The following is a 115,343-nucleotide window of genomic DNA, read 5'->3' as shown; positions in this document are numbered from 1 at the left end:
GACGGCAAGAACCCGACCGGCACCTCGCCGGACGGCTCGAATCCCAGTGGCACGAATTCGAATTCGTCCGGTTCGAGTTCGGGTCAGTCCGCGCTCTCGGGGCTGCAGAGCGCGCTGAGCTCGCTCACCGGTTCGCAGAGCACCGAGCAGAAGAAGACGGCGCAGGACCTGAAGGATCAGCTCAAGGATTCCCCGCTGACCAACCTGCTCGACGACCTCAAGAAGCCGCTGGGCGGTTCCCCCGGTGGCGGCGGCCCCGGCGGTTCCCCGGCGCTCAAGCCGGTGGAACCGGCCAAGGCCCAGCTGTTCCCGCGCGCCGCGATCGCGGATGCGTTGGAGGGGACCAGCACCGGCATCGCCCGCGCGGGTGTCGCGGCCGGTCCCGCCACCTCCGGCGGCATGGGCGGTGGCGGCATGGGCGGCATGGGTCACGGCGGCGGCGCGCACGGCGCCGGCGGCAAGGATCACAAGCGCCCGGACTTCCTGGATTCCAACGAGCACCTGGACGAGGCCATGGGCCAGGCGCCGATCGTGGCGAAGCCCGTGGTGGAGGGCTGAATTAGTGCTTCGGACCTGGAAATTCACCGATCTCGAGTTGCTGTCGCTGTGGCAGGATCTGGGTGAGGACTTCCTGCCGTACCCGCTGACCTTCGCCAGTCGCACCGAGTGGTGGAACGACCATCAGCGGAACATGGCCCGTACTCGCGAGGGCCTGCGGGCCCGTGAGGACGATTACGCGGAGGTGCTGCGGGCGGTGCTCATGCCGGAGCTGCGGGTCGAGGTGGACGGCTGGGACGGTCGGGACCGGCTCGCCGCGTCCGCCCGCATACGCATGCTGGGTGTCCGTTCGGGCGACGCCGGGTACCTGCTGGTGCAGCACCCGGGCGAAACCTACCGGCACGGCAGCGGTTTCACGCTCTCGGAGTTCTATGCCGAAGAGCTGGCCGAGCGGGTGGTGGCGGCGTTGCCGGACACCCCGGCGGGCCGGGACTTCCCGGGCGCGCAGGGCGGCGATATGGTGCTTGCCGAAACCGAGGACACCGCCGACACCGACTACGACTTCGGGATGTCGCCCGCGCACGAGACCCTGGAGGGCACGGTGGTCACCCGCGCCGCCGACTTCCTGGCGGCCCCCGCACCGAGCATGGGCGCCATCGATGTGGTGCAGGGCCGTTCGCGTTTCGGGCCGCGCGGCATCGCCCGTTACCGTCTGGAGTGGCGCGACCTCGAGGAGGACGGCCGCTACGTGGTTACCGGCGACCATCCCCCGGTCGCGGCCGCCGCCGACCGCCGCCGCTTGGTGACGACGCTGGACGCCCATATCGCCGAGGTGATGCAGGTGATGGCAGATGAGTGAGGAGAGCGGCGTGCCGGCACAGTCCGCGGATTTCCCGTCCGAGTTCACGCTGTCCTCGCGAACCGGCTCGATCGTGGTGACGACCACGGAACAGGGCCTGCCCCGGGCGATCTCGGTGGAACGTGACCGGCTCCGCGAGGATCCGCAGCTGCTGGCCGCGGAGATCCTGCGCCTGTGCCGCCAGTCGGCGGCCCGCGCCGGGATCGAGCGGCGAGCCCAATTGAAGGCCGCGGGTCTCGCCCCGGAGTTGTTGGCGCTGACGGGTCTGCCGACCGCCGAGGATGTGACGCGTCAAGAGTATGTCGACGAACAGGAGTACGAGACCGAACCCGACAGCTGGTTGCGCCCGATTTGAGCCGATGGCGTATGGGCGCTGAAATATACAGTGCGGCAACCGATCCGCCACGTCATCGATAACCTGGGGAATACCCTACGTTCACCGGCTGGTTGGTGAGTTCGTGAACTCTTCGCTATGCCTGCTGAATATCCGCTCTGTATAGTTCAATTCGAAATGATCTTCCTGATGGGAGTCTCATGAGCAACCTCGTTGCCACACCGGACGCGATTCGCGCTTACGGGGACGCGTCCGCCGCCATGGCGGGGACCATCGCCGGTGCCGCTGCCGTCGACCAGGCCGCGACGGTCGCCGGGCTGGTCCCGGTCTTCGGCCTGATCGGTCAGGACTTCCTGCTGAGTTACGCGGGCGCGCAGGGCAATCACCTGTCCTCGGTGGCCGAGCTGGCCGCCGTGCACGCGGGCACCGCCGTCACCGCCTACGAGGCGGCGGCGGACTACGAGGCCACGGACGCGGACTCCGGCGTCGATTTCCTGTCGCTCTCGCGGGACCTGTGAGGCGGGACCGGTGAGTACGCCCCTCGAGGGCTCGAGCGGGGCCGTCCAAGGCACTCCGCCGGCGGCGAGCGGCCAGTCGGTGGCGGATGTCCTGCGCGACACCAACTTCGCGCCCCTGCTGGACAGTCCGGTCGGCGATGTATTGCAGACGCTGGGCCTGCCCGCGCTGCCGCAGTTGCCCGCCATGCCCCCACTGCCGGACATGCCGCCGCTACCCACCCTGGATCTGACCGCGCTCACCAAGCCGCTCACCGACCTGGCCTCATCCTTCGGTACCGGACAGCTCCAGGGCGTGGACGCCTCGCAGGTGCTCTCGGGCGTCTCGAGCGCGCTGCAGCAGATCATGTCGATCGCCCAGTCGGTCATGTCGCTGGCCAATTCGAACCAGTGGCAGGGTTCCGGCGCGACCGGCGCGGGTGAGAAGGGTGTCGAGGCCCAGGGCAACGCGGCCGAGCTCGGAGCTCAGAACGTGCACCAGAAGACGGTCATGGCCGGTGCGGCGACCTCGGTGGCCACCGGCGCGGCCACGATGTCGGCGATCATCACCAAGTTCGTCACCGGTGTCACGCTGGCCGCGCCGTTCATCGCCACCCCGCCCGGTCAGGCATTCCTGTTGTCGCTGGCCACCGAGACCGGTGCGGAGGCGACCGCGACGGTGGCGAAGACGCGCACCGAGATGGCGGTGCACAGCGCCAATATGACCACCGCCGGAGAAAAGGTGAAGGTCACCAATGCGCCGAAGGGCGTGGACGCAATGTCGCAGGTGTCGCAGCTGTTGGGTCTGATCTCGCCGCTGAGCAGCGCCGCGAGCACCGGGGCGCAGCAGCTGCAGCAGTTGCAGTCGATCAGCCAGGCCACGGATGTGGAACCGACGCCGACCACCGAACCGGCTGCCACACCGCTGAATTCGGGTGCGCTCGGTGGCGGCCTCGCGCCGATGGGCGGACTCGGCACGCTGGGTGGCGGGGCCAAGACCCCGGCCCCGCTCAGCCAGGCCACCCCTCGCGCCATGAGCGCGACCACCACACCGGTCCCTGTGCCCGCGTCGATGCCGGGCACCGGTGCGGGCGGGGTGGGTGGCGGCATGGTCCCGCCGATGGGGGCCATGGGCGGCGCGGCCGCGCAGGCCGGTGACGCCGACGAAGAGGTGCGCACGAACATGGTCACCGCCGAACACGGCGACGAGGTCGTGGGCGAGCTGGGCTACACCGGCGTTCCGGTGGTCGGCGCGTTCGGCACCAACGGCCCGCGCCCGGCACAGTGATCGGCCGGCAGGCGCGGTGATCGACGACGACCGGGTGGAAACCGGGTCGTCGTATGTCGTGGTGACACGGTAAGATTCGCCCGGAAAGGGAGGGACGATGAGCGAATTCAACTTGGGCGGTGTGCGTTTCGACGCGGACACGGTGCTGGCCGCCGCCGCCGGCCTGGAGGCCATGGCGGATCGTCTGGAGGCCGCGGTGAGCGCGGACGCCCAGACTCTCGCGGTGCCCGCCGCCGGCTCCGACAAGGTCTCGCTGGCCGCCGCTGACACGCTCACCGCGGTCGGCGCGTCCTTCGTCGACCAGAGCGGGCTCGGCGTGGATGAACTGCGCAAACTGGCCGCGGTGGTCCGTGATCAGGCGAGCGCCTTCGGCCGCGTCGAGACCGCCAGCGCAGTGGACTTCACCAACCTCCTCTGAGCCCGAACGCCGTCCCTCGTCGCCGCTAGCGCGGGGGCACGGATGGGTTTTCGATGCGGGCGGGCATCGGATCGTCGGTCTCCGAGTCGGGTTCGAAGGGTGGGGTCGACCCGGCCAGGCTGAGGTAGCCGTTCACGCTCTGGGTGAGGGCGAAGTCGTACCCGTCGGGTGTGTGCGCGTACCCGCCGCGCGGGAATGCCTCCGGGTTGTAGTCGATCGACCATCCCTGTTCGCTCCAGGCCCGCAGCACGAGATCGAAGGACCGGTCCGAGGTCTCCGGGGTGGTGCCGAGCATCCAGTAGCGGATGTTCAGGAACTTCAGCGGGTTGTCGGGATCGCTGTCGTCCCAGGACATGTCGACGCCGCTGTGGAACGGCGCGGTCGGCAGGTCCGGATGGCGCAGTGTCAGTGCCAGTTCGACGGGCAGCACCCGCAGCGTCGCCTCGAAGTGCCGAAGCAATTGCGCGCGGGCGGCCGCCCGCGTGGTCGCCGTCGGCATTCCGTCCTCTTCTCGTTCGATGTGTTCAGCGTCGATTTGTCAGCGCAGCCGGTGCGCATTGCCGGTCAGGATCGTTCCCAGGATCCGGTACGAGTCGTGCTTGTCGCTGAAGTAGTTCTTGCCCACATGGTCGTCCGGATTCCAGCCCAGTCGGGTCCGGCTGGGGTGGGTGGCGGACTCGTAAACCCTAGCGCCGTACGCCGGGTCGGACGGCTTGGGTCCGTGGGTGGGCGGCATCAGCTCCAGCGAGTCGTACTCTGCCATGGTCGCGAAGACATGGTCGCCGATATCGGCCGGATCGACGCCGGTCAGCCGCAACTGCCCGACATTGTCGACGCCGGTGCCGATGGCGCCGACGAAAACCAGTGCATCGGTATTCAATTCGCCGCCGTGCCCGGCCGCGTGCCCGGCGGTGACGCCACCGTAGGAGTGCGCGATGGTGGTGGTATTCGCGGGCGGGCCCTGGTGAGTGGCCCGCAGCCCGTCGTGGAACTCCCGCAGCTTCGGCGCACCGCTCTCGCCGTGCTCGGAGTGCATGCCCTGGACCAGTGAATTCGGGTTGTTGTATGCGCCGAACAGAATCACCGATGTCGCCGCGTTCGGATCGATCGCCTTGGCCGCCTGCCAGACCTGCTCCAGCGTCTCGAGCGCGTAGCCGACGCCGCTGCGCCGCCGGAACGCACCGGCCACCTCGACGGCCACGTTCCGGGCGGTGTCCGGATCGCCCAGGGCATAGATGTACTGGAGCTTCTCGTCGAGATACGACAGATGGACGGCGGGCTTGCCCTCCTCGGTCGGCCGGTCGAGATAGCTCTTCATGTCCTGAATGATGCCGAGGCGATCCTTGATCCGCTTCCACTCGGGGGTTTCCGGCTGTTCCTCGGCCAGCGCCCGCTCCGTCTGTTCCCGCAGCGTCTCGAGGGTCTGCCGGTTGTAGTGGTCCCGGTCGGCATGCGGTATGCCATCGCGGTTTCCGATGAACGGATCCGCGCGGTACCAGGCGTCCTTCTCGTCGGAGGACAACCCCCGCCACTCCTCGTGCAACTGCCCCGGATCGACCGGCAGCCGGTGATCCGGATCGGTGGGTAGCCTGACGTCGGGTACCGGTGTGTGGTCGGGATATTCGTGCGTGCCGGGCGGCCACCGGAACCACCGTTCCCCGGTGCGTATGTCCTCGACCCGGTGGATGTCCACGGGCCGTAGATTCCCGGGCCCGGAGGTCACGCCGATCGGTTCCTGCATACGCGCGAGGTGGACCTCCATCTCTTCCCGGTAGGCGATGTGGACCCGGTGCACGGCCCCGTGGGTCGGGATGGACAGGAAGTCGAGCGCGTCCGCGGCCCGACGCTCGAGCCGGACCGTCTCGACGTGTTCCCGGTCGGGGACGGACAGTTCGGAGTCGCGGCGCCCCACGTCGGCGAGCAGATCGTCGACCCGGGCACGTGCGTGCTCGGTCAGATGCTCGGCGACGATCGCGCGTCGCTCGGCCGCTCCCGGTGTGCCCTCACGCAATCCGAGTTGCTCCACCAGGGCCAGCGCTTCGCGCCGGGTCTCCGGTGCGCCGTCGGGCACCAGGTCGGCCAGCTCCCGCAACTGCCGGATGCGGCCGAGATCGTGCGGGGTCGGCGTGGCCTCGTGATCCACGGGTCCCGGCCGCAGGATGCCCGGATCCGGTATGCGCGACTGATCGATCAAGCGCGCCAGGTCCGGATCGTGCTGGGCCAGTAGCCGTTCCACGGTCGGTGCGTGCTCGGGATCGTGCAGCCCCAGGTGATACATCAGATCGCGCAGATCGCGGCGCAGCGGTTCCAACAGATGAGGCTTGACCCGCGCCGCGACTCCCTCGCCGATCTGATCGACCAGGACGCGGAATTCGGCGAAGCGACCACCCAGATGCGAGGTCATACGCGTGGGCCGATCGTCGACGGCGTCGATGACCACGTTCTCGTCGTGGGCCAGCCGGATCTCGGCCACCTCGTGGGCGACCGCGCGGACCACATCCTCGTCCCGCGCGTGCGGTGACACCTGGACGTCGTATCCGGTGAGGTGGCCGGATTCGTCTCTGCGCGCGGTGAATTCGGCCACCGCATTGCCGGTGGTCGGCCCGACGTCCACGGTGATGTCGAGAGTGCGCCCGTCGTGCTCGAATTCGAATCGGCGCGTGTCGGGGTTCCACGCGACATCCTCGGGCTCGATGAGGCGCAGGTTGTGCTCGACCTTGTCGACCACGTCGTCCCGCGTCAACGGGTCCATGCCCTCGGGCCTTGCGTCACCGCGGAATTCACCGACCGGGCTGGCGGTGCCGTGTTCAGCACCTTCATGGTTCGACCCCGCCCCGTGCTCGCCGTGCGGGTCGTAGGTGATCACCGTGCGGTGCTCGGGCAGTGGCGGGTTGTAGGTCGCCATCAGCGCGGTGTTCAGCTTGTTACTGGCCCCGGCGTCGATGGTGTAGTCGTAGTTGTCATTGCCGGGGGACGGGAATTCCTCGTACTCGTGCGTGAACGGGTTCTCCCCGTCGCGGTAGTGCCATTCGATGGCCTCCCACAGCTTGGTGCCGAGGATATGGTTGCGGTCGCCGGGCACACCGGTCGTCTTCTCCGGCTTCATGTCCCACTGCACCTCGACCCGCCCGCCCGGAGCGAGGGTTTCGGGCAGTCGCGCGGCGATGTCGCGATAGACGTGGTCGGGCAGCTTGGCGCTGACATTGTTGATGAAGATCCGCGCCACCTCGCCGGTCGGCGCCGCGGTCAGGATATTGCCCTGGGTGAGCAGGTCGCCGAAGACCATGACCGTGCCGGGCTCGGTCAGCGGTCCGGGATCCAGGATGCCGAGATCGCGTCGGCGCTGGCCCTTGATCGGGAACATGGAGTCGAGTTCGGTCTTGATGATCAGCCCACGGCCGGAGCGGTCCGCGGCCGGCGTCATCTCGACGGCGAACGCGCTGCGACCCACACCGATGTCGATGGTGTGGCCCTCGACGCCGGTGGCGGGCAGCCGCTTGTGCCGGATGCGGGTGTTCTCCTCGCCGAATACGTTCTGCTCCACCGGCAGTCGATGCTGCGGCCGGGGCCGGGGGAGCACCTCGACGGTGGATCTCCCGTCCACGGCGTCGTGCACGGCCACCGTGTACTCGACATTGAGACCGTGTTCGCCCGCGCCGCGGTTGGCGCTGTCCACCTGGCGCAGGAAGTCGCCGAGGTTCGTGGCTTCACCGTTGACCACCAGCAGACCCGTCGCGTGGTCCATGACGGCGTTGATCCGATCCATGCCGGGTGCGGAAGTGTCCGCGGCCCGGTACATCTCATCGAAGACCTGCGGTGGCAGGGCCTCGTGGAACTTCTCGGGCATATCGTCGCGGAATTGGGCGATGGCCATCTTCATCGCCTGGGCGCGGTCGGTACCGCTCAGGTTCGGGTCGTTGATCGCCGTGTTGAGCGGGTCGAGCGCGTCCAGCAGGTACTCGATATCGACGGTCTTGCGGGCGGCCTTGGTGCTGGGATCGAACAGCGGGTCGAAGACCCGGCGGGCCAGTTCCTCTCGCATGCGGCCGTCGAGCGCCAGCCGCTCGGTCCGCACCACGTCGGCGGCGTGATCACCGGACAGCAAGTGCTCCAACTGATTCAGATGCTCGGCCCCGGCATGCTCGAAACCGGACTCGGTCAGGTGCGGATCGAAGGCGGGCCGGTGTTCGTGCAATCCCTGTTCTTCGAGCTCGAAGCGTCGGGCGAGTTGCTGATCGTGTTCGCTGAGCAGGTGTCGCACGGTCTCGGCATGCGTGGGATCGTGCATGCCGAGGTGATCGGCCAGGTCGTGCAGATCCTGGCGCAGTCGCGGAAGTTCGTGCGCGTGCGCCGGATCCGTGACGGCGCGGTCGATGTGTGCTTCCAGGATTCGCATTTCGGCGAAGCGGCCGCCCAGATGGGTGGTCATCGTAGAGGGACGATCGTCGGTCGGGTCGACGAGGATGTCGGGGTACTGGGAGAGCCGGATCTCAGCCAGTTCGTGTCCGAGTGCGCGCACCACATCCTCGTCACGGGCACGTTCGGAGAGCACCACGTCGTATCCGGGACCATCGGACCGAGCGCGGAATTCGGCCACATTGCCGTCGCTGGTCTCACCGATGGTGACGTGCACCGGGCCCCCGTCGTCGGGGAGCAGGAAGTAGTGCTTGTCGCGGTTCCAGGCGACGCCCTCGGGGGTGATGAGCCCCAGATTGTCCTTGATCTGATCGAGGACGTACTTCTCCTGCAGTTTGGGCGTACCTTCGGGCCGGGCATCGCCGTGGAAGTCGCCGACCGGGCTCGCGTGCCCGTGGTCGCCCGCGTCGTGGGGGAGAGAGGACGTCTCGGATTCCGGATGGAGATGTGTCCCAGCCGATTCCGGATCGTAGGAGATGATCCAGCGATGCTCGGGCTGCGGCGGCGAGAAACCGGCCATCCGCTCGTGTGGCAGCTTGTTACTGGACCCGGCATCGATGGTGTAGTAGTAGTCACGGTTTCCCGGATGCGGGAACTCGGTGTGCTCCACCAGCTTGAACGGATTTCCGCCGTCCGGGTACGGCGCTTCCAGCGCCTCCCACAGCTTGGTGCCGAGGATGTGATGGCGGCTGCCCGGCTCCCCGTCGACCTTGTCAGGCTTCATGTCCCACTGGATCTCGACCCGTCCGCCGGGCGCGAGAATCTTCGAAAGATGCTCGGCGATGGGGTGATACGCGGAATCGGGCAGCTTGGCGCTGACATTGTTGATGAAGACGCGGGCGATGTCCCCGCCGAGCAGGTGGCCGTTGCCGAGCATGTCGCCGTACACCATGACGGTGCCCGGCTCCATGAGCGGCCCGGCGTCGAGAATGCCCAGATCGCGGCGTCGCTGTGCACCGATCGCCACGTCGGCCAGCTCGGTCTTGATGACCAGCCCGCCACCGGCGCGATCGGCCGCCGGGGTCATCTCGACGCCGAACGCGCCACGGCCGACGCCGACATCGATGGTGTGGCCACCCGCCGCGGCCGCCGGGAGCGCGGGCCGGGGCTGATGCTCGATGGGCTCGTTGTGGTCACCGAACCGGAACTGTTCCAAGGGAAGTCGATGCTGGGGCTGCGGCCGTGACAGCACCTCGACGGTGGACAGGCCATCTGCCGCGTCGTGCAGGATGACGGCGTATTCGACGGTGAGGTGGTTCTCGGTCGCACCGCGGTTGGCGCGGTCGATGCCGTGCAGGAAGTCTGCCAGCGTGGTCTGCTCGCCACCGATGTGCATGACCCCGGTCGCGTGGTCGATGATGCCGGTGACGCGGTCGGGCGCGGTCGCGAATCCGTCCGCCGCGGCGTGCATCCGGGCGAAGCGATCCTCGCCGAGGGCGTCGCGCGAGGCCTGCGACATGCCGTCGTGGAAGTCGTCGATGGCCCGGTGGATGGCCGCGGCCTGTTCCGGGCCGCGCAGGGTCGGATGGTTGATGGCCGCACTGATCGGATCGCATGCCGACACCACCCCGGGCACCTGCCCGCGGGCCTCCTTGGCCGCCTTCTCGAAGATCGGCTCGAACACGCGACGTGAAAGCTCTTCGCGCATACGGCCGTTCATGCCCTGCGCTTCGGCCCGCAGCAGATCCTCGACGTGCTCGCCGTCCATCGCTTCGCGCATACGGTCGAGATGATGCTCGGCGGCGTGCTGGAAGTCGTCCTCGGTGAGGTCCCGGTTGAAGGCGGGCCGCTCGTCGAATACTCCCGGGCGCTCGAGCAGTCGGTGTGCGAGGGCCGGATCATGCTCGGCCAGTAGCCGTTCCACGATCGGTTTGTGTGCCGAATCGTCGAAACCGAGGTGATCCATCAGATCGCGCAAGTCGTGCTTCAGCCTGGGCAGCTCGGGAGTCCTGGCCGGGTCCAGGGCGGCGCGATCGAGATCCGTGGTGAGCGTGCGCAGTTCGGCGAATCGGCCACCCAGCTCCGTGGACATCCGGCTGGGTCGCTGGTCGTGGGGATCGACCAGGATGTCGTCGTCCTGCGAGAGCCGGATCTCGGCCAGTTCGTGGGCGAGCGCCCGGACGACGTCCTCGTCGCGGGCCCGCTTCGAGACCCGCACGTCGTAACCGTCCGCGCTGGGGACGAACTCGGCCACATGCCGGTCCGAGGTCTCGCCGACCTCGATGCGCACGATGCGGCCGTCCGAGAGGACGAAGTGCCCCTTGTCCGGATTCCAGGCCACCCCCTCGGGGGTGATGAGCCGCAGATTGTCGTCGATCTGACCGTGCACGGACTGGAGCGTGAGATCGTCCCCGACGCGGGCGTTTCCGTGGAAATCGCCCACCGGCCCGGCCGCGGCGACATCGGTCCGGGGCATTTCGGCGACTCGGGGCAGCCGGTCGCCGTGCTGTGGTGCGTCGACGGGGAACGGGATGATGGTCGCCCCGTCCGGCTGCTCGCCGGGTGCGCCCGCCCGATCATCGGCCGACCGGACGTGGTCGCCGGGCAGTCCGCCGTGAGCACCGCTGCCCTCGCCGGGCAGATCGCCGCGACCACTGCGCCGACCGTTGCGCTCGCCGACCAGGTCGTCCCGCTCGCCGGAGGATCGACCATCGGTACCGGTGTGATCGGCGGATGCGCGTGGTGCACCGGCGTGTTCGTCCGCCGGCTCTGTGCGATCGCGGGAACTGCCCGTCGGATCCTGCTCCGCGCCGAGGCGATCGGCCGACGAGTGCGGTGCGTCGCCGGCGAGGTTCAAGAAATCGTCCGGTGCGGCCGAGCGCTGTTCGTGGTCGGCGGTATTCGATTCGGTGAGGCGCGAGGTCGGTTCGACACCGGTGCGGTTGGCCTGCACGGGTGCGTCCGGTCGGGTGGCGCGATCGACTCCGGCGCGGGTGTCCGGAGTCCGGGGGGAGCCGCCGTCGGCGGGCTTGGGGGTGCTGCCGTCCGCCGAGGTGCGTGGCAGATCGCGGGGAGTCGCGGTCGCCTTGGCAGGATCCGTCGCTGGTGCGCGAGTCTCGTTGGCGGGGGCGTTGTTCGATGAGCTGGCGTCCGCGCTCTTGCCGGGCTCGCTGACCGGGCGGGTGTTGGCGTCGTTGGAGAAGGCCGTCGACGTGGAATTCCCGTCCCGGACCGGATCCGAGGCGTGGGCCGGTGCGGATTCCGGTGCGCGCGAATCCACTCCGGTGTCGTGTGTGCGGCCGGTCGAGTCCAGCGCACCGGTACCGTCTCCGGCGCGATGTTCGGGGGTGCCGCTCCCGTCGGCCCGTGTGGAGTCCGGTGCGGGTGAGTCCGCGGCGGCCGTCTGGGTGTCCGGACGGTGTGATGCCGAATCGCCGCCGCTGGTGGCGTCCTGCGCGCTCGGGTCGGTCGGTTCACGACGGCTGTCGGAGGTGAACGAGCCGCCCTGGTCGGACCGGGACGAGTCGCCGCCATGGTCTGTGGGCTGGTCGTGGGTCTGACCGGCGGGCGCGTCGGCGGTCGCGGCCCCGGCGCTGGCCGGATGCACGGCGGGTCCGCCGGGCTGCTGGCCCTGCGGGTTGTCGCCGCCCTGGCCGCCGGTCGACTCGCCCGTATTCCCGTGCTGCCCAGAGACGCTCGGATCGCTGGTCCCGTGCTGTCCATCGACACCTGCGTCGCGCTGCGCGTCCGGAGTCGTGCCGTGTCCGTCGGGTGTCGCGCCGTGTTGGCCGTCCGGGGTCGCGCCGTGTTGGCCGTCCGGGGTCGCGCCGTGTTGGCCGTCCGGGGTCGCGCCGTGTTGGCCGTCCGGGGTCGCGCCGTGTTGGCCGTCGGGGCTCGCGCTCTGTTGCCCTTCGGGTGTCGCGCCGCGTTGGCCGTCGGAGGTCGCGGGGTGCTGTCCGTTCGCGGTGGAGTCGCCCGGGCCGCCTTGCTGTGCGGTTCGAGAGTCTCCGGTGCCGTCGTGGCCGTTGCCGTTGGTGTCGACGCCCGCGGCGCGGCTGTCCGGTGCGCTGCCCGTGTGGTCGGGGGCGTCCGTCCTGGTGCCGGTTTCGCCGGGGACGTGCGCGCTGCCGTCGCTGCCCATGGGGCGTCCGGCGTGCGGGGATTCGCCGTTGTAGCCGTGCATTCCGCCGGGTCCCGCGCCCGCGAACATGCCGCCGGTGACGGAGCGCGGATCGAACGACCAGTCGCCGTTGACGAGTCCATTGGCCAGCCAGCCCGCGCCCGCGCCGCCCGCGCCCGCGGCCGCGCCGGTGAGCATGCCGTTGAACACGCCTCGCGCGCCGCCGGTCTCGCTGGGCAGGAAGTGGTGCGCGCCGAGGCCGAGCGCGCCACCCGCGCCGCCGGACAGTCCGGCGACCAGTGCGTTCTTACCGAGAGCGCCCAGGTCGAAGCCGTGCCCGTGCCCGTCCAGATTCTGGATGGACTCCACGAGCAATTCCTGGGTGGTGGCCTGGACGGTGGAGATCACCGCCCCCTTGCCGATCTCGTAGATCAGCTTGGTCATGACCTCCTGCAGCAGCTTGTTGGTGATCTTGCTTTCGACCAGCTCCGCGATCCGGTCCGCGAACAGCTGGCCGAGCTTGCGGAACGCGATGCGCGCCGTCACGAAGACCGCGGTCTCGGACTCCGGCGCGAACGGCCCGGTGGCCGCGGCCCAGGCGAGTTCACCCAGCAACCACCCGCCCGCGATGTAGAAGTTGAGCTTGGCGCCTTGCAGCTGGTCGCCGAATCCGTCGGCGGCCGTGGACAGCTGGCGGTAGTTGTCGCCGAATTCCTTGATCGAGCCGTGCCCGGAGCCGTCGCCGTCGCGCAGTGGCGTCAGCCACTTGAGGATCTCCTCACCGCCGGTACCGTCCGGGTAGGCGTCGCCGATCGATCCGATGAGGTGGTCGAGGTCGGTGAGCAGCTGGTCGGACTGTCCCGCAACCGATTCCAGGTCGCGGCCCATCTGCCACATGGTGTCTTCGTTGCCGTGCGGCCATTCGGAGCCCACCAACCAGCTCAGCCACTCGAGCCATGATGGGAACTCCAGCGCCACAGGTCACCTCACGCCCGGTCGGATCCGATCTTGGCGAGACCGACTGTGCCACAGGGGAGCAGGTGAACTCAACACGAACGCCGAATGAGTTGCCGGTGACGGGTCCGCGTCCGTCCGGCGGTGATAGGGTCCGGCGGGAAGGAGGCCGCATGGGCGACATCTCGGCTGCACGCGAGGAGCTGGACCGACTGGGCGCGGCCCTGCGGGCGCAAATGGTCGAGCTCATCACCGATCTGACTCCCGACACCGATCTCGGCCTGCTGTTTCTCGACGCGCCGACGGTCGCCGACTGGGCCGAGCCGCCGCGCTACCACTATTCGGGCCTGATCCGCGGTCAGCGTCCCGCGACCGTCCCGGCCGCCGAACTCGCCCGGCGCGCGAGCGCCATGCTCACCGCCGCGGGCTGGGACGTGGGGGAGACCGAGGACACGAGCGGCGCGCGGCCGGCCGTGCTGATCACCGGCCGTCGTGACGGCAACAGCATCGAAGTCCGTGTGGGCGACCATACTTCGTCGGTCATGTTCAGCGGTCGGACCCCCGAACTCGCCCTGCGCGGCCAGGAGGAGACCCGGCGGCCGGAGCCGGTGCGGACTCCCGGAACCCTGACTCCCGGCTATGTCCTCTGCTACGAATGCGACGGCCTGGGCGCCTGTCCCGAATGCCTCGGCCGAGGCCGGTTGGCCAACGGCCGCCTCTGTCCGGAATGCAATGGCGCCGGGTTCTGCCCGATCTGCCGGGGCGGAGGCGAGCTGGCCGTCTCCGGGCTGTCGACGTTCCAGCGGGCCTACTACCCCGAATTGCGCGCCGACTCGGACTGATTCACCAACCGGAGTCGGTGGCTCCCCGATTCTCCTGCCCCTCGGACCACGCCTCGTAGCCGACGGCATTGCCGTATTCGGGCGCGGGCTCGCGGAGCTGGGACAGCCGTTCCCTCGACTTCGGGGGCGCCAGCGAGGCGGGCTCGACCAGCGGCGCCTTGGTCTCGAGATCCGGCATCCCTTCGATCAATTCCGACAGCCTCGGCATGCGCGCGCGCCGATCCCGCAAGGGCTGCAACAGTTCTCGCCCCTGCTTCGACACCTCGGTCGCGGCGTTCTGGGCTGCCGTCGTGACCGCTTTGGCGATCTCGTCGAAGGTCAGCTCGTCGATATCGGAGGAGAACCGCGTCGCGATCACCACCCCGTCGGCGTTGACCGTGACCTGCACCCGCCCGCCCGCCGCCGTGGCGCTGGCGACCAGCTGGGTGCGCTTACGCGACGCTTCGGCGATATCCCGCATCTGCGAGGTGAATTCCTCGAGGATGGCGGCCTTCGCGACTTCCCCGTTCTGCCCCGTCATTTCGCCCGCCTACGCGAAGGTCTCGGTATTGCCGTGTTCGGTGTTCTGGAGCTTGTCGGCGGAGTCGGTCAGCCCCGAGTGCAGTTTCTCGAAGGACTTCGCGAGGTTCTCGGTGCCGGTGGCCATGGTCTCGCTGCTGGTGGAGAAACCCTTCGCCCCGTCGGCGAAGTTGCTGCCGAAATCGTCGTCGCCCCACCCCGCGGCTCCCGGCGAGACCGCCGTCCGGGCATTATCGGCCATCGACTGCAATCGTGTCTGAATATCTCCGGCGAATTTCGCGGCGGCGCGCACCGCCTCCGGATGTACCTGAACTCTCCCGGCCATAAGATCGACTGTCCCACAACCGATCAGTGAACACAACGTGAACGAGACGGGCCGCGCCCCGCCTGGCAAGATCGATCCCACACCGTCCGTCCGGCCGAAGGAGCCCCCATGCCCGACACCCTCCCGCTGGCCAGAACCAATGCCGAGGCTCGCCTCTACCTCACCCTCCAACCGTGCCCCACCTGCGGCGAAACCCGCTGCCAGTTCCGCAGCGCGGTGGTGAGCATCGACGGCGACCTGGCCAGCCGCTACACCGGCGACTGCCCGACGTGCGGCACCGAGCGCGTATACGAATTCCGCCTCCCCGCCGACATCCTGCCCCCACCCGCGGACTCGGTCCGCTTCGGCTTGGACAACCCCTCAGAACTCCTCGACCCCGGCGTCTGGCTCTGGTACTCGGATGTCTGCATCCGCCAGGTCCCCGCGGTCGACGAGCCCCTCGACGAGCGCGCCGCCCGCACCGCCCGCCACACCCTCGCCACGGCGGTGGCCGCCGTCGAGGAAACCCTCAAATTCCTCCCCCCGGCCGGCGACCGAATCCCCGCCTCCGCCTTCACCTCCCCGAAGGGCCGAGCCGCCTACGAGACCGAACCCGGCCGCTTCACCCGCCCCCGCCTCGAGGCCCTGCACGACACCTACATCGCCGCCCTGGCCGCCCGCCGCTAGCGATCACCCGCCGGTGATCACTCGAATCGCCGCGTCCTGAGCATCCTTACCGACCTCCCCGACCCGGAACCCGCGACTCGCGATATGCGCCACCAGTTCCGGCTCGGGCGGCAGCCCATGCTTGTGCAGATAATGCGCCACAGCCCCCGCCCACACCCACACCCCGTCCGTCCGGAACGTCAGCGGCACATCCTTGTCCCCGGGCGCGAACTCGTCCTGCTCGAAACTCCGCGCCGCCAGCACAATCGGCGCACTCTCCAAATACGCCAACACCGCGGTCCGCGTATTCCCCTCCAGCGCCTGCCGATTCACCATCGGCCGCCCCTCACCATCCTTGCCTTCATAAACCTTCGCCATCCGCGGCGGCGGCGAGATCTTGACGGTCGCCTCGACCTCAGCCGCCTGCGGAGCAGCCGCCGCGAATGGATTCGGTGAGGCCGCTGCGGACGCGAATGGATTCGGCACCGGAGTCACGGGAGCGAACGGGTTCGGCGCGGGCGCCATCGACTGTCCAGGCACAAAGGGATTCGGGCCCGGCTGTGTGAATCCCGGTGCATAACCTGCCCCTGGCTGGACTGGCATTCGCGGCCGCGCCAACTGCGCCACCAGCCCCGCCACCGTCGCTGCGAAGGACAACAGCAGTGTGAGCACCGCCAGCCACAACCCGGTCCCCGCGTATTCCCAGAAGTTGGGTCCCATCACGGACAGTACGGAACTCACTTCGACGATCCCGCCCGCGGCCATGAACGAGGCAGCGGCCCCGCTGGCCGCACTCACGGCCGAGGACCGCAGGCCGATACCCGCCAGCAAGGCGACAGCTACGCCGATCACGGCGATCGATCCCAGCGCGAATTGCACGGCGGGCCATGGAATGGACCCATCCCGTCCCGTCTCCCATATGGTGACGAAACTCGAGTGGTCGCCGGCTATCAGCGGCACGAATGATCCCCCGAAGTCTACGGCCACCGCGACAACCAAGAACACCGCCGCTACCCGGTCTGCCACCCCACCGCTCGCTGCCCCAGAGTTGCCCGGGGCGGCACCGCCTTTGGCGACCACGGCATCGCGCATCCCGGTTACCAAGGCCGCGATGGCAAGCAGCATCACCACCGTGACAATCCAGAAACCGGACCCCGGCGAGATGTCACTCCCGAAACTCTGTACAGCGCCGACCACATCACCTGATGCGATTTGCAGCACCATTCCGGCCGCGAGCGCCCCCACCCAGAACAGCACACCGCGCCGAGCCCCGAGCCCGACTGCGAGCAGCGTCCCGGCCACCCCCGCGACGACCAACATGAGCACGTAGGGCGCAGCCGAGTAGAAGTCGGACGATGTCATGCCCCGCCCGCTCGTCATGCTCTTCCAGGCATACACATCGAACGAACCGTCACCGGCGGTCAACACCGGCAGCTTGAACACCGCGAGGGTCAACGCCGCCGCCGCAATCAACAGGAACCCGGTGACCCGCCCAACCGTCGGCGTCTTCATGACGCCTTCATTCCGTGTGTAGGCCATACCTTCTCACGCCCTTCCCGAAGCAAAATATGCCCCGCCGCCTCCCAGAACAGCATGTTCTCGTCCCCATCGGTCCGAGCCGTCCGCCGCACCTTGTCGATGACCAAGGTCCGGCTCATCTCTTCCCGACTGGTCCCGAACCAGTACTCCGCCTCTTCCGGCTCGTTGCGCACCTGTCGGTAGTACACAAGCAACGCCATCGCCACCCCTCCCCTCGTAAGACCGCTGCCGACCATAACTGGACGCACGACCTCACGTCACGTCGAGGGACGCGCGGGACTCATCTCACCGGCATAGAGGTTGTCCACTGCCCCTTGTCGTCGCTGACCGTCACCTTCGTGAACATCCCCGATGAGGTCGGATCCGACAGCACGACCCAGGCATGCATGGTCTCGAAGTTTCCAGCGGCACAAGCAGGTTCGCATTTGTTCGCGTGGTACATGCCCTCGCCGACCGCCACATCCGACCCCCAAGCGCGCCACCCGATATCGGTCAGATACTGATGCGACGCCGAGCATCCGGGTTCCAACTTGTCCGGCCTGACCGCCGGCGCGCGGCCCGTGCAATCGATCACCTGGGAATCGCGTGCCGCCGGCCCCGCGCTCGCCTGCGGGCTGCCCATCCCGAACACGACCGCCGAAGCGGCCACCCCGATCCCACCGATCAGCGCCGCACCGCGCACCACCATCCGACTCGTCATCTCCCGATCCCTCCCGTAGCTCCGATCCGGCCCTCCGGCCGCGAACGCTGTCACGGTAGAAATCGAGACTCTTTAACTTCTAACGACCTTCCAACGGCCCAGGTCCGACGAAGATCTGAAGGAGTCGACCTAGCCGGTGCACTTGGTGACGACGATCCTTCCTTGCCCCGGCGCCCCGCCCGAGCTACCCGAAGGCAGGAACGACTGCGAACTCCGCGCCGCCAAGGCATTCAACGCATTCTGCTCGGAATCCGCGACGTTGGCGCCATTACCCCACGCCCGCCAACCGCTGGCCGGATTCTCGGCCATCGACCCGCACCCATTCGAGAATTCGATCCCCACAATGCAATCGGCCCCGCACTCGGCAACGGCAGCCCGATCCGCAAGCTCCTGAGTCGGATAATTGACCGCCGACCCCCACACATTCCGACTGCCCGTCGGCCCGGTCGCCAGCGCTCCATAGAGCGAACCATCCGGCCCGCGTTCGGCATTGGCCGCAGCCGCGAACGAGGTGACGAGCCCAGCAGACGCCACAGCAACCACCGCAGCCTTGATCAGAGCAAACTTCAACAGAACCTCCCCTTGCGAGACCTTCTTCCGACGAAGAAGTCATCATGATCTTGTACAAGGGAAGTCCACATTGTCCAACCCGCCGATCAACGTTGTCCGCTACCGCGGCCTCGCTCGATGAGGGCGTACAGCAGATTGAAGTTGGTCAGCGAGCTGATAGGGCTCACGATCGGCGGACGCTTGGCCGCGGTCTTGATTCGCAGTCTGCCCTCGGCGACATCGACATCGGTGATTTCGGTCCAGCGCACCAGGGTGCCGTAACCGCTTACGCCAGTTGGGCTCAGCGTGATCGAACCGAACTCCACCGGACTTCCCGATCCCAACGTTGCCAGCGCGGTTGGCATTTGGTGGGCGGCGACACCCTCCTGGATCCGTGGCCCCCACTCCTGTGCGTTGATGATTCCTTCGCGCAGGCGCAAAGCCTGACCGTCGAGATCACGGATCTGGTAGGCGTGCGTCACCCGAGTGGTGACCCCATTCCTGCGATGGTCGACCAGGTCCTGGATCACGCTGGTCGAGTCGTACCGAACCACGCGCAATCGTTCCTTGGACTTGAAGATCAGCCCGTGCTCGAAGAGTTCCAACCATTTACCGGAATTCTGCTGCCCAGTGTAGAGTCCGCGAACGGTCGAGAACAGCGCTGCCAACCCGGTGATCAGCGCGAAATAGACTGCCGCCTCCAATATTTCAACCTGTACCGCATACCCGAGCACGGTCACCGCGACCAGAACGACGAACGCGATCCCCAGTTTCCCGATCGCTCGCCAGTTCGTCCGCACTGCCTCATATGTTTTCACGTGCCGACCCAACCCCGCCCGGGCGGCAGCCTCCGAAATCCGCTGCACGTCATCGATTTGCACAGTCGACTGATCCAAGATTCCCCCTGTGGTCGAGCGTCCATCACGATCGCCCAGCAGCCTAGTTGCGCCCCGACCCCGATGCCGCTCGGGTAGCTAAGATCGTCTTCATCATGCCGGGGGTGGAAGCGCAGATGACAATCGTTTCGTGGCAGTGGCCCCTGGTCTTCGGCGTCGTGCTGGTCCGTTTTCTCGCCCCTGGCTGGCTGATCGTGCTCTCTCTGTGGACCCTAGGCATACCGATCTTCGCGGTCTGCGCCCCACTCCTGCTTGCCGCGTATCTCTCCACCCCTGACCAGCATTCACAACTCCAGCTGGCAGACCTCTTCATCGTGCTCGCCGCTCTCACCATTCCCGACGGCGGTGACAACAGCGGCTACCAGATTCCGCTGTTGACTTTGGTGAAGGGCAACCCCGAGATCGACGAGGAGAACCTGATAGGCAAAGCCCTGGTCTGGGTGGGCGTATTCAGCGTCTTGGGCTACACCGTCATGCTCGTCGTAATGTGGTTGCGGATCGGCGAGCAACATGGCTGGATAACAACAGGATTCACCAGCTGACAACGGTCATGACCAGCCGAGTGATCGGGGCAGGAATCGGCTCACAGTAAACTGTGAGACCGGTCGGACCGTTCTCGCAAAGGTTGGAACCTCGCGTCGATGCGTGTGGGCTTCATCAAGGGAGTCGGCGACAAATTCGGCCAGACCATCCAGGACCTGGGTGACAAACTCGCCAAGGTTGAGGCCGACCTGTCCAATATCGCCGACCAGGACACGCGCAAGGGCGCGCAGATCGACCAGAAGACCGGTACACCAATGCAATTGGTGATCACCGGCGACCCGGATACGCAGGCGGCCAAGGACGCTTTGGCCGCCGAACAGGACTACAACCAGGTCTACGCCGAGGCAATGCAAACCGTCGACGGCCTGCGGCTCGCGGCCGCCGCCACGCTGGAAGGCATCGCCACCAGCTTGGCACCCAGCGACGACGGGAACGAGCCGCACTGGGACCAGGCGACTACGATGGCCGACTATCTCAAAGGCCTCTGCGTCATCCCGAACGCGAAGAACAAGGAGCTCGCCGCGAAGCTCCCCGGCGAAATCAAGAACCTCCGCAACGAGTTCCGCGATGCGCGCAAGGAACTCAAGGACGCCAAGGCGGCCTATGCGGACAAGGGACTCAAGATTCCCAAGGACGACCCCGCCCGTATCAACCACTCAGAGGCCTACAACGACCTGAAGAGCGTCGAGAGCCAACTGGCCGACGTTGAAGCCGGCAAGGGGGAGAAGCCGTTCATAGAGATCCTCAACGCCAATATCGGCGACCTCGCGAAGGTTGCGCCGAGTATCGATGCCCTGCCCAAGGGGCTGAAGTTCCTCAAAGAAATCCCGGTCGTGGACATCGCCGCCGCCAGTGTGATCACCGCCTTCCAATCCGTCGACGACACGCAGAAAGGTTGGTCACCCACGACAGCTGTGGTGGCCGACGGCGGTAGCCGAGGCTCTCGGCCTGCTCGCCGGAGCCGGTGTCGTCGTCGGCGCGGCCGCGTTGCCGGTTGAAGTACCGGTAGCCGCGGTGGGAGCTGCTGCGGGTCTGGTCGTCTGGGGTGTCGGAGACATTGTGTGCGCGGGTGTCCACGAACATTGGTCCGAAGACGTCCACAACAATGGAGTTGTGGTGGGTGTCCTAGATGGCACCGGTCACATGTTTTCCAGCGGGGTCAAGCAGATCGGAGACAATGCCGTGGGTGCGGGCAAAACGATCGGAAACGCAGCGGTAAGCGTATGGCACAGCGTCACGAGCCTCTTCTGATGACGCGCCCCACGCCGCAACCCGTTTCGGGCCCCCCGATCCCGCACCTCCGCTATTTCGGAACATCCTGGTACGACCGCGATTTCCGATACTGGCGTCTGCGCGCGTACATGTCCGCAATCGCCATCGTCGGCCTCGCGCTGATCCTCATCCTGGTCGCCCTCGCGATCGTGGTCATCTTCTCCGCCGCGAGCTCCTGGCCGATACGGAGCGTTCTTCTCGCTCTCGGCGCCCTGGCGATTGCGTGGAGTTGTTACTCGGCATACCGCACCCTCAAACGGGCGCCGGAAGACCGTGCGCAAGATAAACCATTCGGGTTTCCGAAGACCTCACGCGCCAAGAAATCCCGCGCAGGCGGCGCGGGAATGGGTTTGGGAACCGCTGCGTCGGGCGGCGTCGGACCAGCAGGCGGCCTGCTCGCTCTCGGCGGTCTGTTCGTGGTGGGCCAAGCAATCGGCTTCGTCCTGGTGACCTTCCAGCGCTACCTCAACGAAGAAGAATGGCAAGCCGCACAAGCGGTCAAGGCCTGGGAACGTGCGAACAACACAGCATCTCGGCGACCGTGAAGTGCCGTCTGTATCGCGCCGCCGACTGAGATGTCTGCCAGCTGTAGCCATCGTCGTCGTAATGATCGCGGCCTCAGCATTTCTCCCGAAACTACTGGACACGATCGACGCCGCCGACCCGCCGGCCGCGGCCCCGGCCGACTTGTGCGCAGCGCTAGGCCAAGCCCTGTTCGAGCGATTGGTCCCCTACGGCGTGCCTCAAACCCAGACGATCTATTCCACCGGCCCGGACGCGGCCTGCGACCACCGCACTCCCAACAACCGCCAGGCCGATCCTGATGCGTACGGCTCCCTGCACGTACGTCTGCTGCGCTACAGCCGAGTCGGCTGGCACTCGCCTTCCGGCCGTGCCTCCCACGCCTTCGCTGAATCCTGCGACAATTCGGCGATCGGCGGGTCCTTTCAACACACCTCGGGTATTGCGGACGAGGCGTGCGTCGCTTACCAGGAAGAGAGCGATTCCGGATCCGGCTCGGCGATTGTTCGCAGAGGCGCGGACCTGTTCTGGGTGGACAATCAAACGCACCTGGGCACCGTCGATTCGGCAAGGCGAGCGGTCGCCGACGTGGTCTCGGCGTTCCTCGCCGCTGTCCCGTAGTCGGCTACAGCCACACCGGTCGCTCCGAACGCCACCGGGATGAACCGGTGGCGTTCGAGAGCTTCAGTCAGTGCATTTGGTGACCGAGATTCGTCCCTGTCCCGGTGCGCCGCCGGAGCTGCCGGAGGGCAGCGGCGACTGTGCGCTTCGGGCGTACAACGTGTTCTGCTCGGACTCGGCGCGGTTGGCGCCCGAACCCCAGGCGCGCCAGCCACTGCTCGGATTCTCGGCCATGGAGCCGCAACCGTTCGAGAACTCGATCCCCACAATGCAATCGGCACCGCATTCGGCAACCGCAGCCCGATCCGCGAGCTGCTGGGTCGGATAATTCACCGCCGAGCCCAGATGTTGCGACTGCCCGCTATCGCATCTCGCTGTTGACTTTGTCCAAGGGCAACCCCGAAATCGACGAGGAGAACCCGATCGGCAGAACCCTGGTCTGGATCGGTGTATCCAGCGTCCTGGGATACATCGTCACCCTCGTCGTCATCTGGTTGCGGATCGGCGAGCAACATGGCTGGATATCGACAGTGTAGATCTCGGTTCACAGCAAACTGTAAGGTTGGCGGGAGCGGTCATCCGTCCGAGCTCGGCACGGGGGAGCCTCGTGCCGCTGATCGATTGGGATGTTCAGTCGTCTGCTGATGATTCTCCGTGCGGCAGAACGAATCTCATCATGCGGGCGTGGTCACGGCACTGGCAAAGGGTCTGCACTGCAGTCGGATCGGCAGTCACTTCGGCGAATCCGCATCCCTGCGAACCTGCTGCCACGGCCCCGACCGAGGTTCCTGACTTGTGCTAGCGTCCGGAAGCATGACCGGAACTGGTGGGGGACCGACTCTGTCGGTAGTTCCCGATGATGTACAGGCGGTAGGCAAATACGCCTATGACCTCGCCGAGAGCCTACGTAAAGCTTTGAATACGATGGCCGGCGAGGTGGATGAATTCATCGGTAAGGGGTGGACTGGTACGGCAGCGGATGGATTCTCTTCCGGCTGGAATGAATGCAGTGACGGTGGCCACCGTATCATCGACGCTCTCACTGCCATGGCTCAAGCGCTGGGTATCACTGCCGACACTTATCGCGGTACCGATAGTCGATCTGCGGCCGAACTGACGAATCTGAATCTGTCATGAGTGGAGAATTCAGCGTCAACCTCGACCACCTCGACTACATTGTCACCCAGTTGGAGGGGCTGGCGAGTAACCTCACCACGCACCTGACCGATCTGGACAAACAAGTCGCGACCCTGCACTCCGGTTCCTGGGAAAGTGAAGCTGCCGATGCGCACCAAACTGCCCATAACAAATGGGCGGTTGCGGCAAAGGAATTCGCCGACGGTGTCAAGGACATGAGCGTCGCTGCCCGTAAAGCGCATCAGGAGTACACCGATGCGGGCACCGCGAATGTCAAAATGGTCAAAGCCTGAGCGCTTCCGAGGATAGAACGTGGTAACAGTAAACCCGAGTACCTATTACACCGCTGGCAAGGATCTGGCCGAGATCGGGAACGCCGTTGCCACCGCTGTTAAACAGACCTTGGCCCCCGAGGTCAGCGGTATCGAGAATGTGAAGACAAAAGGCATGGGCGGCAACCATCCGCAAGCCCTGGCATGGAACACACGGTACAAGCAGTCGAGCGATGATCTGTACACCCTCGCCGCTGCGGTCTCTGATGCCGCCCAGCGATTCGCCGACATTCTGAACGTGTGCGGATACAACTGGGACACCTCCAACTACAACGCGAACCCGAAGTCGGACAAAGGCACTGCGCCGACGAAGCCGACGCTGGCGGCGAATCCGCTGTTCGGAGACAAGGACGTGCCCAAGACTCCTGATCCCACCAACGACAACGGCGACGGGCTGACATTCAGCGGAGGCGCTCCGAAGTGGTCTGGCACATTGATATCCGCACTTAAAGCGCGGAATGTGACCTTCCCCAATGGTGATACCGACCTGCTGGCGGCAGCGGCGAAGGGCTGGCAGGCATTCGCGGCGAGCGACGCGGTGACAGGCTCGTCTGCCAAGCTGGGGCAGATCGCCGACTCGTTCGCGAGCGTCGACGCGCCTGAGAAGGACGACATCGTCCAAACCCTCCACACCTTGCAACAGGGCGCACAGCGAATCGCGGCGGCGGCGAAGGGAATCGCGACGGCGGTCGGGAACCATCACGACCAACTCACGACCCTGCGCGACGGTGTCGACAAGGAAGCCCCGAAGGCCCTGCCCGACTTGCTCGCGACCGCGGTCAGTATGGGAACCAATGTCAACATCTCGGCGCTCGACGGCGCACAACCGGATGTCATCAACAGTGCCGCAGACGATTTCACCGCGATCTGGAATCGTAGTGGTCTGCCGGGCGTGTGGGCCGCGGCGTTCGAGGGCTGCGACAACCTAGGCTCGATATCCGATATTGCGGGCATCGCGACTCTAGCCGTTCCTAAAGAATCGGGTAACGCGGCCGACAATCAGTCGGTGGCTGCCGCGATCGATGCGACGACCGTCGTCAGCACCGTCGACGGGGTGGACGACAAGGGCCAACCCACGAAGACCATCACCATGAAGGACGGTTCCAAGACGGTGGCTACTCAGACCACCACAACCGACCCCGACAACCCCGGTTCAGCGGCACAGCCGACCGTGAAATACGACCAGTACGACAAAAACGGGAAGCTCCTGTCGACAACGGTCAGCTACAAAGGGACGTCGGGTGAGACACGTCAGCTCACAACCCTGTACAAGGACGGCGCCGGCAGCGATCAAACGAAGGTGCTGAAAATTGCCGGTGTGAACAGTGATGATCCTGGTACTACGATCATCACCTTGCCCGACGGGCGGAGCGCATCCGGTCCCTACGAGTGGTTCTCCCATCCCAACCTGGATGGTGTCGGTGGCGCGGCGTCGGCAGCCGACAAGTTCGCCGACCTCAAGTTGAGTAAGCTGCCAACCACCGACATCATGTCCGAATCCGAGAAGGGCCTGCGAGACATCAAGGCAGGATCCAGTTTCATCGGCCCTGGTGCGACTGTTGCCGCAGGCGTATTGGACGTCATGAGTGGAAACGCCAGTCCCCTGCAAGCCGCCGGCTCGACGGTAGCCCAAATTGGCGCGGGCGACATCGGCGCGGACGTCGGAGGAACCCTCGGTGCTCTCGTTCCAGGCGCGGAGCCGATCACAATACCCGCGGGGGCCGCACTCGGAGCGATTGCCGGTGGCGAGATCGGTGGCTGGCTGTTCGACAAAGCATGGAAGCTGGGTGACTGATGAGTGTTGTACGCATTCCCGCCAACGCGGTGCCGGACGAGTGGAAGATCCGCCTGGACTGGCGGATTGCTGCCGGTACCGTACTTTTCTTCGGCGCCGGCGGCTATTTGGTCGTCGAGGCGGTCGTAGCGCTCACCCAAGCGAGATACCTCAAGGCTGGCCTGTTCGCGCTGTTTGCCGTCACATGCGTGTCTGCCATTGGCGGTTCGCTCGGTTTCTATCGGCGACGTCGGGTGGGTCGTTCCAGCGGCGTCACGCGGACGAAGGCAGACCCCGCCAGCATTACGTTCAGGTTTGCGCGACCTATCTGGTCGACCTTCGTTTTCCTCGCGAGCTTCGCTGCCTCTGCGGGGTGGTGGGGTGTCCTCAGACTGGAAAACAAGGTCCCGTGGGTCGATTCCGCGACGCTGGCGCGGTCACCTGTGTTCGGTATCGTGCTGTTGGGATTCGCCATTTTCGCGGCGGCCGCCGGTGTCGAGTTTCTTCGGGGCGGTTTCGCGACCGCACGCATCACATTGTCGGAGACGGGCATTCGTCATCGCTCAACCACGGTCGAAACATTCTTCCCGTGGGCGGCAGTCGAAGCGATCAACGCCTCCTCGACCGCCATCTCAACAGGCAGGAAATCGCCCGTAACAGTGCCGACTGTCGCGATCACCTACAACCCTGCCGCCGGAGTGGCCCGCCGGCATCACGGCTTATTCGGCCCGTTCGGCACGGAGCGCCCGGCAAAGCTCGAGAACGGGCTCGAAGTGTGGACTCTTCGTCCCGAGTCATTTGAAATCGGCGCTCCTCGACTGTATTCCGCGTTGCGCTTCTACCTCGGGCATCCCAAGATGCGCGCCGAACTCGGCGCCGATTCGAGCATCCGCAGGATCATCGCCGGGGACTTCACGCCGGCGACGCTTTGACTCAGGCGACCGAAAATCCAGAGCTCCGCGAAGAGCTCGGCACCGAGGCAAGTCGACAGCGAGTCATCGAAGCATGATCGCCGTCGGCGAAGTACGTTGTATGAACAGGGGAATGAGTTGAGTACCGATCGGGAGCGGATTGCCGCGCGCAACGCCCGCTTGCAAGAGGCGATCATGCAGGTGCGCGGTAAAGTCGCATCGGCTGGCGGCACGGTTGCCGTCGAAACCGATAGAAACGGAACGATCACTGATCTCCGGATTTCGCAGGCTGCGATGTCTGCCAATCCAGATCAACTGGCGCAAGTCATCGCTCAGTGCCACGAAGCGGCGCGGCTGCAGGCACAGGACAAAGCCACCGAACTCTACACAGACCAGCTGGACGCGCCTGAACTCCCGAATCCGACCGCTTCACCCGGTCCGCAGGACTCACCCACTCCGCCGGATTGGGAGGAACTTGCGCCGCCGATGCGTATCACACATACCTTGTGACCACCTCCTGCTCGGCCGCTGAGCGGCTGGATGGCAAGTCTGTACCGATGACCCGGCTATCGGCCGGTCCAGGGGGTGGGGAGAAGTGTGAGACTCGAAGCAACCCCTTCGATACGCATCGCCGATCGGGAGCGCAGGGACTGGGCTCCGATCTGGCGATGTCAGAGCGTATAGGTGATGCGGAGCGGGGTGGGCTCCTCCCACTCTTCCGGGTTGGGTGCCGACCGCGAGTCAGGCGAGGGCCTCCGCGGCAAATGCTCGCGCGATCTATGCAATTGGGTGGTTGCCCCTGTGGCCCGGTTGTCGGCTCGGATGCTTGGCATGAACCAATCCTCGGCTGTACTGAGTGTCTCTGCATCGAGCGTTGAGAACTTGGCGCCGTGCACCTCATACGCCGCACGCTGCGCTGCCTCGGTTATGGCAGCCGCCAGGCTGTTGATCCTTTTGGCGCGGAACGCTTCTCGCGAAATCCGAACTTCGGTGACGGAACCGCGAATGCTCATCACGAGCTGGACGGAACTGTCGTTCGACGCCGCCTCCACAGTCTCGTTCTGCCGACGAGGTTCTGGTTTGGGCAATCGTATGCCCATGATGTCGAGCATCTGTCGGACATCGGATCCTGCTGTCGCCGATACTTCCATGCGCACCGCATTTGCCTGTCCAACCGCCCGGTTGATCGCCTGGACAACGGAACGGCCAAGATATTCTGGGTGGCTGTTTTCGAATGTCTCCGGTGCCAGTCTGACTTTTTGTACAATGCCCGCCAGGTTTACGGCAACCCCAACCAGCCCATCGGACGACCAACCGGGTGTTTTTTCAACCTTCAGCCGCCGCGCGGATTCCTCCAGTTCGCGAACTTTCCTTTGGATACCGGTTACAACGCCATCCAATTCTGCCTGTGAGACCAAATAGAATTCATCATAGTAGGTCGACATAGGAGATTTTCATCCCTCGAAATTTGGTAGACGACGACATGTGGACATCAGTAGCCGTCCCCGCCCTCCTCTGCCACTATCAGCTCATAGCAGGAAATCATCAACATTCTGCTGACGCGGTGGTCGTAGACCTTGAAATGAAGGTCAGTCGACGGACCGGGCTTCTTGAAGACTTCGAACCCTGGGCTGTCGGCGCTTTCGAAGCGAATGCGAAAAGGTAGCATCCAGTTAACAAACTGTATGGTTTCGAGGAGCATGCTGCCGGGGGTATTGGCTAACTTCGCGCCGACGTCGACCCGGCGTCCAATCAGGACACCCAGACCCTCCTGGTTGAATTCTCGAATATATGCCAGACTGCCACGACGCGCCTTTTTGGAGATTATATGACCTAGGTACTCGCCATCGGCGGAGTAGGCGGATTTACGATTGCATCGGCCTATCTTTACATCAAACTTTGGACCGACGTACACCCCTTCGCCTTGCAGCAGCGCAATAGCCTGACCTGTTTGAGTCGAGACAACTTCGCACCTTCGTCGCCGAGTGCTAGTAACTATCGAAAACTCCATAAGGTTCTCAAAAGTCTCAACCACAGATACCTGCCATCTCAAAGAATTCACGTCATTTTGAATAGGAATACGATCGGTCACTGGGGAAGCATCTTGACCCGCGCCATTCCTAGGGCCGGGTTCCATCCCGGCTTGCTCTCGGGGCTCACTACCGATTGCGAGAACCAGTCCGAAATGCTCTGACTGCCGGGGGCGAAAAACTCCTGTACATTGTAGGCGACCGGATCCAGGGCCTTGGAAATCTCATCGATCTTTGTCGATATGTTTGTGAATATGCCAACGATCCTGGCGACGTCGTTGACGATTGTATTCACCTTCTTGTAGATGTCAATAATATCCCACAGGGCGAAGCCTACGGCGACAACATCCGCGACGGGGTCCTCGGGGCCGCCGCCCACTACCTCAATTGCCGCCATTTTGGCGGCCATCTTCTCAACTTTGTCTTTCAATAGGTCAAGTGCTTTGTTGATCAACGCGTCGATTGCGGTTACGGCTGATCTGACGAGCATTAGTATAGCGTGATATCCTACGTCGCATGCGTCGGCCACCACCCTTGCGTAATCGCCAATTCCTCCGATGCCCTGAGACCATTTGAACATGTACGAATCAAAGGCCTCGCCGCCCTCGCCCTCCCACTCTCCTCCTAGCTTCCACAAGCCTTTGGTCAGGTTCGCTGAAACGGTGTAGCATCCGTCACTCAGCGTCTTGTAGGCCTCGTGTAGATAGCTGAGTCTGCCCCAATCGCCGGCCAGCGGCTCAAATAGTTGACTGATAAGGCTATGTCCTGTGACAAATCGATATATCTTATCGATCGCAGTCAACTCGTGACTTACCGGACCCTTTGCGCCTTTAACGCCCTTGTATTGGTTATGATAGGCGGATAGGTCTTTGGACATGCGCAGAGCGCCTTCCTGGTACTCGGTGTCCACATTCGGGGTCTTTAGAATCACGTTGTCGTCGTCGAATGTTCCGATCAAATCGTGTTGGGTAATAGTGGAGATATCCGGGATTCCGGCGAGCTTTCCTCCGAAGATAGATGTGAAGGCTGCTGTGTTGTCCGTTTCGGTATTCTGGAATGTTCGGCTCGCGTCGTACATCTTTCCTTGGATCGTATCCATTCCCTTTCGGCAGTCCTTCAGCTTCCCGCCGATGAAATCCGAAGCAGCCTCCACCTTCTTTACCAACGGTTTTGTGAGGCCCTCCAGCCCGTCGGTCTTCCGGCATTCGTTACCCGCCCAGTCGACCATCAAATCGAAGTGCGAACTCTGAGCTAAAACCAGGGCATTGAATTGCGTGAAATCCTCTGTGGGTGGAACGCGCACAACGGGTGTCAAAGCTCTATGTCCTTCTCGACCACGGGATATGAACGGTCACGGATTAATTGAGGGGAATAAGCTGAAAGTCGCACTAACGCAATCGGGACCTGCCGGATGATTCGACCCGACATCACTACTCCACCCCCCTGTGTGACCGTCAGTAAATTGGGTAACAGTCGCGCGGTGACTGTACCTAATCCCTTGGGGGCGGACAAGTTTGAGATATCGGTACCGTGAAGCTCTACGGTCGGGTGGGCCCTCGCGGCCAGCCCGGCTGGAAACCTCGTGGTACGGTCGGGCGACGCCGGCGCTGGGGGCCGGGCGGGGCGGTGCAGCTGAGGTCGTGATGACGTTGGATCGCAACGTGGTTGGGCGTGGAGGGAGAACGTCTTATGGCCGATGATGACTTCAGTGGTCTCAGAAGTGATGGCCGGAAGGGCGTTTACTTCGATTCCGGGGCTGCGCAGACGATGGCGCAGCAGGCCGCGGATATGTTGACGGTGGTGCAGGCGGCGTTCGCGTTGGTGCAGCCGGAGAAGGATCTGCCGGCGTTCAACCAGCGGGCCTCTGGGGCGAAGCTCGCGGAGCGGTTCAATGAGGCCACGAAGAGTTTGAGTGGCACTGTTGCGAAGGATCACGTCGAGGTTCTCACCAGTATGGGTGAGGCGTTCGTGGCCGCAAACAAGGAGTACGCGCAAGCTGATCAGACGTCGGCCGTGAACTTCGATCAGAACGTCCAGGCGAAATTCCAAGGCCTGCAAACGAATACCGGTCAGCCAGGGTTGGCTGTGTCGGGACTGGCTGCGCTGACGCAGCACGTGGATGCCGTCAGTCTGCCGGGGTGGGGGCAGTCTGGTCGGGGGAACGTCTACGAGTGGTCGGGGACGTCGAAGGACGACTACTCCAACAAGCTGCAGACCACGGAGCAGGCGAGTCAGCTGAGTGCACTGGCGCACGGTGCGGGGATCAAGCTGAGTGGCGATGAGATCGTGGGTGAGCCGGGGAGTCAGTACGGCTGGGACGACTTCCATAATCACTGGCAGTACATTCACGATTCGACGATTCTGAGTGACCTGGCCGGCCATGCGCAGGATTGGAAGACTGCCGCCGCCTACATCAAGAGTCAGGCGGCTACCTTCGCCGCGGCCAAGGACAAGTATCTGAAGACCTACCAGGGCATCGAGGCGACCGGGGACACGGTGTGGGCTTCGGACTCCGCTAAGCAGGCCCGGGACGGGATCGGGCACTACCTCGACAACGTGAAGACCCTCACCGACTCGATGGAGTTGATGAGCGCGAATCTCGCGTTCGCGGAGGGTTGGCTGAAGAAGCTGCAGAATTTCTTGCCGTCCAAGAGCATTGCGCAGACCACTCAGCTTGTCGCGGCCGGTAGGGCTGCTGTCGAGATGCCGATTTCGCAGAGCGCGGTCGACGAGGCGATGGACGAGATGCGGCAGGCATGGGACGAGTGGTACGGCAATGGGGTCAAGGACTCCAGCAAGGCCGTGCCCGAGATTCCCGATCCCAAAGCGGCGGTGGCCGTCACGCCGGTGAAGTCGGATACCCCACAGCAAGACGGAAATACGCCGCAGGACACGGGCACCCCGAAGCCGACGGATTCGAAGAAGACCGAGACAACGCAGGTCGACAGCCCTACCCAGACGACCGAGACCAAGCCCACCGATACCAATACGCCCACCGACACCAAAACCACGGATACGACCAAGACGAATACATCGACAACGACCGACAGCACTCTTCAGTCCCTGATCTCTCAGGCCGGCACGATTCTGCAGTCGGGCATTACAGCAGTGGAGCAGGGCGTCGAGAAGGTCGCGTCCGCGATTCAGCAGGGTCTGCAGACCACCCAGACGACCACCAAGACCACCGAGCCGACCGATCAGCTGACCAAGCAGTTGCAGGACATGGGCTTGATCCCGAGTGGCGACAGCCCGACCGGCGGTAGTCCGACGACGCCCACCGGCGTGGGCTCACCCGAGACGCCGAAGACGGAGCCGGCGCCCTATTCCGCAACTCCGGCAACGGAAACGGAAGAAGAGACGGCCACGGTAACGCGCGCCGGACTGGCGACCACGTCCGCTACCTCTTCCGGTATGACCGGCGGAATGCCAGGCACGCCAGGGGCCGGAGCGCAGGGGCAAGGCAAGGAATACCAGCGCCCGGAGTACCTCAAAGGCCTCGACGAACTGTCGGAAGCTCTCGGTGAGGTTCCGGACGCGGTCATCCCGGTCGCGGAGACGTGACGCGGAGCTGGCGGTTCACCGAGGCCGAGTTCTACACGCTCTGGATGGACCGGACCGGGCAGGCGCCGCCGAAGCCTTTCCTGTTCACCTCGGCCACCCGCACCGTGGATGAATTCGACGCCGAGCAACGCGACGCCCGGGAAGGCCTGGGCCAGAAGGTCGGCGGAGATTTCGAGGTCGTGTTCGACGCCATGGCGAACCCGGATCTGTCCCTGACCGCGTACGGGTGGAATGAGAAGGACCGCTTCGCCACGGACTCCATGATCCGGGCACGCGCCACCCGCAAGGGACCGAACGGCTACCTGATCAGGCAGTTGCCCGGCACGAGCTACTTCCACCGCGGCGGATACGCGGTGACCGAATGCGATCCGATCCGGCTGGCCGACGAAATCGTGAGCGCGCTGCCTCCCGTCGAACGGGGTGGCCTCGGAGATATCGGATTGGCCTCTCGTGAACAGGATCTGGATCACGAGTTCGGTCGTTCGGCTATTGCCGCCGCGCCCGACGCCGAGATATTCAAGACGCGCGAGTTCCTGGCGACGCCCGTCACGACGGCCGGTGAGATCCGTATCGTCCAAGGCCGATCGCTTTTCGGCCCCCGCGGAACCACTTGCCACACGGTCCGATTCCGTGATCTGGAAGGCGATGGCCGATACGTCGTCACGGAGAACCCGGACCGGGCGCTCGCGGTGGACGAGCGGCGATTCATCGCGGTTCTCAACAACTACGTTGCCGCGGTGGTGCGGACGATCAAGGACGAGCGCGGATGATCGGTATGGTTTCGGCAAAAGCGGTTGGTGCGTGGGACAGCTCTGTGATATCCATACGCATAGCTAACTGGGAGGGAGTTCGCGATGAGTGACGTTGAGGCGGTGAGTTCCGGCTCGGCCCAGGGGGATTGGGCCTCCGTGACGGCGGCCACAATTACCGGGTCCATTCGGGTGAAAACAACTCACCAGGGATTGCCATTGGCCGTCAAGGTCGATCCCGACGAGCTTCGCCGGGATCCCGATCACCTCGCGGGCGAATTGCTGAGGCTGTGCCAGCGTGCGGCCAATCGCGCCGGTCTGGAGCTGCGAAAGCAGTTGGAGGACGCCGGACTCGATGCCGCGGGCCTCGCCCGCACCGGCCTGCCCACCGAAGCCGATGTCGCTCGACAGGAGATTGTCGAGGAGCAGGACTACGATACTGAGCCGCAGAGCTGGCTCAGGACGGTGTGAGAGGGGGCAGCGTGGTCTCGTCGATGGATGAGCTGCAGGAGCAGGTTCGGCGGCAGCTGTACCGGTTTCAGGATCTGGCCGAACAGATGGCGGCGGTTCGGGGGCGGGAAACCTCCGAGGACGGTGCTGTCACGGTCGAGGTCGACGGAAACGGTGCGCTCAAGGATCTCCAGTTCACCAGCGCTGTCTCGCGGATGACGCCCGCGGAGTTCGAGCGGACCGTGGTGCACACGTCCGCTCAGGCCGCGCGGCGAGCGTTCGAGCGCCGCGCTGAGATCGTTAACCGCTTCAATGACGAGATGGCCGGGTAACGTCCGGTTTGTTAACACAACCTTGAGTCAGAGTTTGCACCTTGCGGTCTGGCACAGGGAAATTCGCACTTGTAGTCTGAGCAAGATCAAAGGTAGTGGGAGGGACACACCATGGCCGATCACGTAGCGGCGGATTTTCCGCCGATCCTCGCGTACGCCACCGAGAAGGCGGGCATCGCCACCCAGGTCGCGGGGACGGCCGCGGTCGATGTGGGTACCGCACTCGCGCAGGCGGTTCCGGTCTTCGGGCTGATCGGCCAGGAATTCCTGGCGGCCTTCGCCGCCGCGCAGGGCAATTTCCTGATGTCGTCGGTGGAGATCGCGGCCGTGCACGCGGACACCGCGACCACGGCGTACGCGGCCGTCGGCGCTTACGGCACCAATGAAGTGACCTCAGCCGCCAACTTCCTCTCGACGGTGCTGTGACCAGTCCGTCGAACCCGACCGTTCTGGACGAGCTACGCAGCAGTCCGGTCGGTCAGTACCTCGATACGCCGGTCACCGACGTATTGAGCAATCTGGGATTGCCGCAGCTGCCTTCGCTTTCGTCGATCAGCCTGCCGGATCTGTCGGGCATCCAGCTACCCACGCTGCCGACGATCGACCTGACGACTCTGATCCAGCCGGTTGTCAGCCTGCTGCAGTCCTTCGGGACCGGCAGCCTGAGCAACAGCAGTTTCAATCCCGCGACCATTCTGACGTCGCTGGTGAGCGCGCTGACTTCCTCTGCGTCACAGAGCAAGTCGGCGACGAGCACGGTCTCGAACACGTGGACCGGTGACGCCGCCACCGCTGCGCAGGACAAGAGCAAGACGGTCGAGGGGCAGACCGGGGAAGTCGCCGCGCAGGGGACCCAGCAACATGGCATCCTGCTGAGCGCCGAGGCCATCGTCGCTCAGGGCTACGCCGAAATGAGCGCTCTCATCGCGAGATTCGTCGCGCAGGTGAGTGCCGGCATCGCGATGCTGGCCACCCCCGCCGGTATCCCGTGGCTGATCGCCACCGCCACCGACGCGATCAGCGAGGGCTCCGCCATCGCGGCCCAGACCTCGCTCCAGTTGGCGGGCAGCACCGCCGAGATCGCCGCAGCCGGAACGAAGATCCTGATCGCGGGCGCGCCGATCGCCTCCAACCTCGCCGACCTGGCGAACATGGTGGGCACCGCGCTGCAGCCGATCACCAGCGTCGCGCCCACCGTGGCGAGCAATGTGGCCTCGAAGGCGTCCTCGGTCGCCTCCACCGTCGGCAGCGATATCAGCTCGGCGCTGAGCAACAGCAACACCAATACGAACACCAACACCAATACCAATACGAACAACAAGACGACCACGCCGACGGACACCACCACCAAGACCGACGACGAGAAGAAGACCGATCTCGACACCTCGAAGGTCGACGGTGGCGGCGGCAGTCCGCTCAGCACCCTCTTCGGCGGCGGTACACCCAGCACCACGACGCCGACGAACACACTGGGCGCCAACAAGATCCCGACCGGTGAGGTCACGGCGACCGGATCTCCCAAGACCAGCACGACGACCGAGACCGCAGCCCGCACCACGACCACCACTTCCTCGCCCGGCATGGGCGGGGCCGCGGGTGCCGCGGGCCGGGCCGGTGCTGCCGACGAGGAGTCGAACTCGGACCGTTCCGGTCTGGTCACCGGAGTCAACGGCGACGAGGTGGTCGGAACCATCGAGGGTGTGGTCCTGCCGGTGGTCGGCGCCATCGAGGCCATCGACGAGCCGCCGGACAAGGCGCTCACTCTCTGAAAAGATTTGCCAGGGGTAATAGGAGGAATGGCATGAGCACCAACGCATTCGACGGTCTGCGCTTCGACGCCTCGACCGCACGCGACGCCGCGGCCCAGCTGGACGCGCTGGCCGACCGTGTCGCGGCCGGACTGGATGTCGAGCAGGTCAAGCTCGACTTCGCGCCCGCCGGCGCCGACGAGGTGTCGGTGCGTGCCGCGCAGACCCTCGGCGCGGTGGCGACCTCGTTCGTCACCTCCGGCGGTGACGGCGTCACCGAGCTGCGCAACCTGGCCGCGGAATTGCGCAGCCAGTTCGATGCCTTCGGTCAGGTCGAGGAGCAGTCCGTCCTCGGCTTCGCGGGCTGAGCGGAGACCATCTCCGATGCTGGAACCGACGAAACCCGGCTTCACCGAGACGGTTTGGGAATCCCGACCGCCCGAGCAGCTGGCGCGTGACCTGGTGACGGGTGCCGGTGCGGTACCCGCCGCCGAGGCGGGTCTCGCGTGGACGCGCTTGAGCGCGGGTTTCGCGGCCGCCGCCCTGGAGTACGAGCGGATCCTCGTAATCCTGGACAGCGCTTGGGAATCCAAGAACAGCGGACCGTTCATCGAACGCATCAAGGCCCTGCGGGACTGGCTCGGCACCTCCGCCTCGGCCGCGGCCGGAAACGCGGCGCAGGCCGAAGCGCATGCCGCCGCATACGAACTCGCGAAACTGACCATGCCGGATGTCGACGAGGTCGAGAAGCTCAAGGACATCCAGCAGTTGTTCGGGCAACTGGGCCCGGCCATGGGCCCGATCCTCCTGGGCGCGATGGCGGGCACCGACACCGACGTGGAGAAGGCAAAGGCCGAAGCGGCCCGGGTGATGCGCACCTACGAGGCCGCCACCGAAAACCTGGCCAAGCCCTGGGAACACGAGGCGCCGCCGCAGGTGACCGCCGGGCTGACTCCTACCGAGCAACCGGCCGCGCCCGTCGAGACCCCGGAAACGCCGACGGCCATGCCGACCTCGCTACCGACCCTGTCGCTCGATTCGTTCAACCTGCCACCGATGCCGTTGGCCAAGCTACGCACGACGACGACCGTCGCGGCCGAGGAGACGACCACCACGCAACGCGTGGTGACGGAACCGGTCACAGTGCAGCAGACCGGCCAGGCCATGGCGCCCACCGCGGCGGGTACGGGCGGCCAGGACGGCGACGAGGAGCACATCCCACGCGCCGGACTCGTGGGCGCACCCGCCGGCGATCTGGGCCTCACCTCGGGCATGGAGGCCGCCCCCGCCGTGCTCGGCGGCGTCGACCCGTCCGCGCAGCGTGCCCCGGTCGACATCGCCTTCAACGCGGGCAGCACGGGATCCGAAAGTGCCTCCGGTACAGCCGAATCCGGCAGTGGGCAGGCCGCCTCATGACGACGCTGACCAACGACGGTGTGATCGCGCTGGCCGGACACCTAGGTGTACAGACCCTGCCCCTCGTCCTATCCATCGGTCCGCAGCAGGACTCGTACTCGGAATGGGAGCAGGCGCAGGAACTAGCTCGCTCCGACCTACGCGCCCGCCGCATCGTCGACGCCCACGGCGACGTCGACACCGACACTGCCGCAGCATTTTTCACTCTGGCTCAGCCGGATCGTGAACTGGCCATGCGAGTCCACACCGCAGACGGCCCGCTCCGTGTCTGTGTGGCCCGCCGCGGCGAGGATCATGTGGTGGCCACCCGTCGCGGCGACGCCCTCGACATCCACTCCCTGTGGTCCGACGGCTCGGGCGCATCCCTGGCCCGCCCCCTCCTCGACGCGCTGGGCCCCTGCCCTGCCGCCGACCTCACCGCCTTCAGCGCAGAATCGGCAGACCTGGCCGAACGCCTCGACGCCGCAACGACTTCCGCGGACTACGCGAACACCGTCTACAACCTCGGCGTCCCCGACACAGACGCCACCGCCTACGGTCTCGCCCTGTCCACCATCCACGCCTACGCCGAAATCGTGGCCTACGCCTACGCCGACGGCCTCACAGACCGATCGCCCGGAGCCGTCGCGGTCTACGACACCGCACGGGGCCGCATCGTGGCCGCACCGGGGGTCGCCCCGGACCAGACGCTCTGGTCCACGCTGACACCGGGCAGTGATCACCGTATCGCGCAGTCGATTTCAGCACTGATCGACTCGCTGCCTGGGGGGAGGTGGCTGTCGTGAGTCCGGCGTGACCCACCTGCAGCTGATCCACCCCGAACCGGTGATGCGCAACGCATCGCCTATCCATCCCAAGAAAAGGCAAGGTACAGACGATGGTTGCAAATGATGCGGAACTCGCCAAGGCGGCGCAGAGCCACATGGCGGACGTGGTCGCGTCCATCAAGGGCATTCTGAAGAAGATCACCGACGAGGTGGACTCGTCCAAGAGCAGCTTCCAGGGTGAAGCGGCCGGCGCATTCAACACCGCCGCCCAGGCGTGGGATGCGGAGGCCCAGAAGCTGAACGCGGCCATGGACGAGTTCCAGGAGAAGGTCGGCTCGGGCACCAACGTGTTCGAGGACACGGACATCACGAACAAGGACAAGTTCGCTAGCGCTCTGACCAATCTCGGCTAGTAGCGGTTAGCGCCAACACCAACTCTCCATCACCTGCAAAGGACGAAAAATGCTTTACGACAAGGCCGGAATGACCCAGCTGGCGGAACACCTCCGGCAGTACCACAAGGATCTGGTTGCCGTTGCCGGCGACGGTACTGTCGCGATCGACACCTCCAGCGATCTCGGCCAGGCCTACGAGCGCCTGAAGTCGGCTTGGTCCAACCCGGCCAGCGGTGCGGAGAACGGCGCTCTCGAGGCCGTCGTCGCCGCGAAGAACGACTGGGACAAGGCCTACGCTGACAAGTGCCTGTCGACCCTGGACGCTGTGACCTCCGCTGTCGAGAATGCTCTGAACAACGCTCTCTCCGCGGATGCCCGAGTCGGCAACATGTTCAACGGCTAGCGAGTGCATCGGTGCTACCGACGACAGCGCACTTCTCCAGCCAGGAGGAGTGCGCTGTCGTCGGTCCGCCGCCAGTAATCTATCTGCTCAGTAGTTCCCGGTTCGACGGAGGATTTGGTTAGTGCCAGCCCAATTGACCACCCGTGCCCAGGTCAATGGGTACCGCTTCCTGCTGCGTCGGCTCGATCACGCGTTGGTACGCCGCGACGTGAGAATGCTGCACGATCCGATGCGGTCTCAGTTCCGATCGCTCATGGTCGGAGCGGTTCTCGCAGTGCTCGTGGTCGCGGGTGCGGCGATCATGGCCTTCATCCGTCCGCAGGGCTCGATCGGCAACGCGAATATCGTCATGGGCAAGGACAGTGGCGCCCTCTATGTCGTCGTGCGGGACAAGGACGACAAGAACAAGATGACGCTGTATCCGTCCTTGAATCTCGCGTCCGCACGGTTGTTGGCGGGGAAGGACGAGTCGCCGACATCGGTCAAGGACAGCAAGCTCAACTCGGTTCCCCGCGGTCCGATTCGCGGAATCCCCGGTGTCCCAGCCGCTTTGCCCGGCAGTGGCCAGGGCACCAGATCCCAGTGGACGCTGTGTGACAAGGTGCCGTTGTCCGCGTCCGGTGGTTCTCTGTCCTCAACGGGAGCGGAGACGGCAGTCATCGCCGGGAGCGTGGACCTTGGTGACCACGTCAAGGTTGCCGATGCGGGGACCGCGGTTCTGGCGAAGAAGACCGACGATCAGAAGAAGGACCACACCTATCTGATCTACGACGGCAAGATCGCCGAGGTCAACCCGCAGAATGACGTCGCAACGCAGACCGCCCTGTCCTCGGTGCTCGATTTGTCGACCGCGCGACCGATCTCGTCGAACCTGGTTGGAGCGCCGGTCCCGGTTCCTCCTCTGGTTTTGCCCACGATTCCGAACGCCGGCGAGAGCAACGGCCCCGGCCAGCTGAGCAGTGTGAAGGTCGGCAACATCATCCAGGTCGCGGCCATGGACGGCTCGGGTCGGTCGGATCTGTATGTCGTGTTGACCAACGCTATTCAACGCGTTTCGCTGTTCACCGCTCAGTTCATCACGTATGCGAACTCGAAGAATCAAAGCACCGACGGGTTCACCAACGTGACGCCCGCCATGATCGCGGGAATTCCGCAGAAGCACGCGTCCGACAAGAACGATCCGGGACTGCCGATCGACGACTTCCCCAGCGTCGCACCGAAGATCATTTCCGCATCGGAGAATCCGGTCACTTGCGTCACCTGGACGAAGAAGAGCGGTTTCGGCAAGGATCAGTCGGATGCCACTGAAAGCCCCTCTGATTGGGCTACGGTCCAACTGTTGGTCGGCACTCGCTACCCACTCCGCGACTCGCAGACACCGGTCACGCTGGCAACTGCTGACGGCACCGCCGGTGACCGAGTCGACAGGGTCTTCGTCTCACCTACGACCGGAGAGTTCGTGCAGACGACCGGTGTGAAGCCAGGGAGTCAGGAGCGCGACGGCCTGTACTATATCGCTGACAACGGAATCAAGTACAGCATCCCGGATTTCAAGACGGCGGGGATTCTAGGGCTCGATACCAAGCCCCACCTTGCCCCGTATTCGATTGTGAGCGCGCTGATTCCCGGGCCCACCTTGTCCGTGGACGATGCACAGAAGAGCTGGGACACCTTGCCGCCCAAGTGCGACAAGGCATGCGGTTAACGGCGGGTCCGGAGCTACTTCACGCTCTTGCGCAGGATCGGCAGCAGCTTGTCCAGCAGAATCTGTTCGGAATTGTTCGACCACTGACGGATCGCGGTGACCGCGGCAGGGTCATCGAGGACGATCACGGTGGCCTGACTGGCCGCCAAGTTCACCGGAAGGTTCACCAGGCCGCCGCCGCTCGCATCCGTGTCGCTGCGGACCGCGAGCACGTAGCCTGTGGTGATCGGCTTCAGCGCATCGTACTGAGAATTGAAATCCGACGGGATGGGGCGAGGATTCGGCTCGTCCCCCTTGCGGAGGTAGTTCGGACTGTAGGCGAAGCCGAGGTCTTCGAGGAATTTCGACTGAGAGCCCGGCTTCAACTGGACATCCATCTCAGCCTTGTTGCCGCTCTGGCCTGAGACATCCACTATGACAATCGATTTGTCCTTGAATGCAGGATTCTGCGAGCGAGCGATGGCCATCGGATTCTGGGTCGCGAAGGCCGTTGAGCCATCCTGCGTAGCCCAAATGCCCACTCCCGCGGCCAGCGCGATAACTGTTGCGGCGACTCCGCCGATTATCAGGGCGCGTTTACGACCGCCTGGTTTCGCCGACGTGCTCGGTTCCGTTGATGCGGCTGCGGCGAGGGTGGTGGATCGTTCGTGAGGCAGGGTCTGCATCGACAGCCCTGAAACCCCGTACTCGAGCGCGGATTTCAGCGCTGTCGTGAATTCATGACAGGTATCGAACCGATCCGCCGGATCCTTGGCCATAGCGACAGCGAGTACATCGTCCACTGCAGTCGGGAGCGTAGGATCCACAGCCGTGATTCGCGGGGGCGGTTCGCTGAGGTGGCCCATCATCACCACTGCGGGTTGCGTGCCCGGATAGGGATTCTGTCCGGTCAGCAGGCGAAAGAACGAGCATGCGAGGCTATAGATATCAGCGCGATGATCGAGTCTGTGTCCACTCAATTGCTCGGGCGAGGCGTAGGCGATGGTGGCCACGAATCCGCCGGCCTGGGTCAGCTCATTGGTGTCCTCGGTCGACTTCGCAACGCCGAAGTCGGTGAGCAGCACTCGTTCTTCCCCGTTGTCACCCATGGACAGCAGGAAGTTCGCGGGTTTGACGTCCCGGTGCAGCAGACCCCTACGGTGTGCGTGGTCGAGGCCGCGTCCGACCTCGGTGACGATGTGCAATGCGCGCCAAGGGGTGATCGACCGGGGATCTCGCTCGGCGGCCGCCGCCGCGTCGATGCCGTTCACGTACTGCATCGCGATCCAGAGCTGGCCGTTGTCCTCGCCACGATTGTAGATCGAAACGATATTCGGATGATCCAGAGCCGCAGCGAGATTCGCCTCCCGCTCGAACCGGGCCCGATACTCTGTATCCCGGCTGAACTGCGGGCTGAGAACCTTCAGAGCGTCCCACCGCGGTAGCTCGGGATGCTTGGCCAGATACACCGTGCCCATGCCTCCCGCCCCGAGTACGCGCTCGACGCGGTAGCCGCGGATGATGGTGCCCGGTCCGATATTCATCCCGATTCCTCACATGTACTGACTGTTGGCCAGCAGGGCATACTGTGCAGCGGCCGCCTGTTGAGCCTGTATCAGCTGGTCCCCGGCGACGCGGGCGACGTAGCGGTCGTACCGCAATGTGCACACGTAGAAGCCGCCCGTTTTCCCGACGTAATACCCCCACCATGCGTCGCCGATAAGAGTCTTGTTCTCGGTACAGGAGACATCGGGGACATTGGCGGGTGCCTCGACGGATCCGCTTGTGGTGGCGACGATTCCGGACCACAGCTTGGCGGCGGCATTGGCATCACGTGTTCGGAACAGCAGTCCGCCGCTGCTTGCGGTGGAGATTCGATCGACCCCGTTCGCGTCCAGTAGCGGTTTCCAGGTTGCCTGGTCGTCAACCAAGTGCAGGTGGCCTCGGGGCGTATGGATTGCCTCGTGGATAGGTTTGGCCTCGAAGAAGTTCCTGGGGTGCAGCGTTCGACGCAGCATGGCATCAGGGTCGTAGTCTAGTCTGAAGATCTCGTGCGGTGACAAGGCCGGCGCTTGGTCGAGGAGCGGCAATTGCGCTGTCAAGACCTGATCGGTGAGTTCTCGCAGTCCATCGAGATCCGGTTTGGGCTGTGCGACATAGACGTTCACGACGTACTGGCCGTGTGACACCGTGGCGGCCATCGATGGAACACCGGGCCGCCAGTGGGCTTTCGCGCTCGGCTGCTTGCTGAGCGTGACTCGGACATTTTGATCAGCCGCCACTGCGAAGTCGGCGGCCTCCATCTGATCAGCAGCCACCTGTGCGCGCTGTTGATCGGGGAACTGCAACACCGTGACATTGAAGGCGGTGGATTCCGGGTCACCGAGGGCGCCGCCGAACGGATTGAAATTGTCCGTCTGATCGACTTCGCGCGACTTGGGCAGGGCCCGCGTGCTTGCCGCAGCGGAGAAGCCGAACATCATGCCGTTGCTCTTCAACACGGGTTCGACGGCGCCAGCCAGCACTCGTGACGCATGTGCGGAGTCCAACGAATCCATCAGTAGCGCGGTGACATTGTGACTGAACTTCGGGTCGACATCGGCTCCGATGACGACATTGTCCATCAGGCGTGCGAGGGCCATTTCCTTTGCGTCCCTGGCATTGTGCTGATAGGTATAGCGGACATCGAGCGGATCGGTCGAGAAGTTGCCGATGGGCAGCTTTCGGACGTCGATCTCGCCCGCGGCCGGGGTGCCGTTGGTCGTGCCGCCGCACCCGGCAAGCGATGCTGCGGTCAACAGGACGGCGAGTACGCCGAAAACTGCTCTGCCAGTGGATCGGCGGGTTCCGATTTTCTTCACGAGCTCCCCCTACTTGCTGCTGGCCAGGATGGCGTACTGCGCGGAGATCCGTTGATATGCGTCCTGTTGCTGCAAAGACCACACTGTTGCGGAATACCGTCCATATGCCACATAGCAGTGGAACGGCGCCGCATGCTCGTCCGGGCCGTGGTACTTGACGCAGCGAGCCGTCGGGAGTCCCGCAGGTGGGTCGATCAGATGCTGGAACCGCGAAGCGGATACCCCATCGGTGAAGGCCTGGGCGGAAGCATCATCCTTGGTTCGAACGAGGAATCCTGCACCATCAGAGACTCTATCGACCCCCGCCTTATCCATCAGAGCCTTGTAGAAGACGGTGTCTCCCATCCAGTGCATGATCCCGTGCTGGTCAACAGCTCCCGGGAATCCATCGCCTCCCAAGTCACCCGCCGGGCTCGGTAGTGTCAATCTGACCATGCCGTCGGGATCGAGCGGCAGCCCGCTGAGCTTGTCCGGTGGTGTCGGCTGGAAGTTCTTCAGCCGGTCGACTGTCACGTCAATGGCCTTGTCGGTCAATGCCAGCGGTGCAGGCTCTGGCGTGACGCCGAAGTCCTGCTCGACGGCGAAGTTCTCGACCTGATCAATCATGGTGAAAACAACGAACTTCCCAGAGGGATACCAGGAACCGAGTCGCCGTTCGGTAGGCGCCCAAATGATCTGTGCCGTTGGGTGCTGGTTCGACTGGAGGGTCTCGATCTCCTCGCTCTGCAGCACAAAGCCCGGGCCTGCCTTCAGCACGAAGCCGCTGTGGGCGAGCGCGGTCGCTGCCGCTGTCGCATTGGCCTCGCTGTCGAAGATCATGACGGCGTTCGTCAGCGTGTAGCCGAGCGAGGCGTCCTCCGAGGGGCGCGCACTCGTGGCGAACCCTGCCACGAACCCGCGTGCATCATCGGCGAAATGGTCGACATTGAGGGACTTGTTGAACGAATTCGCCTCGGTAAACGCGTGCGTGCCGGACCCGTTGTGCACGAGCACCGGATCGATGTCGGATCCGAGTGGAAGGATGTTTCCGAGCCGCAGTGCCTCGAGCATCCGCCCCTGCTTCGCCGGATCCGAGATGGTCGGATCCTTGGGTTTGGTCGGATAGCTACCGGTATCGAGCTTGCCGAGATCGACCGTCTTGTCCTCGGCCGCGTGGGATTGCGACCCACACCCGGCGTTTGCCAGCACTGTGACCGCCAGTACCGCGGCCGTCGCCGCGCGCACTCCGATGTGGGCCGACCGTAGTCGGCCAACGCCATGACGCATGTCGAACATCCCCCCGCCGATACCGAATTGCCGGTTATGCCTTGCTTCTCGTGGGCAGAGTGTACTGGGAGGCGAGGATGTGAGGCGCATCATGCCAATCCGCTGCGGTCCTTCTCACATCCACTGGCTGTTGGCGAGCAAGGCGTACTGTGCGGCCGCCTTTTGCTGCGCGTCGATCAGCTGGCCGCTGGCCACACGGGCGACGTAGCGGTCGTAGTGCAGGGTGCAGATGTATCTGCCCGAGTCGTTCCATGCGTTGTCGAAGTCCCAGGAATGGGGTTTGGGGTTCGGGTTTTCGACGCAAGCCACGTCCGGAACCCCGGCGGGGGATTCGACGGATCCTTTGTCGAGCTTGGTGATTCCCGACCACAGGGTGGTCGCAGACCCGGTGTCGCGCGCCCGGAACAGGAGTGCGCCCTTTTTGGTGGTCGAGACCCGGTCGACGCCGCTGTCGTCCATGAGACGCTTCATGGTTGCCTGATCCTCTACGTAGTGCAGGTAACCACGCGCGGCGTGCGTGATTTCGGTGACCGCGTCGAGGCTCAGGTAGGTGGCGGGGTGCAGGGTTCGCAACAGCATGGCGTCGGGGTCGTAGTCGAGATGGAAGATCTGCCGCTCGGATAGGGGCGGAGTCCGGTCGAGGAGCGGCAGTTGCGCGGCGAAGATCTGCTCGGTGAGTTGCCGGAGCCCGTCCAGGTCTGGCTTGGGCAGTTCGACGTAGACGTTCACAACGTAGTCGCCGTACGCCAGCGTGGCGGCCAAGGACGGAATGCCCGGCCGCCAATGTGCTTTCGCGTCCTGCTGCTTGTCCAGAGCGACACGGACGTTCTGGTCGGGCGCGACGGCGAAATCGGCGGCCTCCGACTGTTCCGCCGCCGCCCGCGCCCGCTGGGAGTCGGGAAACTGCAGGACGGTGACGTTGAAGGAGGTGGCATCCGGGCTGGTGTGGTGTCCACCGAACGGCTCGTAATTGTTGGTGACGTACTCACTGGTGTCGATCGGAAGCAACGTATCGGTGCTCGCGGATGCGCTGTAGCCGAATTTCATCCCGTTGTCCCTGAGCGCCGGTTGAACGGCGGCGGCGAGCACATTTGTCGCGCTGCCCGTGTTGAGAAATGCTTTTGCCAGACTGTTGTGAGCGAACTTCGGATCGATGTCGACCCCGGTGACGACAGCATCGGCCAACCGTGCCATGGCGAGTCGATACCCGTCGTTGGTCGAGTGCAGATACTCGACCCGGAGATCGAGCGGCTCGATCGGATAGTTGCCAACCGGCAGTTGCCGGACATCGACCTCACCGGCCGCCGGGGTGCCGTTCACCTGGCCTCCGCAGCCGGTGAGGGTGGCCGCGGTCAGTGCGAGTGCCAGCACGCCGAACACCACGTTTCCTGTGGCACAGAGAATCTCGCGATTCATCACAGGTCCCCCTACTTGTCGTTCGCGAGGATGGCGTACTGGGCGGCTATCCGCTGATACACATCCTGTTGCTGCTGAGACCACACCGAGGCCACGTAACGTCCATGGGCGACCTGGCAGGCAAAGGGGAACGCATGCGCCGAGGGACCGTGATACTTGGTGCATCTCGCATTCGGCAACCCGGGCGGTGAATCGATGCGCCGCTCGAATCTGCTGCCGTACGCGGCATCGAGATAGGACTGGGCCGCACCATCGCGTGTCCGAACCAGCAGTCCCGCACCGTAACTGACGGCGTCGACGCCGTTCTTGTCGTACAGCGCCGCCATCGTGGCCGGGTCGCTGTTCGTAGTCTGGAGCGCCCCGTGCCGGTCGAGCGTGCCGTCGAAAGTATCCGCCGTTGTGTCCCCTGGCGGTCGTGGCAGGGTCAATCGGAGCATTCCATCCCGATCTATCGGGAGGCTGCCGAGTTCGTCGACGCGCGTCGGCCGAAACGACGTCAACTTCTCGGTGGTGACGTCGATCGCCTTGTCGGACAGGGCCAGCAGGCCGGGGAGGTCGGATTGTTCGAGCCTCCTGTTCTCGGAATTGCTGACGATGGTCAGGACGACGAACGTCCCGACGGGATACCAAGAAGCCAGAAACTGCTCGTTGGGAATCCACCTGACTTCGGCATTCGGGTGGATGGTCGACTGTACGGCCGTGGCGTCCCGGGCATTGGGCTGTGCGGGGTTCTGGTAGAAGCCGCTGGTAGCCAGTGCTTTTGCCGCGGACACGGCAGCATGGTCGCTGTCGAAGATCATGACGGCGTCGGTGAGGTGATATGCCGCGCCGTAGTCCGCGTCCGACCCCGCGGCAGTGGCGAAGCCGGCGACGAATCCTGCCGTGTTCGCGGTGAAGTCCGTGTAGTTGAGCCCGTTGAGAAACGAGTTGCCTCCCGGCAGCGCCGGAATCGCCGCCTCCTCGGCTCCGGTGAACGGGTGCGGCCCGTCGTCGTTGTGGGTCAATGCCGGGTCGATCTCCATCGGCAGGGGCATGATATCGCCGAGCCGCAATGCCTCGGTCGTGCGTGCCGCTCGCGCCGGGTCTTTGGGTACGAAGTCCTGCGGCTTGGTCTGGTAGCTGCCGGTATCGAGCTTGTTCAGATCAATGGCCGGTCCCTCGGCCGCATGGGATTCCGATCCGCAGCCTGCGCTCGCGAAGAGCGAAAAGGCCAGTGCGGCAGCAGCTCCTGCGCGCAGCCAGATACCTGCCGACCGTAGTCGGCCTGAGCTGTAGCCCATATCGCGAGATCCCCCCGGTCATCGATCAACGAAGTCAATGATGCCGGAGATCATCGCCCAACGGCGAGTCGGGGGTGTGTCAGCGTTGCCAGATTCGGCTGCGTAGGAACGTATCCCATTGGGAGCCTTCGAAGAACAGCTCGGGTCCGCCGGGGTTCTTCGAGTCGCGGACCCCGACACAGCCGACCTCGAAGCAGACCTCGACGCAAGTCTCGGAGGCTTTGGACCGGGTCGACTTGAACCAGTTGCGTGTGCGCGGATGGCTTCTCACGCCTCGTACTCCTTCGCGATCTTCAAAATGACGTCGACCGTGTCGCTTTCGTTCAACGCTACCGCTCCGATGCGTGAGATCACCTCTTGATATTCGCCGACCACGTCGGGCTTGGAGTGGTAGACACCGGCCGATCCGCTTTCGAGGTAGACCACCGGGGCGTCGGCGACATCACGGTTCAGAGGTGGGAAATGTATGAGTGTGAACGGCTGGACCGTCAGGCCGCGGTGGGAGCCCACACCGAAGGGGATGAGCCTGACGCTGATGTTGTCGTGCTCGTTGGCTTCGGCCAGCCGCCTCAGCTGACCGGCCATGACCTGCGGGCCGCCAGGCTGGTTGCGGAGAACAGCTTCGGACATGAGTAATTCGAGGCGGAAGTCGGGATCGTTCAGCCTTTCCTGGCGACGGATCGCGAGCTCGACTCGTCGTTCGGTGTCGACCGTGGACAAGTCCGGCTCATCGATTCGGGCGATAGTTCGCCGATAGTCGGGAGTCTGCAAGAGCCCGTGCACCAGGGCTGACTGGTAGGTGGTCACGCGATTGGCGGCATCTTCCAGTCGCAGGTAGCGGGGCAGATGGGCCCAGACCTGATCGACATAGGGCTGCCAGTAGCCTCTCGAATCACCCTGCTGCTGAGCGATTTTCTCCTCGGATCGCATTTCCTGCCACAGTCGAAGTGCCTCCTGTCTGTCCTCGGCTGACGCCCCGTAGAACCCGAGCAGTCGGTCTATATCGTTCGTGCTGGCGTTCGTCGGGTAGCCGTTCTCCATCCGCACGACCGTTTGCCGCGACTTGTCGATCTCTACGCCCGCCGCCAGCGGTTTCTTGCCACTCCGTGTCCGCAGTTCGCGGATGTATGAACCAAATGCAACGCGAGAAGCAGCCAATCCGGCCATTTGTAAGCCTCGCTATCTGGATAAGTGTCCACGATGGCTATGTCCAAAATTGCTGTGTCCATGGCCGATACGTCCACCATCGACGCCTCAGTCTAGTTCGTGGACAGTTCACGATGAACTCAATTTCCGCGCCGATTCGGGTGTCTACTGGGAGATGGCGACAGCGCGCAGCCGCCGGAAATCAGACCAAGATCAGCTATACGCATTCGGAGGGATGTCGTAATGCATTGGGACACCTGGGCGCTGCTGTCGATTCTGGGCCTCTGCGCCGCCGTCATCTGCTGGTCCGCGTGGGGCTTCTACTCAGACAACCACTCGGGAAGCTCTGGCTCCTTTCGGCTTCCGCTCGCCGGGGGTGGGTTTCTCGAGGTTCCGCATCCGCCCGGCCTCGAAATCGGAAGGCATCGAACACGAGTCCGGAGGTGACCTGTCATGAATCCCGCCGAGGTGGCCGTACTGGCCGCGCTTCACCCCGACAACACACTGACGGCGGCGCAGGTCCGTCGCACCTCGAGGCTGACCGGCTGGCGAACCCGAAACGCCCTCGCCGGGCTCGAATCCCGTGGACTGATCCTGGCCAGCAGCCCGCGCGGGCGCTGGCGGATCAGCCCCCGCGGCCGAGTCGCACTGATGACAAAAGGAAAACGGTTCGCGTAGGCCGGTGCTCGCGCCCGGAGCGATCAACGCCGGGCGGTGGCCCCGGTCAGGTACTGCTGTTCCTGCGGTGTGGTCACCATCTGCGCGGTCGTCATGGTCGCGGGCGTGTGCACGGTGATGGTGCGCGGGGCGTCCGGGTGCTGGACGATCGTCACGTCGGCGTCGGGATGGTAGTCGGCGGGAACGGTTTCGTGGATCGTGACCACCGTGGCCGAGCCCGGGGGAGCGCTGGCCGGGACGCCGTCGAAGACGATGACGGTGGCGGCCGGGGAAGCGAGGCGGCCGGTGACCACGGTGCCCCGGGAGCTGTGGTGGATGGAGGATGCCAGCGAGAGGGCTTGGGGGGCCGCGACATTCGCGACCATGGCCTGCCAGGCTCCGGGGCGTGCGGTGTGAACCACCGCGCCGGCGCCGAGGGCGATGGCGCGCAGGATGACCTGTTGGGCCAGGGCGAGACTGGCGATGATGTCGATGCGGCGGGAGCCGTCACCGATCAGCGGCACCGCGATGCCGCTGCCCGAAGCGTCCGCGCCGATGAGCTGGCCGCAGCCGGCGGTCGGCATGGCGATGTCGGTGAGGACACCGACCGGACCACGGTAGCCGCTGGGGCGGATCTCCTGGGTGCCGTAGGCCAGGATGTCCATCAGTGCCCACATCTGGCGGCGCGGAAGCTCCTTCAGCCCCGCGACCGGTGGCTCGCCATGCTCATAAGGCGTGTCGTAGCGGACACGCGCGTCCACTTCGATGATGCTCGCGGGCTGGCCAGGTTTCGCGTTCGGCTCGGGGACCGGCTGCAGACGAACCGTCACCGTGGTGGCGAGGCTGCGGACCGCCCAGATCTTGGCCAGGCCATCGGAATTGAACAGCTGCGGATCGATCTGGAAGCTCGTCAGGTAAACCCCGTCGTGCTCCAGATTGTCCGGGTGCTCGGTGAATTCACCGACCGGAGTACCGCGGGTCAGTTCGCGGATCGCGGTCGTCATTTCCGAGGTGGTGAGTACCGACGCCGTAATCCCGTGTCCGGCCAGGCGATTGGCTACGCGACGGGTGGCGACCAGCGCCGAGCGCAGCGCGCCCTCGGGGCCGCCGCCGCGATTGTCGACCGCCTTGGCGTTGTCGAGCGGGTTCAACCGCAGCACCAGCCACATGGTGCGGTGCGCGATAGCGGGCAGCGGGCCCAGGATCTCGTCGTAGAGCCGACCCAGGGGCGCGATGCTGGCCGCGTAGCCGGAGATCACCGCTTCGGTGCTGGCGGTACGGGTGCCAGTACTGATGACGTCGACCGAGTGCAGCTCGACATCGTATTGCCGGAGGCAGGCCGCGATCTCGTTGAGCGGCAACAGCTGATCGGTGCTCAGCGAACCCCGGCGCAGCAGAGTCAAGGTGTCCGGCGGCGCGTCGATGCGCAGCATGGTGGTCAGCAGCGTGCCGTCCCAGCGCAATCCGCAGCTGCCGCCATCGGGCATCGGCACGTCGACCAGAGCGTTCTCATCGAAACTCTTCTGCCGCGCGCGCTTCCAGCGATACCCCACCCAACGACCAACCCGCAGCCCGATCGCCGTCCCGCCCACGGGGGCCAGCCCGATGAGCGCGGGCACCAGCCCGGCCACCAGCGCCGCCCACCACGGCGTGTGCAGCGCGACCGCGACCAGCGAGGCCGTGACCCCGATCAACGCGACCGGAATCACCAGCCGCAGCGGCAGATTCCGCAGCAGCCACAGCTCGTCGGACCGCAGCTCGTCCGCGGCGGCGACGGGATCGTTCGAACCAGCGGATCGCTCCGCGGACTCGGGAGCGGTGCGTGGCCGGGACGGCCGCGGTTCCGGAGCGAGTTCCCGCTCCAGTGCCGGCGGCGCGGGACGCGGCGGCGCGGCGACGCTCGATCCGCCTCGCTCGTATGCCTCCGACCCGCCCTGACCGTAGCCTTGCGTTCCGCCCGGTCGGTAGGCGTCGGGCCCACCTTGTCCGTGGTCGCCCAGGCGGCCGGAACCGTTGCCGCCCTGCGCGAATCTGTCGAACCCGCCCCCGAAATCGCCACGTCCGTGGTCGCCCGGTTCGGGTTGCCGCCGACCGCCAGGACCGTTCGGCCCGAAACCACCCGGTTCGCCCGGCCCGTTCGGCCGGAAGTTGCCAGGGCCGTTCGGCCCGTACCGACCCGGACCGTTCGGCGGGACGTTACCCGGGCCGTTCGGCGGGAAATTGCCGGGCTGTCCGTGGCCTCGACCATCGGGCGGGAAATTGCCACGGCCACCGGGATTTCCGCCCGGCGTCGGTGCGGGGCCACCGGGGCCGAAACCGCCCGGACCGCCCTGCGGCGGACCGCTGGGCGGGCGACTGTGCCGTCCGCCTTCGGGACGGCCCCCGTCCCCGCCGTGTGGATTCCCACCATTTCCGCCCGGCTGATAGCCGCCCGCTCCCCGCGGAAAATCGTTCACAGTTCAGATGCCCCTCAGTCGGCGGCCGACGCTAGACCGAGCGAGGCGAGCAAACTGCTCAGCGCGGCCTTCATGTCGGGTCCCTCGATCCGCATGAGCACCGACTCGTCGATGGCGCTCAGATCGATGGATTCGTCATTGGCCAGCCGGAATTCGCGTTCTTCCTCGGCGGCTTCGATCAAGTTGCGGATGAAGCGGCCGTTGCCGGCCACATCGACACCGCGGCGCGGTTGCCCGCTCTGGTCGGTGCTCTCCATGTCGTAGAGCTTCGTGCACGTCGCGACCAGCGCCGCCAGCGCGTCCTCGGACAGCTCCGAGTCGCGCTTGGAGGCAACGACTTCACCGATCCGGCCCAGCTCTTCGGCGGTGTAGGACGGGAATTGGAGTCGCTTGGCGAAGCGGGAGGCCAGACCGTCGTTGGCGGCCAGGAAGCGGTCGATCTCACCGTCGTACCCGGCGATGATCACCACCAGGCGGTCGCGGTCGTTCTCCATGCGGGCCAGCAGGGTGTCGACGGCCTCGCGACCGAACGCGTCACCGCCCGAGAGGCCCTGCTGGATCAGCGTGTACGCCTCGTCGATGAACAGCACGCCGTCCATGGCGGTATCGATCAGCGCATCGGTCTTGATGGCGGTAGAACCCAGGTGCTGGCCGACGAAGTCGGAGCGCTTGGTCTCGACCACCTTGTCGGTCTTGAGAATGCCCAGGCCGCAATAGATTTTGGCGACCACGCGCGCGATGGTGGTCTTACCGGTTCCGGGCGGGCCGGTGAACGCCAGGTGTTGGCCGCGCGCGGAGCTCGAAAGCCCCTTCTCCGCACGGATCTTCGCCAGTTGTGCGCTCGACTGCAGCTTGGCTACCTGCGTCTTCACCGCGTTCAGGCCGATCTGCTTATCCAGCTCGGCGCGCGCCTGGGCCAGGATCTCCTTCGCGCGGTCCTCGTGCTCGGCGGCCCGCTTCTCCTCCAATGACGGCGCCGAGGCCGGGTCCCACCGCGAGGTGCGGGCCTCGATCACCTCCTTGGTGGTGAGGGTGATCCGGTAGGTGCGGTCGCGCATGGCCGCGGCATTGGCTTCGAAATCCGGTGCCTGCGAATACACCTTCTCGAACAGCGCCTGCGCCTCGTCGGCCGCGCCGTTCTCACGCAGGCACAGGCCGCGGCAGAACATGGCCGCGGTACGGGCCGCCGGAATCGGGCCTGCCTCGGCGGCCTCCATCCGGCGGATCGCCTCACCGAACAGACCGAGCTGCGCACACGATGTGCCGACCATCACATGCGCGCCGGCGGCGAGATACGGATCCTCCCAGCCCTCGGAGCCGTTCAGCACGGTCATCACGTCGGGCCAGCGCTGGGTGTTGTAGTGCAGGATGCCGCGCACGTACTTGGCGATGCGTCCGTCGATCTCGAAGTCCGGCTCCGAAGCCCGCGCCCGCCGGTGCTTTTCGAGTTCGTCGAGCACCTGCTCGGCCTCGTCGTAGGACTTCTCGGCGATCAGGTGCGCAGCCCACGCCAGGTGGATCTCGGTGAAACCGGCCAGCGGGTAATCGATGTAGAGCCCCGGCAGAAAACGTCCAGCAAGCTGCCGCGGCGCCAGCCCCAACCGGCGCTGTTCCCGTCCCAGCGAGATGGTGCTGCACTTGTAGAGGTTGCTCAGAACATCCTTGGTGACCTCACCGGCGGCGGCCCGGCCGAGCCATGCATCGGCCATCGACGGGTCCCACTCGGTGGCGCGCTGGAAGGCGAGTTTGGCGTAGTCCAGGTCGCGGTTGGATTCCTGTCCCTCGATGCTCAACCCCAGTGACAGCACTCCCGCATCGAAGGCGCGTTGTGCCTGGCGAGTGTCGATCATCCTTGTCGAACCCCGAATTCGTCGAACCTGGTTGGTCTTTCGTTCACAATCCCCACCCACACCGCGCGAATCGCACAGCTGCGGACAGTCGGATACATTATGGTTAACCGCCCTGGGCGGGCAACTGTTGAGAGCTATAGGGGAGCAGTTCAGCAAGTGACAGCACAGTCGATCGGCGGCCCGCGGGCGGCTGAACCCGAATTGTGCCGAGTGTCCGTCATCGGGGGGAATACCCAGCTCGACGTCGGTCTGCCGGCCAACGTGCCGATCGCCGCGTTCATCGGCGATCTGGTGCGTCTCATCGAATCCCGTAATCCGGATCCGATCGGCGAGGAAGGGGGAACACCGCTCCAGTCGCAGCATTGGACACTGGCCAAACTGGGACGCGACATGATCGCGCCCAGCCAGACCCTCAATGACGCCGAGATCTACGACGGCGAATTGCTGGTGCTGCGGGCGGTTTCCGCCAAGGAGGCGCCAGCGCTGTTCGACGACGTCATCGACGCTGTGTCGAGGCTCACGGCCGAGGAGTTCCGCAACTGGTCGCCAAGTGCGGCACGGTGGACCGGACTGGTCGCTGGTGTGGCCGCGGTGGCCTTCGCCGTTGTGCTGGGCCTGATCTCGCGGTCGGCGGGAGACAAGTTCGTCGCACCACCGCTGCTGCTGGTCGGGGCCATAGCAGCGCTGGTCGCCGGTGCGATCGCAATGCGCAAGTACGCGGATGAGCTGACCGCCACCGTCCTGACGCTGTGCATGCTGCTGCTCACCTTCGGCGGTGCGGCCCTGGCCGTGCCCGGCACGGTGGGCAGCCCGCACCTGATGCTCGGCGCGGCCGCGACCCTGCTGCTGGCCGTGGTCGGCTACCGCATCATCGGCGCCGGAGCGGCGGTGGTGTCCACGGTCGTCACCGTGGTGCTGCTGGCGGGCGTCGGCGCGGCCGTTCGCATGATCTGGGACGCCGGAGTGCCCAAAGTCGCGGCGGGCGTTCTGGTGGCGTCGATCATCGTGCTGTCGATGGTCCCGCGCCTGGCCGCCATGCTGGCCCGACTACCCGTGCCGCCGGTGCCCACCGCCGGTGCGGCCATCGACCCGGCCGACCATGAACCCCGGCCCACTATCGAGGGCATCGGTGCGATCGGTGCGACCGTGCTGCCGTCCGCGCACGGTCTCGGCCAGCGGGCCCGCACGGCCAACCAGTTCCAGACCGGCATTGTCATGGGCAGTGCGATCGGTGCCGTCGCCGGAGCGCTCGGCTCGGCCGATCCGCTGGGCTCGGCCCGCTGGCAGGGCATCACGCTGGCGGTCGTCATCTCGATCATTCTGTGCTTGCGCGGACGCTCGTTCGCCGATCTCACTCAGGCCGCCACGCTGATCGTCAGCGGCTGTGTCACTTTCGTCGGACTCGCGGTGTTGCTGGCCCTGTCCGACAACGGCATGCTGCTCCTCTCGGCAGGACTGCTGCTGGTATTCGCGGTGGGAGCCATCGGTTTCGGTGTCATCGGCCCGCATGTCGAGGTCACACCGGTCACCCGGCGCTTCAACGAAATCTTCGAATACGGCTTGATCGTGTCGATCGTCCCGCTGGTGCTGTGGATGATGGACGTCTACTCGACGGCTCGGAACATATGAGACGGCGTCCTGGAAACTGGGCGCGAACACTGTGTGCGGCTGCGGTTCTCGGCGGCGCCCTGCTGGGACCGCAGGCGTCGGCGGGGGCCCGGCCGATGGCGACGGTCGCGGTCACTCCACCGTCGCCAGCGGATTCCGTTCCCGGCGACACTATGGGGCAGGCCGGTAAACCCGCACCGCTGACGACCACCGAGCTGAAGGTCGAGTGCGGCACGCAGTTCTATCTCCGTCCGGGCGGTGTCCCGAAGGACGAGCCGGTCTCGCAGAAGGTGCTCGATCTGCCCGCGGCTTGGCAGGCCAATCCTGGTTTCGGGAATCGTGGTGCGGGCCAGACGATCGCGGTCATCGATACGGGCGTGGCCCGCAATCCTCGGATCGATGTACAGCCCGGCGGCGACTATGTCTCCGGCAGTGACGGCACCGAGGACTGTGACGGGCACGGAACCGTGGTCGCGGGAATCATCGCCGCCAAGCCCAGCCCGGACGACGGGTTGGTGGGAGTCGCGCCGGATGCGCAGATCCTGTCCATCCGCCAGCTCAGCGAGCACTATCAGGCCAAAGAGCAGAGCGGCGACAAGCCTCCGGGCAGCATGAGTCAGCAGGGCTACGGCCTGAGCGCGACCCTTGCGGCGGCCGTCGTGCGCGCCGTCCAGATGAAGGCCACCGTCATCAACATTTCCGCCGCCGCATGCACAACGGCGGGTTCCGCGACCGGCGACGAGGCGCTCGGAGCCGCAGTGCGTTTCGCCTACGAGCAGGGCGTGGTGGTGGTCGCGGCCGCGGGCAACCTGGACTCGAGCAATGGCTGTGGAACCCAGAACACCGCGCAGTCCAATCCGAGTGCCAGTTGGAATTCGCTGAACACCATCGTGAGTCCGGCGTGGTTCAGCAAGTACGTGCTGACGGTCGGCTGGATCACCAAGGACGGCAGTCCGTCTTCGAAGACCGTCTACGGGCCGTGGGTCGGTGTCTCCGCGATCGGGCAGGACGTTCTCGGGTTCGACCCCAAGACGGGTGCGATCGTCAACACCTCCGGCTACGACGAGCAGAACAAGGTCTATGTAGGCATTCAGGGAACCAGTTTCGCTGCCCCCTACGTGTCGGGTCTGGCGGCGCTGATCAAGGCCAAGTACCCGAACTGGTCCGCACGACAGGTCATGAACCAGATCATTCTGACCGCGCACCAGCCGGGCACCGGACGCGACGATCGCGTCGGCGCGGGCCTCATCGATCCGGTCGCCGCGCTCACCGCTCACTTCCCGGACGATGTCCTCAACTCGGACAACCCCGTGCTGCCCAACCACGTCGGCTCCGATCAGCCGCAAGCCTTCCCCACACCCCAGAAGCCCGCCGGCCCACCGCGTCTCCCGCGGCTGGTCGCCACCGTCGGCACCATCGTCTGCCTGTCCGCGCTGGGAATCGGTCTCGCCATATCGATTCCGTTCCGGCGCCGCCGACGCGACGACGAGCTGCCCGACCTCGACTGACAACGACCGGAGAAACACCCATGGCTACCGAAGGTTTCGTGCGTCGGCCCCGGATCGCGCCACCCCGCGCGCCGGGCGGTGAGATGGCGCTGACCGCCCCGCCGGAGATCCCGCGTCCGGTGCCCGCGCCGCTGATGAGCAAGCTGATGCCGGTCGTCATGGTGGTCGCCATGATCGGCATGCTCGCCATGATGAGCTTGATGGGCCGGTCGATCCTGTCCAACCCGTACATGATGATGATGCCGATGATGATGATCATGTCGATGGCCGGCATGCTCATGGGCTCGCGCGGCAGCGCCAAGAGCTCCGGCGAGCTGAACGAGGAACGCAAGGACTACTTCCGCTACCTCGACCAGACCCGCCGCGACGTCCGCCGCACCGGGCAGAAGCAGCTCGAGACGCTGATCTGGAGCCACCCGGAACCCGCGGATCTGCCCTCCATCGTCGGCTCTCGGCGCATGTGGGAGCGGCGGCCCAACGATCCCGACTTCGGGCACGTGCGCGTCGGCATCGGCACCCACCGACTCGCGGCCAAACTGGCCCGCCCGGAAACCGGTCCGCTCGAGGACCTGGAACCGGTCTCCACCGTGGCGTTGCGCCGTTTCGTGCGAACGCATTCCGTGGTGCACCACCTGCCGACCGCGGTGTCGTTGCGTGCCTTCCCCGCCATCAATATCGAGGGACCGACCGAGGACGTGCGCGGACTGGCGTGGTCGATGCTCATGGAGCTCACCGCGTTCCACGGACCCGACCACGTCGGCGTCGCCATCGTCACCGCTGAACCCGACTGCGAGGCCTGGTCGTGGGCGAAATGGCTGCCGCACGTACAGCATTCGAGCCAACGCGACGGGATGGGCGCGGCCCGCATGATCTACGGCTCGCTCGGCGAGCTGGAGACGGCGCTGGCCGACGATCTGCTCGAGCGCGGGCGGTTCATGCGCAACCCGCAGCCGACCCAGGGGCGTCTGCACCTGGTCATCATCATCGACGACGGATACGTCAGCGGCAGTGAGCGTTTGATCAGCGAATCGGGTCTGGACGCCGTCACCGTGATCGATGTGAGCTCGGCCGAGAACAGCCTGGCCACCCGACGCGGATTGCAGCTCGTGGCCGCCGGGGGAGAGGTGTTCGCCAAGAGCGCCGCGGGCAGCGAGAAGTTCGCCGATGCCGACAGCGTGACCCTCGCCGAGGCGGAAGCGTTCTCGCGCAGCCTGGCTCGCTTCCGCATCGCCACCGCGGCGCAGATCGTGAGCCTCGGGGACAACACCTCGGCCGCGGACCCGGGCCTGATGAGCCTGCTCAAGATTCCGGACGCGGCGCAGATCGATCCGGCCAAGGTGTGGCGTCCGCGTGCCGGGCGAGAACGACTACGTGTGCCGATCGGCATCACTCCGGACGGCACCCCCGTCGAGATCGACATCAAGGAATCCGCCGAGAACGGCATGGGCCCGCACGGCCTGTGCATCGGTGCGACCGGTTCCGGTAAGTCGGAATTCCTTCGCACGCTGATTCTTTCGATGGTCACCACGCATTCGCCGGATCAGCTCAATCTGATCCTGGTCGACTTCAAGGGTGGTGCGACCTTCCTCGGTATGGATCCGCTGCCGCACGTGGCGGCCGTCATCACCAACCTCGAAGAGGAACTCTCCCTCGTCGACCGTATGCGCGACGCGCTGGCCGGTGAGATGAACCGGCGGCAGGAATTGCTGCGTTCGGCGGGCAATTTCGCCAACGTCAACGAGTACGAGAAGGCCCGTGCGGCCGGTGTGCCGCTGGACCCGCTGCCCGCCCTGTTCGTGGTCATCGACGAGTTCTCCGAATTGCTCTCGCAGAAACCGGATTTCGCGGATCTGTTCGTCATGATCGGCCGACTGGGCCGATCGCTGCACGTCCACCTGCTGCTCGCTTCGCAGCGGTTGGAGGAGAACAAGATGCGCGGCCTCGATTCGCATCTGTCGTATCGAATCGGCCTGCGTACATTCTCCGCCAACGAATCTCGTGCGGTGCTCGGTATCACCGACGCCTACCATCTGCCCGGTATCCCCGGATCCGGATATCTCAAGAGTGATGCGTCGGATCCGTTGCGGTTCAACGCGACCTACGTCTCCGGCCCCTATGTCGCGCCCCGCACCGCCAGGCAGGCCGCCGACGGCACCACCGTGGTCGATGCGCCGCCGCGTGAATTCACCGCCGGCATGGTCGAAATCCTGGAGGCGCCCGAACCGGAGAACCCGCTCGACCCGCTGGACCTCCTGCCTCCTCCGCCACCGTCCGGCGACGAGGGCCTGCCCGACAGCCTGCTGCAGACGGTCGTGAAGCGCCTGACCGGTCACGGCCGCCCGGCCCACGAGGTCTGGCTGCCCCCGCTGGACGAGTCGCCGACGGTGGACATGCTGCTGCCGGATCCGGACTGGCGTTCGCCGGTCAACCGGCACGGGCAGCTGTGGATGCCGATCGGCATCATCGACAAGCCGTACGAGCAGCGGCGCGACGTGCTCACCATCAATCTCGCCGGTGCGCAGGGCAATGTCGCCGTGGTCGGCGGCCCGCAGTCCGGTAAATCCACCACGCTGCGCACCATCATCATGGCGTCGGCGGCCACGCACACCCCCGAACAGGTGCAGTTCTACTGCCTCGACTTCGGTGGTGGTTCCATGGCCGGTCTGGTCGGCCTGCCGCATGTCGGCTCGGTCGCGGGAAAGCTCGACTCCGACAAGGTGCGGCGCACCGTCGCCGAGCTCACCACCCTGCTGCGTGAGCGCGAGGAGCGCTTCGCCGCGCAGGGCATCGAATCCATGGCCGAGTTCCGGCGGCGCAAGCACGCGGCGCTGGCCGCGGGCCAGACCGGTGACCCGGTGATGGCCGACCGGTTCGGTGACGTGTTCCTCGTCATCGACAACTGGCAGGTCGTCCGCGATGAATTCGACAGCCTGGAACAACAGGTCGGACAGCTTGCCGCCCAGGGCCTTTCGTACGGCATCCACGTGATTCTCGGCGCCAACCGATGGGGCGAGATCCGCGCGTCGGTGAAGGACATGATCGGTACCCGCATCGAGTTGCGCCTGGGTGACCCCTCGGACTCGGAGATGGGCCGCCGCGTCGCGGTCAACGTGCCGCTCAACCGGCCCGGCCGCGGTCTCACGGCGGACCAGCTGCACATGCTCATCGCCATGCCGCGCCTGGACTCCGACACCAACGCCCAGAACCTCGCCGAGGGTGTGGCCGCCGCGCGCACCGACATGCAGGCCCTGTGGGGCGAGCGCCGCGCGCCCGAGGTCCGCACACTGCCCGGCAGCGTGCCCCGTGACCAGATCCTGGAACTGGCTCACCGCCACGGCATCACGCAGAGCCGCACCAAGGTGGTCGTCGGCATCGGCGAGTCCGAGCTGCAGCCGATCGTCCTGGACTTCGCCGCCGACCCGCACTTCATGGTGTTCTCCGAAGTCGAGTCCGGTAAGACCACGGTGCTGCGCAACATCATTCGCGGCATCGCCGAGAACTCCACCGCCGACACCGCCCGCGTCATCCTCATCGACTACCGCCGCACCCTGCTCGGTGTGCTGGAAGGCGATCAGCTGGCCGGGTATTCGACGTCGTCGCAGACCTGCGGCGGGATGGTCAAGGAAGTCGTCAACTACCTCTCCAAGCGCATCCCCGGCTCGGACATCACCCCGCAGCAGCTGCGCGATCGCGACTGGTGGACCGGCCCGGAGATCTACGTCGTCGTCGACGACTACGACATGGTGACCGCGGGCGGAAACCCCTTGGGCGCGTTGGTGGAACTGCTCCCGCAGGCCCGCGACATCGGTCTGCACGTCGTCATCTCCCGCAACATGGGTGGCATCTCGCGAGCCCTCTACGACCAGGTCCTCGGGTCGATGAAGAACCTCTCGGTCCCGGCCCTGCTCATGAGCGGTTCCCGCGACGAGGGCAAACTCATCGGCGATATCCGCCCGATGCGTCTGCCGCCCGGCCGAGGTGTCCTCTGGACCCGCTCCGGCGGTGCCGAGATGATCCAAATCGCCGACCTCCCAGCGCTGTAACCGACGCTCTCGAGGTCACAGGGCCCCGCCCCGACGCTCTGTCGGGGCGGGGCCCTGTCGGTATCACGCCCGAACGGACAGCTCGACCCGGCCGGTCATCACGTTGCTCGGAGGGATTGATCGCGCCTCGGCTCAGGTTGTCGCCGGGCCGGGCTCCGCGACTATCCCCGGATGCGTGCGGCGGAAGGGGTGTTGGGGGAGGGGCCAGGTGGTGGCGGGGGTGGGGTTGAGGGTGAAGCGGGTGGGTTCGCCGGAGGCGAGGGTGAGGGTGGGGTGGGTGGGGGTGTGGGGCCAGGCGGCGGTGGGGCGTTCGAAGAGGGCTCGGGAGGGGCCGGTGGCCTCCGGGCCGGCGACGCGTGCCAGGTGGAAGCCGGCTCGGCGGTAGTAGGCGTGGAGGGAGTCGTTGGTGGTCCAGGCGTCGAGGCGGACCCAGGCGCGGTGTTTGGTGCGGGCCAGGTGGGCGGCGTGGGCCAGCAGGGAGTCGCCGACGCGGAGGCCGGCGAAGCGGAGGTCGACGATCATGTAGTGGATGATCACGGCGTCGGCGAGTTCGCCGGGGGACCAGAGGTTTTCGTCGGCGCGGTCGTTGACGGTGATGGTGCCCGCGGGTTCGCCGTCGATCTCGGCTATCCAGGTTTCGTCGGCGCGGACCGCGCGCGCCACGGACCGGACGAAGGTCTCGATGGGGAGACCGCGACCGGCCCGGGTCCACTGGTCGCTGCCACGCGCTGCCAGCCAGCTCGTACGTTGCAGCCGGAACCGGGTGATGGTCCCAAGATCGGCGATACGGGCCGGGCGCAGGTGCGGAATCATGGTGCGCCGGGTAGCAGGGAATTACCGAAGGAATGGGAATTTCCGGGCGGACACGGCGCCCCCAGAGTTTTACGAATAATGTCCGTTCCTTCGTCGTCACCCAATTCGTATGCCAGCCGGTTGCGGGCGGCAGTGGAACGATGCCGGGTCACTCGGGTGATGCGTTCGTGGTTGGCCCCGATACGCAAATGATCGAGCAATAGCGTCCCCGGACCGACTCCCAGTAGTGCCGCCTCCTCGGCGGTGGCGGGCCGTGCGACGACGGTGTCGCGATGCGCTGTCTCGGCGAAGCCACGCTCGGCGAGCCTTCGCGTGGTGCCCTCCGGAATGTCGTGCGGTGCGTCGATTCCGGTGGCCTCGGCCAGATCTCGCGGGTAGAAGCTGACCTCCCACGACCACGGCTCGTTGTCCAGGTACTGCATGATCGTGCGGGACACCACCCACTCGTCACGCGCCACCCCCAGCCAGTGCGCGACCTCCGAACTGGCCGGTTCCATTCTGGCGCTGAACACTTTGGACGGCTCCCGGCCGGCGGCGCGCGCAATCTCGGAGAAGATGTCGTGTGCGGCCTTCGGTCTGTCGGGTCGAATATGGTTGGTCACAACCGATTCCAGCACTTCCTGACTGCGCACAATGGTGCCTCGGGAAGTGGCTGTGTAGACCAGGTTTTCGGCCACCAGGAGCTGAATCGCATTGCGGGCCGTCGTAATCGAGACCTGCATCTGCTCGGCCAACTCGTTGTGACTCGGTAGTCGATCGCCCGGTTCCCACTTGCCGGCGCGGATCTCCTCGCGGAGGAGGTCTGCGATCCGTTGATATCTCGGACCGTCCGCCATCTCGCTCCTCGGTTGTTGCTTCAAGGCTCAGAAGTCTACTCCGCTAGCACTACTGCCGTGTAAGGCTTGACAGCAGCATTCTGAGGTTTATTGTAATGAACGTCCTGAATGCGGTGTTGTTATACGTCGAAGAACGCGAGGCAACGTGGCAGGTTCGGAGACATCAAACACGGTCGTTGTGGCATTGCCCGACGTGTCCCCTTCGTATGCGGACATGGTCGACGCGCAGCCCCTGGCTGCGGGCCTATTGCCCACCTCCGACCTACTCCTGCGCGCTTGTCGCGGGCACCGGGTCATCGGCGGACCCCTATTGTGGTTCGCTCACGACCTCGCGGTGCTGCACGAGCGACGGGTGGTCGGGCGCGGCGGCGTGGGCCCGGAGACCGAACCCACCTCGATCATCGAAAACAAGCGCCGCCGAATCGAATTGGTCATGGCCATTGACGACTGGGTCGTGCGCTCGGTTCCCCAGCACCGGCTGGGCGCGACCCTGCACACCGAAACGGTCGGATCGGTCATCGACCGTCTCGCCGAGGCGTCCGTCCGCGCCCATCACGCGTTGATGACCCTTGACGCGAATGACGAAATGCTGCACGGAGCCTGGCACCATTTAGCCGAATTGTCGGACGCCTACGACGATCTCGTCCGCGACGTCCTCGCCGGCCGGCGCCGACTCCCCGCCTGGTAATTCGAAACCCCTGCGCGGTCCGGGCCCGAGGGCGGCCCGGACCGCGATTTGTTCGATCATTTCGGCAGGTGCGGAATGGCGTCCGTGAGAAGTTTTTCCGCTTTGCCGCAAGCGTCCGGTGAATTCGAAAGATCGGATACCGTCAGCTTCAGCTGTTCGGCATTGTCCTTTTCGGTCGGGCGCACCAGGTAGGCGAGATCGCAGTCATTGGCCGAACGGGCGCCGATGACGTAGGCGGTGAACTCGCCGGCCTGCAGGGTGTCGTAGGTCCACTCGCCGCGGTCGGGGCGCGACTCCTCGACCAGGTCCACGCGCACCCAGCCGCTGCGGCCGACCGTGGTGCAGGCGTGCGGGGTGCGCTGATGGTCGGTGAGCTCGCCCGCGATTTCGCGAATCATGCTGTCCTGCAGCACTGCACACGGATCCAGGCGCAGCACCGAATTCGCCGGCAGCTGCCGTTGCGGGGCGTATTCGGTGAGCTGCTGGACGACGGCCACCAACGCCTGCTCGGCCACCGCGCACGCGGTGCCGGGCTGGGCGGCGGGGTCCAGCTGCTCGGCCGACATGCGCAGTGGGACCGCGTCTCCGGACTGGGTGACCACCGCGGTGTCGCACTTGTTGTCGGCGGCGCCCGCGCTCAGGATCGGCGCCCAGGCGACGGTGCGGCCGGTCGGGGTCAGCTGGTCGACGCCGATGGCGTGGTCGGGAATATCGAAGGTGTAGTGGACCTTTCGCTGGCCGGAATCGACCACGGTGGTGGCGCACCCGCCCTCGGGCGTGGTCGCCGGATCGCCCGTGCGGGTGCCCAGCTTGCCCGCCACGGCCTTGTCGAGGACCGCGCAGATGTCCAGCATCCGCAGTTCCGCGGCCGTCAGATCCAGGGCCGGGTCCTTGCGTGGCGACGCGTGGCCGTCGGTGGCCGCGGACCGGCCGAACCCGACCAGCGCGCCGCCCACCACCAGCACCCCGACGATGCCCGCCGCGGCCAAGCCGATCGTGCGCCGGCGTCGACCCGCCAAGCGCTCCAGCTGATCTCGGTAGCGGGTCTCCTGCTCACCGCTCGACGCCCACCATTCGGCGTCGACCCGATGCGCCTCGATGAACTCCAGAACCTGTTGCGGCCACACGGATTCCGCCGGAATCCGCTCCGCCTGCTCGAGCAGCTGCCGCGCCGAGGGGCGATGCGCGGGGTCGGGCGCCAGGCAGGATTCCACAAGTTTGCGGAGCGAATGCGGGATCGCCTGCAGGTCAGGCGTATCGGACAAAGCGCCGGTGGCGGCGAGGGCCAGCAGCATGCCGACGGCGTAGATGTCGGAGGCGGAGGTCACCGGCTGGCCCTCGGCCTGCTCCGGAGCCTGGAACGCCGCCGCCGCGGAATCGCCCGGACCGTCGGTCTCGCGCGGGCGGACGATGCCGAAATCGATGATGCGCGGCCCCTCCGGCATCAGCAGGACATTGCCGGGCATGAGATTCCGGTGCACCAGCACCGCCCGGTGCACCTCGAGCAGCGCGGTGGCCAGACCCGTCGCCAGCAGGCGCAGACCCGGCAGCGGCAGCGGGCCGCACGCCGTCACGACCGTCGCCAGATCCGGGGCCGGCAGGTATTCGGTGGCCAGCCACGGCCGGTCGGCATCCAGATCGCTGTCCAGCACCGCCCCGGCGTACGAACCGGTCAGCTGCTTGCCGGTCTCCAGCTCGCGCTGGAAGCGGGCCCGAAACTCCAGGTCATCGGTGAAGGACCGGTGAATCTGCTTGATCGCCACCAGCTTTCCGGTGGGCGTCCGGCCCAGCAGTACCCGGCCCATCCCGCCGCGCCCGATCACGGCGATCATGTGGTGCGGGCCGATCCAGCGCGGATCGTCGGGCAGCAGCGCCTTCATCGCACCCCCGCCATGATCGCGTACTGCGCGGCGGCGAGCTGCCGGATATCGGTCTCGGTATTGCTGTAGACCACCGCCACGTACTCGCCGCGCGTCACGACACAGCGATACCTGCGCGCCTGCACTGATTTCGGATCCGGGCGGGTGGCCTCCGAACAGCGAGCGCCGGTGAGGTCGCGGACATTACGCATCCAGGTGTACTCCGAGTTCTCCGGGTCGTCGGCCAGCCACTCGCGGTACGAGGTGGCGGCGTTCGAGTCCCGCATCCGATAGAGGGATTTGTTGTGGGAGACCGCGAGCGCGGTCACCCCCTTGCCGGAATAGTTCGTGAGAGTGCGCGCGGGATCGCCCGACAGCGCCGAATAGGCACGGATTCCGAACGCGGCGAAGGTCTTCGGGTCGGCGATCGTGTCGCCGGTGCGCACCAGCCGGGTCAGCAGGCCGTCCGGATCGAGCGGGACGCCGGTGACATCCGGCACCGCGGCGGCGTCGAAACCCGACAGCTGGGCCGTCTGCTTGCGATAGGCGGTGGTCACCATGTCGACCAGCCGCCCGAGATCCGGGTCCGGCAACTGGGCGTACACGCGGATCACGACGTTCTTCCACGCCAGGAGACTGCCCATCGACGGCACCCCCGGACGCCAGTGACTCAGCGCGGCCGGGAATGCATCCACCGCGACCGGCGCGTTCTCGGAGCTGACCTCGAAATCGACCCGCTCCATCTCCGCGGCCGCCGCGGCGGCGGACCGCTCGTCGCGGAAAGCCGTGAGTGACATGTGCAAATACTTCAACGGCGGACCGGTGACGCCCTCGCCGCGATTCGCGGCCGCGACACCGAATGAACCGACCACTCCGAATGGTCGCGCGGCGGCCCGTTGCGGCGCCGACAGCGCGGACTCGTGCAGCCCTTTTTCGTCCGCGGACACCCCGGCTTCCCATACCGTCGCCAGATCGGCATCGACATCGGTCGGGAACGCGATGTGATCGGCCAGCCGCAGTGACTCGGCGAATATCCCCCTTATCAAGCTCGGCTGCCGATCGAAGTCGTTGTTCCCGGGAACGATCGAGTACGGCCCGTAATCCGGTGCGGCCCCGTCACTCCCACACGCCGTGATCAGGACCAGCAACGCGACACCCATCCCGGCCACGGACAATCGCCGGAACCTCACACGCATGCGTCAACCCTCATCACCGGCGAGCAGCGGGCCGACGAACATTCGCACCCGCATCGCGCGAACCGAGCGGCGCGATCGAGCCACAAATTAGCACCGCATCGGTGCTATGTCATGTGCGGGTGAGCGCACTGAACATTCCGCCACAAACCGCTGTCAATTGTGCTGCGATATTTGTGGGATCAATGAATGCACGGTGGAGGCGGCTGTGGCGCAGAGTTTTTCGTACGCCGGTCGGTGAGCAGTGCCAACTGCCGCTCCTGGCCGCGCAACCCCGTGTGCAATCGGGCGGGCCACGGCGCGGTCCCGCCCGGAAGCTCGCCCAGGGAATACAGCAGTTGGGCTGCCGTCGGGCGCGATCCGGGATCCTTGCGCAGACAGGCCGCGATCAGCTCTCGCGCCTCGTGCGGAACCTTCGCGAGATCCGGCTCGGTGTGCATGATCTGGAACCGCGTGTAGGCCAGTGACGACGCGGCGAACGGACTGGACCCGGTCGCCGCCATCGCGAGCAGCGATCCGAGCGAGAAGATATCGCCGGCGGTGGTGGCCGCCTCACCCGACGCCCGCTCCGGCGACAGGTAGGCCGCGGAACCCAGCGCCGTACCGGTCTCGGTCGACCCGGCCGGATCGGCCGACAGCGACGCGATACCGGAATCGATCACCCGGGCACCCCGGGCGGTGAGCATGACCTTGGCGGGCTCGAGGTTCCCGTGCACCAGCCCGGCGGCATGGATGTCCCGCAACGCCCCCGCCAAGGCCGAGGCCAGCGCCGCCAACGCGGCCACCGGCAGTGGCCCGGCCTCGGCCACCGCCTTGCCGAGCGGGATACCCACCACGAAAATCGAGGCCAGCCAGGGATCTTGGGCGTCGATATCGAAATCGATCACGGGAGCGGTGAACGTTCCGGACACCCGCATGCGCGCGGTCGCCTCGTGACGCAGCCTGGCTCGATACCCGTCATCGCCCAGCGACCCGCGTATCTGCCTGATCGCCACCGCCCGGCCGTCCGGCCCGAGCCCGAGCAGGACGCGGCCCATCCCGCCGGATCCGAGCACGCCCAAGACGCGATAACACCCGAGGCTTCGAGGATCACCCTGCGCGAGCGGACGAATCATCATCACTCGGCCGCGCCGAACCGCCGGAACACCCGCCCCATGCTTCCCTCCCCACCGGCCGACGGCTGCTGCCGAACCGGCCGAACCCGCACCGCGCCAACCCAACCGGCGTGATCGAGCCACAAGCTAGCATCGGTTCGGAGCCGTGTCCCGCCATTTTCGGCGGCGGAACACGCGGTCCCCGAACGGATCCCCGTCAGCCTCGATAACGCCGGTGATCGGCGGTGAAATCATCGGCGACGGTGGCTGCCAGCTCCACGTAGGCGCGCTTGGTGGGCTTGCTCAAGCGGTGCAGGTCGATCTCGGCGCCCTCACCCAGGTGCGCGTCGTAAGGGATGATGTGGACCGCGCGGCAGCGGGACAGGAAGTAGTCGCGCAGCTGGTTGATTCCGACATTCGGCGCGCCCGGGCGGGGCAGGTTGATGACCACCACGGCATTGCGGACCAGGTGGTCGTGGCCGTGCAGGGAGAGCCAGTCCAGGGTGGCGGCGGCACTGCGGGCGCCGTCGATGGCCGAGGACGAGATCAGCACCAGCGAGTGCGCCAGGTCGAGCACGCCGGCCATGGCCGAATGCATCAGGCCCGTACCGCAGTCGGTGAGGATGATGTTGTAGAAGCGCTGCAGGATGCGGGCGACCGCGCGGTACTCCTCCTCGCTGAACGCCTCCGACGCGGCGGGATCGCGCTCGCTGGCCAGGACCTCGAGCCGGCTGCTGCCCTGGGAGGTGTGGCGGCGCACATCCGAGTAGCGCTGAATGTGCTCGTCCAGCAAGAGATCCCGGACCGTGGAGCGGGTCTGCAGCGGGACACGCTGGGACAGGGTGCCGAAGTCCGGGTTCGCGTCCACCGCGATCACGCGGTCACCACGAATCGAGGAGAAGATCGACCCCAGGCCCATCGTGGTCGTCGTCTTGCCGACGCCACCCTTCAACGACAGCACCGCGATCCGGTAATCGCCGCGCACGGGCTGCCGAATGCGGGCGACCAACTCCTGCAGCCGCCGCTCCTCCGCCGACATCCCGGGATTGATCGTGCCACCCGACATGTGGTGCACGGCCTTACGCCAACCCGATCCGGCGGCCTTCTTGGCCCGCCGCACCTGCACATCATCCAGCGAAGGCGCGGGCCCGCCAGGACCGTTCGCGCCCCACGCCTGCGCCGGTGCGCCGTAACCCGGCTGCCCGGGCCCACCGGGCCCGTACTGCCCGTTCCCCGGGCCCGCCTGCCCCGGACCGGGCATGAAGTTCGGATTCTGCACCGGCCCACCGGAATAGCCCGCAGCCTGCTCCGAACCCATCCCGTTCCACGGTGCCTGGCCCGCCTCGCCGGGACCATAGCCACCCTGCGGCATCGGCTGCTGGGCCGGGACGAAGTGGGGTGCTGAGGTAGCGGGGCCATCGGGGACGCGCCCCGGGCCCTGCTCCTGCTCGCCGGTTCCGGGCGCACCCGAGGACGTCGGCTGCGGACCGGGTGCGCCCCAGGGCATTTGCCCGGGTGCGCCCTGCTGCCACGGCATGCTTCCGTTGTCCGGAACCAGCGGGCCGTTCGGGTAGGGCGGAGCCGGGTTCGGTGCGCCCCAATGGTTCTGGTTCGGCGCGTCGCCGCCGTAGGCGGGGCCGGGGGCGCCCGGACCCCAGATCGGCTGTCCCGGAGCGCCCTGCCCCTGCGGGGGGACGGCGGTGTGCGGTCCGGTGAGACCGGCGGCGGCCGCCTCGGACATGGGCGCGTTGGCCCAGGGATTCGCGTCCGGGTCGGGGTTCTCCGGTCCCGGCGCTTGCGGCCACGGATTCGGCTGTGGCGGAACGGCTCCCGTTGGGAGGGCGGGGTTGGTCCCCATCGGGGGCACCGGTCCCGGCACGGGGGGAGCCGGGGGTGACCACTGGCCACCGCTGACGGGCGCTTGCTGAACGAGCGGGGCGGGGCCGGAACCCTGCGGACCGGGTGCCTGCGGGATCGGACCCGATCCTTGCGGAATCGCGGTCGGGGCCTGCGGAGTCGGGCCCGGCTGTTGCGGGATCGGACTCGGGGTCGGCTGCGCGGGGGCTTGCGGAACTGAGCTGGGTGCCTGCGCGGTCGGATTCGGCGCGTGCGGCTGCGGGATCTCGAGGGCGCGGTGGCGGCCCGAGGACGTCTCCTGATCGAAATCGTCGATCGGCTCGGCGGCCGCGGCGTTCTCGGATTCGGCGCTGCGCGCGGCGAGTGCCCCGCCGAGGCCGGCCAATTGGGCGTCGAGCAGTCCGTGGGCGGCGGCGGTCGTATTCGGCACCGGGTTGGGTTCGACCGCGGGTTCGGGCGCGCGCGTGGTCGCGTCGGGGGCCGGGGTCTCACCCGTCGCGTGGTGCGGAGCGGGCGGTTCGTTCGAGGGGGCGGGGGCCGAGACGTTCTCGGGAGCATCCGGGATCGGCCAACGGGTGGTGGCCGGTGCGGGGGCGATGGTGTCGGCTCCGGTCGAGTCGAGCTCGGCGGGCGACGGGGGCAGCGGCGGCTGCGAGATCTTGGTCGTCGCGGCGGCCGGATCGGCAGCGGCGGGACCCCCGGACTCGACCTCGCTCGGCGACGGCGGCAGTGTCGGCCGGTTGGTGCGCGGGGCCGGATCGACTGCCGCTGAACCGGACTCACCCGGTGCGTCCGGCAGCGGGACCCGGGTGGTCGGGTCGGCCGGGGCCACCGGGGACGGGGTGCCGGCGAGCGACGCGCCCACCTGCGGCACCGCGGGCGAACCGTGGCGCGGGTGGGGCGACTCCGGAATCGGCGGCGGCGTGAAGCCGGACTTGCTGTGCTGCGGGCGCGAGTGAGCGGACTGCTCGGCCGCGGACGTCGGCGGCGTGATCAACTGCGGCCCGGTCGTCGGCCCGACCGGACCGGAATTCGGACCCGGCCGAGGCGATTCCGGCGCGGCGGGCGGCTGCGAGACCTGATCGCCGACGGGCGGTGCGTCGAAGCGCGGGCCCTGCATCGGCGGCTGGCCCTGAACGGGCATCTGGGGCCGACCCTGCGGCGGCTGACCGTTCTGGCCGCCCGGATGCGCGGGCTGCCCGTTCGTCGGGGCCTGGCCATTGGTCTGCGCGAAGTGCTGCCCGTTCGACTGCGACGGGGCGGGCGGTGCAGATGCGGTCGGTTGGTTGCCGCGGGGCGGGAGATTGAAATGGGTGCCCGGCTCCCGGACCGGCATCTGGGTCGCGGGCGGCTGCGGGGGTGTCCGGTTCGGCTCCGGGGCGCGCTTCGGTTCCGGGGTGCGTGACGCGGTGGGCTTGGGAGTCGGCGCGGCGGGTTCGGGGGCGGCGTTCTTGTTGGACTCGCGATTTCCCCACAGACCGCGGCGGCCACCCTTCTTCTTGGGCGGGATGACCTCGTCCTGGGGCAGGTTCTGGACGGGAGCCTCGTAACCGCCCTCGTTGACGTCACTCTCCGACAGCCAGGGCGGGAGCATGGGGAGGCCGTCGTTCTCGCCGCTCACATCTACCCCCGGGTGCTCGACCGATCTAGCTGGACAGGGCGTAGTTTAGCGATCCCCCGCACGGGTGTGCCCGGCGTGTGGTTTCGAGGATCGTGATGGGCCCATGTCACAGCACCCCGTATTTGGCCGCATCTGGGGAAACCGGTAAGCTAGGCGGCTGGTGACTTACATAGTGGCTGTGGCATGTCTCAGTGCCGCCTCCAGTGAGTATGTCACCGGGTTGGCCGTCATGCACCACGAAGTTCCGGCCGACCTGCCGTAATGAGCTTGAACCAACCAGGTTCAGCCTAACCGGGATCGCGGAGGATATGGCGAAGAAGGAAGGGGCCATCGAGGTCGAGGGCCGGGTTATCGAGCCGTTGCCCAATGCGATGTTCCGGATCGAGCTGGAGAACGGTCACAAGGTTCTGGCCCACATCAGCGGCAAGATGCGTCAGCACTACATCCGCATCCTGCCCGAGGACCGCGTCGTCGTGGAGCTCTCGCCCTACGACTTGACCCGCGGTCGCATCGTCTACCGCTACAAGTGAGCCACCCTCGCGGGTGCGTACAGACTTCCGGGACGTGAGTCCCGGGTTTTCCCCGGTCAAACCGGCCGGGGAAAAACTGTGTTCACGGCCAGTGAACACCAACCCAGATTGGATCTGACGTGAAGGTTCAGCCGTCCGTCAAGCCGATCTGCGAGAAGTGCAAGGTGATTCGCCGTCACGGGCGAGTCATGGTGATCTGCGAGAACCTGCGCCACAAGCAGCGCCAGGGCTGATTCACCGCCAAGCACCGAATCGCGGTTCGGATTGGCAATTGAAGAAGAACTCCCAGTTCCAGTCGCCGTCGGCGAGCCCCCTGCGGGGCGGACGGCGGCCTTCCCCCGGTACGGAGGCCGGGGCCCCACTTACGAGGGGACGGGCTGGGAGCAGACCTCCGCAAAAGTAAGGAATCGCCAAACATGGCACGTCTGATGGGCGTCGACCTCCCGCGCGAAAAGCGCATGGAGATCGCGCTGACCTACATCTTCGGCATCGGCCGTACCCGCGCCAAGGAGATCCTCGAGCAGACCGGCGTCAGCCCGGACCTGCGCTCGAAGGACCTCAGCGACGACGACCTGACCAAGCTCCGTGACTTCATCGAAGGCTCGGACATGAAGGTCGAGGGTGACCTGCGCCGCGAGGTGCAGGCCGACATTCGTCGCAAGATCGAGATCGGCTGCTACCAGGGCATCCGCCACCGCCGTGGCCTGCCCGTGCGTGGCCAGCGGACCAAGACCAACGCCCGCACGCGCAAGGGTCCGAAGAAGACCGTCGCCGGCAAGAAGAAGTAGGGATAGCGCATGCCTCCGAAGAGCCGGGCCGCTGGCCCGAAGAAGACTCAGAAGTCGCGTCGCCGGGATAAGAAGAACATCCCGCACGGCCACGCGCACATCAAGAGCACGTTCAACAACACGATCGTGTCCATCACCGACCCCGAAGGCAACGTCATCTCCTGGGCGTCCTCCGGCCACGTCGGTTTCAAGGGCTCGCGTAAGTCGACTCCGTTCGCCGCGCAGCTCGCCGCCGAGAACGCTGCCCGCAAGGCGCAGGAGAACGGCGTCAAGAAGGTCGACGTTTTCGTGAAGGGCCCGGGTTCGGGTCGCGAGACCGCGATCCGCTCCCTCCAGGCCGCCGGCCTCGAGGTCGGTTCGATCTCCGATGTCACTCCGCAGCCGCACAACGGCTGCCGTCCGCCCAAGCGGCGTCGCGTCTAGCGGGAAAGGAAGTAGAACGAAATGGCCCGTTATACCGGACCCCTCACCCGTAAGTCGCGTCGTCTTCGCGTCGACCTCATCGGAGGCGACCAGGCGTTCGAGCGTCGTCCTTACCCGCCCGGCCAGCACGGCCGCGCGCGGATCAAGGAATCCGAGTACCTCATGCAGCTGCAGGAGAAGCAGAAGGCTCGCTTCTCCTACGGCGTCATGGAGAAGCAGTTCCGCCGCTACTACGAAGAGGCGAACCGCCAGAAGGGCAAGACCGGCGACAACCTGCTGCGTCTGCTCGAGACCCGTCTGGACAACGTCGTGTACCGCGCCGGTCTGGCCCGGACCCGTCGTGCCGCCCGTCAGCTCGTGTCGCACGGCCACTTCCTGGTCAACGGCGTGAAGGTCGACGTGCCGTCGTTCCAGGTCTCGCAGTACGACATCATCGATGTCAAGCCGAAGTCGGCCGCCATGCTGCCGTTCCAGGTGGCGCGCGAGACCATCGGCGACCGTACTGCTCCCGGCTGGCTGCAGGTCGTTCCCGGCCGTCTCCGCATCCTGGTGCACCAGCTCCCCGAGCGTGCGCAGATCGATGTTCCGCTCCAGGAACAGCTGATCGTCGAGTACTACTCGAAGTAATAGGCGCGCAACGCGCCGCTGGTGTGGACCGTGGGGGGCTTTGCCCCCACACCCCCTGAAAAGGGGGACCGGGGGCCTTGCCCCCGGACCCCCATTTTTGGGAAAAGGGTTGGGGCGCAAGCCCCGAGGTTCACGCAAGCTCCCAATCGTGAGCGTCAAATGGTGGGCGCTCGAAGGAGGAAGAAATGCTGATTTCACAGCGACCGACGCTGACCGAAGAGGTCGTGTCCGAGAACCGGTCGCGGTTCACCATCGAACCGCTGGAGCCGGGCTTCGGTTACACCCTCGGCAACTCGCTGCGGCGCACGCTGCTGTCGTCGATTCCTGGTGCGGCTGTCACCAGCATTCGCATCGATGGCGTGCTGCACGAGTTCACCACCGTCCCGGGCGTGAAGGAGGATGTCACCGACATCATCCTGAACCTCAAGGGCCTGGTCGTGTCGTCCGAAGAGGACGAGCCGGTCACCATGTACGTGCGCAAGCAGGGCCCGGGCACCGTCACCGCCGGTGACATCGTCCCCCCGGCGGGCGTGACCGTGCACAACCCGGACATGCACATCGCCACCCTGAACGACAAGGGCAAGCTGGAGATCGAGCTCGTGGTCGAGCGCGGTCGCGGCTATGTCCCGGCCGTGCAGAACAAGGCGTCGGGTGCGGAAATCGGCCGGATTCCGGTTGACTCGATCTACTCGCCGGTTCTCAAGGTGACGTACAAGGTCGAGGCCACCCGTGTCGAGCAGCGCACCGACTTCGACCGGCTCATCCTGGATGTCGAGACCAAGAACTCGATCTCCGCGCGGGATGCGCTGGCGTCGGCGGGCAAGACCCTGGTCGAACTGTTCGGTCTCGCGCGCGAGCTGAACGTCGAGGCCGAGGGCATCGAGATCGGCCCGAGCCCGGCCGAGGCGGACCACATCGCCTCGTTCGGTCTGCCGATCGAGGACCTGGATCTCACCGTGCGGTCGTACAACTGCCTCAAGCGTGAGGGCGTGCACACCGTCGGCGAGTTGGTCGCCCGCACCGAGTCGGACCTGCTGGACATCCGGAACTTCGGCCAGAAGTCCATCGACGAGGTCAAGGTCAAGCTGCACTCGCTCGGCCTGTCCCTCAAGGATTCTCCGGCTTCCTTCGATCCGTCCTCCGTCGTCGGCTACGACGCCGCGAGCGGCACCTGGAGCGACAGCGGTTCGTTCAGCGACACCGACAGCGGCGAGCAGGACTACGCCGAGACCGAACAGCTTTAGGTCATTCGGGGTGTAGCGCCCCGAATCGGCCTTCAACACAGGAGATTCAAACAATGCCCAAGCCCAAGAAGGGTGCCCGCTTCGGCGGGACGGCGTCGCACCAGAAGGCGATCTTCGCCAACCTGGCGACGGCGCTCTTCGAGCACGGTCGCATCACGACCACCGAGGCCAAGGCCAAGGCGCTGCGCCCCTACGCCGAGAAGCTTGTCACCAAGGCGAAGGGCGGCACCCTTGCCGACCGTCGCGAGGTCATGAAGGTGATCCGCTCCAAGGACGTCGTGCACGCCCTGTTCGCGGAGATCGGTCCCTCGTTCGAGGGTCGTGAGGGTGGCTACACCCGCATCATCAAGACCATCCCCCGCAAGGGTGACAACGCGCCGATGGCGATCATCGAGCTGGTCCGCGAGAAGACCGTGACCAACGAGGCCGACCGTGCCCGTCGCGTCGCCGCTTCGCAGAAGGCCACCGAGGCCCCTGCCGAGGCCAAGGTCGAGGATGCCCCCGCCGAGGAGACCGTGGCCGACGCCCCGGCCGCCGAGGCCAAGGACGCGGAGTAATCCAGTCCTTCGGACGAGATGAAGGGGTTTCAGGGGCTTCCCCTGAAACCCCTTCACGTCTGGGCGGGTTGGAAGGTTTTCCCGCCGCCCCAGGACGTCCCAGCGGGTACAGGAGCTTGCCCTGACCTGCGAAGGTCGAGAGCCCATGAGTGAGCCCGCCGTCCCCTCCGGGTCGGCGGGCTTTCTCCATGTTAACCAGGAGATCGCTGTGACCGTGGAGGATCAGACGCCCGAACCGGTTTCGATTCGGGTACGGCTGGACATCAGCTACGACGGCACCGATTTCACCGGCTGGGCGCGCCAGCCCGGCCTGCGCACCGTGCAGGGTGTGCTGGAGGAGGCGCTGAGCAAGGTGCAGCGCGAGCCGATCCAGCTGACCGTGGCCGGGCGCACCGACGCCGGCGTGCACGCGGAAGGGCAGGTCGCGCACTTCGATACGCACACCGAGGTGGACGGGCCCAAGCTGGTGCACCGGCTGGCCCGGTTCCTGCCCAAAGACGTTCGGGTGAAGGATGTCCGGCTCGCGCCGGCGGAGTTCGACGCCCGCTTCTCGGCGATTCGCCGCCACTATGCGTACCGCCTGACCACCGCGCCCTACGGCGCGGAACCGCTGCAGGCTCGCGGTGTCGTGCCCGTCCGTCCCGGTCTCGATGTCGAGGCCATGCGTGAGGCTTCCCGAAACCTGTTGGGCCTGCACGATTTCGCGGCCTTCTGTCGTCGCCGCGAGGGCGCCACCACCATTCGCGAGCTGCAGCGCTTCGACTGGGTGCAGGACGGCGATCTGCTCACCGCCTATGTCAGTGCCGACGCTTTCTGCTGGTCCATGGTGCGCAGCCTGGTCGGCGGCGTGCTCGCGGTCGGCGAGGGCCGCCGCACCCCCGCCTGGATCGCCGGTTTGCTGAACGAACGCGAGCGTTCCAGCTCGGTGACGGTGGCCCCGGCCCACGGCCTGTCCCTCATCGCCGTCGACTATCCGGCCGATGCCGACCTGGCCGCTCGGAATGCCCAGACCCGCGAGGTCCGTACCGTCCCCGGCGGCGAAGGTTGTTGCGGCAGTTGATCTTCTCGGCCCGATGAGTGGCTACGGGGTGCGAAGTTTCGATCGTCGCGACTTCTGTCCCGTCGCCCGTCGTGCCGGTACTGCCCTGGTTGGCGGCGCTATTTCTCGACTTTGCCGACGGTGATCGAAGGTGCCTCGGGGTGCGAAGTTTCCTTTCGTAGCTCGGTGGCTCGTAGCTCGGCGGAGGGTACGTGGCATGGGCACAACGAAGCGCGGCCGTGGCCGCCGTAAGCAGCGAAATGGACGAGCACCGGCGGGCCGGGCGGTCGCCGGGATCGCGCGGATGCGCACAGCGGGGTGGTGCGGTCGACCGACGCCGTCGACGAGCCCGTGCCGTACCTCCTCGGCGTGACCGTTTTGCGCGCGCATTTGCGGCAGTCGGGGTGGATTCGCAGGCGTAATCGCGGACGGACCGCCGTAGTGAAAGTGCAAGTCCGGGATGGGGATTCATTTCGCGGGTTGCGGGGAATCGGTTAATTCGGGCGGGGTGGTGAAAGTTGGATGTTGTTAAGGGAATTGGGGGGTCGGGGTGGGGGCGGGGTGCGAGAATCGGGCGATGAGGGGCGGCGTTGAGCCTGCGGTGGTGGAGGTTCGATCCATGCCGGAGGTTTCTCAGCAAGAGACGTTCGAGGAATGGGAAGCGGTCGTGGCGGCGGCCTACGTTCCATTGGTCGTGACTCCGGTGCGTGCGGGGGAGTTCCGGGCGCGAATAGTGCAGTCGCGGTTCGACGGGATCGATGTCTCGGTGGTGACGGCCAGCGGCCAGCACCTGAGCCGGATACCGCGGCTGATCCACGAGCCCGAGGAACCGATCCTGTTCGCCAGCGTCACCACCCACGGGCACGGCTGGCTGGAACAGGATGGGCGGGTGGGGGAGTTGGCCGACGGCGGCCTCACCCTGCACGTGAGTTCGCGGCCGTTCAGCGCGCATTTCGAGCAGTCCTGGGGTGTGGTGGCGGTGCAGGTGCCCCTGGCCGAGGTGGTCGGAGCCTCGGGGGTGGCGGCGGATCGGCTGCCCACGGCGGTGCGCTTCCCGCCCGAGGGCGCGGCCGGGATCGTGGGCCGCTTCTTCTGCGGGCTGGCGCAATTGCAGTACACCGCACCGGATCAGGCCGCGGAACTGGCCAAGCACGGTACCGGGCTGCTGGCCTCGGTGGTGCAGCTGGCGGCGGGGGATCTGCCGCGTGACGAGCCCGCGCACACGCTGGCCAAACAGCAGGCGCTCGGTTTCATCCAAAGTCATTACGCCGACCCGAATCTCACCATCGATCAGGTGGCCACGGCCTGCGCCGTCTCCCGCCGCACCCTGTACCGGATGTTCGAGCAGGGCGGGGACGGCGTGGCGGCCATGCTGCGGCGCATGCGGGTCGAACGCGCGCTGGCGCTGATCCGCACCGATCCCACGCGCCCGCTGCTGTCGGTGGCGCGCTCGGCGGGCTTCATGTCCGAGCGGCAGTTCTATCGCGCCTTCAAACGCGAGACCGGTATGACCCCTGGCGAATTCCGGACCCATCATGCCTGATCAGGGGGTAGATCTGGGCTGACGTGAATTGGCAGTCATCTGGCACGGGCGGGCAGTCACAGCGCGGTGGGAGATCGGAAATACTGGACTCGCGCCGCCCGGTCGCCGCCTTCGAGCCGCCGGCGACCGGGCAGGCGGCCTCTTCCAAATCCGGGACAGTCGGTCTGTTTTGTCGCATCGGTCGGCTTATTCGCGGTTTGCCGGCGGCCCGGTAATGGAATGATGGCGGTGTGGGTATCGCGTCCACTGCCAGCGCCGAAGTCTCAACGAGCACCGGGGTATCCGCGCGGCAGGCATTCGAGCAGTGGGAGGCGATCGTCGCCGACGCCGTACTGCCATCCATCATCGAACCGCTCGGCAAGGGGCCTTGGCACGGCAGGGTCCGCAGCACCCAGTTCGATCGCTCCAGCCTCACCCTGATGACCTCCAGCGCCCAGCGCGTGGTGCGCACCCGGCGCCAGCTCGACCGGGCCACCGGAGAGTTCCTGCTGGTGAACATTGTTGTCGAGGGCTCGAATTGGACCGAGCAGAGCGGCCGGATCACCGAGGGCGGAGCCGGAACCATCGCCTTCTACGACAGCGCCCTGCCGATCGAGAGCCGCACCACCGAGAACGCGACGTCCACCATCGTGCGCGCGCCGCTGGCCGCGGTGCTCGAGCACGCCGGGCTGGCACGCGAGGAGCTACCCATTGCCAAGGCGATGCCGACCACCGGTGCGATGGGCGTGGTGGCCGACTTCTTCCGGGGTATGGCGGTGCTGCCGGCCGATGAAACCGACCGCGCGGCAAACGTGTTGGAGTCGCAGGTCACCTCCATGCTCTCCTCCGCGGTGCTGCTGGCCAACGGGCACGGCTCACCTGCCCCCGCCGATTCGCTGTTCACCCGCCAGCAGGTGCTCGCGGTGCTGCGCCGGCGCTACACCGATCCGGACCTCACCGTCGACGAGGTGGCGCACGAGTGCCTGGTGTCGCGGCGCACCCTGTACCGGGTGTGCGAGGACATCGGCGGCCCGGCCGCCCTGGTGCGCCGGATGCGTGTCGAGCATGCCCGCAGGCTCTTGCGCGCCGATCCGAACCGGCCGCTCTCGGGGATTGCCGCGGCTTCCGGATTCGCCACCGATCGGCACTTCTACCGGGCATTTCGGCAGGAAACCGGCGTGACGCCCGGTCAATTTCGGTCACAACTGGACGCAGGCACGCGCGGTCGGTAGCTCGGCACTCTATGTCGCTGAAAGCGAACCGCGTTCGGCGAAGGGTGATTGCACAGATCATCCGATCCGTCGAAGGAGCCGAGGTGCCGACGAAGGTGCGAGTCGCAGCCGTCCAAGCCGAGCCGCGATGGCTGGATCTGCGTGCCGGTGTTCAGCAGGCCATTGAGTTGATCGAGGACGCGGCCGCGGGCGGTGCGCAGCTGGTGGCGTTCCCGGAGACCTTCCTGCCGGGATATCCGTGGTGGTTATGGCTGGATTCGGTGAGCTGGGGTCAGGGCTTCTTCGCGCGTTACCGCACGAACTCGATGACGGTGGGCCGCACCGAGTTCCGGCGGATTGCCGACGCCGCGCGCCGGCACCGCATCCATGTGCTGCTCGGCTTCAGCGAACGCTGCGCGAGCGCGCTGTACATGTCGCAGTGCCTCATCGACGATCGAGGGGTACTGCTCGGAGTCCGTCGCAAGCCCGAACTGACACCGCTGGAGCACAAGATCTTCCGTTGCGGTGAGCCCGGCGAGTCGCAGGTCTTCCGTACCGGCATCGGCCGCATCGCGGTGCAGGGCGGCTCCGAGCAGTTGCATCTTCCGGCGCGCCGCGAGCTGGAACGCACCGGGGCGCAGATCCACGTGGTGTCCTGGCCGGGCTTCATCGTGGCGCGGGACGTGGATTGGGGCGTGCGCGTGAACAATGCGGCCACGCTCTGGTACGCGGTGGTCGGGCAGCTCAATGTCGTCGCGGCGTGTTCGGTGATGGATGTGGCGGGCAGTGAGACCCGCCGGGGTTCGGAGCCGGCCAAGCAGCTGGTGCGCGGTCCGGGCGGGCACGCCCGCATCTTCGCGCCGGGCGGTGAGGAGCTGGTGTCGCCGCTGAGCGGACACGAACAGGGTTTGCTGTACGCGGATCTGGAGCTGGACCTCAGCGTCGAGTCCGCCGCCTGAGCGGTACCGGGGTGTACCACTTCGGTGCATTGGCTCCCCATCCCTCGATCTGACACACTCTCCCGAGTATTCGGCCGTACATGGGTCGACCGTTGTCATTGAGGGACGGGGAGTGGACGCGTCAGAAGCGGTCAGTCGGATCGATGTGCGGTCCGGGCCGGAGCAATCGTCGGCAGAGGCATTCGAGCGCTGGGAAGCGCAGGTGACCGCCGCTTACGTGCCATTGGCCGTTTCGCCAAAACCGACCGGTCGTTTTCACGGTTATATCGAACACGCCAGCTACGAAGAACTCGATCTCTCGGTGATCGGATCCACACCGCAACTGATCCAGCGGACCGATTCGCTCATCAACCGCACCGGCGACGAGTTCCTGCTCGCCAGCATTCCCACCCTGGGCACGGCCCGGCTGCATCAGGACGGCCGGGCCGCCGACGTCGGACCCGGCGGAATTGTGTTCTACGACAGCACCCGTCCCTATCACTGGGACGCGCACCAGGAGTTCGAACAAGTCGTCGTCCAGGTCCCGCTGAGTCGATTGCGTGAGCGATACGGCGTGGAGAACCTCGAGATTCCGACCGCCACCCACTTTTCCGCCGATACCGCGCCGGGAATCGTCGCGCAATTCTTCCGCGGCATAGCGGGATTGCAGCGCACCGATCCCTCGGCGGCGGCGCTGCTGGCCGAGCCCGGCATGGATCTGCTGGCCGCCGCCGTGGTCGCCGCGTCCGGGCGCACCCCGCGTGACCAGTCGGCGGACGCGCTGAACCGGCAGCGGGTGCTGACCTACATGCGGGCCAACTGCGCCGATCCGGATCTCGGAGTGGATCGAATCGCGGAAGGCTGCCGGATGTCGCGGCGTACGCTCTACCGGGTGTTCGGCGAGTTCGAGGGCGGGCCCGGAACGGTGTTGCGGCGCATGCGAATCGAACGTGCTTGCGATCTGCTGAGGAATGCGCCACAGTTGCCCCTATCGGCTGTGGCCAAAGCGTCGGGATTCCTGACGGAACGTAGTTTCTACAGAAGCTTCCGTTTGGAAATGGGTACTACGCCCGGAGCATTTCGAGCCTTGGCATGATCAGTCAATAGTTCGGCACTCCTCGCCATTGTTTGACCGGAAACTCTTCGCAACCATCACGTTTCATGAGGGAAAAGCGATGAGGATTACGGTGCGAGTCGCCGCCGTCCAGGCCGAACCCAGCTGGCTGCGGCTGTCCGACGGCGTGGAGCAGGTCGTCGAACTGATCGGAGCAGCCGCGACCCGGGGTGCCCGCCTGATCGCATTCCCGGAGACGTTTCTCCCGGGTTATCCGTGGTGGCGCTGGATCGATACCAATCAGTGGAATGTCGAATACTCGACCCGCTGCCGCGAGAATTCGATGACGCGGGATGGTGCGGAAATGCGAGCGATCACCGAAGCCGCTGCCGCACACGGCATTCACGTCGTTCTCGGATTCGGTGAACGGCAGGATCGGCGAATCTATATGTCGCAGGCCGTGATCGACGATTCCGGTGAGTTGCTGTCGATACGCCGCAAGGCCGGGTTGAACAGCGTCGAACGCAAGATATTCGCCTCGGGAACCCCGAATCTGCCCGCGGTGCACCACACCCCGATCGGCATGTACGGCGCGCTGTCCGGGCAGGAGAACCAGCGCCCGCTGCTGACCCGCGCGCTGCGCGCCGACGAGGAGCAGATCCATGTGGCCGCCTGGCCCGCCAGCCCGCACGGCGATGTGCCCGGCCCCGATTCGAGCAGCACGGTCAGCCGCATGTACGCCCTGGAAGTCGGTGCGTTCGTACTCGCACCCACCGCTGTGGTGGGCAACTCCGCGTGGGGTGGCCTGGCCCGGCCCAGTACCACCGGCGATACCGGTCAGGCCCGTATCTACGCCGCCGACGGCACCGAGTTGGTGACGCCGCTCGCGGAGGGCGTCGAGGGAATCCTCTACGCCGACCTGGAAATCGGCGCCGCGAATGCCGAGAACACCCAGTACGAGGCGGCCCGCCGCCCCGCCCGTGACCGCAAGGAGCGCGTCTCCGCCACCCGCCGCGGCTCGCGCCGCGCCGCCGCCGGCTGGCAGTCCGGCCCCGATCGCTGGGCGCTCCCCATGACCCTGGGTACCCAGCCGGGCGGAATCGCCGCCTGCTGACCCGAAACCGGGCCGCACGCCACGGATGCGAAACTCGCCACGCATCCGATCGGCCCGAATCGGTTCCGAGCGCACGGGTCGGGCGTGCGAGAGGGGATTTCTGAGGGTTCTGAGAGTGGTCCCCCACTCGATGGGGTTTCCGAGAAGCTCTCGGGGGCTGCGCGAGTTGTGCCCGTCCTGATGGGGTTTCCGAGAAGCTCTCGGGGCTGCGCGAGTTGTCCCCGTCCTGATGGGGTTTCCGAGAAGCTCTCGGGGGCTGCGCGAGTTGTCCCCGTCCCGATGGGGTTTCAGGGGCTTGCCCCTGAGAGTTGCGAGAGTTGCTAGCTCCGGACCAGCCGGGCGATGGCGTCGGTGGCTTCCTTGATCTTGGCTTCGGCCTCGGGGCCGCCGGCGACGGCCGCGTCGACCACGCAGTGGCTGATGTGATCCTCGAGCAGGCCCATGGCGACCGCCTGCAGGGCCTTGGTCATGGCCGAGACCTGGGTGAGGATGTCGATGCAGTACTTCTCTTCCTCGACCATGCGCTGCAGACCGCGGGCCTGGCCCTCGATGCGGCGCAGGCGCTTGAGGTAATCGTCCTTGGCGGTGATGTAGCCGTGGGTGGCGTGGTCGTGGCAGGACTGGTCGGTGGCGGTCTCTGCGGTGGCGGTCTTGTCGTTGGTCACCTGCGCTGTCCTCACTCCCGGGCATTGATACCCCCCTAGGGTACATGGTTTGCCCTGCTACCACCACTCATGCGCGCATGCGCGAGAATCGGGGTCATGAGTTCGGATCCACGGGCATCGCTCGCCATCATCGGAGGCAGCGGGTTCTACGACTTCTTCGGTGACGACGCCACCACCGTCGAGGTCGAGACCCCCTACGGCGCGCCCAGCGCCCCCATCACCATCGGCCAGGTGGAGGGCCGCGCGGTGGCGTTCCTGCCGCGGCACGGCCGCAAGCACGAGTTCTCGCCGCACACCGTGCCGTACCGCGCCAACATGTGGGCGCTGCGCTCGCTGGGCGTGCGCCGCATCTTCGGACCCTGCGCCGTCGGCAGCCTGCGCGCCGACTGGGGGCCGGGCACCGTCGCCGTGCCCGACCAGCTGGTGGACCGCACGTCCGGCCGCGCCCAGACCTTCTTCGACACCGGCGGCGTGCACGTCTCCTTCGCCGATCCGTACTGCGACGAACTGCGCTCGGCCGCAATCGCTTCCCTGGGCGACGAGCTGCCCGCGCACGACTACGGCACCATGGTCGTGGTGGAGGGCCCGCGTTTCTCCACCCGCGCCGAGAGCCGCTGGTTCGCCGGCCAGGGCTGGGAACTGGTCAACATGACCGGCCACCCCGAGGCCGTCCTCGCCCGCGAACTCGAAATGTGCTACTCCGCAATCGCTCTCGTCACCGACCTGGACGCGGGCCTGGAGTCCGGCGAGGGCGTCAGCGCCGCCGCCGTCTTCGCCGAGTTCGAACGCAACCTGGTGCCCTTCAAGGCCCTGGTCCGTCGCGCCGTCGCCGCCGTCGAGGGCGACGACACCTGCGACAAGTGCCGCGTCCTGACCGGCACCGGCGTGCAGTTGCCGTTCGAGCTGCCCTGAGCGGCTTCCACCGAGCCGATCGGACCGCCGCCCGAGCGACCGGGGCACCTCGTTGTGCCCCGCGGTGCCTCGTTGCACCTGCTCGCGGCGGCATGTCCGGGCGACGTTGTTTCGCCCGAAATGCCCATCACCCAATAGGTATTCGGGTTACGGGCGGCTCTGGACGTGAGGCATCGCGGCCGGTCGCCTAGGCTGAGTTCATGAATGCGGGCGGCGGTCACCCCCTGCGCGTCCTGTTGACCGGCGCGGCCGGTTACCTGGGCTCTCATGTCCACCGCGCCCTGCTGGCCGCCGGACACGACGTCATCGCCGTGGATGCCCTGCTCGAGGCCGTGCACGGCCCGAATCCGGCAGTGCCCCAGGGTGTTCTCCCTCTCGATATCCGTGACGAGCAGGCCCTCGCGCCGTTGCTGGAGGGTGTGGACGTGGTCTGCCATCTGGCGGCCGCCGTGCCGCTGCCGCACCTGGGTGACCCGCTCGACGCGATGCCGTCCGCGCCCGATTCCGGTGCTCAGCAGGAGCTTCCACGGCGGAGCCACGCGCAGACCGCTGGTGGGCGACGCGCGGCGGCCACGGGCGACGGCGCGGTCGGCGGAGACGGGGAGAACCCCGGGGAGAGCCGATCGGCACCGGTCGGCGGATCGGGCGAGCCGGGTCCGCGCGGTACCGAAGGACCTCCGAGCTCCGATCTCGACGAGGGGGCGGGGACCGTACCGACGAATCGGGAGGACGGTTCCAAATCTGCCCGCGAAGGCCGGGCCGCGAGCGCGGGGCCGGGCGGTCACGGAGCTGGGCCGTGCGTGCGCACCCCGATCGGGATGGATCGCGGGGGACAAGGGCGGCCCGGCGCGGAGGGGTTGCGGTGGGCCGCGCTGTTCGCCACGCACAATGACGTCGGCACGGCCGTGCTGCTGGCCGCCATGGAGCGGGCCGGGGTGCGGCGGCTGGTGCTGGGTTCGACCGTGGCGGTGTACGGGGAGGGCAGGTATCGCGGCATGCGGTCCGGGCCGTTCTATCCGGGGCTGCGGCGGCGCGGTGATCTCGATCGCGGGTTGTTCGACCATCGGGCGCCCCGGTCCGGCGAGGTGCTGACCTGGGAGCCGATGGGGGAGGACGCTCCGCTGCGGCCTCGAAGCGCCTATGCGGCAAGCAAAGTCGCGCAAGAGCATTACGCCCTGGCTTGGGTGGCCAATACCGGCGGACACGCGGCGGTGCTGCGATATCACCACCTGTACGGCGAGCCGGTGGCCGACGGGCGGCGGCCACGCTCGGCGGAATCCGGTGTGGTGGCCAGATTCCTGGCGGAGCTGGCGGCGGGGCGACCACCGCGCGTCTTCGAAGACGGCGGTCAGGTCAGGGATTTCATGCATGTGCGGGACGCGGCGGCCGCGACCGCGGCGGCGGTGACGCGGGTGGTGCCGGGCTTCGTGCCGTTGAACATCGCGTCGGGCCGCCCGCTCACCCTGTGGGAGGTCGCTTCCACCATGGCCAAAGCGGTGGACGGTCCGTCACCGGTGGTGACCGGGCAATGCCGGATCACCGATATCCGCCATGTCGTCGCCAATCCCGAGCGTGCCCGGCACGCGCTGGATTTCAACGCGCGGATCATCCCCGCCAAGGGGCTGGCCGAATACGCGGCGCGCGGCGTCGGTCGGCGCTGAGCGCCGATTAGGCTCGCCGTATGGCGGAATCAGCGCAGGACAGCCCCCTCCGGCTCGAGGTCATCGTCGCCAGTGTGCGCCCCAAGCGGTTCGCGCCCGTGGTGGCGGACTGGTTCCTGCGGCAGGCGCGGGCGGACGAGGATTTCGAGGTCGGGGTCATCGATCTCATCGATACGCCGCTGCCGCTGGACCTGACCGAGAACGATGAGGTGCGGGCCTTCCAGGGGCGGATCGAGGCGGCCGACGCGTTCGTGGCCGTCACCTCCGAGTACAACCACGGCTATCCGGCCGCGCTGAAGACCGCCTTCGACAGCGCCAAGCGCGAATGGCGCGGCAAGCCCATCGGATTCGTCAGCTACGGGGGGCTGTCCGGCGGTCTGCGGGCGGTCGAGCAGCTGCGTCAGGTGGTGGCCGAGATCCATATGGTGTCGATTCGCGAGACGGTCAGCTTCCACGAGGCGAAGCGCCGGTTCGACGCCGACGGCGAGACCCACGACGGCGCGGCCATCGACGCCTCGGCCCGCATGCTGCGCCAACTGGCCTGGTGGGCAACGGCTTTGCGGACAGCGCGCACGGCCGACCCGTATCCGGGGAGCTAGGGCGTAGCTCCGCATTCGCTCCGGCCGTGCGCACGATTCGGACGGCTACGCCGACGGAGCTGTCAAGGCGCGACAGCGTGTGCCGCGCGCGGCTGCCCGATGTAGGTGGACTCGCGCGGGATGGACACCAGGGTGAGCGCGACCTGGGAGGCGCCGGTGCGCAAGGTGATCCGGTTGCCGGCGGCGCCGGGTTGATGAATCGACAGGTCCGGTTTGGTGCCGGGCCAGCCGAGCGGGTCGCCGGTGAGGTAGAGGGTGGTGACGCCCGCGTGGGGTGCGGGGGCCAGCACGCCGTCCACGAGCGTGGCGGTGAAATCGGCGTCGGACTGGTGGGTTTCGACCGCGACGGTGAGGCGCTCCGGGTTGCCGATGGTGGTGACCAGCTGCTGCCAGGCCTGCGGGCGGTCGGTGCGGATGAGGATGCGTTCGCCGACGGCCAAGGCGCGGAAGATCAGCTGCTGGGCGAGATAGAGTTCGCCCGCTATGTAGACGCTCGAAATACCCTGGCCGACAAGGCGGATGGCCACCCCGTTGCCGTCGTCGTCGGAGCCGATCAGCTGGCCGCAGCCCGCGGACGGCAATTGCAGGGCGTCGATGTCGGCGATCGCGCGGACCTCGGTGGGCACGGTGTCGTCCAGCCCGGGCACCGCGAACGGCAGATGCGCGAGCAGGCCCTCGCGGTGGCGGCCGTTCATGGAGATCATGTGCTGCTGCACCGGCTCCTCGGGCAGCTCGCGCGCCGTGAGCCGCCAGGCCGCGCCGAGCCGCACGGTGTCGGCGCTGCGGCCGGGCCGCAGCCGCACCGCCACCGTGGTGCCGCGCGAGGCGGGCACCCAGAGCTGGGCCAGCAGGTCCGAGGCCAGCTGCTGCGGATCGACGGCCGCGCCGATGTTGACGCTGTTGCCGAGTTCGGCGTAGCGCCAGTGCTGGCTCAGCTCACCGGGATCCACGCCCGCGGTGATCTGCAGCGCGGCCTGCCGGATCTCGGGGGCGGTGAGCAGCCGGGCCGAGCAGTCGCCGTCCTCGAGGGTGCGCACGATGCGCTGGGTGGCGATGGTGACCGCCCGGCACGCGCCGGTGAGTCCGCCGCCGCGCCGGGCCGCGGCCTCGGGGCAGGTGAGCGGGTCGAAGGCGATGGCCAGCCACACCGTGCGGTGCGCGGTGGCGGGCAGCGGACCGAGCAGGGATTCGTAGATGGCGCCCGCGGGCGTGCCCGAGCGGCTGCGGTAGCCGTGCGACACGATGTCGATGCCGGACAGCAGAATGTCGTGCTGGCTCAGGCTTTTCGCGAGTTCCGGCAGCGGCAGCAGGTGGGTGGACGCCACGGTGGAGCGCCCGAGCCGGGTCAGTCCGCCCTTGGGGGCGAGTACCTCGACGACGGCGACCACGCGGCTGCCGTCCCGGTAGAGCCCGAGCGAGCGGCCGTCGGGGGCGTGGAAGTCGATGATGTCGGCGGGCGGGTGGCCGCGGCGGGAGCGGAAGCGGCCGCGGGTGGCGATCCAGTCGGAAACTGTGCGTTTGCCCAGCGGTATGAGAAGAAGCAGACCGACCACTATGCCGAGGGCGAGCGCACCCCACCACGCGAGCCCGCACACCAGGGCGAGAACCAGAATGACCAGTCCGGCAACTTGGGCCCACACCAGGTTCGCGAAGGAGATCCGGCCGAGCAACGGCCGCCCCGCCGACTCCCCGGAATCGATCGTCATCGTCGGTCCCCGACTCCCCGATTTCGGCCCCGCGCGGCGGCCGAGTGCGAATGAAGGTCCTGGTAACTGTACTGTGTTCGGCGAACGCAACGACCTTCCGGGACATGGATGCCTTCGAAACCCACGACCCGATGGCAGGTGAGCGGTTACCGCTTCCTGGTCCGTCGCATGGAGCACGCCCTGGTCCGCAGGGACGTGCGAATGCTGCACGATCCCATGCGCTCACAGTCGCGCGCGTTCACCGCCGGACTCATTCTCGCGTGTGTCGCACTGGCGGGTTGCGGAGTGTTGGCTCTGCTGCGGCCACAGGACAAGATCGGGTCCAACAAGATCCTCATCGGCAAGGACACCGGCGCGGTCTACGTGGTGCTCGACAATGTGGTGCATCCGGCCCTGAACATCGCCTCGGCCCGGCTGGCCGCGGGCGACGCCGCCAAGCCCGCGACCGTCAAGGAATCCGAGCTGTCCAAGAAGCCGCGCGGGCAGCTGATCGGCATCCCGGGCGCGCCGACCTCGCTGAATTTCGACGCGGGCAGCGGGCGGACCTGGACCGTGTGCGACGCGCTGTCCAACGACGGCAGCCGCAACCTCACCACCTCGGTGCTGGTCGGCGATCTCACGTTGGCGGACAAGGCTTCCGCCCTGGCGTCCGGCAAGGCGCTGCTGGTGCAGGGCCGCGACCACACCTACCTGATCTACGACAATGAGCGCGCCCAGATCGACCTGAACGACCGCGCGGTGGTCGACGCCCTCGACATTCGCGGCCAGACCCCGCGCCCGATCAGCGAGGGCCTGCTCAACGCCATCCCCGAGGTGGTGCCGCTGGTCCCGCCGCGCATCGAGAACGCCGGCGCCGCACCGGGTTACCCGCTGGGGGACCACCGCGTCGGCGATGTGGTGCAGGTCCGCACCGACAGCAAGTACTACGTGGTGCTGCCCGACGGCCTGCAGGCCGTGTCGCCCATGACCGCCGACGTCATCCGCAACACCTACCGTTCGACGGCCGCCGACACCTACATCGCGCAGGCCGACCGCACGAGCGCGCCGGTGTCCTCGGCGCTGCAGGTGTCGAACTATCCGGACAGGGCCCCCGCCCTCGTGGACGGCAAGGACCAGCCCGTCGACTGCCTGTCCTGGAAGCCGCTCACCTCCGCCGACACCTCCGACGGCAGCAAACACGCCGAACTCTCGGTGCTCACCGGGCACGCCATGCCGATTCCGGACCGCGCCAAGCTGGTTCCGCTGGCCCAGGCCGACGGCAGCGGACCGAATGTGGACAGCTTCTACCTGAAGCCGGGCGCGGGCGCGTACGTGCAATCGACCGGCATCGAGCCCGACAGCCAGCGCCACGACAGCCTGTTCTTCGTCTCCGACTACGGCGTCCGCTTCGGCATCAAGAACCTGGACGCCGCCAAGGCGCTGGGTATGGACCCGGAGAAGGTGCGACCCGAACCCGCGCCCTGGCCGATCCTCGGATTGCTCGCGCCCGGGCCGACCATGAGCCGTGAGGCCGCCATGGTCGCCCACGACGGGGTGGCCCCGGATCCGAGCCCGGCCAAGGAGCCGGTGAAAACCCAAGCGCCCAGCGCGAACTGAGTCGGTTCTTCGTAGCCGAACCGGCCAACTGGTTTCGTGCCGATCGGGGTAACTCCCCGGGTACGCCCAAAATGGTTTCGACGACCGATCGGTGGCACGGATGCATGATGGTCGACGGCCCTCAGCCGTCCGCTAAAGGCGCGGAGAAGCGGGGGAGTCGCCGAATCGGCGGCGCAGGGGGAACGAGGCGAGGAAGCCGAGAACCAGGAGCAGCGCCACGACTCCGGTACCGATCAATGCCACGTCGCGTGCGGTGTTGTCGGGTGCGGCCGGTGGCTTCGGGAGCGGCAGTTGCTGATCGCGTGGTCCGGCGGGAAGCTTGGGCGGCAAGTTGTTTCGCACCTGATCGGACAGGGCCGCGACGGGATCGACGGTGCCGTAACCGATGTAGGGATTCCAGCCCTCGCCGGAGGCATGCGCGGTGGCCTCGATGCGTTCGATGACGTCGGGTGCGCGCATATCGGGGAATCTGGAGCGCACGAGCGCGGCCACACCCGACACCTGCGGTGCGGCGAAACTCGTTCCGCTGTAAGGCGTCACCTGCCCCTGATTGGTGACCTTGGCGGTGGTCAGCCCGGTATTGCGGGGATCGAGCGAGACGATGTTCTCGCCCGGCGCGGCCACACCCATCCAGGGCCCGGGCACGGTGAATTTCGAGGGCTGGCCGAACGCGTCCACCGAACCGACCGACAGCACGTAAGCATCCCACCAGGCGGGGACCACATACGAGTTGACGTGATTCCACGGATCGTCGGTGGGGTGCAACGGATCCAGGCCCGGATTGCTCGCCTTGCAGGTGTCGGTATTGCCCGCCGCCGCGACGATGACCACGTCCTTGACCTCGGCCGCGTACTGCACCGCCGCGCCGAGCGCCCCCATCTCGGCGCTGGTGGGTTCGCTGGTGGGGCAGGCGACCAGCGAGATATTGATGACCCGCGCGCCCGCGTCGGCGGCCCGCCGCACGGCCGAGGCCAGCGCGGAGATCTTGCCGTAGCCGTCGGGCATGTCGTCGGGCCCCTTCTCCTTGCCCGCGCCCTTGGTCTGATACAGCGCACTGGTCTGGCGGATGGTCATGATCCGCGCCTCCGGGGCAACCCCCGCGAACCCCTGCCCGTCGACCTGGGTGGCCGCGATCAGCCCCGCCACGATGGTGCCGTGCGCGTCGCAGTCCTCGGTCCCGTCGCCGCCCGCCGCCACGTAATCACCGCCCGGAACGAGACCCGGCAGCCGGGGATGCGGCGAGACGCCGGTATCGATGACCGCCACCAATTGCCCTGCGCCCCGCGAGAATTGCCACGCGTCCGGCAGATCGAGTGTGCGTTGCGTCGGCGGAATGGTCGGCCCGTCCCCGCCCGCCTGCGTACTGAAGCACGGCGAGTTCGCGGGATGCTCGGTCTCGGTGGGCGGCACGGCCGGACCGCCCGGGGGCAACAGCCCCGCGTCGATGGGCGGCGGCCGGTCGGCGGCCGCGGTGCCGGGCACCGAACCCATGCCGAACGAAACGCTCAGCGCCAGTACGAATGCGGCAGATGCCGCATGAAAGCCCCTGGTGCCCACTCGGTCACAGCCCACGCACGAGTGTGTAGAGGTCGGTCACCCAGAACGTCAGCGGTACGACCGCGGCGACGAAGGCGTATTCGAGCAGCTCGACCGCTCGGCGCATGGGCGGGGTGGCCTGTTGGCGGGGCACGATGATGCCCAGCACCAGCGCCGCCGCGAAAAGTGCCAGCGCCACACCGAAGATGGTGAGCGGCTGGCGTTGGGTGAGTGCCGCGCCGATGAGGACCAGCAGCACGATGGCGGTGCCGCCCGCGATCAGGACCACGGCTTGTTCGGCGCCCGCGTAGGTGCGGCTGCGGAACAGGAGGACCACGGCGCACACCAGGGCCAGCGCCAGGCCGGCCCAGTACGGGCTGTCGGCGGTGGGATCCACGGCAGCGACCGATCCGGCCACGACCACGACGGTGGTGGCGGCGACCAGTCCGGCCAGATATTCCCGCGCCCGTTCGGATTTCGCGCGCAGGACCTCCATCGAGGGCAGGGCCCGGTGGTCGTCGGGATCGTCCTCGGTGGGGTCGATGGGCGTTCCGGGGGCGGGGACCGGCGGCAGCGGCAGCTTGGCCAGCAGCATGGAAAGCCTTGGGGCCAGCGATAATCCGGCAAGGCCCAGGGCCGCCGCGCCACCGCCGATGGCATGGGCGGACACTCCCGTCAGCATGCCCACCAGGGCGGCCGGGATCGCGTAGACGGCCAGTGTGGTCGCGCCGATGAACAGGCCCGGTCCGACCCCGCTCACCCGCCACGCCAGAATCGCGGTGGCTCCGGCCAATACCGCGCCGAGCAGTGCGTTGGGCCAGCCGTAGTGGTCCGGGACGAACAGCATTCCGGCGCTGAAGGCGGTGGGCAGTGCGCAGCCGCCGAGGAGCAGGGCGCTCGCGTGATCGCGGTACATGCGGCTGAGGACCATGCTCGCGGTGACCAGCAGCAGGGTGACGAAGGTGGCCACGATGCCGCTGACCCAGCCGGGGATGGCGGTGGGCGCGGCCAGCAGGCCGAAGCAGCCGACCAGCATGATGGCCACGGCCAGCACGGAACCGGTGAGGCGGGCCGTGCGCGGGGTCCAGCCCTTGAAGTGGTCGGCGTCGGCGATGGCGACGTTGTACATGATGTCGTCGAACAGCGGCGTGGGCGCGATGTGCTCGGCGCTCTCGAGCATGAGCAGTTCGCCGTCGCGCACGCCCTGCTCGGACAGGCTCAGAGAATTGGAGAACGGCGGCTGGCCGATGCGGGCGAGCACCCACTCGTGCGGCTCGAACTGCTCGCCGTCGGTGTCGAAGTCGTTGACGCGATTGTGCTGATCGACCATGTCGACCACGCTCGGGATGACCAGCGCCACCGGCACATCGACGGGAATGGCCATGTCGACCTGCGTGTGCTTGGCCAGAATGGTGACTCGCGCCAGGTCGGGCGCGCGGACGGTGCCCGATTGATTGGCGCGGAGTTCATCGAGATGGTCCGTACGCGACTGCGTCACGCCCGTAATGTACGGCATGATGGTTGCCGTCCGTACACTCAGGCCGTATGTCAGCCGGATTCGATGGGTGATTTTCAGCGATGAGCACCGTTCGGTTCCAACGCCGTCCCCGCCGGGAGATGCCCCGCTCGCCCGGCGGCGAGGTGACCCTGCAGCCGCCGCCGGAGATCCCGCGGGCGGTTCCGGCCAATCTCTTCTCGAAGCTCATGCCCGTGGTGATGGGTGTCGGCATGCTCGGCATGGTCGCGCTCATGATCACCTCCGGCAGCGGCATAGCCACCAATCCGATGAGCCTCATGTTCCCGATGATGATGGTGTTTTCCATGGTCGGGATGTATGCGGGGCAGGGCGGCAAGGGGCAGAAGGCGGCCGAGGCGAACGAGGACCGCAAGGACTATCTGCGCTATCTCGATCAGGTTCGCAAGGACGTAGAGGAGACGGCCGGGCAGCAGCGGGCCGCGGTCGAGTGGAGCCATCCCGAGCCCGGGCTGATCTGGATGCTGGCGGGGACCACCCGGATGTGGGAGCGCCGGCCGGGGGACAAGGACTTCTGCCACGCCCGCATCGGGCTCGGTAGCCAGAGACTTGCTACGAGACTGGTCGCCCCGGAAACTGGGCCCGTCGAGGAACTTGAACCCATCGCCGCGGTCTCGCTGCGGCGCTTCGTGCGCACCCACTCCACCGTCCCGGATCTGCCCACCGCCATCGCGGTGAAGGGCTTCGCCAGCGTCCAGCTCACCGGCGACCGCGCGCAGGCCCGCGAGATGACCCGGGCCATGCTGCTGCAGCTGGCCATGTTCCAGGGCCCGGACCAGGTGCTGATCGCGGTGGTCTGCGGACCCGACACCGCCCGCGAATGGGAATGGGTCAAGTGGCTGCCGCACACCCAGCACCCGGACTCCCAGGACGGAGTGGGCAGCGGGCGCATGGTGTACGGATCCATCCGGGAGGCGCACGCGGACCTGAACCCCTTGCTGTACAACCGGGTTCGATACTCGCGCAATCAGCCGCCCAACCCGAACCTGACCCAGATCGTGCTGGTGGTGGACGGCGGGCTGCTCGAGGCCGAGGAGGATCCGCTGCGCGAGACCGGGTTCGAGGGCGTCACCGTCGTCGACCTGTGCGGGTACGCGCCGCGGCTGGCCGCCTCCCGGGGCATCCAGATGGTGGTGGAGAACGGCGAGTGCGCCGGGCGCGGAGCCTCCGGGGTGATGGAGCGCTTCGCCGTCATCGACCGCATCACCGCCAAGGAGGCCGAGCAGGCGGCCCGGCGGCTCGCGCCCTACCGGGCCGCCGCCCAGCGCGCCGCCGAGGCGACCGGCGACGAGGGCGAGGTCATTTCGAGTTGGTCGCAGCTGTTGAGCCTGGGCGATGTCGGGGCCTTCGCTCCCGAGGCGGCCTGGAAGCCGCGCTACGGGCGCGAGCGGCTGCGGGTGCCGTTCGGCGTCGGGGCCGACGGGCTGCCGGTCGTCCTGGACATCAAGGAGGCGGCCGAGGGCGGCATGGGCCCGCACGGGCTGTGCATCGGCGCGACCGGCTCGGGCAAGTCGGAATTCCTTCGGACGCTGGTGCTCTCGCTCATCGCGACGCACTCGCCGGATCAGCTCAACTTCGTGCTCGTGGACTTCAAGGGCGGCGCCACCTTCCTCGGGCTGGAAGGCGTCGCGCACGTCGCGGCCATCATCACCAACCTGGAGGAAGAGGCCGATCTGGTCGACCGCATGCGCGACGCCCTGGCCGGTGAGATGAACCGCCGCCAGGAGCTGCTGCGCGCGGCGGGCAACTTCGCCAATGTCTCCGAATACGAGAAGGCCCGCGCGGCGGGCGCGGACCTGGATCCGATGCCCGCGCTGTTCGTGGTGCTCGACGAATTCTCCGAATTGCTCTCGCAGCACCCGGATTTCGCGGAGTTGTTCACCATGATCGGCCGCCTGGGCCGGTCGCTGCACGTGCATCTGCTGCTGGCCTCGCAGCGGCTGGAGGAGGGGCGGCTCAAGGGGCTGGAGAGCCACCTGTCCTACCGGATCGGCCTGAAGACGTTCTCCGCCAATGAATCCCGGCAGGTGCTCGGCGTGCCCGATGCCTACAACCTGCCCAACAATCCCGGTGGCGGCTACCTGAAATCGGATTCCGGCGAGATCCAGCGGTTCCAGTCCGCCTACGTCTCCGGGCCCTACCTCGGCGGCGGCTCGTATCGGGAGGTCACGGTCACCTCACAGTCCGCCGAGACCGATACCGTCGCACGGCCGTTCACCGCCGCGCACGTGGATTTCCGGGCCTCCGACCGGATTCCGCCGCCCGAACTGCCGGAGCTGATCGAGGAGCCCGTCGACACCGATCAGATCTCCAACCTGCAGATGCTGGTGTCGCGGGTGCGTGGCCACGGCCGCCCCGCCCACGAGATCTGGCTGCCGCCGCTCGGTGAGGCCCCGACCCTGGACGAACTGCTGCCGCGCTCGATTCTGACCGGTGACTGGAATCCCATTGCGGCGCTGCGGGCCCCGATCGGCATCGTCGACCGGCCCTACGATCAGCGCCGCGATCCCATGGTCGTGGACCTGTCCGGCTCGCGCGGCAACGCGGCCGTGGTCGGCGGTCCGCAGTCCGGCAAGTCGACCGCGCTGCGCTCGCTGGTCATGGCGATGTCGTTGACGCACACCGCCGAACAGGCGCAGTTCTATCTGCTGGACTTCGGCGGCGGCACCATGGTCGGCCTGGAAGGGCTGCCGCACGTGGGCGCGGTCGCCAGCCGGATGGAAGAGGACAAGGTGCGGCGCACCGTGGCCGAGATGGTCGGCATCGTGCGCCGGCGCGAGGCCGAGTTCCGGCGGCTGGGCGTGGAATCCATGGCCGAGTTCCGGCGGCTGCGCGCCACCGATCCCGGAGCCGACCACACCGCCGCCGGGGTGCGCGAGGATCCGTTCGGCGACGCCTTCCTGGTGATCGACGGGTACGGCGCGTTCCGCCAGGAGTTCGAACAGCTCGAGCAGACCGTCATGAACCTCACGGTGCAGGGCCTTTCCTACGGCGTGCACGTGGTGCTGTCGCTCAACCGCTGGGCCGAGGCGCGCCCCGCGCTCAAGGATCAGATCGGCACCCGCATCGAGCTGCGGCTCGGTGATCCCATGGACTCCGACCTGGGCCGCAAGTTCGCGGCGCTGGTCCCGATGGGCCGTCCCGGCCGCGGCATGACCGCCGACGGTCTGCACATGCTGACCGCGCTGCCCCGGGTGGACGGCAACTCCGATCCGGCGAGCCTGGGAACCGGTGTGGCACAAGCGGTCTCGACCATCGCCCAGTTCACCCCCGGCCGCCCCGCCCCCGCGGTGCGCATGCTGCCCGAGCGGCTGCCGCGGGAAGAGCTGCTGCGCATGGCCGGTGACTGGCCGTCCCAGCTGGACCGCTCCCAGGCGTGCCTGCGCTTCCCGCTCGGCATCAACGAATCCGCCCTGGCCCCCGTCTATCTGGATCTGGCCGCCAGCCAGCACTTCGTCATCATCGGCGACTCCGAATCCGGCAAGACCACGGTGCTGCGCGCCCTGGTCCAGTCCATCTGCGCGTCCAACACCCCCGACCAGGCCCGCATCATCATGGGCGACTACCGCCGCACCATGCTCGGCACCGTCCCGCAGGGCTACCTCGCCGGCTACGGCACCACCGCCCCCCAGTTCACCCAGAACATGGCCGACCTGGCCGCCTATGTCACCCAGCGCATGCCCGGCCCCGACGTCACCCCCCAACAACTCAAGGACCGCTCCTGGTGGCGCGGCCCCGAGCTCTACGTGATCGTCGACGACTACGACCTGGTGGCCAACGCCAGCGGCAACCCCCTGCACGCCCTCGTCGACCACCTGGCCCACGCCCGAGACCTCGGCTTCCACGTCATCCTCGCCCGCCGCTCCGGCGGCGCGGGCCGAGCCATGTACGAGGCCACCCTCAACCGCCTCAAGGAACTCAACTCAGCCTCCCTGATCATGAGCTGCAGCCGGGACGAGGGCACCCTCTTCGGCAACACGCGCCCCTCCCTGATGCCCCCCGGCCGCGGCACCTACGCCACCCGCGCCGGCGAGGACCTCATCCAAACCGGCTGGCTCCCCCCAGCCGACGCGTAACCCCGTTGAGTGGGACATCCTCGAGGCGTTTGTCTTGTGAACGCGAGTGGCCCCGGCAATGGTTGCCGGGGCCACTCGCTGTGAAATTCTGCTACCTAGAACAGCCCCGCCAGAGCGGTGTCCTTGGCCTGCAGCTCCGCGTTGCCCGTGCGGACCAGGGTGGCCGCGCCGTTCAACGTGGTGTTGAGCTGCAGCACATGCTGGTTCCACATGCGCTGGAGGTCGGCGAACGCGTCATTCGCGTCACCCTTCCAGTTGTTCTGGACGAACTCCTCGACGCTGCGGTGGAACGCCTCGAGCTGGTCGCGAATGGTCTCCGCGCGGCGGAGGATCGAATTCGCGCCGTCGGCGACGCCTTCGAAATGGGCGGAGATGATCTGGCCGTCTGCTGCTGCCATGGTGAATTCCTTTGCCAAAGTCCGAAAAGAGGGAAGCCGGGGTCGGTTAGACGGCCGGGAGGTCGAGGCTCGAGATCTGCGCGTTGACCTTGGACTGGTAGTCCTTGTCGTGGTCCTCGTAGTTGGAGCCGACCTTGATCAGATTCTCGGCGGTCTGCATCAACTTGTCGTTGAGCTTGTCGGCCTGGAAGTAGTAGCGCTGCATGAACGCGTTGAACGCGTCGGCGGCGCCGCCACGCCAATTCGATCCGGCGACCATGCTGTCCTCATCGCGCTTGAGATCGGCGATGGCGTGCATCAGCATGTCGTGCGTCTTCTGGAACTCCTGGGCCTTGGCCTGGATCAGATCATTACTGGCTTCGAATGCACCGGCCACGGTGCCTCCTTTCGATTCGCGGGCGGACGACCCGTTCGCAGTGATTGGACGCAGGTCACGCACCCGCGGTTCCACCCCTGTTACAGCTATTCGTCAGCACACTATCCAAGGATCGGTACCGCTGACCAGTGGTAACCGCGAATGGGTGACAACCTCCACGCGAGAGGAAGGTCACAAACCGCTCACCAGGTGCTATTCGCCAACAATGCGTACTGGGCGGCCGCTCGCTGATGGGCGTCGGAGAGTTGGTCGGATTCGACCGAGGCGGCGTACTGGCGGTAGCTGACCATGCACTTGAACCGCTTGACGGTGCTGCTCCGATTCTGGTCGGTGGTCTCGCCGCATTTCGTATTCGGGACTCCGGCGGGCGCGTCCGCGACGCCCGAATAGCCGCGTTCGAGCGCGGCGGCCGACAAACGCTCGGCGGCCTGCGCATCTCGCGTACGGAAGAGCATGCTGATGCCGTCGTAGGACGCGCCGGTCGTGGTGAATCGATCCATTCCGGTATCGGTGATCACGCCACGCCAGAAATCCTGATCGCCAACACGATTCAAGAATCCACGCGGCTCCGCGACCGCCTGATCGGAGAAATCGGGTCCGAAATAGACCTGGGTCTCGAGGGTCCGTCGCAGCATTCCGTCCGCGTCGAAGGGCAGTCGCAGCACACCCATCATGTCCAATGGCGGCAAGGAATCCAGCAGTGGGAGTTGGGCGTCGTAGAGTTTCTCGGTCAGGGCCGTCAATGTCGACAGGTCGGGATCGCTCGCCCCGAGATAGACGTCCACGACATAACTGCCGTGCGCGATAGTCGAGCCGATACTCGCCACACCGGGGCGCCAATGAGTGTGGGCGTCCGGGTATTTCGTCATCGGGACGCGCTGGTTCACATCGGCCGCCACATCGAAGTCGGCGGCCTCCAGTTCCGTGGCGGCCTTCGACGCCATTGCGGCATCGGGGAATTGCATCACCGTGACGGTGGTGAAGGCGCTGCCATCGGGCGTGTCGCCGTTCTTGTCCGCCTGTTTCGCGCTGTGTCCCACGGCGACGCCGAACATCATCTTGTCGGCGTCGAGGATCGGCGCGGTGACCTTGGCCAGGGTCTGGGTGGCCCCGTCCGAGCTGCTGAAGCCATGGGAGCCGGTGCCGTACTTGAACTGGGGGTCGATGTCCGCGCCGTTGACCAGGTGATCGGCGAGCCGCTGCTCCGCCAGGCTCGTGCTCTTCATCTTGCTGGGGTAGTACTCGTAGCGCATGTCCAGCGGGTCGGTGGAGTACTTGCCGACATCCAGTGTGCGGACATCGATTTCGCCGGGGCGGGCGCTGCCGGAGACGGTGCTGCCGCATCCGGCGACCGCGGCGGCGGTGAGCGCGAGCACGGCGGTCACTCGAAGTCGTTGCGAGAGCATGATTTCCCTTCCCGCCTCAGTGTTCCGCGTTGACGAGCATGGCGTACTGCGCGGAGATGCGCTGCTGGGCATCGAGGAGCTGGCCCGTCGCCACCTCGGCGGCGAAGCGCCCGCGCCTGACATAGCAGTAATAGGTCATCGAGTTCGGCACCGGTCCGATGTACTTGCGGCACTGCGCGTTCGGCAGGTTCGCCGGTGAGTCGGCGGGGCGGAAGACGCGGGAGGTCTCGCTGCGCGCGGCCACGATCGCATCGGCTCCGGCGGCGTCGCGAGCCCGGTAGACGGTGGCGCCGTTGAACGCCACCCGGTCGACGCCCGCCTTGTCGAACAGGGCCGCGGCGTCGTCCTCGGGGAAGAGTTGCAGGCCGCCGTGCCGGTCGTAGACGCCGGGGATGCCGCGCTCGTTTCGATCGTCGTTCACCGTCGGCAGCGTGCGCCCGAGAACACCGTCCAGATCGACGGGTTGTTCGGTCAGCTGATCCTGCGGGAAGACCGGAATCTTCGCGAGGGCGGGCGGGATGGCGTCGAGGCCGAGTTGTGCCCGGGCCAGCAGCTTGGCCGGGTCGCTCATCCCGGATTGGGCCATCATGTCGTCCCAGATGTAGGTGAACAGCACGAATCTGCCTGTGGCGTACCAGGATCGGACCAGGGCGTTGAAGTCGTACTGGGTGTCGAGGTAGACGAACGCGTCCGGATATTTGTCGATCCGCAGGCGCTGACTGCCCGGGACGGCGTCGAAGTCGGCCTGGCCGAGCGCCTGGGCGGCGGTGGTCGCCGCGGCGTCGTCGGTGAACTGCAGGACGACGTTGGAGTACTCGTAGCCCAGGCCGGGCGCCTTTTCCGAGTTGCCGGTCGTGACGAATCCCGAGACGAATCCCGGGGCCGCGGCCGCGAGGACGTCCGGTTTGGCGTTGACGCGCAGTTTCATTGCGCCGGAACCGAAATCGATGAACGGGCGGATCGCGCCGTTGATAGCCGCCGCCGGGTACTTGACCTCGGGATTCACTTCGGACGGCAGCGGAATGTAGTTGGCCATCCGTTCTGCCTGCACGGCCCGGGCCAGATCCGGGTTGTCGGCCTTGCCGTAGTGCTTGGGCTGGGTGGGCAGGTTGCCGATATCGAGTTTCGTCAGGTCGACGACCGGATCGGGCGGTGCCGCCGCCGGACCCGGACCGCTGTCCGAGCCGCACGCGGTGACCAGCGCCGCCGACAACACCAGGGCGGCTGCCGCCGCCGTCCGCCTCACTATGCGCATAGTTCCCCTCCCAAGGCTTGCGACCGGGCCACCCTAACGGTTACCAGGTGCTGTTCGCCAAGAGCGCGTACTGGGCGGCCGCCCGCTGGTAGACGTCGGAGAGCTGGTCGGAGTCCACCGTCGCGACGTAGCGGCGGTAGGTGATCGCGCACCGGAAGCGCTTCTTGTCGTTGAGGGTGTCCTGTTTGCCCTCGCCGCATCGGGCGTCGGGGACCTTCGGCGGGGCGTCGACCTGGCCCGGGTACAGGGGTTCCAGGATGGTGCTCCAGAGCTTGCGCGCGGCCTCCGGATCGCGAGCGCGGAGCAGCATGGTCGAGCCCTCGAAGGGCATGCCGCTCAGGGCGAAACGGTCCACGCCGTTGTCGGAGAGCACTCGCCGCCAGTGGTCCTGATCGCTCACCTGGTGCAGGAGTCCGCGTTCCCCGGAGGCGAATTGGCTTTCGTTGTCGGGTATTCCGAAACCGTCGACGTTCAGGGTCTGGCGCAGCATGCCGTCCGGATCCCACGGCAGGCGCAGAATGCCCTCGCGGTCGAGGGGTTTCAGCGCATCCAGCAAGGGCAGCTGCGCGTCGTAGACCTTCTGGGTGAGTTCGGTGAGCGGCGCGAGGTCGGGGTCCTTGACCGCGACCATGGTGTTGACGACATAGGACCCGTGGGCGAGGAATGACCCCAGGGTCGGGATGCCAGGCCGCCAATGGGCGTGGGCCTCGGGATATTTCGCCAGCGGGACCGGCTGATTGATATCGGCCGCGACCTGGAAGTCGACGCTCTCGAGGTCGGCGGCGGCCTTGGTCGCCGCCGCCGCGTCCGGGAACTGCATGACGACGGTGAGCGTGTGGACGCTGTCGGGCGGCAGGTCCCCGTCCTCGGTCTTGGGCCGGTCCACGCTGCCGGCCGCGAAGCCGAACATCATGCCGTCGGCCTCCAGCACCGGCTGGGAGACCTTGGCCAGGATCTGCGCGGCGTCCTCGGCCGCGTCGAAGGCCTTCGAGCCGGTGCCGTACTTCAGGCGCGGATCGATCTCGGGACCGGTCGCCACCTGGGATTCGAGCCGCATCTCGGCGAGGATCGTGCCGTTGGACAGGCTCGGGTGGTAGTGGTACCGGGTCTCCAGCGGATCGGTCACGTAGTTGCCGACATCCAGTGTGCGGACATCGATTTCGGCGGGCCGAGCGCTGCCGTCGACATGCGATCCGCATGCGGTCAGCGCGGTGGCGGCCAGCGCGAGCGCGGCCCATCGAATACGCCGTGTCAGCATGCGATTCCCCCGGCCCTTCACTTCGCGTTGACCAGCATGGCGTACTGCGCGGAGATGCGCTGCTGAGCGTCGAGCAGCTGGCTCGCCGAGGACTCGGCGGCATAGCGGTCGTGCCAGACGAAGCAGTAATAGGGGATGGCACCCGCTTCGGGCCCGGTGTACTTGCGGCACACCGCGTTCGGCAGGCCCTGCGGCGAGTCGACGCGCACGTAGGTCCGGCTCAGCTGGCTGTGGTTCGCCACGATCTTCGCCGCACCGGCCGCGTCGCGGGCACGGAAGAGGAACTCGCCCTTCCACGCGACGCGATCCACGCCGGCCTCGTCCATCAGCTTGATCTCGTCCTCGCCCTGGAGCAGCTGCAGCGCGCCGTGGCGGTCGTAGACCCCGGGTATGCCCGCCTGCGCGGGGTCGTCGACGACCGTCTGCAGCGCCCGCCCGATCACGTGATCGGGATCGATGGGCAGATTCTGCAACCGGTCCTGCGGGGTGGCCGGGAACTTGGCGACGGCGGGGGAGATGGCCTCGATGCTGTGCTGGACGTGCGACACCAGTTTGGGCAGGTCCCGGGTCCTGATCGCATCCATCACATTGTCGTTCACGTGGGTGTAGATGACGTATCTGCCCGTGGCGTACCAGGATTGGAGCAGTCCGGCCGCGTAGTGGTCCGGATCCTCGGTCAGGTACGCGAAGGCGTTCGGGTACTTGTCGATCGACACCCGCTGATGTTCGGCGGAGGCGTCCAGGTCGACCTGCCCCAGCGCCTGTGCGGCGTCGGCGGCCGATTTCTCGTCACTGAACAGGAGCACGACATTCTCGAGCTCATAGGACAGCTCGATGTCCTTGTCCGACTTCCCGGCGATCAGATAGCCGGAGGTGAACCCCTTCGCGGCGGCGTTCATCGCGCCCGGGTCGGCGTCCATCCGCTTCGTCATGGCCGCCGAGCCGAAATCCATGAAGGGCCGCACCGCCGAACTCCAGGGATTGGCCGGATATTTCACCTCGGGCTCGATCTCCGAGGGCCACGGCAGGTAGTCGGCCAGCCGCTCGGCCTCCAGAAGCCTGCCCTGATCGAGGTTGACGGCATTGCCGTACACCTTGGGCGCGGTCGGCAGATTGCCGGTGTCCAGCTTGGTCAGGTCGATCGCCGGCTCGGTCGGCTGGGGCGGTGACGCGGCATCGGAACCGCACGCCGCGGCGCAGGCCACCACGGTCGTGATGGCCATGGCCCAGGCCGCGCGTGCGAGTTTGTGCATGATTCCCCCGGATCCGACGAACGATCGCGGCTACCCTACTTGATCCGATTGTGGAGCACCGGGACCATTTTGCTGATCAAGGTCTGGCTGGAGTCGGCGGTCCAGGTGCGCATGGCCGCCACGGCGGCCGCGTCGTCGACCGGAATGACCACGGCGCGCGAGCTGGTGATCTCACTGGGCAGGCCGAGCAGTCCGCCGCCGCCGGCCTTCTCGTCACTGCGCACCGCGATGATGTAGGAGTCGTCGGCCACCTTCAGCGAACCCCAGCCGTCGGCGGGGCGCGGCGAAGGCTCGTCGCCGCTGGGCTGGTACTGGCTGTTGTAGACGAAGCCGAGGCTCTCCAGGAACTTCGCCTGATCGCTCCCGGCCAGGTAGATGCTGTATTTGGTGTTGAACTGCGCGCCGGTGACATCGACCACGGTGACGGTCTTGCCCTGGAAGGCCGGATTGTCCTTGCGCGCCTTGTCCAGCGGGCTCAGATTGGGGTCGGCGGTGGTGGTGGCCGCGGATGTCGTTGCGGCGTGGTTGTTTCCGTCGCCGCCGGTGGCCGCTATGCCGATGCCCACGGCGAGCGCGACCGCCACCACCGCCGCGCCGATGCCGAGATAGAGCCGGTTGCGGTTGCCGGTCGGGCCGGCCGGCAGCGGGGCCGTGCCGGTGGGGTCGGACGCGGAAGCCGGTATGCCGGTCAGGGTTCGACCGCCCGCCGTGAACATGCTGGGCGGGGCCACCTGGATCGGATACGTGGGGGAGGTGGTGGTGGACACCGGCATGTAGCCGGGGACCAGCGCGCCCGCCGCCGCCTCGGTGAAGTCCCGGCAGGAGTTGAAGCGCTCGGCCGGATTCTTCGCCATGGCCCGCGCGAACACCTGGTCCAGCGCGGCCGGCAGATGCGGGTCGACCTCGGTGGCCCGCGGCGGTGGCTCGTGCAGGTGGCCCATCATGACCAGCGCCGGTTGCGTTGCGGGATAAGGGTTCCGGCCGGTCAGCAGCTTGAAGAAGGCGCAGGCCAGGCTGTAGATGTCGGCCCGGTGATCCAGCGGCTGGCCCGACAGCTGTTCCGGCGGCGCGTAGGCGATGGTGGCCACGAAGCTGCCGGTCTGGGTGAGCTCGGTGGTGTCCTCGGTGGACTTGGCGACCCCGAAATCGGCGAGCAGGGCGCGCTCCTCCTCGCCGTCGGCGCTGGAGAGCAGGAAGTTGGCGGGCTTCACGTCCCGATGCAGCAGGCCGCGCCGGTGCGCGTAGTCCAGGCCGCGGCCGATCTGGGTGACGATGGACAGCGCCCGCAGCGGCGTCATGGCGGTGGGATCGCGTTTGAGCTCGGCCGAGGCGTCGGTGCCCTCGACGTACTGCATGGCGATCCACAGCTGCCCGTGCTCCTCGCCGCGATTGTGGACGGCGACGATGTTCGGGTGGTCCATGCCCGCAACCACATTCGCCTCGCGCTCGAAGCGGCCGCGGAACTCCTCGTTGCTGGTCAGATCGACGGAGAGCACCTTCAGCGCGTCCATGCGCGGCAGTTGCGGATGCTTGGCCAGATAAACGGTGCCCATCCCCCCGGCGCCGAGCACCCGCACGATCCGGTACCCCCCGACGACCGTTCCCGGACTCATCGCCATGAGCACCCCCGCCTCTCCGCGACTTCAGCGGGCGGCTGAGAGCCGTCGAACCTACTGCACCCGTGCCGGCGGCTGGGTGCCGAAACCATTGTGGACGCACCCGGTGAGTTACCCCCACCGGAACGGGACCAGTCGCCACTTTGGCATACGAAGACGCGTCAGTCGAACGCATACGGACGGGTGGCCATGTGGTTCGAGGCGGGCACGTAACCTGGGGCTGTGTTGAACAACCACTGCAATCCAGTCCCCGGGGGCCGGTTGCTGTGATGGATCGGCAGGTCGAGGTCGTCGCGGGTGACCATGTGGTGAGCCGGGTGGCCGGTGCGGTCATCCTGGTCGCGCATCGGGAACGCGGGCCGATGACGCGGGATTCGCGGGCCGTGGTGGCGGCGCGGGCGCTGGGCGACCTGGTCGCCGACGTCACCGAGCAGGCTCCGGACGGGCCCGGGCGGCTGGTCGCGCGGCAGGCGACGCGGTGGCTCATGAAGGAGGCCGAACGGATCTCGCCCGGGGAGCCCATCGAATTCGGCATCCTGTCCGCGGCGGCCACCGGCGGCATCGCCGTCTTCCTGCACGGATCGGTGACGGCCGTGCTGGCCGGTTCGATGGTCGAGTACTACCGCGGCAGCGATGCGGCCTTCACGGTGGACCGGGTGGCCGAGTCGCCCGCGCATGCCGCCGCCCTGTTCATCGACGAGGGGCGCGCGCCCGAGCTGCCCGAGCGCGGAATCGGCACGCTCATCGAGGGTCTCGCGCCCGCGGCGGGCGCGGTGATGTGGTTCGAGGGCGAACCGCCGGTGTCGCGGCGACCTGCCCGGCCACCCGTCGCACGGCAGTGGAGTGTGGAACCGCCGCCGCCGACCGCCGCCTTCGACGCCGAGCGGGATCGGGAGCCCGATCCGATCCCCGTGGACCCCAACCTGATTCCCACGCGCACCTCCAACCGGCTGCCCACCGGGCCCGAACTCGACCCGGACTTCGGCGTCCCCGCGGACCCCGAGAGCGTCGAACTGCACCACGCGCCCACCGAGGTCGGCGGCCAGGGCGAAACCAGCGGGACCAACCCCGCGCCCAAGCCCGACCCGGATCTGCAGCGACGGCTGGAACAGACGGCCAAGGCCAACGCCCTGACCGTGAAGGTGCTCGGATTCAAGTGCGCGCGTGCGCATCCCAGCGATCCCCGTGCGGCCTTCTGCACCGTGTGCGGCATGCCGGTGGATCAGACCCAGCCGGTCGCCGAGGTGATCCGCCCGCCGCTCGGCATGCTGGTGCTCGATGACGGCATGACCTACATGGTGGCCGCCGACGCGGTGGTCGGCCGCGACCCGGAGCATTCGGATGCCGTGCACGCGGGCCTGATTCCGCTGCGCATCGACGACAACTCCGGCGGCATGTCCCGCGTGCACGCCGAAATCCGTTTGGTGAACTGGGATATCACCCTCATCGACCACGGCTCTACCAACGGCACCCGCGTCCGCCCGCCGGGCTACCGGGATTGGGTTCGCCTGCAACCGAATCAGCCGTTCACCTTGATGCCCGGGGCCGAGATCATGCTCGGCAACCGGGTCCTGCGCCTCGAACCGGTAGCGCCCCCACCCTTCGGATAAGCATCCCTCGGTCTGAAGACCTCGTCATTCCGGCACGTTTTTGGCCGGAATCCACCGCGGTAGGGGTGGATCCCGGCCAAGAGCACGCCGGGATGACGAGGCAGGCCACGCCGGGATGAGTTTGTGCGCGTTACGAATAGCGAGACGCGCAGGTGGTCTGATCGCCCAGCACGCCCGCGCGGAAGGCGTCCACGCGGGCGAAGCCGCTGGGGACCGTCTTGCCGTCGGTGTCACTGGCGGCCAGGCCGTCGGTGAGCAGGCCGGAGACCGCTTCGTCGATATCGCCCGAGGTGAGGGTGATGCCCTGGGACTTGGCGGGATCGGCCAGTTTTCCGGTGATCACGCCCGACAGGCAGGCCGCGCGCAGACCGGTCTTGGCCCCCGTGAGCGCCTGACCGGCCGCATGCTGCACCGCCAGCGCGTAGCGGGAGATGAAGACGATCAGCGCGGTGTAGCTGCCGGTCACGTTGGCGGGCAGGGCATCCTGGTCGTCGGCGTTCGAGACGCCCCGATCGTGCAGGGCGGGCACATCGGTGCCGATCGAATTGGTCGCCGGACAATAGGTGACCGGCACGGTGTCGGCTCCGTTGCGGCAGTTCAGCTTCGCGCTGTCATAGCTGTACTTGGGCTCGTCCGGGATGGGCAGGATGACCGCCATCGCCTTGGCCAGGGCCTGCAGCGTGGACTTGTCCACATCGGACTTGCTGTCGCCGGAATCACCGCTGGTGCCCTGCGGCAGACTGACGCTGCGCCGGTCGATCTCGTTCTGGTCGATGCCCTTGCAGCCCTTGGGCCCGTCGGTGAAACCGATCTGCACCGCCGTGACCCGCTGGAAGGCCGAACCGTGCACGCTCTGCGGATCGTCGGGATCGGCGTCGCGGAAGGCGACCGTCGCGGCCAGCACCTGATTCAGGCCGTCGGAGGTATTGATGGTGAAGTGTTCGGCCTTGCCCTCGGCCACATTCCGGATGAACGCGCCCGCGAAGCAGTCGGCCTGCTGCTCCTTGACGATGGTCGGCGTGCGGCGGCTCACGATCTTGGCCATCTCCTGGATGGCGTGCCCGTACTCGTGGGCCAGCACCATGACCACCGACATCTTCCCGAACTCGTCGGCCACCGCCGGCAACAGCACGCCCCGATCCCAGCCGACCGAACCGTCGAGCCGGCAGTAGGCGGCATTGACGAGCCGGTAGCTGGACTCTCCGCAGAACTGCCCGGACTGCGACCGCGGCGTTTTGGCATTCCAGGAGATGAACTTGTTCACCGGGGCGAAGGTGCCGCCGAACTCGGCCGGGAACTCGCCCTGCCAATAGGTCTGGATGTCGTCCAGCGCGTTCAGCACCAGGTGATCGATCGGCCCGCCGTCGGAATCCTGCGCGGTCAGCGGCGCGTCCGGCGCGCCCGCGCGGGGACCGTTGGGTCCGCTGGTGGTGGGCAGCCCTGCCACCTTGAACGGGTCGTCGTAGATGGAAACGGCATGACCGTGAACAATTCGTGTACATCCGGTCAAGAGCGCGACCGCGACGGTGAACACACCGAGCGCCACGGCCAGGCGGCGAATCCCCATGGACGGGCGCGTATGCGCCGCCTCCCCCCGGCGTCTCGCCACATGTACTCCCTCGCAGGCAGACCGATTCCCTACCCCGGTATCGGACGGGTGGCCGAGAAGCGCAACGCCGGACTCCGGGGGCTTCGCTTATCATCCCACCATGTCTTCACCGGGGGCGCAGCAGATCACCGTGCGTCATGATGGAACCGAACGGGTCTTCGACGCGACCCAGCAGATCACCATGGGCCGGGCCCCGGAGGTGCTGCTCTTCGTCGACAGCCCGCTGGTCTCCCGGGTGCACGCGACCCTGAGCTATGAGGCCGGGTCGTGGATGCTCACCGACAATGGCAGCACCAACGGCGTTTTCGTGGATGCCCGGCGGCTCACCACACCGCTGGTCATCAATCGGCCCACCCAGGTGCGGCTCGGCGACGCGATCAGCGGCCCGCTGCTGCACCTGCTGCCGCAGTCCGCCCGCGGTGGCCAGGCGCCGCAGCCGCAGCCGCAGCGCCAGGGCATGGCGCCGCCGCCGAACCGGCCGCCTTCCCGGCCGCAGCCGCAGGTCGGGCAGCCGCAGTCGGCCCAGCAGCCGCCGGTGCAGTCGCCCTACGCGCAGCAGCGGCCGCCGGCGAATCAGCAGGCGCGACCGAACCCGCAGCAGGCCTGGCCGAACCCGTCGCAGGCCAATCCGCAGCTGCGGCCCAATCCGAACCGGCCGTATTCTGGTCCGCAGCACCAGCAGTCGGTACCGCAGCATCAGCAGCCGGCCCAACAGCAGCCGAATCCCGTGCAGCAGCGGCAGGCTCCGCACGTCGGCGCCCCGCCGACCCCGAATGTGCCGCGCCCGCCGGTGAATACGCCGCCGTCCTCGGGCGACGCCATCAACATGACCACCAAGGCGGACACCTCCGCGCTGCCCCCGATCCGGGCCCGCGCCTCCACCGCGGCCATCGCGCGCGCCGACCGGATTCCGCGCGGCGGCCTCAATATCGGTCGCACCAGCGACAACCAGATCGTGGTCAACGACCCGATGGCCTCGCGCAATCACGCGCGCCTGGTGGCCGACCGCGAGGGCCTGGCCATCGAGGACCTCAACTCGGCCAACGGCACCTTCGTCAACGGCCGCCGCGAGCAGCGCGCGCTGCTGCGCGAACGCGACATCATCACCATCGGTAACGTCGACTTCGTCGTGCAGGAGGGCACCCTCGTGCGCCGGCAGCGGCCGGTCGCCGAGCAGGGCCTGCACGTGCACGGTGTCTCGTTCACCGTCGAGGGCAACAAGCAACTGCTGATCGACGTGAACATGCAAGCCGGACGCGGGTCGCTGACCGCGCTCATCGGACCCTCCGGCGCGGGCAAGTCGACGCTGTCGAAACTCATTGCGGGAACCACGCATCCGTCCGCGGGCGTGGTCACCTTCGAGGGCCGCAACCTGCACGCCGAATACGAAGCGCTGCGCTCCCGCATCGGCATGGTGCCCCAGGACGACGTGCTGCACCGGCAGCTGACGGTCAAGCAGGCGCTCAACTTCGCCGCCCAGCTGCGCCTGCCGCCGGACACCAGCAAGGCCGACCGCAAGCAGGTGATCGAGGATGTGCTGAAGGAGCTTTCGCTCACCCAGCACGCCGATACCCGCGTGGACCGGCTCTCCGGCGGTCAGCGCAAGCGTGCCTCGGTCGCCATGGAACTGCTCACCGGCCCGTCGCTGCTGATCCTGGACGAGCCCACCTCCGGCCTGGACCCGGCGCTGGACCGGCAGGTCATGACCATGCTGCGGGAACTGGCCGACGCCGGGCGCACCGTCATCGTGGTCACGCACTCGGTGGCCTGCCTGGACATGTGCGATCAGGTGCTGCTGCTCGCGCCCGGCGGCAAGACCGCCTTCTGCGGGCACCCGGGCAGCGTCGGGCACGTGATGGGCACCAGCGACTGGGCCGAGATCTTCGGCCGGGTCGCCGCCGATCCGGATCGAGCCTTCGCGAATTTCCGCTCCCGCCAAGCGTTTGCGGAACCGCCCGCGCCGGTCAAACCGGTCGAGCGGGCGAAGGCGCCGAAATCGAGTCCGTTCAAACAGTTCTCGACGTTGTCACGACGGCAGCTGCGGCTCATCTTCGCCGACCGCGGCTATCTCGCGTTCCTCGGGATCCTGCCGTTCGTGCTGGCCGGGCTGTCACTGGTGGTGCCGGGCAAGAACGGATTCGAATCGGTCGGGTTCGTGCAGGCGCCAGACGGCAGTTTCGTGCGCGCCAACAACGGTGAGGCGCAACAGCTGCTGGTGGTGCTCATCCTGGGCGCGTGCTTCCTGGGCGTCGCGCTCACCGTGCGTGACCTGGTCGGCGAGCGAGCGATCTACTTCCGGGAACGCGCGGTCGGATTGCGTTCCGGCGCATACCTGATGTCCAAGATCGTGGTCTTCAGTCTCGCGGCCATGCTGCAGTCGGCGGTCATGATCGCCATCGTGCTGGTGGTGAAGAAGCCGCCGAGCAAGGGCGCGGTGATCCCGTCCGGGCCCGTGGAGCTCTACCTCGATGTGGCGCTGACCGCGGTCTGCTGTGTGGTGCTCGGCCTGGCGCTCTCGGCGCTGGCCAAGTCCAACGAACAGGTGATGCCGCTGCTGGTGGTGATCATCATGGCGCAGCTGGTGATGGCGGGCGGCCTGATCCCGGTGACGGGTCGCGCTGTGCTGGACCAGATCTCCTGGCTGTTCCCCTCGCGCTGGGGCTATTCCGCCGGTGCGTCCACGGTCAATCTGCCCGATCTCTCGGCCTCGGACGCGGCGCAGAAGGACCATTTCTGGAAGCACACCGTGGCCGCGTGGTCGCTGGACATGGGCGTGCTGGCCGCGATCCTGGTGCTGCTCGCGCTGTTCACGTGGTCGCGACTGCGCTTGAAGAAGTCGGCGGCGTGATCGGCGATTCACGCAGGCCGGGGGTGCGAAGTATGAATCGGTCGCGCACGCGGCGGAGCGAGCAGGCAGACTGATGACTGTGACGGCTCGAGTTGGTGCAGTACATCTCGGCTGGGACGTGGTGTCGGTGGCCGCCGGTGGCGGCGGATCACCCATTCGCCCGGTCCTGGTCGAAGGCACGTACACACCGCCCGCGTACCTGCTGGCGGATTCGTCCGGCCGGCTGCACACCGCCGGCGTGGACCGGCGGCCCGATGTCGGCATCGCCATCTCGGATGTGCGCGACATCATCGGGCATCCGCAGATCGTGGTCGCCGGGGCGACCTGGCCGGCCGAACTGGTGTTCCGGGCGCGCATGCACAATCCGTTCGCCGCGGTCGTCGACCATCTCGGCGGCGAGCCCGATGTGCTCGCGCTGCCCTACCCGGACGAATGGCCCGACCCCAAGGTCGACGAATTCGTGCGCCTGGTCGAGCAACTCGGCGTCCCCGCCGAACCGCTGCCCGAATCCGTCGCGCTCTCCGGCTATGTGCGCGCCCTCGGGCTGGTGCGCGCGCCCGGCCGCGGCCCGGGCGTGGGCGCGGTGGGCGTCTACTCCGACGGCCGCGAATGCCTGGTGGTCGCCGTGCACGGCAATGACGAGCAGCCCACCGAATCGGTGAGCGTCGCCATCACCGCCGAGGCGCTGCACGAGGCCCGCGCCGCCGACAATGTGGTCATCGAGGTGATGGCCGCCGCCCGCGCGATCAATGCCGACACCTCGACGGTGCTGCTCACCGGCAACGTCTGCTTCAACGACGCGCTGCGCCTGGCCTTCCAGAACCACCTCGGCCACCGCTTCCAGGTCGCCGACCATCCCATGCACGCCCTCGTCCTGGGCGCGACCCACCTGCTGGTCGCCGACAGTGAAGGCGATCCGGCCTACGACCGTCCGGCCGCACCGCCGCCCGCGGAGGCACGCCCGGTGGACCAGGGCCCGCGCCACGTCGGCGGCCAGGATCCGGTCCAGCCGCTGCAGCGTCAGCCCGAACCGCTGGCACAGCAGCCGGAACTGGTTCCCCGCCACTTGGATTCACCGCCCGCGCCCGAATCCGGTGCACAGCGACCGGGTTCCACGCCCGCCGCCGACACGTCCGGGCAGACGCGCCGCATGAGCGCGGAGGAAGCCGCTGCCGCCGGTGGGGCAGGTTCACAGGCCGCGGCGGAATCGCCCGCGCAGGGTCGTCCGGCACCGGCCGATACCTCCGGGCAGACACGCCGTATCACGGCCGAGGAAGCCGCGGCGGGTGCGTCGGCTGCGGCGGGTCCGCAGGCCGAGGCGGCTCTCTCCGGCGGTGCGCAATCCGCCGCGAGTGCGGTCGAGCAGACGCATCGGATCACCGCGGAGGAGGCGGCCGCCTTCAACGCGGCACAGGCCGCCCGGGCGGCTGGCACCGGTGGCCAGGCCGTGGTCGAGGGCCAGGGTTCTACCCCGGGCGCGCATACCGGTCCCGGTGGGATGACCCAGCGCATGACAGCCGAAGAGGTCGCGCGGCTCGCGGCGGCGGCGGGGATCTCCGGCACCGCGCAGGCGGGCGTGTTCGCGCACGGACGCCACGAAGCCTCGGCTACCGACCAGTCGGCCGGAGGCGTTGCGGGCCAAGAGGTTTCACCCGAGGCGGCGGGCACGCCGGCGCAGTCGCGGGGTGCGGCCGCGCAGGGGGCGGGCCGCGGCCCGTTGCCCGCCGGGCTCGAAGGCGTGGGCGGCCGGTTCATGCGGCCGCCGGGATCGCCCGCCGATGATCAGGCGACCGCCATCGTGGGCCGAGACGTTCCGGGCGGAGCCGCGTCGGGTGCGCCCGCTGCCGGATACGGACCGGGATCCGCCGGAGCACAACAGGGCGCCGCGGGGCCGGGCGCGTACGGCAGCGCCAACTACGGCCAGCCAGGCGCGAACGTGAGCGAAGCCGGGCAGACGCCGGGTTCCGCGGGCGTGCAACAGGGTTCGAATGCCGGGCAGTACGGCCCCGGCGGCTACGGGCAGGCGGGTGGTCAATCCGGCGGCGGCTATGGCCAAGCCGCGGGGCAGGGCGCCCAGGCGGGCGGCGGACAGTCCGGCGGCGGCTATGGTCAAGCGGGGCAGCCCGGCTACGGCCAGTCCGGTGGACACGCTGCTGGCGGGTATGGGCAGGGCGGTGGCTACGGGAAGGGCGGTTCGTATTCCGCGCCCGGCCAATCCGGCCCGGGCACAGGCGGTTCCGGTTATCCCACCGGTCAGGGCTATGCACCGGCAAGCCCGCAGGGTCCCGAGTCGGGCGCGCAGGGCTATGGTCCGGCAAACGCCGGCGGGTCCGAGATGGGTCCGCAGGGAGGCGCCGGGCAGTACGGTCCGGGCGGCGGTCAGCCGGGTGCCGGTGGACAGTACGGCCAGGCCGGAGGCTACGGCGCGGCCGGCGGCTACGGGCAGCAGGGTGGGTATTCCCAGGGTGGTTATCCGTCCGGTGGCTATGGGGCCGAGGGGGATACGTCCGGTTCGGGTCGCCCGGGTTTTGCTGGATCCGGCGGAAACGCTCCTGGTCAGCCCGGCGCGATGTACGGTGGGGCGATGTCCACGGGGGCGCGTCAGCAACATCCGCAGTCGTCGGAAGATGCCGCAGGGCAGTCGGATTCGGAATCGGGATCCGACGCCGAGCGCAAGCAGCGCAAGGGCAAGCTCTGGAACAAGATGCGCAAGCCGTTCGGTGCGCCGATCATCGTCGGTGCGGCGACGCTGTCACTGATGGGGATGCATTCGGGCGGTGAGACCCGCACCTCCGCGGTTTCGGTGCCCGACACCGTGATTCAGGCGGGTTCGCCCGTCCAGCCGGTCGGCGAATCCTGCGCGGTCACCCCGTTCGTGTTCGGCGGGCCGCACGCGGGCATCGCCACCGTGGGTGATCCGAAGAGCCTGGACTGCCTACGCTTCGGCATCGACACGCTGCGCTACACCGTTCCCGGCCCGGCGCGCGGCATCGATCCCGGCCCGCCCCTGCACATCTGACCCGTCCGAGTCGTGGTCCCGCTGCAGCCAGGCGGCGGTGACCATCAACTCGACCTGGGAGACCCGGGGCGCGGGTCCGGTGTGACCGGTCAGCGCCCACGCGCGATCGATGGTGAGTTGCAGCATCCGCCGGGCGGCGAAGAAGAGCAGCGCGGCCAGCGGCAGTTCACCGACGACCGCCGACAGCACCGCGAACCACAGGTCCGAGGTGTTCCAGTCCAGCACGATGTCGAACCAGGCATCGCAGACCAGCAGCGTGCCGGTGATCATCGCCCACGGGATGAAGATCTGCCGTCGCCGCCAGGCGGACCACGCGGTCATGCCGATCGCCCCCACCAGGACGAAGTCGAATCCGACCCACGCGATATCCCACTGGTCCACCTCGCGCGAGGACGGCAGGCTGACCGAGAGATAGGCGATCCAGGGAATCAGGAAGACCAGGCTGCCGGTCACCACGGTCAGCAGCATCCGGCGCATCGCCTTCGCGCGCGGGTGGTTCGGCGGAATGGTGATCGCCATGGCGGCCTCCATTGGCAGAGCGATTGATCAACCGTCACGACGGTTCTCGTTCCTTCATACAATGCCGGTAGCGGAGGTGGGTATTCCGCTTATGGAGTGATGTAACTCACTCGACATCGGGCGGTCGATCCCCGGCGGGGACCGGATTCGAGGTGGGCGCACCCGCGCTGGTATTGTGCTTCGTTGGCGTGTGGTCCGTCCGGGTAACCGGTCGGCGCACGAGCCCCGGGTCTCCACCGGCCGCCGGGAATCAGCTCGACCACGCGCTTGTGCTGGCAAAACCTACGACAGACAGGGATGCACTGTGCCTACGTACAGCCCCAAGGGCGGTGACGTGACCCGCAAGTGGTACGTCATCGACGCCACTGACGTAGTGCTCGGCCGTCTTTCCGTGCAGGCTGCGAACCTGCTGCGCGGCAAGACCAAGCCGACCTACGCGCCGAACGTCGATGGTGGCGATTTCGTCATCATCATCAATGCCGACAAGGTCGCCGTCTCGGGCAACAAGCGCGAAGACAAGGTCCTCTACACCCACTCCGGTCACCCGGGTGGTCTGAAGGGCCGTACCGTGGGCCAGATCCTGGACACCCGCCCCGACCGTCTGGTCGAGCGTGCCGTCAAGGGCATGATCCCGAAGAACAAGCTGGGCAACCAGATCATTCGCAAGCTGAAGGTCTACGCGGGCCCGAACCACCCGCACGCCGCCCAGCAGCCCATCCCCTTCGAGATCAAGCAGGTGGCCCAGTGACCGCTCCCGAAGAATTCAACGACGACTACGTCGTGGAAGACACCGCTGTGGAGGTCGTCGAGGAGGGTGACGGTTACGAGGCCGAGGCCGAGTACACCTCCTACGCCGCCGCTCCGGTTGTCATCGACCGTCCGGTCCAGACCGTCGGCCGCCGTAAGGAAGCCGTCGTTCGCGTGCGCCTGGTGCCGGGTTCCGGCAACTTCGTGCTCAACGGCCGCACCATCGAGGACTACTTCCCGAACAAGGTGCACCAGCAGCTGGTGAAGTCCCCGCTGGTCACCGTCGAGCGCACCGAGACCTTCGACATCCACGCCCGCCTGGTCGGCGGCGGCCCGTCGGGTCAGGCCGGCGCGCTGCGCCTGGCCATCGCGCGTGCCCTCATCGAGGTCACCCCGGACGACCGTCCCGCCCTCAAGCGTGCCGGCTTCCTGACCCGTGACCCGCGTGCCACCGAGCGCAAGAAGTACGGCCTCAAGAAGGCCCGCAAGGCGCCTCAGTACTCGAAGCGCTGATATTGCGCCGTCGGGCTCTACCGTGCCCGGCCCTTTCGGGGGCCGGGCACGGTACCGTCTATACGGCAACCTGTACGAGAGCAGGCTCCCCGCAACGGTTTTCGAACCGGTTGGGCGCCTGCTCTCGTGCTGTATCGACCGGAAACCAGCAGGGGTGTTGAGGTAATGGGACGTATGTTCGGCACCGATGGGGTGCGCGGGCTCGCCAATGAGTCGTTGAGTCCGGAGCTGGCGCTGCAGGTTTCGGCCGCGGCCGCGCAGGTCCTGAGCCGGGGGAAGAAGCGCGCGCTCGCCGTCGTGGGGCGTGACCCCCGTGCGAGTGGCGAGATGCTGGAGGCCGCGGTCACCGCGGGCCTGACCTCCGCGGGCGTGGACGTGCTGTCGGTCGGCGTGCTGCCGACGCCCGCCGTCGCGTACCTGACCGGCGTGTACGACGCCTGCCTGGGCGTCATGATCTCCGCCTCGCACAACCCCATGCCGGACAACGGCATCAAGATCTTCGCCGCGGGCGGGCACAAGCTGGACGACGCCGTCGAGGACCGCATCGAGGCGGTCATCGCCGAGGGCTCCTACACCCGGCCCACCGGCGCGGGCATCGGGCGGGTGCTCGGACGGCCCGGGCTGGGTGGGCACGTGTTCGACGTGCACGACCGGTACAGCCTCGAGGGCACCCACGAGCGGTACGTCGAGCACCTGGTCCAGGCCACCGGGCGGGACCTGCGCGGGCTCACCGTGGTCGTGGACTGCGCGCACGGCGCGGCCTCCGAGGTCGGGCCCACCGCCTACCGGGAGGCGGGCGCGACGGTCATCGCCATCAACGCCGAACCCGACGGCCTGAACATCAACGACGGTTGCGGCTCCACGCATCTGGACCAGGTGCGCGCGGCCGTGCTCGAACACGGCGCGGACCTGGGCCTGGCCCTCGACGGCGACGCCGACCGCTGCCTGGCCGTGGACGCCACCGGCGCGGTGGTCGACGGCGACGCCATCATGGCGGTCCTGGCGCTGGCCATGCGTGACTCGGGCGAGCTGGTCCAGGACACCCTGGTCGCCACCGTCATGAGCAACCTGGGTCTGCACATCGCCATGCGCGAGGCCGGAATCACGGTGCGCACCACCGCCGTCGGCGACCGCTACGTCCTCGAGGACCTGCGCGCGGGCGGCTACACCCTGGGCGGAGAACAGTCCGGCCACACCATCTTCCCGAAGTTCGGCACCACCGGCGACGGCGTGCTCACCGGCCTGAAACTGATGGCCCGCATGGCCGAAACCGGCCGCTCCCTGGCGGAACTGGCGGGCATCGTGCAGACGGTGCCGCAGGTGCTGATCAATGTCCCCGTCTCCGACAAGGCCGCCGTCGCCGTCGCCCCGTCGGTGCTCGAGGCCGTCGCCGACGCGGAACGGCTGCTGGGCGAGTCCGGCCGAATTCTGCTGCGCCCCAGCGGAACCGAGCAGCTGGTCCGCGTCATGGTGGAAGCCACCGACCCGGCCCAGGCCGAGCTGCTCGCTGACAACCTCGCCAAGCTGGTCGCCGCGGTCTAGGCCCCGA

The 115,343-nt window shown here is 67.0% G+C and carries 101 protein-coding genes (2 of these 101 running past the window's edge); 59 read left to right on the top strand and 42 right to left on the bottom strand.

Going from position 1 to position 115,343, the window contains the following annotated elements; translation table 11 throughout:
- The 6 genes from GPX89_RS17260 to GPX89_RS17235 form a co-directional block, all read left to right on the top strand.
- Positions 1-558 carry the final stretch of a hypothetical protein gene (locus tag GPX89_RS17260; RefSeq protein ID WP_157388579.1) on the top strand. The gene continues 1,326 nt to the left of window position 1, outside the view, so only the last 558 of its 1,884 coding nucleotides appear in the window; its start codon lies beyond the left edge, outside the window; it ends in the stop codon at positions 556-558.
- A 4-nt stretch (positions 559-562) separates the two neighbouring features.
- Positions 563-1,357, top strand: coding sequence for an ESX secretion-associated protein EspG (locus GPX89_RS17255; RefSeq protein WP_157388578.1), 795 nt, complete (start codon positions 563-565; stop codon positions 1,355-1,357).
- Positions 1,350-1,712, top strand: coding sequence for a hypothetical protein (locus GPX89_RS17250; protein WP_157388577.1), 363 nt, complete (start codon positions 1,350-1,352; stop codon positions 1,710-1,712). Before GPX89_RS17255 ends, GPX89_RS17250 begins: the two co-directional genes overlap by 8 nt.
- A 179-nt stretch (positions 1,713-1,891) precedes the next feature.
- Positions 1,892-2,209: a type VII secretion target gene (locus tag GPX89_RS17245; protein ID WP_157388576.1), complete on the top strand. Its 318-nt coding sequence runs from the start codon at positions 1,892-1,894 to the stop codon at positions 2,207-2,209.
- 10 nt (positions 2,210-2,219) lie between these two features.
- A complete protein-coding gene (locus GPX89_RS17240; protein WP_157388575.1) occupies positions 2,220-3,473 on the top strand; it encodes a hypothetical protein in 1,254 nt (417 codons plus the stop codon).
- 97 nt (positions 3,474-3,570) lie between these two features.
- On the top strand, positions 3,571-3,891 hold the full coding sequence (locus GPX89_RS17235) for a PE domain-containing protein (RefSeq protein ID WP_157388574.1): 321 nt from the start codon (positions 3,571-3,573) through the stop codon (positions 3,889-3,891).
- 25 nt (positions 3,892-3,916) lie between these two features.
- Here GPX89_RS17235 and GPX89_RS17230 read toward each other — a convergent pair whose 3' ends face one another.
- Positions 3,917-4,390 (bottom strand): hypothetical protein, encoded by a 474-nt coding sequence (locus GPX89_RS17230; RefSeq protein WP_157388573.1) that lies wholly within the window; start codon positions 4,388-4,390, stop codon positions 3,917-3,919.
- 39 nt (positions 4,391-4,429) lie between these two features.
- Positions 4,430-13,345: a WXG100-like domain-containing protein gene (locus tag GPX89_RS17225; protein ID WP_157388572.1), complete on the bottom strand. Its 8,916-nt coding sequence runs from the start codon at positions 13,343-13,345 to the stop codon at positions 4,430-4,432.
- A 149-nt stretch (positions 13,346-13,494) separates the two neighbouring features.
- Here GPX89_RS17225 and GPX89_RS17220 point away from each other — a divergent pair, with 149 nt between their 5' ends.
- Positions 13,495-14,163: a DnaJ-like cysteine-rich domain-containing protein gene (locus GPX89_RS17220; protein ID WP_157388571.1), complete on the top strand. Its 669-nt coding sequence runs from the start codon at positions 13,495-13,497 to the stop codon at positions 14,161-14,163.
- A gap of 1 nt (position 14,164) precedes the next feature.
- On the opposite strand, the gene GPX89_RS17215 is transcribed toward GPX89_RS17220, so the two are convergent.
- On the bottom strand, positions 14,165-14,683 hold the full coding sequence (locus GPX89_RS17215; protein ID WP_157388570.1) for a YbaB/EbfC family nucleoid-associated protein: 519 nt from the start codon (positions 14,681-14,683) through the stop codon (positions 14,165-14,167).
- A gap of 9 nt (positions 14,684-14,692) precedes the next feature.
- The gene (locus GPX89_RS17210; protein ID WP_157388569.1) at positions 14,693-15,007 is read right to left on the bottom strand and encodes a WXG100 family type VII secretion target; all 315 of its coding nucleotides are present in this window, start codon (positions 15,005-15,007) and stop codon (positions 14,693-14,695) included.
- A gap of 108 nt (positions 15,008-15,115) precedes the next feature.
- Here GPX89_RS17210 and GPX89_RS17205 point away from each other — a divergent pair, with 108 nt between their 5' ends.
- Complete coding sequence (locus tag GPX89_RS17205) at positions 15,116-15,673, top strand: hypothetical protein (protein ID WP_157388568.1); 558 nt, start codon at positions 15,116-15,118, stop codon at positions 15,671-15,673.
- A 3-nt stretch (positions 15,674-15,676) separates the two neighbouring features.
- On the opposite strand, the gene GPX89_RS17200 is transcribed toward GPX89_RS17205, so the two are convergent.
- The 5 genes from GPX89_RS17200 to GPX89_RS17180 form a co-directional block, all read right to left on the bottom strand.
- The gene (locus GPX89_RS17200) at positions 15,677-17,164 is read right to left on the bottom strand and encodes a hypothetical protein (RefSeq protein ID WP_157388567.1); all 1,488 of its coding nucleotides are present in this window, start codon (positions 17,162-17,164) and stop codon (positions 15,677-15,679) included.
- Positions 17,161-17,391 carry a hypothetical protein gene (locus GPX89_RS17195; protein ID WP_157388566.1) on the bottom strand — a complete coding sequence of 77 codons (231 nt, stop codon included), beginning with the start codon at positions 17,389-17,391 and terminating at the stop codon, positions 17,161-17,163. Before GPX89_RS17195 ends, GPX89_RS17200 begins: the two co-directional genes overlap by 4 nt.
- A gap of 80 nt (positions 17,392-17,471) precedes the next feature.
- On the bottom strand, positions 17,472-17,879 hold the full coding sequence (locus GPX89_RS17190; protein WP_157388565.1) for a hypothetical protein: 408 nt from the start codon (positions 17,877-17,879) through the stop codon (positions 17,472-17,474).
- Positions 17,880-18,020: 141 nt separating this feature from the next.
- Positions 18,021-18,461 carry a DUF4189 domain-containing protein gene (locus GPX89_RS17185; protein WP_157388564.1) on the bottom strand — a complete coding sequence of 147 codons (441 nt, stop codon included), beginning with the start codon at positions 18,459-18,461 and terminating at the stop codon, positions 18,021-18,023.
- A gap of 86 nt (positions 18,462-18,547) precedes the next feature.
- Positions 18,548-19,321, bottom strand: a complete 774-nt coding sequence (locus GPX89_RS17180) for a DUF6585 family protein (RefSeq protein ID WP_157388563.1) — start codon at positions 19,319-19,321, stop codon at positions 18,548-18,550.
- A 62-nt stretch (positions 19,322-19,383) separates the two neighbouring features.
- On the opposite strand from GPX89_RS17180, the gene GPX89_RS17175 reads away from it, so the two are divergent.
- From GPX89_RS17175 to GPX89_RS17160, 4 genes are all read left to right on the top strand, one after another.
- Positions 19,384-19,878, top strand: coding sequence for a hypothetical protein (locus GPX89_RS17175; RefSeq protein WP_157388562.1), 495 nt, complete (start codon positions 19,384-19,386; stop codon positions 19,876-19,878).
- A gap of 99 nt (positions 19,879-19,977) precedes the next feature.
- Positions 19,978-20,877, top strand: coding sequence for a hypothetical protein (locus GPX89_RS17170; protein WP_157388561.1), 900 nt, complete (start codon positions 19,978-19,980; stop codon positions 20,875-20,877).
- A gap of 252 nt (positions 20,878-21,129) precedes the next feature.
- Complete coding sequence (locus tag GPX89_RS17165; protein WP_157388560.1) at positions 21,130-21,696, top strand: hypothetical protein; 567 nt, start codon at positions 21,130-21,132, stop codon at positions 21,694-21,696.
- A 61-nt stretch (positions 21,697-21,757) separates the two neighbouring features.
- Entirely contained in the window at positions 21,758-22,294 is a 537-nt protein-coding gene (locus GPX89_RS17160) for a hypothetical protein (RefSeq protein WP_157388559.1), read from the top strand.
- A gap of 63 nt (positions 22,295-22,357) precedes the next feature.
- Here GPX89_RS17160 and GPX89_RS46240 read toward each other — a convergent pair whose 3' ends face one another.
- On the bottom strand, positions 22,358-22,639 hold the full coding sequence (locus GPX89_RS46240; protein ID WP_407939421.1) for a DUF4189 domain-containing protein: 282 nt from the start codon (positions 22,637-22,639) through the stop codon (positions 22,358-22,360).
- 32 nt (positions 22,640-22,671) lie between these two features.
- Here GPX89_RS46240 and GPX89_RS17150 point away from each other — a divergent pair, with 32 nt between their 5' ends.
- From GPX89_RS17150 to GPX89_RS17125, 6 genes are all read left to right on the top strand, one after another.
- On the top strand, positions 22,672-22,830 hold the full coding sequence (locus GPX89_RS17150; protein ID WP_157388557.1) for a hypothetical protein: 159 nt from the start codon (positions 22,672-22,674) through the stop codon (positions 22,828-22,830).
- 277 nt (positions 22,831-23,107) lie between these two features.
- The gene (locus GPX89_RS17145) at positions 23,108-23,431 is read left to right on the top strand and encodes a WXG100 family type VII secretion target (protein ID WP_157388556.1); all 324 of its coding nucleotides are present in this window, start codon (positions 23,108-23,110) and stop codon (positions 23,429-23,431) included.
- On the top strand, positions 23,428-23,724 hold the full coding sequence (locus GPX89_RS17140; protein WP_157388555.1) for a WXG100 family type VII secretion target: 297 nt from the start codon (positions 23,428-23,430) through the stop codon (positions 23,722-23,724). The genes GPX89_RS17145 and GPX89_RS17140 overlap by 4 nt, the downstream gene beginning before the upstream one ends.
- 19 nt (positions 23,725-23,743) lie before the next feature.
- Positions 23,744-25,558: a hypothetical protein gene (locus GPX89_RS17135; protein ID WP_157388554.1), complete on the top strand. Its 1,815-nt coding sequence runs from the start codon at positions 23,744-23,746 to the stop codon at positions 25,556-25,558.
- Positions 25,558-26,469, top strand: a complete 912-nt coding sequence (locus tag GPX89_RS17130; RefSeq protein ID WP_157388553.1) for a hypothetical protein — start codon at positions 25,558-25,560, stop codon at positions 26,467-26,469. Before GPX89_RS17135 ends, GPX89_RS17130 begins: the two co-directional genes overlap by 1 nt.
- Before the next feature lie 117 nt (positions 26,470-26,586).
- Positions 26,587-26,958 (top strand): YbaB/EbfC family nucleoid-associated protein, encoded by a 372-nt coding sequence (locus GPX89_RS17125; RefSeq protein WP_157388552.1) that lies wholly within the window; start codon positions 26,587-26,589, stop codon positions 26,956-26,958.
- 161 nt (positions 26,959-27,119) lie between these two features.
- On the opposite strand, the gene GPX89_RS17120 is transcribed toward GPX89_RS17125, so the two are convergent.
- Genes GPX89_RS17120 through GPX89_RS17110 form a run of 3 tightly spaced genes read right to left on the bottom strand, consistent with a single transcriptional unit; the run spans position 27,120 to position 29,793 of the window.
- Positions 27,120-27,893: a YbaB/EbfC family nucleoid-associated protein gene (locus GPX89_RS17120; protein WP_157388551.1), complete on the bottom strand. Its 774-nt coding sequence runs from the start codon at positions 27,891-27,893 to the stop codon at positions 27,120-27,122.
- A gap of 47 nt (positions 27,894-27,940) precedes the next feature.
- A complete protein-coding gene (locus GPX89_RS17115; protein WP_157388550.1) occupies positions 27,941-28,540 on the bottom strand; it encodes a hypothetical protein in 600 nt (199 codons plus the stop codon).
- On the bottom strand, positions 28,537-29,793 hold the full coding sequence (locus GPX89_RS17110) for a hypothetical protein (RefSeq protein WP_157388549.1): 1,257 nt from the start codon (positions 29,791-29,793) through the stop codon (positions 28,537-28,539). Before GPX89_RS17110 ends, GPX89_RS17115 begins: the two co-directional genes overlap by 4 nt.
- A 374-nt stretch (positions 29,794-30,167) precedes the next feature.
- On the opposite strand from GPX89_RS17110, the gene GPX89_RS17105 reads away from it, so the two are divergent.
- The 12 genes from GPX89_RS17105 to eccB (GPX89_RS17050) all read left to right on the top strand — a co-directional run bounded on the left by GPX89_RS17105 (position 30,168) and on the right by eccB (GPX89_RS17050) (position 40,004).
- Positions 30,168-32,039: a hypothetical protein gene (locus GPX89_RS17105; protein WP_157388548.1), complete on the top strand. Its 1,872-nt coding sequence runs from the start codon at positions 30,168-30,170 to the stop codon at positions 32,037-32,039.
- Positions 32,036-32,809 (top strand): ESX secretion-associated protein EspG, encoded by a 774-nt coding sequence (locus tag GPX89_RS17100; protein WP_157388547.1) that lies wholly within the window; start codon positions 32,036-32,038, stop codon positions 32,807-32,809. Before GPX89_RS17105 ends, GPX89_RS17100 begins: the two co-directional genes overlap by 4 nt.
- Before the next feature lie 198 nt (positions 32,810-33,007).
- Positions 33,008-33,259 carry a hypothetical protein gene (locus GPX89_RS17095; protein ID WP_328601930.1) on the top strand — a complete coding sequence of 84 codons (252 nt, stop codon included), beginning with the start codon at positions 33,008-33,010 and terminating at the stop codon, positions 33,257-33,259.
- 23 nt (positions 33,260-33,282) lie between these two features.
- Entirely contained in the window at positions 33,283-33,570 is a 288-nt protein-coding gene (locus GPX89_RS17090; RefSeq protein ID WP_157388545.1) for a YbaB/EbfC family nucleoid-associated protein, read from the top strand.
- A gap of 111 nt (positions 33,571-33,681) precedes the next feature.
- A complete protein-coding gene (locus GPX89_RS17085; protein WP_235947470.1) occupies positions 33,682-33,996 on the top strand; it encodes a hypothetical protein in 315 nt (104 codons plus the stop codon).
- Entirely contained in the window at positions 33,993-35,339 is a 1,347-nt protein-coding gene (locus tag GPX89_RS17080; protein WP_157388544.1) for a hypothetical protein, read from the top strand. Before GPX89_RS17085 ends, GPX89_RS17080 begins: the two co-directional genes overlap by 4 nt.
- 32 nt (positions 35,340-35,371) lie before the next feature.
- Entirely contained in the window at positions 35,372-35,686 is a 315-nt protein-coding gene (locus tag GPX89_RS17075; protein WP_157388543.1) for a PE family protein, read from the top strand.
- Positions 35,687-35,702: 16 nt separating this feature from the next.
- Complete coding sequence (locus GPX89_RS17070) at positions 35,703-36,734, top strand: PPE domain-containing protein (protein ID WP_157388542.1); 1,032 nt, start codon at positions 35,703-35,705, stop codon at positions 36,732-36,734.
- Complete coding sequence (locus GPX89_RS17065; protein WP_157388541.1) at positions 36,731-37,519, top strand: ESX secretion-associated protein EspG; 789 nt, start codon at positions 36,731-36,733, stop codon at positions 37,517-37,519. Before GPX89_RS17070 ends, GPX89_RS17065 begins: the two co-directional genes overlap by 4 nt.
- Positions 37,520-37,611: 92 nt before the next feature.
- Entirely contained in the window at positions 37,612-37,914 is a 303-nt protein-coding gene (locus GPX89_RS17060) for a WXG100 family type VII secretion target (RefSeq protein ID WP_157388540.1), read from the top strand.
- Between the two features lie 49 nt (positions 37,915-37,963).
- Positions 37,964-38,299: a hypothetical protein gene (locus tag GPX89_RS17055; RefSeq protein WP_157388539.1), complete on the top strand. Its 336-nt coding sequence runs from the start codon at positions 37,964-37,966 to the stop codon at positions 38,297-38,299.
- 121 nt (positions 38,300-38,420) lie between these two features.
- On the top strand, positions 38,421-40,004 hold the full coding sequence (eccB, locus tag GPX89_RS17050) for a type VII secretion protein EccB (RefSeq protein ID WP_328601929.1): 1,584 nt from the start codon (positions 38,421-38,423) through the stop codon (positions 40,002-40,004).
- A 14-nt stretch (positions 40,005-40,018) separates the two neighbouring features.
- Here eccB (GPX89_RS17050) and GPX89_RS17045 read toward each other — a convergent pair whose 3' ends face one another.
- From GPX89_RS17045 to GPX89_RS17015, 7 genes are all read right to left on the bottom strand, one after another.
- Positions 40,019-41,527, bottom strand: a complete 1,509-nt coding sequence (locus GPX89_RS17045) for a serine/threonine protein kinase (RefSeq protein WP_157388538.1) — start codon at positions 41,525-41,527, stop codon at positions 40,019-40,021.
- Between the two features lie 9 nt (positions 41,528-41,536).
- Positions 41,537-42,844: a DUF7373 family lipoprotein gene (locus GPX89_RS17040; protein ID WP_157388537.1), complete on the bottom strand. Its 1,308-nt coding sequence runs from the start codon at positions 42,842-42,844 to the stop codon at positions 41,537-41,539.
- Between the two features lie 9 nt (positions 42,845-42,853).
- On the bottom strand, positions 42,854-44,119 hold the full coding sequence (locus tag GPX89_RS17035) for a DUF7373 family lipoprotein (protein WP_157388536.1): 1,266 nt from the start codon (positions 44,117-44,119) through the stop codon (positions 42,854-42,856).
- 105 nt (positions 44,120-44,224) lie between these two features.
- A complete protein-coding gene (locus GPX89_RS17030) occupies positions 44,225-45,526 on the bottom strand; it encodes a DUF7373 family lipoprotein (protein WP_157388535.1) in 1,302 nt (433 codons plus the stop codon).
- 11 nt (positions 45,527-45,537) lie between these two features.
- Positions 45,538-46,806 (bottom strand): DUF7373 family lipoprotein, encoded by a 1,269-nt coding sequence (locus tag GPX89_RS17025; RefSeq protein WP_157388534.1) that lies wholly within the window; start codon positions 46,804-46,806, stop codon positions 45,538-45,540.
- A gap of 79 nt (positions 46,807-46,885) precedes the next feature.
- Positions 46,886-47,077 (bottom strand): DUF397 domain-containing protein, encoded by a 192-nt coding sequence (locus GPX89_RS17020; RefSeq protein ID WP_328601928.1) that lies wholly within the window; start codon positions 47,075-47,077, stop codon positions 46,886-46,888.
- Complete coding sequence (locus tag GPX89_RS17015) at positions 47,074-47,973, bottom strand: helix-turn-helix domain-containing protein (RefSeq protein WP_157388533.1); 900 nt, start codon at positions 47,971-47,973, stop codon at positions 47,074-47,076. Before GPX89_RS17015 ends, GPX89_RS17020 begins: the two co-directional genes overlap by 4 nt.
- 432 nt (positions 47,974-48,405) lie before the next feature.
- Between GPX89_RS17015 and GPX89_RS17010 the strand changes: the two genes are divergently transcribed.
- Positions 48,406-48,630, top strand: a complete 225-nt coding sequence (locus tag GPX89_RS17010; RefSeq protein ID WP_157388532.1) for a hypothetical protein — start codon at positions 48,406-48,408, stop codon at positions 48,628-48,630.
- Positions 48,631-48,653: 23 nt separating this feature from the next.
- On the opposite strand, the gene eccE (GPX89_RS17005) is transcribed toward GPX89_RS17010, so the two are convergent.
- Positions 48,654-51,065, bottom strand: coding sequence for a type VII secretion protein EccE (eccE, locus tag GPX89_RS17005; RefSeq protein WP_328601927.1), 2,412 nt, complete (start codon positions 51,063-51,065; stop codon positions 48,654-48,656).
- A gap of 14 nt (positions 51,066-51,079) precedes the next feature.
- Entirely contained in the window at positions 51,080-52,915 is a 1,836-nt protein-coding gene (gene eccA / locus GPX89_RS17000) for a type VII secretion AAA-ATPase EccA (protein WP_157388531.1), read from the bottom strand.
- 210 nt (positions 52,916-53,125) lie between these two features.
- Here eccA and eccD (GPX89_RS16995) point away from each other — a divergent pair, with 210 nt between their 5' ends.
- The 3 genes from eccD (GPX89_RS16995) to eccCa (GPX89_RS16985) all read left to right on the top strand — a co-directional run bounded on the left by eccD (GPX89_RS16995) (position 53,126) and on the right by eccCa (GPX89_RS16985) (position 60,074).
- Complete coding sequence (gene eccD, locus GPX89_RS16995; protein ID WP_328601926.1) at positions 53,126-54,544, top strand: type VII secretion integral membrane protein EccD; 1,419 nt, start codon at positions 53,126-53,128, stop codon at positions 54,542-54,544.
- 152 nt (positions 54,545-54,696) lie between these two features.
- Entirely contained in the window at positions 54,697-56,031 is a 1,335-nt protein-coding gene (mycP, locus tag GPX89_RS16990) for a type VII secretion-associated serine protease mycosin (RefSeq protein ID WP_235947467.1), read from the top strand.
- A gap of 20 nt (positions 56,032-56,051) precedes the next feature.
- Positions 56,052-60,074, top strand: a complete 4,023-nt coding sequence (gene eccCa / locus GPX89_RS16985; protein ID WP_157388528.1) for a type VII secretion protein EccCa — start codon at positions 56,052-56,054, stop codon at positions 60,072-60,074.
- Positions 60,075-60,206: 132 nt separating this feature from the next.
- On the opposite strand, the gene GPX89_RS45475 is transcribed toward eccCa (GPX89_RS16985), so the two are convergent.
- Both GPX89_RS45475 and GPX89_RS16975 read right to left on the bottom strand, forming a co-directional pair.
- A complete protein-coding gene (locus tag GPX89_RS45475; RefSeq protein ID WP_157388527.1) occupies positions 60,207-60,887 on the bottom strand; it encodes a GNAT family N-acetyltransferase in 681 nt (226 codons plus the stop codon).
- The gene (locus GPX89_RS16975) at positions 60,884-61,723 is read right to left on the bottom strand and encodes a GntR family transcriptional regulator (protein WP_157388526.1); all 840 of its coding nucleotides are present in this window, start codon (positions 61,721-61,723) and stop codon (positions 60,884-60,886) included. Before GPX89_RS16975 ends, GPX89_RS45475 begins: the two co-directional genes overlap by 4 nt.
- A gap of 214 nt (positions 61,724-61,937) precedes the next feature.
- Between GPX89_RS16975 and GPX89_RS16970 the strand changes: the two genes are divergently transcribed.
- A complete protein-coding gene (locus GPX89_RS16970) occupies positions 61,938-62,411 on the top strand; it encodes a DUF4254 domain-containing protein (protein WP_157388525.1) in 474 nt (157 codons plus the stop codon).
- 56 nt (positions 62,412-62,467) lie between these two features.
- Here the strand turns inward: GPX89_RS16970 and GPX89_RS16965 are convergent, their stop codons facing one another.
- The 4 genes from GPX89_RS16965 to GPX89_RS16950 all read right to left on the bottom strand — a co-directional run bounded on the left by GPX89_RS16965 (position 62,468) and on the right by GPX89_RS16950 (position 68,298).
- Positions 62,468-64,291, bottom strand: coding sequence for a serine/threonine-protein kinase (locus tag GPX89_RS16965; protein WP_157388524.1), 1,824 nt, complete (start codon positions 64,289-64,291; stop codon positions 62,468-62,470).
- Positions 64,288-65,466, bottom strand: a complete 1,179-nt coding sequence (locus GPX89_RS16960; RefSeq protein WP_157388523.1) for a DUF7373 family lipoprotein — start codon at positions 65,464-65,466, stop codon at positions 64,288-64,290. The genes GPX89_RS16965 and GPX89_RS16960 overlap by 4 nt, the downstream gene beginning before the upstream one ends.
- Before the next feature lie 179 nt (positions 65,467-65,645).
- Positions 65,646-66,578: a serine/threonine-protein kinase gene (locus GPX89_RS16955; RefSeq protein ID WP_268893316.1), complete on the bottom strand. Its 933-nt coding sequence runs from the start codon at positions 66,576-66,578 to the stop codon at positions 65,646-65,648.
- 196 nt (positions 66,579-66,774) lie between these two features.
- A complete protein-coding gene (locus tag GPX89_RS16950; RefSeq protein ID WP_407939420.1) occupies positions 66,775-68,298 on the bottom strand; it encodes a MinD/ParA family ATP-binding protein in 1,524 nt (507 codons plus the stop codon).
- 2,045 nt (positions 68,299-70,343) lie between these two features.
- Between GPX89_RS16950 and infA the strand changes: the two genes are divergently transcribed.
- The 13 genes from infA (at position 70,344) to GPX89_RS16885 (ending at position 81,082) form a co-directional block, all read left to right on the top strand.
- A complete protein-coding gene (gene infA, locus GPX89_RS16945) occupies positions 70,344-70,565 on the top strand; it encodes a translation initiation factor IF-1 (protein WP_040804562.1) in 222 nt (73 codons plus the stop codon).
- A 119-nt stretch (positions 70,566-70,684) separates the two neighbouring features.
- Complete coding sequence (gene rpmJ / locus GPX89_RS16940; protein ID WP_033085975.1) at positions 70,685-70,798, top strand: 50S ribosomal protein L36; 114 nt, start codon at positions 70,685-70,687, stop codon at positions 70,796-70,798.
- Between the two features lie 183 nt (positions 70,799-70,981).
- The gene (gene rpsM, locus GPX89_RS16935) at positions 70,982-71,353 is read left to right on the top strand and encodes a 30S ribosomal protein S13 (protein ID WP_157388521.1); all 372 of its coding nucleotides are present in this window, start codon (positions 70,982-70,984) and stop codon (positions 71,351-71,353) included.
- A 9-nt stretch (positions 71,354-71,362) separates the two neighbouring features.
- The gene (gene rpsK, locus GPX89_RS16930; protein ID WP_019045110.1) at positions 71,363-71,776 is read left to right on the top strand and encodes a 30S ribosomal protein S11; all 414 of its coding nucleotides are present in this window, start codon (positions 71,363-71,365) and stop codon (positions 71,774-71,776) included.
- Between the two features lie 21 nt (positions 71,777-71,797).
- Positions 71,798-72,403, top strand: coding sequence for a 30S ribosomal protein S4 (gene rpsD, locus GPX89_RS16925; protein ID WP_157388520.1), 606 nt, complete (start codon positions 71,798-71,800; stop codon positions 72,401-72,403).
- A gap of 185 nt (positions 72,404-72,588) precedes the next feature.
- A complete protein-coding gene (locus tag GPX89_RS16920) occupies positions 72,589-73,647 on the top strand; it encodes a DNA-directed RNA polymerase subunit alpha (protein WP_029923719.1) in 1,059 nt (352 codons plus the stop codon).
- Positions 73,648-73,700: 53 nt separating this feature from the next.
- Entirely contained in the window at positions 73,701-74,204 is a 504-nt protein-coding gene (gene rplQ, locus GPX89_RS16915) for a 50S ribosomal protein L17 (protein WP_157388519.1), read from the top strand.
- Between the two features lie 145 nt (positions 74,205-74,349).
- Positions 74,350-75,264, top strand: coding sequence for a tRNA pseudouridine(38-40) synthase TruA (gene truA, locus GPX89_RS16910; protein WP_157388518.1), 915 nt, complete (start codon positions 74,350-74,352; stop codon positions 75,262-75,264).
- A gap of 598 nt (positions 75,265-75,862) precedes the next feature.
- Positions 75,863-76,786, top strand: a complete 924-nt coding sequence (locus GPX89_RS16905) for a helix-turn-helix domain-containing protein (RefSeq protein WP_198347477.1) — start codon at positions 75,863-75,865, stop codon at positions 76,784-76,786.
- A gap of 230 nt (positions 76,787-77,016) precedes the next feature.
- Positions 77,017-77,997, top strand: coding sequence for an AraC family transcriptional regulator (locus GPX89_RS45905; RefSeq protein WP_157388516.1), 981 nt, complete (start codon positions 77,017-77,019; stop codon positions 77,995-77,997).
- 83 nt (positions 77,998-78,080) lie between these two features.
- Positions 78,081-78,935 (top strand): nitrilase-related carbon-nitrogen hydrolase, encoded by an 855-nt coding sequence (locus tag GPX89_RS16895; protein WP_157388515.1) that lies wholly within the window; start codon positions 78,081-78,083, stop codon positions 78,933-78,935.
- Positions 78,936-79,137: 202 nt separating this feature from the next.
- The gene (locus tag GPX89_RS16890; RefSeq protein ID WP_157388514.1) at positions 79,138-80,010 is read left to right on the top strand and encodes an AraC-like ligand-binding domain-containing protein; all 873 of its coding nucleotides are present in this window, start codon (positions 79,138-79,140) and stop codon (positions 80,008-80,010) included.
- A 79-nt stretch (positions 80,011-80,089) separates the two neighbouring features.
- Positions 80,090-81,082, top strand: a complete 993-nt coding sequence (locus GPX89_RS16885) for a nitrilase-related carbon-nitrogen hydrolase (protein ID WP_157388513.1) — start codon at positions 80,090-80,092, stop codon at positions 81,080-81,082.
- Between the two features lie 320 nt (positions 81,083-81,402).
- Here GPX89_RS16885 and GPX89_RS16880 read toward each other — a convergent pair whose 3' ends face one another.
- Positions 81,403-81,747, bottom strand: a complete 345-nt coding sequence (locus tag GPX89_RS16880; protein ID WP_328601925.1) for a metal-sensitive transcriptional regulator — start codon at positions 81,745-81,747, stop codon at positions 81,403-81,405.
- Between the two features lie 96 nt (positions 81,748-81,843).
- On the opposite strand from GPX89_RS16880, the gene GPX89_RS16875 reads away from it, so the two are divergent.
- The 3 genes from GPX89_RS16875 (at position 81,844) to GPX89_RS16860 (ending at position 84,919) form a co-directional block, all read left to right on the top strand.
- Positions 81,844-82,659, top strand: coding sequence for an S-methyl-5'-thioadenosine phosphorylase (locus tag GPX89_RS16875; protein ID WP_157388512.1), 816 nt, complete (start codon positions 81,844-81,846; stop codon positions 82,657-82,659).
- 200 nt (positions 82,660-82,859) lie between these two features.
- Entirely contained in the window at positions 82,860-84,320 is a 1,461-nt protein-coding gene (locus tag GPX89_RS16865; protein WP_407939402.1) for an NAD-dependent epimerase/dehydratase family protein, read from the top strand.
- Positions 84,321-84,340: 20 nt separating this feature from the next.
- Complete coding sequence (locus GPX89_RS16860; RefSeq protein ID WP_157388511.1) at positions 84,341-84,919, top strand: NADPH-dependent FMN reductase; 579 nt, start codon at positions 84,341-84,343, stop codon at positions 84,917-84,919.
- Between the two features lie 62 nt (positions 84,920-84,981).
- Here GPX89_RS16860 and eccE (GPX89_RS16855) read toward each other — a convergent pair whose 3' ends face one another.
- Positions 84,982-86,625: a type VII secretion protein EccE gene (gene eccE, locus GPX89_RS16855; protein ID WP_157388510.1), complete on the bottom strand. Its 1,644-nt coding sequence runs from the start codon at positions 86,623-86,625 to the stop codon at positions 84,982-84,984.
- Positions 86,626-86,733: 108 nt separating this feature from the next.
- Between eccE (GPX89_RS16855) and eccB (GPX89_RS16850) the strand changes: the two genes are divergently transcribed.
- Positions 86,734-88,221 (top strand): type VII secretion protein EccB, encoded by a 1,488-nt coding sequence (gene eccB, locus GPX89_RS16850; protein ID WP_157388509.1) that lies wholly within the window; start codon positions 86,734-86,736, stop codon positions 88,219-88,221.
- 132 nt (positions 88,222-88,353) lie between these two features.
- Here the strand turns inward: eccB (GPX89_RS16850) and mycP (GPX89_RS16845) are convergent, their stop codons facing one another.
- Both mycP (GPX89_RS16845) and eccD (GPX89_RS16840) read right to left on the bottom strand, forming a co-directional pair.
- Positions 88,354-89,712: a type VII secretion-associated serine protease mycosin gene (gene mycP, locus GPX89_RS16845; RefSeq protein WP_198347476.1), complete on the bottom strand. Its 1,359-nt coding sequence runs from the start codon at positions 89,710-89,712 to the stop codon at positions 88,354-88,356.
- A 70-nt stretch (positions 89,713-89,782) separates the two neighbouring features.
- On the bottom strand, positions 89,783-91,255 hold the full coding sequence (eccD, locus tag GPX89_RS16840) for a type VII secretion integral membrane protein EccD (RefSeq protein WP_328601924.1): 1,473 nt from the start codon (positions 91,253-91,255) through the stop codon (positions 89,783-89,785).
- A gap of 80 nt (positions 91,256-91,335) precedes the next feature.
- Here eccD (GPX89_RS16840) and eccCa (GPX89_RS16835) point away from each other — a divergent pair, with 80 nt between their 5' ends.
- Positions 91,336-95,367 carry a type VII secretion protein EccCa gene (eccCa, locus tag GPX89_RS16835; RefSeq protein ID WP_157388507.1) on the top strand — a complete coding sequence of 1,344 codons (4,032 nt, stop codon included), beginning with the start codon at positions 91,336-91,338 and terminating at the stop codon, positions 95,365-95,367.
- Between the two features lie 95 nt (positions 95,368-95,462).
- On the opposite strand, the gene GPX89_RS16830 is transcribed toward eccCa (GPX89_RS16835), so the two are convergent.
- The 7 genes from GPX89_RS16830 to GPX89_RS16800 all read right to left on the bottom strand — a co-directional run bounded on the left by GPX89_RS16830 (position 95,463) and on the right by GPX89_RS16800 (position 102,926).
- A complete protein-coding gene (locus GPX89_RS16830; protein WP_157388506.1) occupies positions 95,463-95,765 on the bottom strand; it encodes a WXG100 family type VII secretion target in 303 nt (100 codons plus the stop codon).
- Between the two features lie 46 nt (positions 95,766-95,811).
- The gene (locus GPX89_RS16825) at positions 95,812-96,141 is read right to left on the bottom strand and encodes a WXG100 family type VII secretion target (RefSeq protein ID WP_157388505.1); all 330 of its coding nucleotides are present in this window, start codon (positions 96,139-96,141) and stop codon (positions 95,812-95,814) included.
- A 182-nt stretch (positions 96,142-96,323) separates the two neighbouring features.
- Positions 96,324-97,526: a DUF7373 family lipoprotein gene (locus GPX89_RS16820; RefSeq protein ID WP_157388504.1), complete on the bottom strand. Its 1,203-nt coding sequence runs from the start codon at positions 97,524-97,526 to the stop codon at positions 96,324-96,326.
- Positions 97,527-97,563: 37 nt separating this feature from the next.
- Positions 97,564-98,802 (bottom strand): DUF7373 family lipoprotein, encoded by a 1,239-nt coding sequence (locus GPX89_RS16815; protein WP_157388503.1) that lies wholly within the window; start codon positions 98,800-98,802, stop codon positions 97,564-97,566.
- A 40-nt stretch (positions 98,803-98,842) separates the two neighbouring features.
- Positions 98,843-100,060, bottom strand: coding sequence for a DUF7373 family lipoprotein (locus GPX89_RS16810; RefSeq protein WP_157388502.1), 1,218 nt, complete (start codon positions 100,058-100,060; stop codon positions 98,843-98,845).
- A 17-nt stretch (positions 100,061-100,077) separates the two neighbouring features.
- A complete protein-coding gene (locus GPX89_RS16805) occupies positions 100,078-101,313 on the bottom strand; it encodes a DUF7373 family lipoprotein (RefSeq protein ID WP_157388501.1) in 1,236 nt (411 codons plus the stop codon).
- A 35-nt stretch (positions 101,314-101,348) separates the two neighbouring features.
- On the bottom strand, positions 101,349-102,926 hold the full coding sequence (locus tag GPX89_RS16800; protein WP_328601923.1) for a serine/threonine-protein kinase: 1,578 nt from the start codon (positions 102,924-102,926) through the stop codon (positions 101,349-101,351).
- A 272-nt stretch (positions 102,927-103,198) separates the two neighbouring features.
- On the opposite strand from GPX89_RS16800, the gene GPX89_RS16795 reads away from it, so the two are divergent.
- Positions 103,199-104,539, top strand: a complete 1,341-nt coding sequence (locus tag GPX89_RS16795) for an FHA domain-containing protein (RefSeq protein WP_157388499.1) — start codon at positions 103,199-103,201, stop codon at positions 104,537-104,539.
- Between the two features lie 130 nt (positions 104,540-104,669).
- Here the strand turns inward: GPX89_RS16795 and GPX89_RS16790 are convergent, their stop codons facing one another.
- Complete coding sequence (locus GPX89_RS16790) at positions 104,670-106,106, bottom strand: neutral zinc metallopeptidase (RefSeq protein ID WP_157389112.1); 1,437 nt, start codon at positions 106,104-106,106, stop codon at positions 104,670-104,672.
- A gap of 142 nt (positions 106,107-106,248) precedes the next feature.
- Here GPX89_RS16790 and GPX89_RS16785 point away from each other — a divergent pair, with 142 nt between their 5' ends.
- Together GPX89_RS16785 and GPX89_RS44630 are read left to right on the top strand one after the other, a co-directional pair.
- Positions 106,249-108,996, top strand: a complete 2,748-nt coding sequence (locus GPX89_RS16785; protein ID WP_157388498.1) for an ATP-binding cassette domain-containing protein — start codon at positions 106,249-106,251, stop codon at positions 108,994-108,996.
- A 79-nt stretch (positions 108,997-109,075) separates the two neighbouring features.
- Complete coding sequence (locus tag GPX89_RS44630; RefSeq protein ID WP_235947463.1) at positions 109,076-112,015, top strand: hypothetical protein; 2,940 nt, start codon at positions 109,076-109,078, stop codon at positions 112,013-112,015.
- On the opposite strand, the gene GPX89_RS16775 is transcribed toward GPX89_RS44630, so the two are convergent.
- Positions 111,932-112,534 carry a hypothetical protein gene (locus GPX89_RS16775; protein WP_157388497.1) on the bottom strand — a complete coding sequence of 201 codons (603 nt, stop codon included), beginning with the start codon at positions 112,532-112,534 and terminating at the stop codon, positions 111,932-111,934. The genes GPX89_RS44630 and GPX89_RS16775 overlap by 84 nt on opposite strands.
- 304 nt (positions 112,535-112,838) lie before the next feature.
- Here GPX89_RS16775 and rplM point away from each other — a divergent pair, with 304 nt between their 5' ends.
- The 3 genes from rplM to glmM all read left to right on the top strand — a co-directional run bounded on the left by rplM (position 112,839) and on the right by glmM (position 115,336).
- The gene (rplM, locus tag GPX89_RS16770) at positions 112,839-113,282 is read left to right on the top strand and encodes a 50S ribosomal protein L13 (protein WP_326309446.1); all 444 of its coding nucleotides are present in this window, start codon (positions 112,839-112,841) and stop codon (positions 113,280-113,282) included.
- Positions 113,279-113,794, top strand: a complete 516-nt coding sequence (rpsI, locus tag GPX89_RS45460) for a 30S ribosomal protein S9 (RefSeq protein WP_328601921.1) — start codon at positions 113,279-113,281, stop codon at positions 113,792-113,794. The genes rplM and rpsI overlap by 4 nt, the downstream gene beginning before the upstream one ends.
- Positions 113,795-113,959: 165 nt before the next feature.
- On the top strand, positions 113,960-115,336 hold the full coding sequence (glmM, locus tag GPX89_RS16760; protein ID WP_157388496.1) for a phosphoglucosamine mutase: 1,377 nt from the start codon (positions 113,960-113,962) through the stop codon (positions 115,334-115,336).
- On the opposite strand, the gene GPX89_RS16755 is transcribed toward glmM, so the two are convergent.
- Positions 115,333-115,343, bottom strand: the final stretch of a protein-coding gene (locus GPX89_RS16755; protein ID WP_157388495.1) for an aminotransferase class I/II-fold pyridoxal phosphate-dependent enzyme. Its footprint extends 1,123 nt past the window's final position; only the last 11 of its 1,134 coding nucleotides appear in the window; its start codon lies off the right edge, out of view; its stop codon occupies positions 115,333-115,335. The two genes, glmM and GPX89_RS16755, sit on opposite strands and share 4 nt — an antisense overlap.

It is taken from the genome of Nocardia terrae, assembly GCF_009760405.1.
Classification (GTDB): Bacteria; Actinomycetota; Actinomycetes; order Mycobacteriales; family Mycobacteriaceae; genus Nocardia; species Nocardia terrae.
The sequence above is the reverse complement of the archived record's forward strand: the minus strand, read 5'-3'. Positions and strand labels throughout refer to the sequence as shown.

What these genes read in the sequence shown, in the direction of transcription:
- GPX89_RS17250 (WP_157388577.1), top strand. Translation starts at nt 1,350, where the DNA reads ATGAGTGAGGAGAGCGGCGTGCCGGCACAGTCCGCGGATTTCCCGTCC.
- GPX89_RS17245 (WP_157388576.1), top strand. Translation starts at nt 1,892, where the DNA reads ATGAGCAACCTCGTTGCCACACCGGACGCGATTCGCGCTTACGGGGAC.
- GPX89_RS17235 (WP_157388574.1), top strand. Translation starts at nt 3,571, where the DNA reads ATGAGCGAATTCAACTTGGGCGGTGTGCGTTTCGACGCGGACACGGTG.
- GPX89_RS17230 (WP_157388573.1), bottom strand. Translation starts at nt 4,390, where the DNA reads ATGCCGACGGCGACCACGCGGGCGGCCGCCCGCGCGCAATTGCTTCGG.
- GPX89_RS17220 (WP_157388571.1), top strand. Translation starts at nt 13,495, where the DNA reads ATGGGCGACATCTCGGCTGCACGCGAGGAGCTGGACCGACTGGGCGCG.
- GPX89_RS17215 (WP_157388570.1), bottom strand. Translation starts at nt 14,683, where the DNA reads ATGACGGGGCAGAACGGGGAAGTCGCGAAGGCCGCCATCCTCGAGGAA.
- GPX89_RS17210 (WP_157388569.1), bottom strand. Translation starts at nt 15,007, where the DNA reads ATGGCCGGGAGAGTTCAGGTACATCCGGAGGCGGTGCGCGCCGCCGCG.
- GPX89_RS17205 (WP_157388568.1), top strand. Translation starts at nt 15,116, where the DNA reads ATGCCCGACACCCTCCCGCTGGCCAGAACCAATGCCGAGGCTCGCCTC.
- GPX89_RS17200 (WP_157388567.1), bottom strand. Translation starts at nt 17,164, where the DNA reads ATGAAGACGCCGACGGTTGGGCGGGTCACCGGGTTCCTGTTGATTGCG.
- GPX89_RS17195 (WP_157388566.1), bottom strand. Translation starts at nt 17,391, where the DNA reads ATGGCGTTGCTTGTGTACTACCGACAGGTGCGCAACGAGCCGGAAGAG.
- GPX89_RS17190 (WP_157388565.1), bottom strand. Translation starts at nt 17,879, where the DNA reads ATGGTGGTGCGCGGTGCGGCGCTGATCGGTGGGATCGGGGTGGCCGCT.
- GPX89_RS17170 (WP_157388561.1), top strand. Translation starts at nt 19,978, where the DNA reads ATGCGTGTGGGCTTCATCAAGGGAGTCGGCGACAAATTCGGCCAGACC.
- GPX89_RS17165 (WP_157388560.1), top strand. Translation starts at nt 21,130, where the DNA reads ATGACGCGCCCCACGCCGCAACCCGTTTCGGGCCCCCCGATCCCGCAC.
- GPX89_RS17160 (WP_157388559.1), top strand. Translation starts at nt 21,758, where the DNA reads ATGATCGCGGCCTCAGCATTTCTCCCGAAACTACTGGACACGATCGAC.
- GPX89_RS17145 (WP_157388556.1), top strand. Translation starts at nt 23,108, where the DNA reads ATGACCGGAACTGGTGGGGGACCGACTCTGTCGGTAGTTCCCGATGAT.
- GPX89_RS17140 (WP_157388555.1), top strand. Translation starts at nt 23,428, where the DNA reads ATGAGTGGAGAATTCAGCGTCAACCTCGACCACCTCGACTACATTGTC.
- GPX89_RS17130 (WP_157388553.1), top strand. Translation starts at nt 25,558, where the DNA reads ATGAGTGTTGTACGCATTCCCGCCAACGCGGTGCCGGACGAGTGGAAG.
- GPX89_RS17120 (WP_157388551.1), bottom strand. Translation starts at nt 27,893, where the DNA reads ATGTCGACCTACTATGATGAATTCTATTTGGTCTCACAGGCAGAATTG.
- GPX89_RS17105 (WP_157388548.1), top strand. Translation starts at nt 30,168, where the DNA reads ATGGCCGATGATGACTTCAGTGGTCTCAGAAGTGATGGCCGGAAGGGC.
- GPX89_RS17090 (WP_157388545.1), top strand. Translation starts at nt 33,283, where the DNA reads ATGGATGAGCTGCAGGAGCAGGTTCGGCGGCAGCTGTACCGGTTTCAG.
- GPX89_RS17085 (WP_235947470.1), top strand. Translation starts at nt 33,682, where the DNA reads ATGGCCGATCACGTAGCGGCGGATTTTCCGCCGATCCTCGCGTACGCC.
- GPX89_RS17075 (WP_157388543.1), top strand. Translation starts at nt 35,372, where the DNA reads ATGAGCACCAACGCATTCGACGGTCTGCGCTTCGACGCCTCGACCGCA.
- GPX89_RS17070 (WP_157388542.1), top strand. Translation starts at nt 35,703, where the DNA reads ATGCTGGAACCGACGAAACCCGGCTTCACCGAGACGGTTTGGGAATCC.
- GPX89_RS17065 (WP_157388541.1), top strand. Translation starts at nt 36,731, where the DNA reads ATGACGACGCTGACCAACGACGGTGTGATCGCGCTGGCCGGACACCTA.
- GPX89_RS17060 (WP_157388540.1), top strand. Translation starts at nt 37,612, where the DNA reads ATGGTTGCAAATGATGCGGAACTCGCCAAGGCGGCGCAGAGCCACATG.
- GPX89_RS17055 (WP_157388539.1), top strand. Translation starts at nt 37,964, where the DNA reads ATGCTTTACGACAAGGCCGGAATGACCCAGCTGGCGGAACACCTCCGG.
- GPX89_RS17045 (WP_157388538.1), bottom strand. Translation starts at nt 41,527, where the DNA reads ATGAATATCGGACCGGGCACCATCATCCGCGGCTACCGCGTCGAGCGC.
- GPX89_RS17035 (WP_157388536.1), bottom strand. Translation starts at nt 44,119, where the DNA reads ATGTTCGACATGCGTCATGGCGTTGGCCGACTACGGTCGGCCCACATC.
- GPX89_RS17030 (WP_157388535.1), bottom strand. Translation starts at nt 45,526, where the DNA reads ATGAATCGCGAGATTCTCTGTGCCACAGGAAACGTGGTGTTCGGCGTG.
- GPX89_RS17025 (WP_157388534.1), bottom strand. Translation starts at nt 46,806, where the DNA reads ATGGGCTACAGCTCAGGCCGACTACGGTCGGCAGGTATCTGGCTGCGC.
- GPX89_RS17015 (WP_157388533.1), bottom strand. Translation starts at nt 47,973, where the DNA reads ATGGCCGGATTGGCTGCTTCTCGCGTTGCATTTGGTTCATACATCCGC.
- GPX89_RS17010 (WP_157388532.1), top strand. Translation starts at nt 48,406, where the DNA reads ATGAATCCCGCCGAGGTGGCCGTACTGGCCGCGCTTCACCCCGACAAC.
- eccA (WP_157388531.1), bottom strand. Translation starts at nt 52,915, where the DNA reads ATGATCGACACTCGCCAGGCACAACGCGCCTTCGATGCGGGAGTGCTG.
- mycP (WP_235947467.1), top strand. Translation starts at nt 54,697, where the DNA reads ATGGGGCAGGCCGGTAAACCCGCACCGCTGACGACCACCGAGCTGAAG.
- eccCa (WP_157388528.1), top strand. Translation starts at nt 56,052, where the DNA reads ATGGCTACCGAAGGTTTCGTGCGTCGGCCCCGGATCGCGCCACCCCGC.
- GPX89_RS45475 (WP_157388527.1), bottom strand. Translation starts at nt 60,887, where the DNA reads ATGATTCCGCACCTGCGCCCGGCCCGTATCGCCGATCTTGGGACCATC.
- GPX89_RS16975 (WP_157388526.1), bottom strand. Translation starts at nt 61,723, where the DNA reads ATGGCGGACGGTCCGAGATATCAACGGATCGCAGACCTCCTCCGCGAG.
- GPX89_RS16970 (WP_157388525.1), top strand. Translation starts at nt 61,938, where the DNA reads ATGGTCGACGCGCAGCCCCTGGCTGCGGGCCTATTGCCCACCTCCGAC.
- GPX89_RS16965 (WP_157388524.1), bottom strand. Translation starts at nt 64,291, where the DNA reads ATGAAGGCGCTGCTGCCCGACGATCCGCGCTGGATCGGCCCGCACCAC.
- GPX89_RS16960 (WP_157388523.1), bottom strand. Translation starts at nt 65,466, where the DNA reads ATGCGTGTGAGGTTCCGGCGATTGTCCGTGGCCGGGATGGGTGTCGCG.
- GPX89_RS16955 (WP_268893316.1), bottom strand. Translation starts at nt 66,578, where the DNA reads ATGATTCGTCCGCTCGCGCAGGGTGATCCTCGAAGCCTCGGGTGTTAT.
- GPX89_RS16950 (WP_407939420.1), bottom strand. Translation starts at nt 68,298, where the DNA reads ATGTCCGAGGCGGCCGCCGCCGGTCTCACCGGACCGCACACCGCCGTC.
- infA (WP_040804562.1), top strand. Translation starts at nt 70,344, where the DNA reads ATGGCGAAGAAGGAAGGGGCCATCGAGGTCGAGGGCCGGGTTATCGAG.
- rpsM (WP_157388521.1), top strand. Translation starts at nt 70,982, where the DNA reads ATGGCACGTCTGATGGGCGTCGACCTCCCGCGCGAAAAGCGCATGGAG.
- rpsK (WP_019045110.1), top strand. Translation starts at nt 71,363, where the DNA reads ATGCCTCCGAAGAGCCGGGCCGCTGGCCCGAAGAAGACTCAGAAGTCG.
- rpsD (WP_157388520.1), top strand. Translation starts at nt 71,798, where the DNA reads ATGGCCCGTTATACCGGACCCCTCACCCGTAAGTCGCGTCGTCTTCGC.
- GPX89_RS16920 (WP_029923719.1), top strand. Translation starts at nt 72,589, where the DNA reads ATGCTGATTTCACAGCGACCGACGCTGACCGAAGAGGTCGTGTCCGAG.
- rplQ (WP_157388519.1), top strand. Translation starts at nt 73,701, where the DNA reads ATGCCCAAGCCCAAGAAGGGTGCCCGCTTCGGCGGGACGGCGTCGCAC.
- truA (WP_157388518.1), top strand. Translation starts at nt 74,350, where the DNA reads ATGAGTGAGCCCGCCGTCCCCTCCGGGTCGGCGGGCTTTCTCCATGTT.
- GPX89_RS16905 (WP_198347477.1), top strand. Translation starts at nt 75,863, where the DNA reads ATGCCGGAGGTTTCTCAGCAAGAGACGTTCGAGGAATGGGAAGCGGTC.
- GPX89_RS16885 (WP_157388513.1), top strand. Translation starts at nt 80,090, where the DNA reads ATGAGGATTACGGTGCGAGTCGCCGCCGTCCAGGCCGAACCCAGCTGG.
- GPX89_RS16875 (WP_157388512.1), top strand. Translation starts at nt 81,844, where the DNA reads ATGAGTTCGGATCCACGGGCATCGCTCGCCATCATCGGAGGCAGCGGG.
- GPX89_RS16865 (WP_407939402.1), top strand. Translation starts at nt 82,860, where the DNA reads ATGAATGCGGGCGGCGGTCACCCCCTGCGCGTCCTGTTGACCGGCGCG.
- GPX89_RS16860 (WP_157388511.1), top strand. Translation starts at nt 84,341, where the DNA reads ATGGCGGAATCAGCGCAGGACAGCCCCCTCCGGCTCGAGGTCATCGTC.
- eccE (WP_157388510.1), bottom strand. Translation starts at nt 86,625, where the DNA reads ATGACGATCGATTCCGGGGAGTCGGCGGGGCGGCCGTTGCTCGGCCGG.
- eccB (WP_157388509.1), top strand. Translation starts at nt 86,734, where the DNA reads ATGCCTTCGAAACCCACGACCCGATGGCAGGTGAGCGGTTACCGCTTC.
- mycP (WP_198347476.1), bottom strand. Translation starts at nt 89,712, where the DNA reads ATGGGTTCGGTGCCCGGCACCGCGGCCGCCGACCGGCCGCCGCCCATC.
- eccCa (WP_157388507.1), top strand. Translation starts at nt 91,336, where the DNA reads ATGAGCACCGTTCGGTTCCAACGCCGTCCCCGCCGGGAGATGCCCCGC.
- GPX89_RS16830 (WP_157388506.1), bottom strand. Translation starts at nt 95,765, where the DNA reads ATGGCAGCAGCAGACGGCCAGATCATCTCCGCCCATTTCGAAGGCGTC.
- GPX89_RS16815 (WP_157388503.1), bottom strand. Translation starts at nt 98,802, where the DNA reads ATGCGCATAGTGAGGCGGACGGCGGCGGCAGCCGCCCTGGTGTTGTCG.
- GPX89_RS16810 (WP_157388502.1), bottom strand. Translation starts at nt 100,060, where the DNA reads ATGCTGACACGGCGTATTCGATGGGCCGCGCTCGCGCTGGCCGCCACC.
- GPX89_RS16805 (WP_157388501.1), bottom strand. Translation starts at nt 101,313, where the DNA reads ATGCACAAACTCGCACGCGCGGCCTGGGCCATGGCCATCACGACCGTG.
- GPX89_RS16800 (WP_328601923.1), bottom strand. Translation starts at nt 102,926, where the DNA reads ATGAGTCCGGGAACGGTCGTCGGGGGGTACCGGATCGTGCGGGTGCTC.
- GPX89_RS16795 (WP_157388499.1), top strand. Translation starts at nt 103,199, where the DNA reads ATGGATCGGCAGGTCGAGGTCGTCGCGGGTGACCATGTGGTGAGCCGG.
- GPX89_RS16790 (WP_157389112.1), bottom strand. Translation starts at nt 106,106, where the DNA reads ATGGGGATTCGCCGCCTGGCCGTGGCGCTCGGTGTGTTCACCGTCGCG.
- GPX89_RS16785 (WP_157388498.1), top strand. Translation starts at nt 106,249, where the DNA reads ATGTCTTCACCGGGGGCGCAGCAGATCACCGTGCGTCATGATGGAACC.
- GPX89_RS16775 (WP_157388497.1), bottom strand. Translation starts at nt 112,534, where the DNA reads ATGGCGATCACCATTCCGCCGAACCACCCGCGCGCGAAGGCGATGCGC.
- glmM (WP_157388496.1), top strand. Translation starts at nt 113,960, where the DNA reads ATGGGACGTATGTTCGGCACCGATGGGGTGCGCGGGCTCGCCAATGAG.